This window comes from Terrabacter tumescens (assembly GCF_014646815.1).
GTDB classification, from domain to species: domain Bacteria; phylum Actinomycetota; class Actinomycetes; order Actinomycetales; family Dermatophilaceae; genus Terrabacter; species Terrabacter tumescens.
On the sequence record NZ_BMNZ01000001.1, the window covers coordinates 1 to 114062 of the forward strand.

Annotated in this window: 108 protein-coding genes and 2 tRNA genes; 81 read left to right on the plus strand and 29 right to left on the minus strand. The window is 72.1% G+C overall.

Features of this window, described 5'->3' with window-relative positions; translation table 11 throughout:
* Positions 1-268: 268 nt before the first annotated feature.
* A complete protein-coding gene (locus IEY30_RS00005; RefSeq protein ID WP_081920312.1) occupies positions 269-1198 on the minus strand; it encodes a 3-methyladenine DNA glycosylase in 930 nt (309 codons plus the stop codon).
* Between the two features lie 68 nt (positions 1199-1266).
* On the opposite strand from IEY30_RS00005, the gene IEY30_RS00010 reads away from it, so the two are divergent.
* The 9 genes from IEY30_RS00010 to IEY30_RS00050 all read left to right on the plus strand — a co-directional run bounded on the left by IEY30_RS00010 (position 1267) and on the right by IEY30_RS00050 (position 9107).
* Positions 1267-2736: a nitroreductase family protein gene (locus tag IEY30_RS00010; protein ID WP_030146717.1), complete on the plus strand. Its 1470-nt coding sequence runs from the start codon at positions 1267-1269 to the stop codon at positions 2734-2736.
* Positions 2737-2778: 42 nt separating this feature from the next.
* The gene (locus IEY30_RS00015) at positions 2779-3558 is read left to right on the plus strand and encodes a fumarylacetoacetate hydrolase family protein (protein ID WP_030146716.1); all 780 of its coding nucleotides are present in this window, start codon (positions 2779-2781) and stop codon (positions 3556-3558) included.
* Positions 3559-3581: 23 nt separating this feature from the next.
* Positions 3582-3761: a hypothetical protein gene (locus IEY30_RS00020; protein ID WP_156035071.1), complete on the plus strand. Its 180-nt coding sequence runs from the start codon at positions 3582-3584 to the stop codon at positions 3759-3761.
* Positions 3762-4095: 334 nt separating this feature from the next.
* Positions 4096-5547, plus strand: coding sequence for a glutamate--tRNA ligase (gene gltX / locus IEY30_RS00025; protein ID WP_043415946.1), 1452 nt, complete (start codon positions 4096-4098; stop codon positions 5545-5547).
* Positions 5548-5558: 11 nt separating this feature from the next.
* The gene (locus IEY30_RS00030; protein WP_052358230.1) at positions 5559-6203 is read left to right on the plus strand and encodes a GNAT family N-acetyltransferase; all 645 of its coding nucleotides are present in this window, start codon (positions 5559-5561) and stop codon (positions 6201-6203) included.
* A complete protein-coding gene (locus IEY30_RS00035) occupies positions 6200-6952 on the plus strand; it encodes an HAD family hydrolase (RefSeq protein WP_030146713.1) in 753 nt (250 codons plus the stop codon). Before IEY30_RS00030 ends, IEY30_RS00035 begins: the two co-directional genes overlap by 4 nt.
* Before the next feature lie 57 nt (positions 6953-7009).
* Positions 7010-7081, plus strand: a tRNA-Gln gene (locus IEY30_RS00040).
* A 91-nt stretch (positions 7082-7172) separates the two neighbouring features.
* Positions 7173-7245: transfer RNA gene (locus tag IEY30_RS00045), tRNA-Glu, on the plus strand.
* Between the two features lie 134 nt (positions 7246-7379).
* Complete coding sequence (locus IEY30_RS00050; RefSeq protein ID WP_052358228.1) at positions 7380-9107, plus strand: alpha/beta hydrolase; 1728 nt, start codon at positions 7380-7382, stop codon at positions 9105-9107.
* Here IEY30_RS00050 and IEY30_RS21705 read toward each other — a convergent pair.
* Positions 9092-10468, minus strand: coding sequence for a bifunctional lysylphosphatidylglycerol flippase/synthetase MprF (locus IEY30_RS21705; RefSeq protein ID WP_052358226.1), 1377 nt, complete (start codon positions 10466-10468; stop codon positions 9092-9094). The two genes, IEY30_RS00050 and IEY30_RS21705, sit on opposite strands and share 16 nt — an antisense overlap.
* 115 nt (positions 10469-10583) lie before the next feature.
* On the opposite strand from IEY30_RS21705, the gene IEY30_RS21710 reads away from it, so the two are divergent.
* Positions 10584-11120 (plus strand): hypothetical protein, encoded by a 537-nt coding sequence (locus IEY30_RS21710; RefSeq protein WP_052358224.1) that lies wholly within the window; start codon positions 10584-10586, stop codon positions 11118-11120.
* 288 nt (positions 11121-11408) lie between these two features.
* Here IEY30_RS21710 and fgd read toward each other — a convergent pair whose 3' ends face one another.
* The 3 genes from fgd to IEY30_RS00070 form a co-directional block, all read right to left on the minus strand.
* Positions 11409-12416 (minus strand): glucose-6-phosphate dehydrogenase (coenzyme-F420), encoded by a 1008-nt coding sequence (gene fgd, locus IEY30_RS00060; RefSeq protein WP_030146711.1) that lies wholly within the window; start codon positions 12414-12416, stop codon positions 11409-11411.
* Between the two features lie 106 nt (positions 12417-12522).
* The gene (locus IEY30_RS00065) at positions 12523-13506 is read right to left on the minus strand and encodes a L,D-transpeptidase family protein (protein WP_229674765.1); all 984 of its coding nucleotides are present in this window, start codon (positions 13504-13506) and stop codon (positions 12523-12525) included.
* Between the two features lie 209 nt (positions 13507-13715).
* Positions 13716-14468, minus strand: a complete 753-nt coding sequence (locus IEY30_RS00070; RefSeq protein ID WP_020142814.1) for an IclR family transcriptional regulator — start codon at positions 14466-14468, stop codon at positions 13716-13718.
* Positions 14469-14621: 153 nt separating this feature from the next.
* Here IEY30_RS00070 and leuC point away from each other — a divergent pair, with 153 nt between their 5' ends.
* The 3 genes from leuC to IEY30_RS00085 all read left to right on the plus strand — a co-directional run bounded on the left by leuC (position 14622) and on the right by IEY30_RS00085 (position 17730).
* Positions 14622-16067: a 3-isopropylmalate dehydratase large subunit gene (gene leuC, locus IEY30_RS00075; protein WP_030146709.1), complete on the plus strand. Its 1446-nt coding sequence runs from the start codon at positions 14622-14624 to the stop codon at positions 16065-16067.
* 3 nt (positions 16068-16070) lie between these two features.
* The gene (gene leuD / locus IEY30_RS00080) at positions 16071-16664 is read left to right on the plus strand and encodes a 3-isopropylmalate dehydratase small subunit (RefSeq protein ID WP_030146708.1); all 594 of its coding nucleotides are present in this window, start codon (positions 16071-16073) and stop codon (positions 16662-16664) included.
* Positions 16665-16950: 286 nt separating this feature from the next.
* Positions 16951-17730, plus strand: coding sequence for an HU family DNA-binding protein (locus IEY30_RS00085; RefSeq protein WP_030146707.1), 780 nt, complete (start codon positions 16951-16953; stop codon positions 17728-17730).
* An 89-nt stretch (positions 17731-17819) separates the two neighbouring features.
* On the opposite strand, the gene cofC is transcribed toward IEY30_RS00085, so the two are convergent.
* The gene (gene cofC / locus IEY30_RS00090) at positions 17820-18689 is read right to left on the minus strand and encodes a 2-phospho-L-lactate guanylyltransferase (RefSeq protein WP_052358222.1); all 870 of its coding nucleotides are present in this window, start codon (positions 18687-18689) and stop codon (positions 17820-17822) included.
* A gap of 114 nt (positions 18690-18803) precedes the next feature.
* Between cofC and IEY30_RS00095 the strand changes: the two genes are divergently transcribed.
* The gene (locus tag IEY30_RS00095) at positions 18804-19604 is read left to right on the plus strand and encodes a lysophospholipid acyltransferase family protein (protein ID WP_030146705.1); all 801 of its coding nucleotides are present in this window, start codon (positions 18804-18806) and stop codon (positions 19602-19604) included.
* Complete coding sequence (locus tag IEY30_RS00100; RefSeq protein WP_030146704.1) at positions 19601-20599, plus strand: NAD(P)H-dependent glycerol-3-phosphate dehydrogenase; 999 nt, start codon at positions 19601-19603, stop codon at positions 20597-20599. The genes IEY30_RS00095 and IEY30_RS00100 overlap by 4 nt, the downstream gene beginning before the upstream one ends.
* 54 nt (positions 20600-20653) lie before the next feature.
* On the opposite strand, the gene IEY30_RS00105 is transcribed toward IEY30_RS00100, so the two are convergent.
* From IEY30_RS00105 to IEY30_RS00115, 3 genes are all read right to left on the minus strand, one after another.
* Positions 20654-21361, minus strand: a complete 708-nt coding sequence (locus tag IEY30_RS00105) for a VOC family protein (RefSeq protein WP_030146703.1) — start codon at positions 21359-21361, stop codon at positions 20654-20656.
* Positions 21362-21408: 47 nt separating this feature from the next.
* Positions 21409-22014: a phosphatase PAP2 family protein gene (locus tag IEY30_RS00110; protein WP_052358220.1), complete on the minus strand. Its 606-nt coding sequence runs from the start codon at positions 22012-22014 to the stop codon at positions 21409-21411.
* A gap of 96 nt (positions 22015-22110) precedes the next feature.
* Positions 22111-23196 (minus strand): trans-sulfuration enzyme family protein, encoded by a 1086-nt coding sequence (locus IEY30_RS00115; protein ID WP_052358219.1) that lies wholly within the window; start codon positions 23194-23196, stop codon positions 22111-22113.
* 49 nt (positions 23197-23245) lie between these two features.
* On the opposite strand from IEY30_RS00115, the gene IEY30_RS00120 reads away from it, so the two are divergent.
* Entirely contained in the window at positions 23246-24385 is a 1140-nt protein-coding gene (locus tag IEY30_RS00120) for a D-alanine--D-alanine ligase family protein (protein ID WP_030146700.1), read from the plus strand.
* A gap of 106 nt (positions 24386-24491) precedes the next feature.
* Here the strand turns inward: IEY30_RS00120 and IEY30_RS00125 are convergent, their stop codons facing one another.
* A complete protein-coding gene (locus IEY30_RS00125) occupies positions 24492-24830 on the minus strand; it encodes a DUF3515 family protein (RefSeq protein WP_229674766.1) in 339 nt (112 codons plus the stop codon).
* 121 nt (positions 24831-24951) lie between these two features.
* Positions 24952-25185: an Lrp/AsnC family transcriptional regulator gene (locus IEY30_RS00130; RefSeq protein ID WP_030146698.1), complete on the minus strand. Its 234-nt coding sequence runs from the start codon at positions 25183-25185 to the stop codon at positions 24952-24954.
* 218 nt (positions 25186-25403) lie between these two features.
* Here IEY30_RS00130 and thiL point away from each other — a divergent pair, with 218 nt between their 5' ends.
* On the plus strand, positions 25404-26372 hold the full coding sequence (thiL, locus tag IEY30_RS00135; protein ID WP_030146697.1) for a thiamine-phosphate kinase: 969 nt from the start codon (positions 25404-25406) through the stop codon (positions 26370-26372).
* A 238-nt stretch (positions 26373-26610) separates the two neighbouring features.
* On the opposite strand, the gene rpmB is transcribed toward thiL, so the two are convergent.
* Both rpmB and IEY30_RS00145 read right to left on the minus strand, forming a co-directional pair.
* Positions 26611-26799 (minus strand): 50S ribosomal protein L28, encoded by a 189-nt coding sequence (gene rpmB / locus IEY30_RS00140; RefSeq protein ID WP_020142801.1) that lies wholly within the window; start codon positions 26797-26799, stop codon positions 26611-26613.
* Positions 26800-26991: 192 nt separating this feature from the next.
* Positions 26992-27768 (minus strand): fructosamine kinase family protein, encoded by a 777-nt coding sequence (locus IEY30_RS00145; protein WP_030146696.1) that lies wholly within the window; start codon positions 27766-27768, stop codon positions 26992-26994.
* Positions 27769-27981: 213 nt separating this feature from the next.
* Here IEY30_RS00145 and fakA point away from each other — a divergent pair, with 213 nt between their 5' ends.
* The 8 genes from fakA (at position 27982) to mutM (ending at position 35703) form a co-directional block, all read left to right on the plus strand.
* Entirely contained in the window at positions 27982-29733 is a 1752-nt protein-coding gene (fakA, locus tag IEY30_RS00150) for a DAK2 domain-containing protein (protein ID WP_030146695.1), read from the plus strand.
* 1 nt (position 29734) lies between these two features.
* Positions 29735-32014, plus strand: a complete 2280-nt coding sequence (locus IEY30_RS00155; RefSeq protein WP_030146694.1) for an ATP-dependent DNA helicase RecG — start codon at positions 29735-29737, stop codon at positions 32012-32014.
* Position 32015: 1 nt separating this feature from the next.
* Complete coding sequence (gene rsmD, locus IEY30_RS00160; protein WP_030146693.1) at positions 32016-32597, plus strand: 16S rRNA (guanine(966)-N(2))-methyltransferase RsmD; 582 nt, start codon at positions 32016-32018, stop codon at positions 32595-32597.
* A 47-nt stretch (positions 32598-32644) separates the two neighbouring features.
* The gene (gene coaD, locus IEY30_RS00165) at positions 32645-33133 is read left to right on the plus strand and encodes a pantetheine-phosphate adenylyltransferase (RefSeq protein WP_030146692.1); all 489 of its coding nucleotides are present in this window, start codon (positions 32645-32647) and stop codon (positions 33131-33133) included.
* Positions 33134-33222: 89 nt separating this feature from the next.
* Positions 33223-33798, plus strand: coding sequence for a YceD family protein (locus IEY30_RS00170; protein ID WP_030146691.1), 576 nt, complete (start codon positions 33223-33225; stop codon positions 33796-33798).
* Position 33799: 1 nt separating this feature from the next.
* Positions 33800-33994 (plus strand): 50S ribosomal protein L32, encoded by a 195-nt coding sequence (gene rpmF / locus IEY30_RS00175; RefSeq protein ID WP_030146690.1) that lies wholly within the window; start codon positions 33800-33802, stop codon positions 33992-33994.
* A 52-nt stretch (positions 33995-34046) separates the two neighbouring features.
* Positions 34047-34826: a ribonuclease III gene (rnc, locus tag IEY30_RS00180; protein WP_030146689.1), complete on the plus strand. Its 780-nt coding sequence runs from the start codon at positions 34047-34049 to the stop codon at positions 34824-34826.
* A gap of 16 nt (positions 34827-34842) precedes the next feature.
* Positions 34843-35703, plus strand: coding sequence for a bifunctional DNA-formamidopyrimidine glycosylase/DNA-(apurinic or apyrimidinic site) lyase (mutM, locus tag IEY30_RS00185; RefSeq protein WP_030146688.1), 861 nt, complete (start codon positions 34843-34845; stop codon positions 35701-35703).
* Between the two features lie 63 nt (positions 35704-35766).
* Here the strand turns inward: mutM and IEY30_RS00190 are convergent, their stop codons facing one another.
* Genes IEY30_RS00190 through IEY30_RS00200 form a run of 3 tightly spaced genes read right to left on the minus strand, consistent with a single transcriptional unit; the run spans position 35767 to position 39208 of the window.
* The gene (locus IEY30_RS00190; RefSeq protein WP_030146687.1) at positions 35767-36099 is read right to left on the minus strand and encodes a hypothetical protein; all 333 of its coding nucleotides are present in this window, start codon (positions 36097-36099) and stop codon (positions 35767-35769) included.
* A gap of 13 nt (positions 36100-36112) precedes the next feature.
* On the minus strand, positions 36113-37873 hold the full coding sequence (locus IEY30_RS00195; RefSeq protein ID WP_030146686.1) for a sodium:solute symporter family protein: 1761 nt from the start codon (positions 37871-37873) through the stop codon (positions 36113-36115).
* Between the two features lie 60 nt (positions 37874-37933).
* Positions 37934-39208, minus strand: coding sequence for an NAD(P)/FAD-dependent oxidoreductase (locus tag IEY30_RS00200; protein WP_030146685.1), 1275 nt, complete (start codon positions 39206-39208; stop codon positions 37934-37936).
* A 24-nt stretch (positions 39209-39232) separates the two neighbouring features.
* Here IEY30_RS00200 and IEY30_RS00205 point away from each other — a divergent pair, with 24 nt between their 5' ends.
* The 5 genes from IEY30_RS00205 (at position 39233) to IEY30_RS00225 (ending at position 45696) form a co-directional block, all read left to right on the plus strand.
* Positions 39233-40528, plus strand: coding sequence for a hydroxyacid-oxoacid transhydrogenase (locus IEY30_RS00205; RefSeq protein ID WP_030146684.1), 1296 nt, complete (start codon positions 39233-39235; stop codon positions 40526-40528).
* Between the two features lie 92 nt (positions 40529-40620).
* Positions 40621-42546, plus strand: a complete 1926-nt coding sequence (locus tag IEY30_RS00210) for a M3 family metallopeptidase (protein WP_030146683.1) — start codon at positions 40621-40623, stop codon at positions 42544-42546.
* Positions 42531-43400 carry an MOSC domain-containing protein gene (locus tag IEY30_RS00215; protein ID WP_229674767.1) on the plus strand — a complete coding sequence of 290 codons (870 nt, stop codon included), beginning with the start codon at positions 42531-42533 and terminating at the stop codon, positions 43398-43400. Before IEY30_RS00210 ends, IEY30_RS00215 begins: the two co-directional genes overlap by 16 nt.
* A gap of 66 nt (positions 43401-43466) precedes the next feature.
* On the plus strand, positions 43467-43934 hold the full coding sequence (locus IEY30_RS00220) for a hypothetical protein (protein ID WP_030146681.1): 468 nt from the start codon (positions 43467-43469) through the stop codon (positions 43932-43934).
* 1 nt (position 43935) lies between these two features.
* Complete coding sequence (locus IEY30_RS00225) at positions 43936-45696, plus strand: DUF5671 domain-containing protein (RefSeq protein ID WP_043415678.1); 1761 nt, start codon at positions 43936-43938, stop codon at positions 45694-45696.
* Positions 45697-45779: 83 nt separating this feature from the next.
* Here IEY30_RS00225 and IEY30_RS00230 read toward each other — a convergent pair whose 3' ends face one another.
* Positions 45780-47813 (minus strand): acyltransferase family protein, encoded by a 2034-nt coding sequence (locus IEY30_RS00230; RefSeq protein WP_030146680.1) that lies wholly within the window; start codon positions 47811-47813, stop codon positions 45780-45782.
* A gap of 107 nt (positions 47814-47920) precedes the next feature.
* On the opposite strand from IEY30_RS00230, the gene IEY30_RS00235 reads away from it, so the two are divergent.
* Both IEY30_RS00235 and IEY30_RS00240 read left to right on the plus strand, forming a co-directional pair.
* Positions 47921-48235, plus strand: coding sequence for an acylphosphatase (locus IEY30_RS00235; protein ID WP_268240949.1), 315 nt, complete (start codon positions 47921-47923; stop codon positions 48233-48235).
* Between the two features lie 18 nt (positions 48236-48253).
* Positions 48254-48574: a chorismate mutase gene (locus tag IEY30_RS00240; RefSeq protein ID WP_030146678.1), complete on the plus strand. Its 321-nt coding sequence runs from the start codon at positions 48254-48256 to the stop codon at positions 48572-48574.
* A gap of 13 nt (positions 48575-48587) precedes the next feature.
* On the opposite strand, the gene IEY30_RS00245 is transcribed toward IEY30_RS00240, so the two are convergent.
* Positions 48588-49247 (minus strand): MSMEG_1061 family FMN-dependent PPOX-type flavoprotein, encoded by a 660-nt coding sequence (locus IEY30_RS00245; protein ID WP_030146677.1) that lies wholly within the window; start codon positions 49245-49247, stop codon positions 48588-48590.
* Positions 49248-49411: 164 nt separating this feature from the next.
* Here IEY30_RS00245 and smc point away from each other — a divergent pair, with 164 nt between their 5' ends.
* The 6 genes from smc (at position 49412) to IEY30_RS00275 (ending at position 59152) form a co-directional block, all read left to right on the plus strand.
* A complete protein-coding gene (gene smc, locus IEY30_RS00250) occupies positions 49412-52990 on the plus strand; it encodes a chromosome segregation protein SMC (protein ID WP_030146676.1) in 3579 nt (1192 codons plus the stop codon).
* A 175-nt stretch (positions 52991-53165) separates the two neighbouring features.
* Positions 53166-53348, plus strand: coding sequence for a hypothetical protein (locus tag IEY30_RS00255; protein ID WP_043415675.1), 183 nt, complete (start codon positions 53166-53168; stop codon positions 53346-53348).
* A 132-nt stretch (positions 53349-53480) separates the two neighbouring features.
* Complete coding sequence (ftsY, locus tag IEY30_RS00260) at positions 53481-54695, plus strand: signal recognition particle-docking protein FtsY (protein WP_030146675.1); 1215 nt, start codon at positions 53481-53483, stop codon at positions 54693-54695.
* A gap of 255 nt (positions 54696-54950) precedes the next feature.
* Positions 54951-56366 carry an ammonium transporter gene (locus tag IEY30_RS00265; protein ID WP_030146674.1) on the plus strand — a complete coding sequence of 472 codons (1416 nt, stop codon included), beginning with the start codon at positions 54951-54953 and terminating at the stop codon, positions 56364-56366.
* Positions 56363-56701, plus strand: coding sequence for a P-II family nitrogen regulator (locus tag IEY30_RS00270; protein ID WP_030146673.1), 339 nt, complete (start codon positions 56363-56365; stop codon positions 56699-56701). Before IEY30_RS00265 ends, IEY30_RS00270 begins: the two co-directional genes overlap by 4 nt.
* 78 nt (positions 56702-56779) lie before the next feature.
* Entirely contained in the window at positions 56780-59152 is a 2373-nt protein-coding gene (locus tag IEY30_RS00275; protein WP_030146672.1) for a [protein-PII] uridylyltransferase, read from the plus strand.
* Between the two features lie 82 nt (positions 59153-59234).
* Here IEY30_RS00275 and IEY30_RS00280 read toward each other — a convergent pair whose 3' ends face one another.
* Entirely contained in the window at positions 59235-59666 is a 432-nt protein-coding gene (locus IEY30_RS00280) for an NUDIX hydrolase (protein WP_052358213.1), read from the minus strand.
* Between the two features lie 89 nt (positions 59667-59755).
* On the opposite strand from IEY30_RS00280, the gene ffh reads away from it, so the two are divergent.
* From ffh to trmD, 10 genes are all read left to right on the plus strand, one after another.
* A complete protein-coding gene (gene ffh / locus IEY30_RS00285; RefSeq protein ID WP_030146670.1) occupies positions 59756-61387 on the plus strand; it encodes a signal recognition particle protein in 1632 nt (543 codons plus the stop codon).
* A gap of 155 nt (positions 61388-61542) precedes the next feature.
* The gene (locus tag IEY30_RS00290; RefSeq protein ID WP_030146669.1) at positions 61543-61899 is read left to right on the plus strand and encodes a hypothetical protein; all 357 of its coding nucleotides are present in this window, start codon (positions 61543-61545) and stop codon (positions 61897-61899) included.
* A gap of 2 nt (positions 61900-61901) precedes the next feature.
* The gene (locus IEY30_RS00295) at positions 61902-63113 is read left to right on the plus strand and encodes a glutathionylspermidine synthase family protein (protein ID WP_052358211.1); all 1212 of its coding nucleotides are present in this window, start codon (positions 61902-61904) and stop codon (positions 63111-63113) included.
* Positions 63114-63185: 72 nt separating this feature from the next.
* Positions 63186-63608: a DUF350 domain-containing protein gene (locus IEY30_RS00300; protein ID WP_030146667.1), complete on the plus strand. Its 423-nt coding sequence runs from the start codon at positions 63186-63188 to the stop codon at positions 63606-63608.
* A 57-nt stretch (positions 63609-63665) separates the two neighbouring features.
* Complete coding sequence (locus tag IEY30_RS00305; RefSeq protein ID WP_030146666.1) at positions 63666-64754, plus strand: amidohydrolase family protein; 1089 nt, start codon at positions 63666-63668, stop codon at positions 64752-64754.
* Entirely contained in the window at positions 64744-65712 is a 969-nt protein-coding gene (locus tag IEY30_RS00310) for a GNAT family N-acetyltransferase (RefSeq protein WP_229674768.1), read from the plus strand. Before IEY30_RS00305 ends, IEY30_RS00310 begins: the two co-directional genes overlap by 11 nt.
* Positions 65713-65898: 186 nt before the next feature.
* The gene (gene rpsP, locus IEY30_RS00315; protein WP_030146664.1) at positions 65899-66378 is read left to right on the plus strand and encodes a 30S ribosomal protein S16; all 480 of its coding nucleotides are present in this window, start codon (positions 65899-65901) and stop codon (positions 66376-66378) included.
* Positions 66379-66380: 2 nt separating this feature from the next.
* Entirely contained in the window at positions 66381-66623 is a 243-nt protein-coding gene (locus IEY30_RS00320; protein WP_030146663.1) for an RNA-binding protein, read from the plus strand.
* A gap of 128 nt (positions 66624-66751) precedes the next feature.
* The gene (rimM, locus tag IEY30_RS00325; RefSeq protein WP_030146662.1) at positions 66752-67279 is read left to right on the plus strand and encodes a ribosome maturation factor RimM; all 528 of its coding nucleotides are present in this window, start codon (positions 66752-66754) and stop codon (positions 67277-67279) included.
* 32 nt (positions 67280-67311) lie between these two features.
* Entirely contained in the window at positions 67312-68502 is a 1191-nt protein-coding gene (gene trmD, locus IEY30_RS00330; RefSeq protein WP_030146661.1) for a tRNA (guanosine(37)-N1)-methyltransferase TrmD, read from the plus strand.
* A gap of 12 nt (positions 68503-68514) precedes the next feature.
* Here trmD and IEY30_RS00335 read toward each other — a convergent pair whose 3' ends face one another.
* Positions 68515-69273 carry an ABC transporter permease gene (locus IEY30_RS00335; protein ID WP_030146660.1) on the minus strand — a complete coding sequence of 253 codons (759 nt, stop codon included), beginning with the start codon at positions 69271-69273 and terminating at the stop codon, positions 68515-68517.
* Positions 69274-69501: 228 nt separating this feature from the next.
* Between IEY30_RS00335 and rplS the strand changes: the two genes are divergently transcribed.
* The 9 genes from rplS (at position 69502) to IEY30_RS00380 (ending at position 77121) form a co-directional block, all read left to right on the plus strand.
* Positions 69502-69876, plus strand: coding sequence for a 50S ribosomal protein L19 (rplS, locus tag IEY30_RS00340; RefSeq protein ID WP_030146659.1), 375 nt, complete (start codon positions 69502-69504; stop codon positions 69874-69876).
* A 27-nt stretch (positions 69877-69903) separates the two neighbouring features.
* Complete coding sequence (lepB, locus tag IEY30_RS00345) at positions 69904-70701, plus strand: signal peptidase I (RefSeq protein WP_229674769.1); 798 nt, start codon at positions 69904-69906, stop codon at positions 70699-70701.
* Complete coding sequence (lepB, locus tag IEY30_RS00350) at positions 70701-71594, plus strand: signal peptidase I (protein WP_030146657.1); 894 nt, start codon at positions 70701-70703, stop codon at positions 71592-71594. Before lepB (IEY30_RS00345) ends, lepB (IEY30_RS00350) begins: the two co-directional genes overlap by 1 nt.
* A 26-nt stretch (positions 71595-71620) precedes the next feature.
* Positions 71621-72400 carry a ribonuclease HII gene (rnhB, locus tag IEY30_RS00355; RefSeq protein ID WP_030146656.1) on the plus strand — a complete coding sequence of 260 codons (780 nt, stop codon included), beginning with the start codon at positions 71621-71623 and terminating at the stop codon, positions 72398-72400.
* A complete protein-coding gene (locus IEY30_RS00360; RefSeq protein WP_030146655.1) occupies positions 72397-72717 on the plus strand; it encodes a DUF2469 domain-containing protein in 321 nt (106 codons plus the stop codon). Before rnhB ends, IEY30_RS00360 begins: the two co-directional genes overlap by 4 nt.
* 111 nt (positions 72718-72828) lie before the next feature.
* The gene (locus IEY30_RS00365; protein WP_030146654.1) at positions 72829-73194 is read left to right on the plus strand and encodes a YraN family protein; all 366 of its coding nucleotides are present in this window, start codon (positions 72829-72831) and stop codon (positions 73192-73194) included.
* Positions 73194-74750 (plus strand): YifB family Mg chelatase-like AAA ATPase, encoded by a 1557-nt coding sequence (locus tag IEY30_RS00370; protein WP_030146653.1) that lies wholly within the window; start codon positions 73194-73196, stop codon positions 74748-74750. The genes IEY30_RS00365 and IEY30_RS00370 overlap by 1 nt, the downstream gene beginning before the upstream one ends.
* 63 nt (positions 74751-74813) lie before the next feature.
* Positions 74814-75920 (plus strand): DNA-processing protein DprA, encoded by a 1107-nt coding sequence (gene dprA, locus IEY30_RS00375; RefSeq protein ID WP_052358209.1) that lies wholly within the window; start codon positions 74814-74816, stop codon positions 75918-75920.
* A gap of 271 nt (positions 75921-76191) precedes the next feature.
* Complete coding sequence (locus tag IEY30_RS00380; RefSeq protein ID WP_030146651.1) at positions 76192-77121, plus strand: tyrosine recombinase XerC; 930 nt, start codon at positions 76192-76194, stop codon at positions 77119-77121.
* Positions 77122-77154: 33 nt separating this feature from the next.
* Here IEY30_RS00380 and IEY30_RS00385 read toward each other — a convergent pair whose 3' ends face one another.
* The 3 genes from IEY30_RS00385 to IEY30_RS00395 all read right to left on the minus strand — a co-directional run bounded on the left by IEY30_RS00385 (position 77155) and on the right by IEY30_RS00395 (position 81264).
* Positions 77155-77691 (minus strand): murein hydrolase activator EnvC family protein, encoded by a 537-nt coding sequence (locus IEY30_RS00385; protein ID WP_030146650.1) that lies wholly within the window; start codon positions 77689-77691, stop codon positions 77155-77157.
* Positions 77692-77922: 231 nt separating this feature from the next.
* Positions 77923-79098 (minus strand): pyridoxal phosphate-dependent aminotransferase, encoded by a 1176-nt coding sequence (locus IEY30_RS00390; protein WP_030146649.1) that lies wholly within the window; start codon positions 79096-79098, stop codon positions 77923-77925.
* 255 nt (positions 79099-79353) lie between these two features.
* Complete coding sequence (locus IEY30_RS00395; protein WP_043415668.1) at positions 79354-81264, minus strand: DUF6541 family protein; 1911 nt, start codon at positions 81262-81264, stop codon at positions 79354-79356.
* A gap of 287 nt (positions 81265-81551) precedes the next feature.
* Between IEY30_RS00395 and rpsB the strand changes: the two genes are divergently transcribed.
* From rpsB to IEY30_RS00470, 15 genes are all read left to right on the plus strand, one after another.
* Positions 81552-82469, plus strand: a complete 918-nt coding sequence (rpsB, locus tag IEY30_RS00400) for a 30S ribosomal protein S2 (RefSeq protein ID WP_030146647.1) — start codon at positions 81552-81554, stop codon at positions 82467-82469.
* Positions 82470-82541: 72 nt separating this feature from the next.
* Complete coding sequence (gene tsf, locus IEY30_RS00405) at positions 82542-83372, plus strand: translation elongation factor Ts (RefSeq protein ID WP_030146646.1); 831 nt, start codon at positions 82542-82544, stop codon at positions 83370-83372.
* A gap of 165 nt (positions 83373-83537) precedes the next feature.
* Positions 83538-84152: an antibiotic biosynthesis monooxygenase gene (locus IEY30_RS00410; protein WP_030146645.1), complete on the plus strand. Its 615-nt coding sequence runs from the start codon at positions 83538-83540 to the stop codon at positions 84150-84152.
* 118 nt (positions 84153-84270) lie between these two features.
* A complete protein-coding gene (gene sqr / locus IEY30_RS00415) occupies positions 84271-85527 on the plus strand; it encodes a type III sulfide quinone reductase, selenoprotein subtype (RefSeq protein ID WP_229674770.1) in 1257 nt (418 codons plus the stop codon).
* A 13-nt stretch (positions 85528-85540) separates the two neighbouring features.
* Positions 85541-85855 carry a TusE/DsrC/DsvC family sulfur relay protein gene (locus tag IEY30_RS00420; RefSeq protein ID WP_030146643.1) on the plus strand — a complete coding sequence of 105 codons (315 nt, stop codon included), beginning with the start codon at positions 85541-85543 and terminating at the stop codon, positions 85853-85855.
* On the plus strand, positions 85855-86373 hold the full coding sequence (locus IEY30_RS00425; protein WP_030146642.1) for a DsrE/DsrF/DrsH-like family protein: 519 nt from the start codon (positions 85855-85857) through the stop codon (positions 86371-86373). The genes IEY30_RS00420 and IEY30_RS00425 overlap by 1 nt, the downstream gene beginning before the upstream one ends.
* Positions 86374-86488: 115 nt before the next feature.
* Positions 86489-87295: a response regulator gene (locus IEY30_RS00430; protein ID WP_229674824.1), complete on the plus strand. Its 807-nt coding sequence runs from the start codon at positions 86489-86491 to the stop codon at positions 87293-87295.
* Entirely contained in the window at positions 87292-89973 is a 2682-nt protein-coding gene (locus IEY30_RS00435; protein WP_030146640.1) for a DUF4153 domain-containing protein, read from the plus strand. The genes IEY30_RS00430 and IEY30_RS00435 overlap by 4 nt, the downstream gene beginning before the upstream one ends.
* Positions 89974-89992: 19 nt before the next feature.
* Entirely contained in the window at positions 89993-91120 is a 1128-nt protein-coding gene (locus IEY30_RS00440; protein ID WP_030146639.1) for an aminotransferase class V-fold PLP-dependent enzyme, read from the plus strand.
* A gap of 80 nt (positions 91121-91200) precedes the next feature.
* On the plus strand, positions 91201-91929 hold the full coding sequence (gene pyrH / locus IEY30_RS00445) for a UMP kinase (RefSeq protein WP_030146638.1): 729 nt from the start codon (positions 91201-91203) through the stop codon (positions 91927-91929).
* An 87-nt stretch (positions 91930-92016) separates the two neighbouring features.
* A complete protein-coding gene (gene frr, locus IEY30_RS00450) occupies positions 92017-92574 on the plus strand; it encodes a ribosome recycling factor (protein WP_030146637.1) in 558 nt (185 codons plus the stop codon).
* A 17-nt stretch (positions 92575-92591) separates the two neighbouring features.
* Complete coding sequence (locus IEY30_RS00455) at positions 92592-93554, plus strand: phosphatidate cytidylyltransferase (RefSeq protein WP_030146636.1); 963 nt, start codon at positions 92592-92594, stop codon at positions 93552-93554.
* Positions 93555-93585: 31 nt separating this feature from the next.
* Entirely contained in the window at positions 93586-94452 is an 867-nt protein-coding gene (locus tag IEY30_RS00460) for an SDR family NAD(P)-dependent oxidoreductase (protein WP_081920296.1), read from the plus strand.
* 15 nt (positions 94453-94467) lie between these two features.
* Positions 94468-95679: a dual-specificity RNA methyltransferase RlmN gene (gene rlmN, locus IEY30_RS00465; protein WP_052358207.1), complete on the plus strand. Its 1212-nt coding sequence runs from the start codon at positions 94468-94470 to the stop codon at positions 95677-95679.
* Positions 95680-95768: 89 nt separating this feature from the next.
* Complete coding sequence (locus tag IEY30_RS00470) at positions 95769-96917, plus strand: N(5)-(carboxyethyl)ornithine synthase (RefSeq protein ID WP_030146633.1); 1149 nt, start codon at positions 95769-95771, stop codon at positions 96915-96917.
* Between the two features lie 15 nt (positions 96918-96932).
* On the opposite strand, the gene IEY30_RS00475 is transcribed toward IEY30_RS00470, so the two are convergent.
* Positions 96933-97937, minus strand: a complete 1005-nt coding sequence (locus IEY30_RS00475) for a GlxA family transcriptional regulator (protein ID WP_030146632.1) — start codon at positions 97935-97937, stop codon at positions 96933-96935.
* Between the two features lie 71 nt (positions 97938-98008).
* Between IEY30_RS00475 and IEY30_RS00480 the strand changes: the two genes are divergently transcribed.
* The gene (locus IEY30_RS00480; protein WP_030146631.1) at positions 98009-99385 is read left to right on the plus strand and encodes an MFS transporter; all 1377 of its coding nucleotides are present in this window, start codon (positions 98009-98011) and stop codon (positions 99383-99385) included.
* A 4-nt stretch (positions 99386-99389) separates the two neighbouring features.
* Positions 99390-101315 carry a propionyl-CoA synthetase gene (locus IEY30_RS00485; RefSeq protein WP_030146630.1) on the plus strand — a complete coding sequence of 642 codons (1926 nt, stop codon included), beginning with the start codon at positions 99390-99392 and terminating at the stop codon, positions 101313-101315.
* Between the two features lie 122 nt (positions 101316-101437).
* Here the strand turns inward: IEY30_RS00485 and IEY30_RS00490 are convergent, their stop codons facing one another.
* Complete coding sequence (locus tag IEY30_RS00490; protein ID WP_030146629.1) at positions 101438-102553, minus strand: LOG family protein; 1116 nt, start codon at positions 102551-102553, stop codon at positions 101438-101440.
* An 81-nt stretch (positions 102554-102634) separates the two neighbouring features.
* On the opposite strand from IEY30_RS00490, the gene IEY30_RS00495 reads away from it, so the two are divergent.
* Complete coding sequence (locus IEY30_RS00495) at positions 102635-103573, plus strand: AEC family transporter (RefSeq protein ID WP_030146628.1); 939 nt, start codon at positions 102635-102637, stop codon at positions 103571-103573.
* Positions 103574-103585: 12 nt separating this feature from the next.
* On the opposite strand, the gene IEY30_RS00500 is transcribed toward IEY30_RS00495, so the two are convergent.
* From IEY30_RS00500 to IEY30_RS00515, 4 genes are all read right to left on the minus strand, one after another.
* Positions 103586-103957: a VOC family protein gene (locus IEY30_RS00500; protein ID WP_030146627.1), complete on the minus strand. Its 372-nt coding sequence runs from the start codon at positions 103955-103957 to the stop codon at positions 103586-103588.
* A 220-nt stretch (positions 103958-104177) separates the two neighbouring features.
* Positions 104178-104897: a hypothetical protein gene (locus tag IEY30_RS00505; RefSeq protein WP_030146626.1), complete on the minus strand. Its 720-nt coding sequence runs from the start codon at positions 104895-104897 to the stop codon at positions 104178-104180.
* A gap of 194 nt (positions 104898-105091) precedes the next feature.
* Positions 105092-106531 carry an aspartate aminotransferase family protein gene (locus IEY30_RS00510; protein WP_030146625.1) on the minus strand — a complete coding sequence of 480 codons (1440 nt, stop codon included), beginning with the start codon at positions 106529-106531 and terminating at the stop codon, positions 105092-105094.
* The gene (locus IEY30_RS00515; protein ID WP_030146624.1) at positions 106528-107040 is read right to left on the minus strand and encodes an Lrp/AsnC family transcriptional regulator; all 513 of its coding nucleotides are present in this window, start codon (positions 107038-107040) and stop codon (positions 106528-106530) included. The genes IEY30_RS00510 and IEY30_RS00515 overlap by 4 nt, the downstream gene beginning before the upstream one ends.
* Positions 107041-107153: 113 nt before the next feature.
* Between IEY30_RS00515 and IEY30_RS00520 the strand changes: the two genes are divergently transcribed.
* From IEY30_RS00520 to IEY30_RS00545, 6 genes are all read left to right on the plus strand, one after another.
* On the plus strand, positions 107154-108602 hold the full coding sequence (locus IEY30_RS00520; protein ID WP_030146623.1) for a gamma-aminobutyraldehyde dehydrogenase: 1449 nt from the start codon (positions 107154-107156) through the stop codon (positions 108600-108602).
* 126 nt (positions 108603-108728) lie between these two features.
* On the plus strand, positions 108729-109976 hold the full coding sequence (locus IEY30_RS00525; RefSeq protein WP_052358280.1) for a polyamine ABC transporter substrate-binding protein: 1248 nt from the start codon (positions 108729-108731) through the stop codon (positions 109974-109976).
* Positions 109973-111094 (plus strand): ABC transporter ATP-binding protein, encoded by a 1122-nt coding sequence (locus tag IEY30_RS00530; RefSeq protein ID WP_030146621.1) that lies wholly within the window; start codon positions 109973-109975, stop codon positions 111092-111094. The genes IEY30_RS00525 and IEY30_RS00530 overlap by 4 nt, the downstream gene beginning before the upstream one ends.
* Positions 111087-112001, plus strand: a complete 915-nt coding sequence (locus IEY30_RS00535; RefSeq protein WP_030146620.1) for an ABC transporter permease — start codon at positions 111087-111089, stop codon at positions 111999-112001. Before IEY30_RS00530 ends, IEY30_RS00535 begins: the two co-directional genes overlap by 8 nt.
* Positions 112001-112795: an ABC transporter permease gene (locus IEY30_RS00540; protein WP_030146619.1), complete on the plus strand. Its 795-nt coding sequence runs from the start codon at positions 112001-112003 to the stop codon at positions 112793-112795. Before IEY30_RS00535 ends, IEY30_RS00540 begins: the two co-directional genes overlap by 1 nt.
* A 6-nt stretch (positions 112796-112801) precedes the next feature.
* Positions 112802-114049, plus strand: coding sequence for a saccharopine dehydrogenase family protein (locus tag IEY30_RS00545; protein WP_030146618.1), 1248 nt, complete (start codon positions 112802-112804; stop codon positions 114047-114049).
* Positions 114050-114062 lie beyond the last annotated feature (13 nt).

The following is a 114062-nucleotide window of genomic DNA, read 5'->3' on the forward strand; positions in this document are numbered from 1 at the left end:
GGCGCGCCCCACACCGTCCGAACCACCACCCCCACCGGACACACCTACACCTCACACGCCCCACCCCTGCTGCCGGGACGTCTCCCCGGACGACAACCCGACCCCGCCGAAGTCAGACGCACCGTCGACGCACCGATCAGCCTCCTCGAACGCAGCCTCGCCCTAGCGCTCGCCGCCTGACTCTGCTCCGAACCCCCAGCTCAGAGCTGCTGGGCCAGTCCGATGACGTGACCCTGCAGTTCAGCGACCAGGATCTGGGCGAGGGAACTCAGCCTCGGCGTGACGGTTCGCCGTCCACGCGCGTCTCGGCCTCCGCGCCCGACGCAGCTGCCTCGAGCCCCGGGATGGCGTCGATCGCCTCGACGAGACGGGCACGCAGCGCCTGGCCCCGGACCGAGAAGCCGCGCTGCGCGGCGGCATACTCCGCCTTGCCCTCGGGTGTCTCGATGCGCACGGGCTCGTAGCCGAGCTCGCGCAGGTCGTAGGGGGCGGCGCGCATGTCGAGGGACCGGATGTCGCGGGCGAGCTCGAAGCAGTCCATGACGAGGTCGCTCGACACCGCGGGCACGAGCTTGTGCGCCCACTTGTAGAGGTCCATCCCGGCGTGGAGGCACCCGGGCTGCTCGAGCGCGGGCTGGCTCTCGCGGGTCGGCCTCAGCGCGTTGAGCGGCTCGGCGTCAGGGGTGAAGAAGCGGTAGGCGTCGAAGTGCGAGCACGCGACCTGGTGGCTCTCGACGACCGCGTCGGTGCCCGCGGCGCCGAGGCGCAGCGGCCAGCCCGCGTGCCTCACGTCGGACGGGTCGAGGCGGTAGACCATGGCCCACTCGTGCAGCCCGAAGCAGCCGAACCGCCCGGGGCGCCCGGCGGTGCGCACGAGCAGGTCCCGCACGAACCGCACCGTGTCGCCGCGGGCGGCGAGGAAGGCGTCGGCGTCCACGTGCACGCGGTCGTCCTCGACGGCGTAGAACCGCCAGTCGCGGTGGGGTGACCTGTCGGCCCCCGCGAGGGCGACGCCTGCACCGGGGTGCCAGCGGCGCAGCTGCGCCGGCTTGAACGAGTAGTACGTGAAGAGGAAGTCCTCGACCGGGTGCTTGCGGTGGTCGCGTCGGCGGGCGAGGTGCGCGGCGGTGGCGGCGTCGACCCGTGCCTCGTGCGCGGTGGTCCGCTCCCGCCACTCCGACTCGTCCAGCACCTGCACCCCACGAGGGTAGGCGATGTTCGCGCCGGATCCGCCCACGCCGAGGGCCGACGGAGCACGATGGGCCCATGGCTCCCGACGTCGAACGGCCCACCCATCTGCTGCACCGGCTCACGTCCTACTCCCACGAGCGCGAGTGGACGGAGGTGCCTGCCGACGACCGCCTCGTCCAGGACCTCGTCCCGAACGACCTCACCCGTCGTCCGCGCTGGTACAAGGACTACGACGACGACCTGAGCCGAACGCTCCTGCCCCAGGAGCTGCCCGGGACGACCGAGCCGGCCACGAGCGTCCTCGCGGGCACCGCCGACGTCGCACCCGCCAGCCTCGACCTCCCGGGCCTTGCCCGCCTGCTCTTCCTGTCGGCGGGCGTCACCCGGCGCACGACCCGTGCCGACGGCGGCACCAACCTCTTCCGCGCCGCCGGCTCGGCCGGAGCGCGCTTCCCGCTCGAGCTCTACGTCGCGGTGCCGCGGGGAGCTGCGGCCGACCTCCCGGGCCTCGCGCCCGGCGTGCACTGGTACGACCCCGAGGCGCACGCGCTCGTCACCGTCGGCCCACCGCCGACCGGTGACTCGACGACCCTCGTCGTCACCGGCATCCCGTGGCGCACCGGCTGGCGCTACCGCGAGCGCGGCTTCCGCCACATCTACTGGGACGCCGGCACGATGCTCGCGCAGACGCTCGCCCTCGCCGACGCCGCCGGAATCCCGGCGCACCTCCTCACGACGTTCCCTGACGCCGAGGTGGCCGTCCTCGTCGGTGCGGACCGCGTGCACGAGTTCCCCGTGGCGCTCGTCGTGCTCGGCGACGGACGGCCCGCGGTCCATCCCACCGGCGACGCGCTGCCCGGACGCCACGACGCGGACGGGCTCGAGTTCCCGCTCGTGACGGCCGCCCAGCGAGCGGGGGAGCGCGACGTCCTCGGCGCGCCGCACGCCCGTGGCCCGGCGGTCCCCGTCCTGTCGACCGACCCCGGGCCGAGCACCGACGCGGTCGTCGCGAGCAAGGGCTCGATCCGCCGTCTGCACCGCGACCGCTCGGTGCCACGCGTCCTGCTCGTCGACGCCATGGCTGCCGCGACCCGGGGCGTCGACGTCCCGCACTGGGTCGGGGTCAGCGCCGTCGACGGCGTGCCCACCGGCATCCATCGCTGGCCCGACGTCGCCGACGCCGTGCGTCCGCTCGACGAGGCGACCCTGCGCGACGAGCTCTTCGCCGCGTCGCTCGAGCAGGGGCTGGCCGGCGACGCGGCGTTCGTCGCGATGAGCGGCATCGACCTGGCGACGCTCGACGACCACGACTACCGCGACGCGCAGCTGCTCTCGGGTCTCGTCGAGGGACGCCTGCACCTCATGGCGTACGCATTGGGCGCCGCGGCCTCGGGCATGACCTTCCGCGACTCCGACCTCGCCGACCTCCTCGGCGCCGACGTCGCCGGTCTGCTGTGGACGTGCGTCGGCGTGCCGGAGTACCGCACCCGCCCCAGCGGCCAGCCGGGGTCGCCGGCCGACGTCACCATCGTCTGGCCGCGCTGACCGTCCTCCGCAGGGGAGCGTGACCCGTCGTAGGGTGGGCGCGTGCGCATCGCGAGGTACACGACCGGGGACGACCCGGCATACGGAATCGTCCAGGGCGACCCCGGGAGCGAGGTCATCACGCCGTTGGCGGGTGACCCGCTCTACATCGGCCTCCAGCCGAGCGGGCAGCAGCCCGTCATGCTCGAGGACGCCCGCCTGCTGGCGCCGGTCATCCCGCGCTCCAAGGTCGTCGCCATCGGCAAGAACTACGCCGACCACGCCAAGGAGATGGGCGGCGAGGCACCGGCCGAGCCGATGATGTTCTTCAAGCCCAACACCGCCGTCGTCGGGCCGTTCGACCCCGTGGTCCTGCCGGCCGGCAGCGACGAGATCTCCTACGAGGGCGAGCTCGCCGTCGTCATCAAGACGATCACCAAGGGCGTCAAGGCCGAGAACGCCGCCGAGTGCATCTACGGCTACACCATCGCCAACGACGTGACGGCCCGTGACTGGCAGCGCAGCGACGGACAGTGGGCGCGCGCCAAGGGCTTCGACACGAGCTGCCCGCTCGGCCCGTGGGTCGAGACCGAGCTCGACCCGGCCGACCTCTCGATCCGCACGACGCTCGACGGCGAGCTCAAGCAGGACAGCACGACGGCCGACATGATCCACGGCATCGCCTCGATCATCGAGTACGCGTCCGCCGCCTTCACACTGCTGCCGGGCGACGTCATCCTCACCGGCACGCCCGCCGGCGTCGGGCTCGTCGAGGCCGGCCAGCAGGTCACCGTCGAGATCGCCGGCATCGGCTCTCTGACCAACACATTCGTGCGTCGCTGACTCCATCTCGTAGGGTTTATGTCATGGAAAAGGACGAAATGAACCCTCAGACGTCGGCAGGATCCGGCGAGACGGCCGCCGACCGCGGCTACATCGGTCGACACGCGCGCCCGGGCAAGCCGGACCAGGGCCCCGACGCGGACGCGACGTACGACGCGCGGCACGACGACATCGACGGTCCTCCCGGAGCCGTGAAGGCCTGAGCGCCTGCACCCACAGCGTTTCCGCGACGCCGCCCGACCCCACGGTCGGGCGGCGTCTCCGCGTCCGGAGCGCCGCGACGCGCCCACTAGGCTGGGTCGCACCATGAGCGACAACAGCAACAGCACCGGTATGCCGTCTTCCCCCGTCCGCGACGCCGCTTCCGCAGCGCTCGACCAGAGCTCCGCCCAGCAGGCCGAGCAGGTCGAGCAGGCCCAGCAGGTCGAGGTCCGCACCGGCGCGACCCAGCGCGTCTCGACCTCCGACGGCTCCGGCCCGGTGCGCACCCGCGTCGCGCCCTCGCCAACGGGCGACCCGCACGTCGGCACCGCCTACATGTCGCTGTTCAACCTCGCCTTCACCCGGCAGCAGGGCGGCCAGTTCGTCCTGCGCGTCGAGGACACCGACCGGGCGCGCTTCCGCGAGGACTCCGAGGCGCAGCTCTACGACACCCTCGCCTGGCTCGGGCTGCACTGGGACGAGGGCCCCGACCTCGGTGGGCCCTTCGCGCCGTACCGCCAGTCCGAGCGCCTCGACACCTACCGCCCCTACGTCGACAAGCTCCTCGGGGACGGCCACGCCTACTACTGCTGGTGCTCGACCGAGCGCCTCGCGCAGATGCGTGAGGTCCAGCAGAAGACGAAGCAGCCCACCGGCTACGACCGCCTCTGCGTCGGCAAGACGCGCGAGGAGCGCGCCGCGCTGCCCGGCTTCAGCGAGACCCCCGTCGTGCGCATGCTCGTGCCCGACGACGTGCCGCTCGTCTTCGACGACGTCATCCGCGGCAAGGTCTCGGCGCCCCGTCCCGACGACCAGGTCATCCTCAAGGCCGACGGCTTCCCGACCTACCACCTGGCCGTCGTCGTCGACGACCACCTCATGGGCATCACCCACGTCGTGCGCGGCGAGGAGTGGATCAGCTCCACGCCGAAGCACATCCTGCTCTACCGCTGGCTCGGTCTCGAGGCGCCGAAGTTCGCGCACATGCCGCTGCTGCGCAACACCGACAAGTCCAAGATCTCCAAGCGCAAGAACCCCGCCGCACGGCTGACGTGGTTCCGCGAGCAGGGCTACCTGCCCGAGGCGCTCGTGAACTTCCTTGCGCTGCTTGCCTATCCGCCGCAGCAGGACGCCGAGGGCGCCGACGTCGAGGTCTTTACCTTCGAGGACTTCAGCCGCACCTTCGACTGGGCCAAGGTCAACCCGATCGGCCCGATCTTCGACCTCAAGAAGCTCGACTGGCTCAACGGCGTCTACATCCGCTCGCTCGACGTGGGCGAGTTCGCGAGCCGGCTGCTGCCCTACCTCATCGCCGAGGATGTCCTCGGCGAGACGCAGTCCCTCGGTGAGCTGGCCCGGCTCAAGGCGGTCGCCGAGCTCATCCAGACGCGCATGGCGCACCTCACCGAGGCGCCGGCGCTCGTGCGCCCGTTCTTCCTCGGCGACGACCAGCTCGTCATCGACGAGGACGCCCGCGCCCAGCTCAAGGACGACGCCCCGGCGGTCCTCGACGCGGCCCTGAAGGTGCTCGGCGACATCGACGACCACGGCGCCGGCGTCCTCGGCACCGGGAGCCCCTGGAACGCCGCTGGCATCGAGGAGGCACTGCGTGCCGCGATCGTCGACGGACTCGGCATCAAGCCGCGCTTCGCCTTCGGCCCGCTGCGCACCGCCGTCTCGGGCGCGCGCATCTCGCCGCCGCTCTTCGAGTCGATGGAGATCCTCGGCAAGACCTCGACCCTGAGCCGTCTCCGGTCGCTCCGAGACTCGCTCCAAGACTCGCTCTGAGGCAGGTGGGCGTGGAGGACTGGTCCTGGCCGCTGCACGGCATCCGCCTGCGCACGGCCGACCTCGACCTTCGGGTCATGACCGAGGCCGACCTCCCGGTCCTCTGCGCCCTCCTGCCGGACGACCTCTCGATGAACCCGCACGCGACGAGGTATGCCGGTCTCGACGACCGCGCGAACCGTCGGGCGGTCCTCGTGCAGGGCTACTGGCGCGCCCTGGGCCTGTGGTCGCCTGACGACTGGGCGCTGCCCTTCGTCGTGCGATCCGGTGGGGACGTCGTCGGGGCCCAGTGGCTCGAGGGTCCGGACTGGCGCTCCGACCACGCGGTCGACTCGTCGTCGTGGCTCGTTCCCACGGCGCGGGGGAGGGGCCTCGGCAAGCAGATGCGGGCGGCCGTGCTCGCCCTCGCCTTCGGCCCGCTGCGGGCCGAGACCGCGATCAGCTCCGCCGTCGTCGACAACGCCTCGTCCCTGGGCGTCTCACGTGCCCTCGGCTATCGCGACACGCACCGCTCGGTGCTGGAGCACTCGGGGGAGACGCTGCAGCACGTGCGGCTGACGCAGGCGAGCTGGCTGGCGTCGGACCACGCCCGGGGCATCCGTGTGGAGGGTGTCACGCCCGCGCTGCCCCTCTTCGGGATCGTGGACCCGACGTGAGCTCCCCGTCCGTCACGAGCGCCCTCGACGGCGCCCAGGCGTTGCTCCTCGACGTCGACGACACGATCGTCGACACGCGGGAGGCGATGGTCGACGCGGGCACGCAGGCCGCGGCTGCGATCTGGCCGCACCGGCCCGACGAGCACCGGGCCATGGCGCAGCGCTACTACGACGACCCCGAACGCTGGTTCCCGCGGTACGCGTCGGGGGACGTGGCGTTCGAGGTGATGCGGGCCGGGCGGCTGGCCGAGGTCGCCGCCGCGTTCGGGCTCGCGGTCCCCGACGGGGCCCACCGCTCCTACGAGGAGGCCTACGCGCCCGCTTTCCGGCGCGCCCAGCGGCTCTTCCCCGACGTGCCCGACCTGCTCGTGGCGGCCGAGGGTGCGAGCCTTCCCGTCGCCCTGCTGACGAACTCGGCCCAGGCGCCGACCGAGGTCAAGCTCGAGGCCCTGGATCTCGCCGGACGGTTCGACGTCGTCGTGACCACCGACACCCTCGGCTTCGGCAAGCCCGACCCCCGCGTCTACCTCGAGGCGTGCCGGCTCGTGGGCGTCGAGCCCGGGCGGGTCGTGTGCATCGGCGACAACCTCGAGTGGGACGTCCTCGGCGCCGAGGCAGCCGGTCTGCGTGCCGTCTGGCTCGACCGCGAGGGCCGCGGGACCTCCGAACCGGTCGCCTCCGTGCGGGACCTGGACGAGCTGACAGCGGTGCTCGACCGCCGATTTGGGCCACCGGCAGGAGACCGGTAGTATTCCCATTCGGTTCACCCCGTACGGGTCGCAAGGCCAGCTCGGAGTGAAACCCCTTGGGGTATGGTGTAATTGGCAACACTACGGTTTCTGGTTCCGTCATTCTAGGTTCGAGTCCTGGTACCCCAGCTCTGGTTCACGGCAACGTGGACCGATTCGGAGAAATCCAGCCTTCACGGTAAGGTTTCTTCTCGTGCCGAGTCCGCTCGGCACCGCTCACGGCCCCGTTGTGTAGCGGCCTAGCACGCCGCCCTCTCAAGGCGGTAGCGCGGGTTCGAATCCCGTCGGGGCTACGTGATGCTCGGAGGAGCAGCAGAAGACCCCGGTCCACACGGACCGGGGTCTTCTTGCATGTCAGGGGTGCCCGTGCGCCACTCGCCATATGCTGGCGCTCGTCATTGGCCACGCCGAGCAAGGAGCAGCCGCCATGACCGCACCGACCACCGTCGCCCCTCCGGCGGTCCGGGCCCGGCGCCGCCCCTGGCGGCCGACCCTCGGCGCTCCACGGCGCGTCCTCGACACGACCTTCTCCGGCGTGGGCCTCACCGTCGCTGCCTGGTTCTTCGCGCTGTCGCTGCTGCCCTCGCTGCTCCCACGTGCCGCCATGGTGCAGGGGATCGTCTCCGGCGCCACGGTGATGATCGGCTACGGCATCGGAGCCGGCACCCAGGCGCTCTGGCGCTACCTCGGGATCCCGAGCGTGCCCGGCCGCACGCGCCGGGTCCTCGTCGCGGTCTTCGTCGGACTGGGTCTCTGGGCTGCCGTCTTCACCGGCTGGCGCCAGGTCGGCTGGCAGAACGAGATCCGCACGCTCTACGGCATGGAGCCGGTCTCGCCGACGGTGTGGCCCGTCATCATCGGCCTCACCGTGCTGCTGGCGGTGCTCATCCTCGTCGTCGCACGCAGCCTGCGCCTGCTCTTCCGCACCGTCTTCGGGTGGCTCGGGCGACGCCTGCCGCGCCGGGTCGCGGTCGTCGTCGGGTCGGCCGTGCTGCTGGCGCTCATCTGGTCGCTGCTCACGGGCGTCCTCGTCAACGGCTTCTTCGCCGTCGCCAACAACATCTTCGCGCCGCGCGACACCCTCATCGCCGAGGACATGCGACGCCCCACGGAGCCCGAGCGCTCGGGCAGCCCGCAGTCCCTGTCGAGCTGGGAGCTGCTCGGCCGCCAGGGCCGCTACTTCGTCGGTGGTGGCCCGACCGTGAGCGACCTCGACGCCGCCAACGGTGGCGGGGCCAAGGAGCCGATCCGGGTCTATGCCGGTCTCCGCTCGGCCGACAGCGTGCAGAGCCGTGCCGACCTCGTGCTCGCCGAGCTGCGCCGCACCGGGGCCTTCGACCGCAAGGTCCTCGTCATCGCCACGACGACCGGCACCGGCTTCCTCGACCAGAACGGCACCGACCCGCTCGAGTACCTGTGGAACGGCGACACGGCCATCGCCGGCGTGCAGTACTCCTACCTGCCCTCGTGGATCTCGCTCCTCGCCGACCAGGACGCCGTGCGCGAGACGTCGCGCGTCGTCTTCGACACCGTGCACCAGTACTGGTCGACGCTTCCCGCGTCGAGCCGGCCGAAGCTCTACCTCTACGGGCTCTCGCTCGGCTCCCTCGGCGTCGAGAGCATCCTCAGCTCCATCAACGTCATCAACGAGCCCATCGACGGCGCCCTCATGTCGGGGCCGCCGTTCGTCAACGAGATGCACTCGCGCCTGACGGCGCAGCGCCAACCCGACAGCCCGGCATACCTCCCCGTCTACGAGGAGGGGCGCACGGTCCGCTTCACGGCCGAGCAGAACGGGCTCGGCCGGGGCGCCCCGGACTGGGGGCCCACGCGCCTCGTCTACCTCCAGCACGCGAGCGACCCCATCGTCTTCTTCTCGCCGAGCATGGCCTTCACCTCGCCCGAGTGGCTCAAGGACGGCGAGCGGGGCCCGGACGTCTCGGCCCGGATGGGCTGGTTCCCGCTCGTGACGATGTGGCAGGTCCTGCTCGACCTGCCCGGCGCGGGCAGCATCCCGATGGGCTACGGCCACCTCTACTCCGCCACGTCCAACCTCGAGTCCTGGGTCGCCGTGACCAACCCGGCCGGCTGGACGCCCGAGAAGACGGCCACCCTCGCCTCGCTGCTCGAGAAGCGCCCCTACAAGGACACGTGATCCTCGTCCCGGCGGGACTGGAGCCCGGCTCGGGCCAGGTCGCGCAGGGAGGCACCTGGCAGGTAGGCCGACGTCAGCGCCAGCCCGATGCGGGGGAGCGCGGCCTCGTCGGGGAAGACGAGGTGCACGGGCTCGTGCCGCGGCCGGAACTTCTGCTTGAAGCTCTCGAGGGACCGGAAGCCGTAGAGCGGCTCCATGGCCTCGCCGAGCTGGTCGAGCAGCCGCTCCAGCGCGGCTCGCTCGGCCGTGCCGTCCCCGGAGTGGGCGAGGGGCGCACCCGAGAGGGAGACGAACGAGGCGCCCTGCTCGCGAAACGACAGGCAGGCGCTCGCGATGAGGAACTCCGTCACCGGGCGGAAGCCGTCCGGCAGGCGGCGCATGACGTCGAGGGTCCAGCCGCGGACCTCGCCGCCGGGTGAGTGGACGGGCAGCCACGACGTCACGCCGTGCACCGTCATGTCGGCGTCGACCGCCAGCCCGACGACCGTGTCGGGGTCGAGCGCCTCGTCGACCCCACCGAGCGTGAAGCCCATCTCGGGCAAGCCCTTGTCGGAGACCCAGAGCTCGGAGATGGCCCGGACCTGCGAGAGCAGACCCCGCGGCATCTCGGCGAGCCGGCCCTCCCGATAGGTGATCCCGTCCTTGGCGGCGCGGTTGAGCGCGGTGCGCACGCTCTGCCACGACTTGCCCTTGAACTCGAGGTCGGGCAGGTCGATGATCGCCTCCTCCGCGACGAGCACGTCACGCCGGCCGTGCGCCCGCCCCCAGTCGGCGACCTCCTGCGTCACGGAGAAGAAGCACACCTTGAGGCCGTGGGTCTCCTGGTCGTCGACGAACGCCTGGAGCACGGTGGCGCGCGTCTGCGGGTGGGCCGCGACCGGGTCGCCGAGCGCGATCGCTGTCCCACGGTGCACCTGGAAGGCGATGTAGCCGAGCGGGGTGCCGTCGGGGTCGCGGTGGATGAACCAGTGGTTGTCGGGCCACGTGCCCATCCACGACATGGTGGACCCGCCGTGGGTCTTGAGCAGGCCGATGGCGGTGTCCCGGTCGCTCGAGCCGGTGGCGAGCTCCGCGCGCCGACGACGACCCGAGCGGGCCTGGAAGGCGGCCCGGCCGGCGACGAGCACGACGAACTGCAGGACCCACAGGACGCTGTCCACGACGAGCTGCGGCAGCGAAGACACGACGTCGCCCTGCGCGTCGAGCTGGTCCGGGGCAAGCAGCTCCAGCACGAGGGCCGTGAGCCCGACGAGCACCGAGAGCGATGCCAGGGCGACGGCCAGCTGCCACGTGCGCCGCGACCCACGCCCGAGCCCCCACGCCAGGGCCAGCGAGATCGCGGCCCCCACGAGGACGGTCAATGGCGTCGGCGTCGGCCGTCGAGGCGCCGAGGGGTCCGTCGGACGGGGTGAAGTAGAGCAGGATGCGCACGACCGCCGACACGACGAAGAGCGTCGAGGCGATGATCCGCCACTCGTGGCGGCTGAAGGTCGGCAGCTCGAGCCGCGGCCTGCGACCGAGGAGCACCGGGCCCAGGGCGAGGCCGACGAGGATCGCCAGGAGGTGCTCGACGTCCCAGAGCAGCCCGACGTAGAGGAGCGCCAGCGTGGCGTAGAGGCTCAGCACGAGCCGCAGCCGCCCACGCCACGGCGGGACGAGGGTCGCGCTGGCAGCCGCGACGGCGGCCAGCGCGCCCGCGCTGAACCCCACGTCGACCACGGCTGCCGTGCGGTCGGCCCACGCCCAGGTGGTCTGCGACAGGACGAGCAGCACGAGCGCGGCGCCGAGGACGCCGACGAGGTGCCCGGCCACAGAGGCCAGGGCCGCGCGGCGGGTGCCCAGCCGCAGCTCGGACCAGCCGAGCATCAGCAGGGCGCCGCCGGCGACCGGGAGGTACTGGGCGGGCACGAGGGCGAAGAACGCCCCGCTGACGGGCGTCCACCATCGGGCCAACTGCAGCGCTGGCAAACCGTAGGCCACGGTGTCGAGCAGCTCGCGGTCGCGCAGCGGTGACCACAGCGACCGGGTCAGGATGCCCAGGACGAGCATGGTCGCGACGACCGCCAGCGTGAACGGAACGCGCCGGGCCAGCCGCGTCAGGCGGGCCCATGTCGCCGCGCCTGTCGCCCCGCCTGTCGTCACGCCCTTCGGCGCCCCGGTCGGTTGTGCCGCCATCCATGCCACCCCCAGAGGGCGCGGGGTCCACCGCACCCTCTGCAGGATGCTAGTGGCCGCGCGCCCGCAGTGGACGTGGTTGCGCCGGACGAGGTGGCGCCCCTCGGTGTCAGGCCGGGAGGGGTGTCAGCCCAGCTCCCGCAGCCCCGGCAGCACGTCGGCGGAGAACTGCTCGAGGAACCGGCCCTGGTCGTGGCCCGGCGCGTGGAAGACGAGGTGGTTGAAGCCCCAGTCGACGTACTGCCGCACCGCCTCGACCGCCTCGGCCGGGTCGCTCGTCACGATCCACCGCTTGGCGATCTCCTCGTCGGGGAGCTCGTCGGCGAGGCGCTCCATCTCCATGGGGTCGTGCACGCCGTGCTTCTGCTCGGCGGTGAGCGACAATGGCGCCCAGAAGCGCACGTTGTGCAGGGCCTGCGCGGGGTCGCGGTCGTAGGAGAGCTTGATCTCGATCATCCGGTCGAGGTCGTCCCTGGTGCGCCCCGACTTGGCCAGCCCCTCGGCGACGGCGGGGAGCAGCTTGTCCTCGTAGAGCTCACGGCCCTTGCCGGACGTGCAGATGAACCCGTCACCCGACCGGCCGGCATACCTCGCGACGAGGGGCCCACCCGCGGCGACGTAGACGGGCACGGGCTCGTCGGGACGGTCGTAGACCGACGCGCCGTGGGTGCGGTAGTACTCGCCCTCGAACTCGACGCGGTCCTCGGTCCAGAGGCGACGCATCAGGGTGACCGCCTCGCGCATCCGGGCGAAGCGCTCCTTAAACTCCGGCCACGGCGAGCCGGCCGCGCCGACGGCGACCTCGTTGAGGGCCTCGCCCGTGCCGATGCCGAGCACGACGCGTCCGGGGTGCAGCGCGCCCAGCGTGGCGAACGCCTGGGCCACGACCGCGGGGTTGTAGCGGAAGGTCGGCGTCATGACCGACGTGCCGAGCACGACCCGCTCGGTGCGCTCGCCGGCGGCGGCCAGCCAGCTCATCGCGAAGGGGGCGTGCCCGCCCTCGTGGCGCCAGGGCTGGAAGTGGTCGGAGATGAAGACCGAGTCGAGCCCGACCTCCTCGGCCTGCACGGCATACGTGACGAGGTCGCGGGGACCGAACTGCTCCGCGGACGCCTTCCAACCAACCTTGAGCACAGTGCCTCCTGGGGTGACCTGGGTGTCAGGTCAGCCTACGGCCGCGCCGTGACGCGCCTGCCGGCGCCCGATCCGGTATGCCGTCCGGCCGCGTGGCCGTGGTCGCTCACCAGTGCACGACGACCTTGTCGCCGATGCGGACCTCGTCGTAGAGCTGGATCAGCAGCGGCTTGTTGCGCACGTTGACGCAGCCGTGCGAGGCGCCGGCGTAGCCGAGCCTTGCGAAGTTCGACGAGTAGTGCACGGCCTGGCCGCCCGAGAAGAACATCGAGTAGGGCATGGGCGTGTGGTAGAGGTTCGAGATGACGTCGACCTTCTTCTTGTAGACGGAGAAGACGCCCTCTCGGGTGGGCAGCTCGTCGCTGCCGAAGCGCACGTCGAAGCCGTACTGCGGCACGCCGTCGACGACCCAGGTCAGGCGCCGCGTCGACTTGCTGATGCACATGACGCGGCCGGTGAGGCAGCGCGGGTCGACGTCCCACGAGACCGCACCCGGCTTGGGCTCGGCCGGCTTGGGGTTGACGTTGGCGAGCTCGTCGGCCGTCGGCTGGTGGGTCATCGCGACGAGCTTGTCCCACGTGCGTTCGTCGAGCACACCGGTGGCCGCGAAGCCGCGCTTGGCCTGGAAACCGCTGACCGCGCTCGTCGTCCTGGAGCCGTAGCGGTCGCTGACGTCGCCCTCGAACCAGTTGAGCTGGCGCAGCCGGGCCTGCAGCGAGCGCACCTTGGGGCCGGTGTCGCCGGGACGCAGCACGATCACGGGTGCCGGCACCGGCTTCGGCGCGGGCTTGGCGGTGGCCGGGGGAGCGGTCGGGGTCTTCGTCGGGGTCTTCGTCGGGGTGGCGGGAGTGGTCGCGCTCGGGGTCGCCGGCGGCGTGGCGGTCGGGGTGGCGCCGGTCCCGCTCGTCGTGGCCGACGACGTGCCGGTGGTGGATGCGGCGCTGCTCGTGCCGACACCCGTGCCGGCCGTGCCGGCGCCCTGGTCGGGAGTGCACGCCGTCGTCGCGACGAGCGTCGCGATGCCGCCTGCCAAAACGAGGATGTGGCGCATCCCGCGTGCGCTGCGGACCGGTGAGCTGGCTGCCTGCATCGTGACCCCTTGTGTGGAACGCGTCGGAGACGCGCAACGTGCAGTGCGTCGTTGCACTGCACTGAGAGTGACGCGGTCACCCCGGGATTGGTTGTCCGAGCAGCGGTGGTGATACGGATCGTGACCGATCCGTTGTGCAGCGGTCGTTCGGGAAGGGGTTCCAGCCGGGACGGCGAGGGGGGCTTCGAGAGGGCTTCGAGAGGGGCGGCTCAGGCGTTGTGCTGCTGCTGTTGCTGCTGCTGCATCGCGTGGTGGCGGCGCAGGACCTCCGTCAGCTTGTTGGCGCCGGCGACGACCGTGGCGGCGTGCAGGCGGCCGGGCTGGCGCGACAGACGCTCGATCGGCCCCGAGATTGACACGGCGGCGACGACTCGACCGGACGGCCCGCGCACCGGGGCGGACACCGACGCGACGCCGGCCTCGCGCTCGGCGACGCTCTGCGCCCAGCCGCGACGACGGACACCGGACAGGGCCGTCGCCGTGAACGCCGCACCCTGCAGGCCGCGGTGGAGCCGGTCGGGCTCCTCCCAGGCCAGCAGGACCTGGGCGGCGGAGCCGGCGAGCATCGACAGCGTCGCGCCGACGGGGATCGAGTCGCGCAAACCGACGGGGCGCTCGGCCGCGGCCACGCAGATGCGCTGGTCGCCCTGGCGGCGGAAGAGCTGCGCGCTCTCGTTCGTGTGGTCGCGCAGCGCCCCGAGCACCGGGCCGGCAGCTGCGAGCAGGCGGTCCTCGCCGGCGGCGGAGGCGAGCTCGCCGAGGCGGGGGCCGAGCACGAAGCGGCCCTGCATGTCGCGCGAGACGAGGCGGTGGTGCTCGAGCGCGACCGCCAGACGGTGGGCGGTCGGTCGCGCGAGTCCGGTGGCGCCGACGAGCTGGGCTAGGGTGGCCGGTCCGGCCTCGAGGGCGCCCAGCACGGTCGCGGCCTTGTCGAGAACGCCGACCCCTGAAGAGTTGTCCATGCACTGATACTGACGTCTCAGGCACTGAGACGTCAATCCACCGCACCCATAAAAGGTTCAGTCTTTCCGAAGAGCGATGTCGCGACCCGGTCCTCGATGGCGCGCGCCGCTCGGGCATCGGAACGTCGTCGCGGAGGGAAGTCAGAGGGAGTCATGGCAGGGACACTGGCCGAGAAGGTCTGGGACGCACACGTCGTTCGTCGCGCCGAGGGGGAGCCCGATCTCCTCTACATCGACCTCCACCTCCTCCACGAGGTGACGAGCCCGCAGGCCTTCGACGGCCTCCGCCTGGCCGGCCGGCCCGTGCGCCGCCCCGACCTCACGCTCGCGACCGAGGACCACAACGTCCCCACGACGCCCGGCCCGATCACCGACCCCGTGTCGAAGGTCCAGGTCGAGACGCTCCGCCGCAACTGCGCGGAGTTCGGCGTGCGCCTCTATCCCATGGGCGACGCCGACCAGGGGATCGTGCACGTCGTCGGGCCGCAGCTCGGCCTGACCCAGCCGGGCATGACCGTCGTCTGCGGCGACAGCCACACCTCGACCCACGGCGCCTTCGGTGCCCTCGCCTTCGGCATCGGCACGTCCGAGGTCGAGCACGTGCTCGCCACCCAGACCCTGCCGCTCCGCCCCTTCCGCACCCTCGCCGTCAACGTGCGCGGCGCGCTGCCCGAGGGCGTCACGGCCAAGGACGTCGTCCTGGCGGTCATCGCCAAGATCGGCACGGGCGGTGGCCAGGGCTACGTCATCGAGTACCGCGGCGAGGCCATCGAGGCCCTGTCGATGGAAGCCCGGATGACCGTCTGCAACATGTCGATCGAGGCCGGCGCCCGCGCCGGGATGATCGCCCCCGACCAGACGACCTTCGACTACCTCCAGGGCCGCCCGCACGCGCCGACCGGCGCCGACTGGGATGCCGCCGTCGCCGAGTGGACCGCGCTGCGCTCCGACGACGACGCCGTCTTCGACGCCGAGGTCGACCTCGACGCGGCCGACCTCAGCCCGTTCGTCACGTGGGGCACCAACCCCGGCCAGGGTCTGCCGCTCTCGGCCTCCGTGCCCGACCCGGAGGAGTTCGCCGACGAGAGCGACCGCCTCGCCGCCGCGAACGCCCTTGCCTACATGGGCCTCGAGCCCGGCACCCCGCTGCGCGACATCAAGGTCGACACGGTCTTCGTCGGCTCCTGCACCAACGGCCGCATCGAGGACCTCCGCGCGGCCGCCGCTGTCGTCCAGGGACATCGCGTCGCCGACGGCGTGCGCATGCTCGTCGTGCCCGGCTCGGCCAAGGTGCGCCTGCAGGCCGAGTCCGAGGGCCTCGACAAGGTGTTCACCGCGGCCGGTGCCGAGTGGCGCCTGCCCGGATGCTCGATGTGCCTCGGCATGAACCCCGACACCCTCGCCCCGGGCGAGCGCAGCGCGTCGACCTCCAACCGCAACTTCGAGGGCCGTCAGGGCAAGGGTGGCCGCACCCACCTCGTCAGCCCGCTCGTCGCGGCGGCGACCGCGGTACGCGGCACCCTGTCGAGCCCCAACGACCTCGACGACCAGGCCCGCACGCCGGGCGAGCTGGCGTCCGCGACGACCGGAGAGGCCTGAGCCATGGAGAAGTTCGAGACCCACACCGGCGTCGGCGTCCCGCTGCGCCGCAGCAACGTCGACACCGACCAGATCATCCCCGCCGAGTACCTCAAGCGCGTCACGCGCACCGGCTTCGAGGACGGCCTGTTCGCCGCCTGGCGCAAGGACGAGTCGTTCGTCCTCAACAACCCGGTGTATGCCGAGGGCTCGGTCCTCGTCGCCGGCCCGGACTTCGGCACGGGGTCGAGTCGCGAGCACGCCGTGTGGGCGCTGATGAACTGGGGCTTCCGGGTCGTCATCAGCTCGCGCTTCGCGGACATCTTCCGCGGCAACAGCGGCAAGCAGGGGCTGCTCACGGCGATCGTGGCCCAGGACGACGTCGAGCTGATCTGGAAGTACCTCGAGAACAACCCCGGTGCCCAGATCACGGTCGACCTCGTCGCCCGCACGGTCCACGCCGGAGAGATCGTGGCCCCCTTCGAGATCGACGACTACACCCGCTGGCGGCTGCTCGAGGGCCTCGACGACATCGGACTCACCCTGCGACACGAGGATCTCGTCGCAGATTTCGAGTCGCACCGCCCCAGCCACAAGCCGGTGACCAGCCCGGCCTGACCCGGGGTCGGAGAGGCCCTCTCCGATATTAGCCTTCAGAACGGATCCCCTTGCCACGCAAGGGGATCCGTTCTGCTGTCCCGGCGATGCGCCCGCCGGGACCGGGAGTCCCGGTTCCCGCCAGATGGGTCCGGAAGCCGTCAAACTCCTTGCGACACAACGAAAAACCCACCAATCGGTGATGGACGTGTCCTCCAAGGCGGCCTAACGTCAGGAGGTAGCCGGACCGGTTCCGGACTCACATCGTCGGGTCACCTGACCTCGACAGTCCTCTGGAGGGGAAGACGTGAACAAGGCAGAACTGATCGACGCGCTCGAGGCCAAGCTCGGCAGCAAGAAGGTCGCATCCGACGCGCTCGAGGCGTTCCTCGACGTCGTCATCCGCGAGGTCGCCAAGGGTGGCAAGGTCGGCATCACCGGCTTCGGCACCTTCGAGCGGGCCGACCGGGCCGCGCGCACCGGCCGCAACCCCAAGACCGGGGCCACGGTGAAGATCAAGAAGACCCGCGTCCCGAAGTTCCGCTCGGGCACGAACTTCAAGGAGGTCGTGTCGGGCGCCAAGAAGCTCTCCAAGACCGAGTCGGCCGCCTCGCGCGCCTCCGCCGGGTCCTCGGTCGTCGCCGCGCCGGCCAAGAAGACGACGGCGAAGCGCACTGCCACCAACGCCGCCCCGGCCAAGGCCGCTGCCAGGAAGACGACGACCAAGGCCGCTGCGACCAAGGCCGCTGCGACCAAGGCTGCTCCGGCCAAGCGCGCGACCGCGACCAAGGCTGCCACCAAGACCGCCACCAAGGCCGCCCCGGCCAAGCGCGCCACGGCGACCAAGGCCGCCCCCGCCAAGGCCGCGGCCAAGCGGACGACCGCGACCACGAAGGCCGCTGCGACCAAGGCTGCTCCGGCCAAGCGCGCGACCGCGACCAAGGCCGCCGCCAAGACCGCCACCAAGGCTGCTCCGGCCAAGGCTGCCGCCAAGAAGACGACGGCCAAGGCCGCCACTGCCAGGACGACCGCGGCGAAGAAGACCACGACCCGCAAGGCCGCCACGAAGAAGACCGCCTCCAGGTGACCACGACGGCGGCCCGACACCGGGCCGTCGTCAGTGCCAGGTCCGTGCGACGTGGGTCCGGCCGGTCCTCGGCCGGGCCCACGCGTGCGTCAGCGGATCGGCTGTCCCGGACCGACCCCGACGATGTGCATCGCGACGACGAGGTCGTCGACGACCTCGACCGTGAGTCGTTGGCCGATGCGCAGCAGCCGCAGGCCGCTCGACTCGAACGCCGGCGCCTCGAAGGCCAGCTCGACCCCGTCGTCGCGGAGCACGCTCCCGGTGTGGGTCTCGGGGTCGAAGCGGTGCACGGTGGCCTGCATGCTCCTGATCCAACCAGATGCACGGTGCTGCAGGACCGCTCGCGTCGCAGGCCCCAGCCCCAGGTGACGGGCCTGAGAGAGGCTCCGGGCGTCGTCGACGTCGGTGCGCAGGCGGGGGAGCGGCAGCTCGAGGCGCACCGCGCCGTCGGCTGCGTGGCGACCCGCGCTGGCAGCCCCGAAGCGGGGTGTGAAGCCGACACCGCAGCGCAGCACCGTGCCGGTGCCGTCGGCGTCGGGCACGAATGACTCGCCGTGCTGGCGCGCGGCCTCGAGGGCCGATCGCAGCGACGCGCCGTCGAGGGCCGGGAGGTCGCCGAGCAGCGCCGCCACGGACGCACCCGGCCCAGCTGCACGCATACCAGCTCTGACGGCGTCGTTGAGTCCGGTGCCCGGGTCGGGCACGACGCGTACGCCGCGGGCCGCCCACGAGCCGGACAGCCCGTCGTCGCTCGTGACGACGAGGAGGCGTTCGGGGCCGACGGCCTGCAGTGCGGCGGAGAGCGTGTCGGTGGCGATCGCGGCACTGAGGTCGGCGCGGTCCGAGCCGACGGCGCGCGCGAGGCGCGACTTGCCGTGCCTCGTCTCCTTGACGGGGACCACGACGTGCCAGTCGGTGGACCCGGCGGTGACGGGGTGCGCGTGGGAGGAGGTCGTCATGCTGGCGATATCGTCCCACTCGCCGCCACGCTGCTCGACACCGCGCCGCGAGGTGGACAAGATGAAGCCCTGCCACGTCGACCGGCGTGCGCACGACGAGGAGGACGTGACACCGTGACTGCCGGCGCTCGCAAGAGGCAGCTGCCCTTTGCCTACCGGGCAGTGGCGTTCGTGCTCCGGCCCCTGTTGATGCGTGTGACCAAGCGCGACTGGCGCGGCCTCGAGAACATCCCGGCCGAGGGCGGCTTCGTCGTGTCGACCAACCACATCTCCTACGCCGACCCGCTCGTGTTCGCGCACTTCATGTTCGACAGCGGTCGTGAGGCCTACTTCCTCGGCAAGGACAGCCTCTTCGCCATCCCCGTCGTCGGCTGGCTGCTCAAGAAGTGCGGGCAGATCCCCGTCTACCGCAACTCAGCGGCGGCGACCGACTCGTACCGGGCCGCGGTCGAGGGGGTGCGCGCCGGCAAGGCGCTCGGCATCTTCCCCGAGGGCACCATCACGCGCGACCCCGACCTCTGGCCGATGCGCGGCAAGACGGGAGCGGCGCGCGTCGCGCTCGAGACCCGCTGCCCGCTGATCCCGGTGGCGCAGTGGGGTGCCCAGGAGATCCTGTCGCCCTACGGCCACCGGCCCTCGCTCTTCCCGCGCAAGACGATGATGATGTATGCCGGTCCGCCCGTCGACCTGTCCGACCTCTACGGGCGTCCCATCGACACCAAGATCCTCCGCGAGGCGACCGACCGGCTCATGGACCGCATCACCGACCTGCTGGAGGTGCTGCGCGAGGAGAAGCGCCCGACCGAGCGATTCGACCCGCGCACGCACGGTGTTCCCGAGATCGGCAACCCGTTGAAGCACCACGAGATCGGGCGCCCGAAGCCGGCCGCGGACACGGACGGGAGCACGTCATGACGCGGGTCGCCGTGCTGGGCAGCGGCAACTGGGGCACCGCGTTCGCGATGATCCTCGCCGACGCCGGCTGCGACGTGATGATGTGGGCCCGTCGTGCAGAGGTCGCCGACGCCATCAACGCCGGACGCAACGAGGCCTACCTCCCCGAGCTCGAGCTGCCGGCCCGCGTCCGCGCGACCGTCGACCCCGGTGAGGCGCTCGAGCGGGCCGGCGTCGTCGTCCTCGCCGTCCCTTCGCAGACGTTGCGCGACAACCTCGGCCAGTGGGGCGACGCCATCCCCGGCGGGGTGCCGGTCGTCTCGCTGATGAAGGGCGTCGAGCTCGGCACGACGATGCGCATGAGCGAGGTCATCGCCGAGGCGGCGGACATCGAGCAGGACCGCGTCGTCGTCGTCTCGGGCCCCAACCTCGCCCCGGAGATCGCCCTGCGCCAGCCGGCCGCCGGCGTCGTCGCCTGCCGCGACATGGCCACGGCCGAGCGCGTGGCGGCCGCCTGCGCGACGCCGTGGTTCCGGCCCTACACCGACACCGACGTCACCGGGGCCGAGGTGTGCGGCGCGACGAAGAACGTCGTGGCCCTCGCCTCCGGCATGGCCGAGGGGATGGGGTTCGGCGACAACACCAAGGCCACGATCATCACGAGGGGCCTCGCCGAGACGACGCGCCTGGGTCTCGCGCTCGGCGCGCACCCGCAGACGTTCATGGGTCTGGCCGGCGTCGGCGACCTCATCGCGACCTGCATGTCGCCGCTGTCGCGCAACCACAGCTTCGGGGTGCGGCTCGGCCGCGGCAGGACCGTCGCCGAGGCGACCGCCGAGCTGCGGACGACCACCGAGGGCGTCAAGTCGTGCGAGTCGATCCTCACGCTCGCCCAGCAGCACGACGTCGACATGCCGATCTGCGAGCAGGTGGTCGCCGTCATCCGCGACGGTCACCCGGCGAGCGAGGTCGGGCCGCGCCTGATGTCCCGGGACCTCAAGGCCGAGAAGCACTGAGGGAGAGGCGGTTCGGCGCGCTGCCGAGCGGTCGAGGCGGGTCCGCCCCCGCCGTCAGCCCTCCGAGGCCGCCCGCAGCGACGTGCAGACGCACGCCTTGTTGCCGTCCTGGTCGGCGATCACGGTGAACGACGGGGCCTGGCTGTCGTCGACGACGACCCCGCCCGCGGCGACCGCCGCCGCAATGCGCTGCTCGGCCACCTCTGGAGCGACCCACACGTCGAGGTGGAAGCGCTGCCGCGGGGTGTCGTGCTCGTCGGTGTCCTGGAACCACAGGATCGGGACGCGGCGGGTCGCGTCGCGCACGTCGTCCCCTATGGTGCCCCTGCCGCGGGCGTCCGTCGACCCGGTGAGCAGGGCGGACCACACGGGCGAGACCGCGTCCGCGTGGGCCGTGTCGAGCGCCAGCTCGACCGTCGTGACCGCCGCAGGGTCGGGCCGTGCGCCGTGGTCGGGCGCCAGCTCGGAGATGCGGCGTGCGAGGTCGACGTCCTGCTGGGTCACCCACTCGACGACGTGCTCGACGCCGTCGGCGTCCCGGTGGACCGCGTCGTCGCTGACGAGGACCAGGTCGACGTACGCGTCGCCCATCGTCACGCGCGGATGGTGGCCTGCTGCATCGCCGGCCAGCGCGACCGCCGAGACGAACCGCGCACCGCTCGCGAAGTCGTCGACGACGTAGCGGGCGTGCAGGCCCTGTCCGAGCTTGCGCCAGTCGGTGAGTGCGGCCTCGGTGATCTGGGTCCCCGTCAGCATGTCCATGCGCCCACGCTAGGGGCGGACGCGGACGATCCGCGTCCGCGAGCCGGTCACGCCTCCCGGGCCGCGGGTGCGAGCACCCGGTCGATGACCGGCAGCGCCCGGAGGGCGTGTACGGCCCACGTCAGGAGCTTGCTCAGCAGCACCCAGCCGAGACCGGCCACGGCACCGCCGAGGAGCAGGCCGGCGACGACGTCGTGGGGGTAGTGCGCCCCGACGTAGACGCGGGTGGCCGCCATGAGCAGAGCGGCCACGGCGGCGAGTGTCCCGAGGCGCTTCGACACCAGCAGGAGGCCGACGGCCGCGGCGCCGGCCATCACCGAGTGGTCCGAGGGGAACGACCAGTCCGTCGTGCGGTCGACGAGCACGAGGACGGAGGGGTGCGCGGCATACGGCCTGGCCTCGGCCACGAGCGCGGCGACCGGCTGGTTGACGGCGACGGCGAGCAGGGTGCCGAGCCCCGCCCAGACGGCCGCCGCGAGCACCCGGTCGGAGGCGCTGCGGCGGCGCCAGGCGGCCACGAGCATCAGCGCCGCGAAGACGACGAGGCCGTACTTCGCGTAGGCCGTCGCGGGCGCGTGCAGCCAGGTCGACGTGCGCGCGAAGTCGTTGACGCGCAGGAACAGGGCAGTGCTGAGGTCCAGCAGGTTGCTCACGTGGGGTCCTTCGCGGGGGTCGGCGTCCGCCGCGGGTGACCCGCGACGAAGGACCAAGCCTCCCGGGTGAATCTGAGCGAAATCTCAGAGTCGGGCTCAGACCGCGGCCAAGGCCCGGTCGAGGTCGGCCCAGAGGTCGTCGACGTGCTCGATGCCGACCGACAGGCGCAGCAGGTTGGCCGGGACCTCCCGGGACTCCGAGGGGTGGCGGCGGCGGCGCTCGAGCTGCGACTCCACGCCGCCGAGGCTCGTCGAGTGCAGCCACAGACGGGTCGCGGCGCAGACCCGCTCGGCCGCATCCGCGTCACCCGCGACGTCGATCGACAGGATCGCGCCCGAGCCGGGGTAGCGCACGCGCGCGACCGACGGGTGGCCCTCGAGGCGCCGCGCCAGCTCGGCGGCGCTGGCGCTCGCCCGCTCGAAGCGCACCGCCAGGGTCCGCAGGCCGCGCAGGGCGAGGAAGACCTCCATCGGACCGGCGATGGCGCCGTGCAGGGTGCGGTGGCGACGGAGGCGCTCGCCGATCTCGCGCCCGCGCTCGGTGTCGCCGACGACCGTCGCGCCGAGCACGACGTCGCTGTGGCCGGAGAGGTACTTCGTCACCGAGTGCACGACGACGTCGGCGCCGAGGGACAGGGGACGGCACAGCAGCGGGGTGGAGAGCGTGTTGTCGACGACGCTCGTCACGCCGAGCTCACGCGACCGGGCCAGGACGACGTCGAGCTCGGTGACGTCCATGAGCGGGTTGGTCGGCGACTCGAGCCACAGCAGGTCGGCCGACTCGAGGGCGGCGAGGAAGCCTGCCGTGTCGGTCGCGTGGACGCGGACGACCGTCCCGCCGGCCTGCTCGTGCGCGTCCAGCAGGTCGCCCGTGCCGTTGTACGTCGTGTCCGGGGCGAGCACCGTGCCTCGCGCCGGGACGAGGGACAGCGCCGCCGAGATGGCGCCCATGCCGGACGCGTGGACGAGCGCGCGCCCGCCCTCCAGGCCGCCGAGCGCCTCCTCGAACGCGTTCCACGTCGGGTTGCCCGAGCGGGCGTAGTTGACCGCGCCGTCCGCGGCATACGTCGACGTCAGCTCGACGGGCACGTTGACCGACGCGCCGGGGGAGCGGCCCGGGCGTCCCGACGCCACGAGGTAGGTGTCGACGTGCAGCTGCTGCGGATTCGCCTCGGTGCCCACGCCGTCAGCGTACGAGGGGCCCCCACGAGGCGGGATAGAGTCTCGTCTGATGACCACGGACCAGCCCCAGCCCGACCAGCCGAGCCGCCGCCCCCGCGTCGCCATCGTCTTCGGAGGCCGCTCCTCCGAGCACGCCGTCTCCTGCTCGACGGCCGCGAGCGTCCTGCGCTCCATCGACCGCGACAAGTACGACGTCGTGCCCGTCGGCATCGCCCGCGACGGCCACTGGGTGCTCGTCGCCGACGATCCCGAGCCGCTGCGCCTGCTGCCGGGCCAGACCCCCGAGGTCGACGGTGCCGGAGCATCCGTCGTGGTGCCGCTCAGCACCGGCGACCGCTCGCTGACCGTCCTCGAGCCGGGCGAGCCGCCGCGCGCGCTCGGCGACGTCGACGTCGTCTTCCCGCTGCTGCACGGCCCGTTCGGCGAGGACGGCACCCTCCAGGGCCTGCTCGACCTCGCCGACGTGCGTTACGTCGGCTCCGGCGTGACGGCCTCGGCGGTCATGATGGACAAGGCGATGATGAAGGTCGTCTTCGAGGCGGCCGGGCTCAAGGTCGGCCCGTACGTCGTCATCACCGACCGCGACTGGCGACGTGACCCCGAGGCGGCCCTGTCGCGCGTCGACACCCTCGGCTGGCCGGTCTTCGTCAAGCCCGCCCGAGCCGGCTCGAGCATGGGCATCTCGAAGGTCGACGACGTGTCGGGCCTGCGCGCCGCCGTCGAGGCCGCGCGCGAGCACGACCCCAAGGTCGTCGTCGAGGCAGCCGTCGCGGGTCGCGAGATCGAGTGCGGGGTCCTCGACGGCCACGGCACCGACGGTCCGCGCACCTCCGAGCTCGGTGAGGCCGTCGTCGTGTCGGGCCACGCGTTCTACGACTTCGAGGCGAAGTACCTCGCCGAGGGCGACGTGCGGCTCGACTGCCCGGCCGACGTGCCGGCCGAGGTGGCCGACCGGATCCGGGAGATGTCGGTGCTCGCCTTCGAGGCCGCCGGCTGCGAGGGCCTGGCCCGCGTCGACTTCTTCTACACGCCGTCGGGCGACGTCGTCATCAACGAGATCAACACCATGCCCGGCTTCACCCCGCACTCGATGTATCCCCGGATGTGGGCGGCCTCGGGCCTTGCGTACCCCGACCTCATCGACGAGCTGATCTCGCTCGCCCTCGAGCGCCGCACGGGCCTGCGCTGACCCACGACGCACGGTGGGCGCCTGAGCGCCCGCCCGGCTCGAAGGTCACGCGGCGTGACAGGGAAGGGCACGGCATACGCCCGCGGTCGTATGCCGTGTGCCCGGGTCAGCCGACGCAGTGCCGGCCGTTCTCGGGCAGGGTCCGCGCGACCGCGGTGAAGGCCGGCAGCAGCAGCGGAACCGCGCCGTAGGACCCGGGCGCGAGCACCTCGATCGCCGGGTCGCGACCGTACGTCGTGGCCGCCGAGCCGTCGGAGAGCGGCCGCACGACCCAGTCGACGCCGTCGACGGTGACGCAGTCCTGCGTCGTGGGGCCGAGCGGGTCGAGGCCGCAGCGGGCGATGATCGCGGGGTCGCCCCACGCCGCGACCGAGCTGTCGTCGGGCTGCGTGGCGACGCGCGCGTGACCGCTGACCTCACTGGGCCAGGGGGCCGACGTGCACACCGGCGCGGACGCCTGGGGGGCCAGGGCCACCTCGGGTGCGCGGCTGCACGCGGACAGCACGACGGCGGCGCCGATGAGCGCCGCCGTCGTGAGGTACGGGCGTCCGGTCAGGGGGCTGGCCTCAGACGTGGACGACCGTGCAGGTCAGGGTCCGGGTGATGCCGGGGACGTCCTGGAGCTTGGCGATGACGAGACGACCGAGGTCGTCGACGTTCGAGGCCTCCACGCGGGCGATGACGTCGTAGGGACCCGTCACGTCCTCGGCGAGGGTCACGCCCGAGATGCCGGCGATCTGCTCCGCCACGCTCGCGGCCTTGCCGACTTCGGTCTGAATCAGGATGTAGGCCTGGACCACGTGTCACCTCACTGTGTGTCGATCGTTGGTCGGTCGCGCGTGGGCATGGTGCCGGGGCACGACCGGTCGGAACGGCAGGCCTCAGTGTGACTGCGACCGTGCCCTGACGCTACCTTGCCATGGGGCTCCACGTCCCCTGGAAACCGGGCCCGCTGACGGCCGTCCACCGAAAGGGTGTGTGATCCGTGCCGAACGTCCAGCGGCTCGAGCGAGGGCCGATGATGACGGGCGGCACGCCGCTGCGCTCGCTCGACGAGGAGGAGCTGCTCGCCCGCATCCTGCCCGTCTTCCCGCTGGGCGAGGACCTCGTCGTCGCTCCCGGTGACGACGCCGCCGTGCTGCGCACTCCCGGGCACGTCGTCGCCACGACGGACACGGTCGTCCTCGGGCGCGACTGGCTCGACGCGTGGTCGTCAGGCGCCGACATCGGGCACAAGGTCGTGGCCCAGAACCTCGCCGACGTGGCCGCGATGGGCGGTCGCCCCACGGGTGTCCTCGTCACCCTCGTCGCCGACCCGGAGCTCTCCCTCGAGTGGGTGCTCGACCACGCGCACGGCCTCGCGGAGGCCTGCGCCGCCGCCGGTGTGGCGGTGCTCGGCGGCGACCTGTCGTCGGCGCCGGCCGGGGTCGTCATGGTCTCGGTCACGGCGCTCGGCCGCCTGGACGGCGAGCCGGTGCTCCGCTCGGGCGCGCGACCCGGCGACGTCCTCGCCGTGCGCGGGTCGCTCGGTCTCGCCGACGCGGGCCTGCGCCTGCTCCAGGCGGACGCGGTCGACCGGCTGCCGGAGGCGGTGGAGCACCAGCGCCGTCCGCAGCCTCCGCTCGAGGCAGGCCCGGAGGCTGCCGCCGCCGGCGCCACCGCGATGCTCGACATCAGCGACGGCCTGCTGCGCGACGGTGGCCGCATCGCGCGGGCCAGCGGCGTCGTGATCGATCTCGACCCGCGAGAGCTCGCGGGCGACGTCGACGCCCTCGCCGGAGCCGTCGGGGCCGAGGCGGCGCTGGACTGCGTGCTCGCCGGCGGCGAGGAGCACTCGCTGCTGGCGACGTTCCCCGCCGGGACGCTCCCGGGGAGCTGGCGACGCATCGGCTCGGTGCGTGCGCCGGCTGAGGGCGAGGCGCCGGGGATCGTCGTCGCCGGACGCGCGGTCACGCACACCGGGTGGGACCACTTCCGCACCACGTGAGCCCGGGTCCCCGGCCCCGGGATCGGAGGCGGGGCATCGGGCGTCAGGTCGGGCGCGAGATCGCGCAGCTGGCGCGTCGGGGCGACCTCACCTGCGCGATCACCTGCACGACCTCGCGGGACCATCACGTATGCCGGGTGTCTGGCTGGTCGTCCGCGGCTCGGCGGGAGCTGGGACAGGGACACGACGAAGGCCGGCCCCCGTACGGGGACCGGCCTTCAACGTTGGTGAGGGACGTTCAGCGAACGACCTTGCCCGCCTTGAGGCAGGAGGTGCAGACGTTGAGTCGCTTCGGCGTCACACCGTCCACCAGCGTCCGAACGCGCTGGATGTTGGGGTTCCAGCGGCGCTTGGTGCGGCGGTGCGAGTGCGAGATGTTGTGACCGAAGCTCGGTCCCTTGCCGCAGACGTCGCAGTTGGCAGCCACGGGTATCTCCTGAAAGTTCGATGTCGACGAAATGCTGTGCTCCACCACCGGATCGGGTCGACGCACACCAGGGCGCGCGTCACCCCGCAGTGCACGGGGGGAACCGGTAAATCGTAGCCGACGAGTTGCTCGGACGACAAAACGGCGACGGAGGCACCGGCCGCACGCCCGGGCGCTGCCCGTCGGGCCACCTCACGAGAAGGCCAGGGCGGCCTCGACGAGGGGAGCGGCATACGCCGGGCCGTGCGACGACGCGTGGGTGGCGAGCGGGTGCAGCTGGTGCAGGGGGATGAGGTCACGCCACCCGTCGGCCAGCCCGGCCGCCTCCGCGTAGGCGCCCTCGAGGCGCCCGAGGCCCGGGCAGCCGAAGAGCGCCAGCATCGCGAGGTCCGTCAGGCCGTGACCGCCGTGCGCGGCAGGGTCGATGAGGACGGCGCCGTCGGGGGTGAAGAGGACGTTGCCCGACCACAGGTCGCCGTGGATGCGGGCCGGCGGTCGGTCGTCGTCGAAGTCGCCGGCCGCCAGCCGGTCGCACACCCGGTCGACGACGCGGGCGCCCGCAGCGTCGAGGTGGCCGCGGTCGAGGGCGCGACGCACGAACGGGCGCACCCGCTGCTCCGCGTAGAAGAGGCCCCAGGACCCGGTGGGGTCGTTGGTCTGCGGCTGCCGGCCGATCCACGCGTCTCCGGTCCACCCGGCCGCCGGCGAGCCGAAGGCCGGCGCGCCTGCACCGTGGGTGACCGCCAGTCCACGGCCCAGGGCCTCTGCGGCCTGGGTGGTCGGCCTGGAGGACTGCAGCCGCGTCAGGTCGATGTGGTCGGCCCCCACGTCGAGCACCTCGACGACGCGGGCGCCGCCGTGGTGCTGCGGCTCCGCGAGCCAGCGCAGGCCTGCCGCCTCGGCCTCGAAGAAGCCGGCGGGCGCGATGGACCACGTCTTGCGGTGGTGGGCGGTGGGCTCGCTCGACACGGCGTCCACGGTAGCCGCCACGGATCGCGGCCGGGGCGTCGTCCGAGACCGAGCAGCGTGTGGCACGGCGGACGCGACGGGAGCGGTGCATGCGACCGTCCGGACGAGGCGCTAGCCTGCCGGGAAAGCGAGCCCGGAGCCCGTCCGGAGGTCGGGTCCCGCACAGGTCCAGCCGGGTCCGACCCAGGCTCCGCACGACGAGCAGGAGGTCCGATGCCCGGCGCCGCGCCGTCGCCCGACGGGCCCCTCACCCTGCTCGACCTCGTCGCCGTCCGCCGGTGGGCCGTGCTGACCCGCTCGCTCTTCGCCGCGCGGCGCGCCGAGATCGACGCCCTCAACGTCTTCCCGGTGCCCGACGGCGACACGGGGACCAACCTCTACCTCACCTTCGACGGCGCCGTCGAGCGCACGCTGGCCACTGCTGACGTGACGACTCCCGACGCGCTGCTGTCGGTCTTCGCCAAGCACCTCCTCTGGACCGCGCGGGGCAACTCCGGGGTCATCCTCAGCCAGCTGGCCCGGGGCCTCGCCGAGGGCTGTGCGGGTGCCGAGCGCATCGACGGGCGCGTCCTCGCCGGCGGTTTGCGGCGTGCGGAGCTGCGCGCGCGCCAGGCCGTCACGGACCCCAAGGAGGGGACCATCCTCACCGTCGCGAGCGCGATGGCCGACGCGGCCGAGCGCGCAGCCGATGCAGGCGACGCTGCGGACGGCGCGGCGAATGGCGCCGCCCGGGGCGAAGAGCCCGTCGCGGTGCATGGCGTCGCACTGGCTGCCGTCGAAGCGTCGCGCGAGGCCCTGGCCCGCACGCCCGAGCAGCTCGAGGTCCTCGCCCGCGCGGGTGTCGTCGACGCCGGGGGAGCGGGGCTCGTCGTGCTCCTCGAGTGCCTCGAGCGGGTGTGCGCCGGGCAGCGGGCCCGGTCCGGCGAGGACGCCTCCGGCCGGCGCTCACGGCGACGACCCGACCCGGCCGGCGCAGCGCTCGAGGCCGGCCGCGCCGGGCCCGTCGACACCGAGGGCATCCCGGAGTTCGAGGTCATGTACCTCCTGGCGGACTCCGACGACACCGCGGTCGAGGCGCTGCGCGCGCGTCTCGTCGAGCTCGGCGACTCGGTGCTCGTCGTCGGGGGCGACGGCGAGTGGAACATCCACGCCCACGTCGACGACGCCGGCGCCGCGGTCGAGGCCGGCATCGAGGCCGGACGGCCGCACCGCGTCCGCATCACCCGGCTCACCGACGCGCACGCCTTCGCCGACCGCTTCGAGCAGTCCGCGGGTGCGAGGCCGGCACCACGCTCGGGCGCTGCCATCGTCGCGTGCGCCGCGGGAGTCGGGCTCGAGGGCCTCTTCGAGGACGCGGGCGCCGTGGTGGTTCGCTCCGGCCCCGGCCGCAGGGCCTCGACGGGGGGCCTCATCGGTGCGATCCGCGAGCAGCACGCCCGCGGGGCGTCGGGCGTCGTCGTGCTGCCCAACGACGGCGACACGCTGCTCGCCGCTGCGGCCGCCGTCCGCGCGGTCGCCGACGACGGCATCGAGGCCCACCTCGTCCACGTGCGCACGGCCGTCCAGGGCATCGCGGCCCTTGCCGTCTTCGAGCCCTCGGCCCCGGCCTCGGCCAACGTCCTGGCCATGCAGGCGGCCGCGTCGGCCACCCGCCACGGCGCCGTGACCGTCGCCAACCGGGCCGCCCTGACGAGCGGCGGGCCGTGCGAGGCGGGCGACGTCCTCGGGGTCGTCGACGGCGACGTCGTCATCGTCGGCTCCGACCAGCTCGCCGTGACGCGCGAGGTCGTGCGCCGCCTCCTCGCGAGCGGAGGCGAGCTCGTCACGGTCGTCGCCGGCGTCGACGCGCCCGACGGCCTGCTCGAGGCCGTCGCGCACGAGGCGCGCCGCGAGCAGCACGGCATCGAGGTGTCGCTCATCGACGGTGGGCAGGCCGTCTACCCCGTGCTGCTGGGGGTGGAGTGACGTGCCGGTGCTGACCGAGGACTCGCCCCTGACCAAGCTCGTCAAGAAGAACGAGGCCGAGCAGCTGGCCCGCACCAAGGGCCTGCTCAGCGTGGCCGACCTCTTCGAGTTCGTGCCGCGCCGCTACGTCCGGCCCGGGCAGCTGACCGACCTGTCGTCGCTGCACGTCGGCGAGGACGTCCTCGTCGTGGCCGAGGTCAAGAAGGCCACGACCCGCCCCATGCGCAACCGCCGCGGCAAGATGCTGACCGTCGTCATCGGCGACGACCTCGGCAACGAGCTCGACGTCACCTTCTTCAGCGCCTACGGCCACGAGGGCAAGCTCAAGCCCGGGGCGCGCGGCTTCTTCGTGGGGCAGATCGGCGCCTACGGCCGGCGCCTGCAGCTGACCCACCCCGAGTACGAGCTCTTCGACGACGAGGAGGCCGGTGAGGCGGCCGTGGAGTGGTACCGCACCCATCGCGTGCCCGTCTACTCCACGACGGGCAAGCTCAACTCGCTTCGGCTGCGCAAGCTCGTCCACACGGCCCTCGACACCGTCGACCGCATCCGCGAGCCCGTCCCCGAGGACGTACGCGTGGCGCGCGGTCTCGTCGATCGTGCGGTCGCGCTCGAGCTCGTCCACCGCCCCGCCGTCGACGACCAGCCGTCCCGGGGCCTCGACCGGCTCAAGTTCGACGAGGCGTTCGTCCTGCAGACGATCCTGGCCCAGCGCCGCAAGGCGGCCGAGTCCGAGCTCGCCACCCCGCGGCACCCACGACCGGGCGGACTGCTCGCCGCCTTCGACGCCCGCCTGCCCTTCGAGCTGACCGAGGGCCAGCGCGAGATCGGCGAGGTGCTGGCCGCGGAGCTGGCGTCCGAGCGCCCGATGCACCGGCTGCTCCAGGGCGAGGTCGGCTCGGGCAAGACCGTCGTGGCGCTGCGGGCCATGCTGGCCGCCATCGACGCGGGCGGGCAGGCCGCGTTGCTCGCCCCCACCGAGGTCCTCGCGGCCCAGCACCACCGCTCGATCACGACGATGCTCGGCGACCTGGCACAGGGCGGGATGCTCGGAGGGTCCGAGTTCGGCACCAACGTGGCATTGCTCACCGGCAGCCAGAACACCGCGGCGCGGCGCCGATCGCTGCTCGACGCCGCATCGGGGTCAGCGGGCATCGTCGTCGGCACGCACGCCCTCATCCAGAAGCACGTCCAGTTCGCCGACCTCGCGCTCGTCGTCGTCGACGAGCAGCACCGCTTCGGCGTCGAGCAGCGAGATGCTCTGCGCGAGAAGGGGATCCGGCCGCCGCACGTGCTCGTCATGACGGCCACGCCCATCCCGCGCACGGTGGCCATGACCGTGTTCGGCGACATGGAGACCTCGACGCTGCGCGAGCTGCCCCGCGGGCGCTCACCCATCACGACCCACGTCGTCGACGCCGACCGCACCGGCTGGGTCGACCGCACCTGGCAGCGGGTGGCCGAGGAGGTCGCCAAGGGACACCAGGCATACGTCGTCTGTCCCCGCATCGGCGACGTCGACAACGAGTCCGGGGGCGCGGTCGGAGGGGCGAGCGGCACGCGCGACTCCTCCGACGAGGACGCCGGCTGGGACGCGCACTGGGACGACGAGGAGGACGGCGCAGACGGTGCAGGCGGCGATGGGGACGGGGGTCCCGCGAAGGAGCTGACGGGCGTCTACGCGATGCTCAGCACGCTGCGCGCCACCCCGGCGCTCGAAGGCGTGCGCATCGACGTGCTGCACGGGCGTCTCGACGCCGACGCCAAGGACGCCACGATGCGCGCCTTCTCCGCGGGCGAGATCGACGTTCTCGTGGCGACCACCGTCATCGAGGTCGGCGTCGACGTGCCCAACGCCTCGGTCATGGTCGTCGTCGACGCCGACCGCTTCGGCATCTCCCAGCTGCACCAGCTGCGCGGCCGTGTCGGGCGTGGTGCGGTGCCCGGCCTCTGCCTGCTCATGACGCAGGGGGCGGGGGAGCGGGCCGCCGAGCGCCTCGACCAGGTCGCCTCGACGACCGACGGGTTCGAGCTCGCCCGCGCCGACCTGCTGCTGCGCCGCGAGGGTGACGTGCTCGGCGCGCGACAGAGCGGCCGCGGCAACTCCGTGCGCCACCTGCGGCTCGGCCGGGTCGAGGACGAGCAGATCATCGCCGACGCCCGCGAGGACGCGTTCGCGCTCGTCGACCGTGACCCCGGGCTGCGGGAGCACCCGGCGCTCGCGGCGGCCGTCGCGATGCGACTCGACGAGGAGCAGGCCGCATGGCTCGAGCGAGGATGACATGACCCGCATCATCAGCGGCTCCGCCGGAGGCCGGCGGCTGCAGACCCCGCCCGGGTCGTCGACGCGACCCACGTCCGACCGCGTGCGCGAGGCGCTCTTCAGCCGCCTCGAGCACCGCGGCCTGCTCGAGGGCACCAACGTCCTCGACCTCTACGCCGGCTCCGGCGCGCTGGGCCTCGAGGCGGCGAGCCGCGGAGCCGCGCTCGTGCTGCTCGTCGAGTCCCACAAGGCTGCCGTCAAGGTCATCCGCGCCAACGTCGCCGTCGTCGGGCACCCGGGCGTCCGCGTCCTCTCCGACACCGTCGAGCGCGCCCTGGCCGCCGGGCCGCCCGCCGGCACCCGCATGGACCTCGTCCTGCTCGACCCGCCCTACGACGTGTCCGAGGACGCCCTCGCCGCCGTCCTCGCGGCCCTCGTCGAGCAGCAGTGGCTCGCTCCGGAGGCGTTCGTCGTCGTCGAGCGGTCGAGCCGGTCGCCCCAGCCCACGTGGCCCGAGGGCCTCGAGCTGTCGGGGGAGAAGCGCTACGGCGAGACGGCGATGTGGTTCGCGGAGCCACCGCCGCACGAGGTCGTGGCGTGACGTCGCGGCGTCCGCCTGCGGCGGGCACCGGACGGTAGGTTGGGCGCGTGACGAGCGAAGCGCGCCGCTGTGTGTGTCCCGGCTCCTACGACCCGATCACCAACGGTCACGTCGACGTGGTGACCCGGGCGAGCAGGCTGTTCGACGAGGTCGTCGTCGCGATCCTGCACAACCCGGGCAAGCAGGGCACCTTCGCCGTCGACGAGCGCACCGCCCTCATCGAGCAGGCGCTCGGCCACCTGCCGAACGTGCGCATCGGGGCTTGGGCCGGCACGCTCGTCGTCGACGTCTGCCGGGAGGTCGGGGCGGCGACGATGGTCAAGGGGCTGCGCGGCGGCACCGACTTCGCCTACGAGCTGCCCATGGCCCACATGAACCACCACCTCACGGGCGTCGAGACCCTGTTCCTCGCCGCCGACCCCGCGCTGTCGCACGTGTCGAGCTCGCTCATCAAGGAGGTCGTGCGCTACGGCGGCGACGTCCGCGGCCTCGTTCCCGACCCCGTCCTCGCGGCCCTCACCGACCGTCTGACCTGATTTGGGCGCACGGCGCCGCTCTAGTAGCCTTGGAGGTCGGTCCACGTCCGTCTTGGCGCGGACCGAATCCTCTACTGTGCGCAGGAGCCATGGACCGTCCTGATCCCCGTTCTTCGCTGGTGCTCGACACCAGGGAGCTCGTTCGGCGACCGGGAACGATGCTGGAGCTCTCGCGCACGGTGACGTTGCCCGACGACCTCGGAACCGACGTCATCTCGATCACGGCCGGCGACCCGGTCGAGGTCGAGGTGCGGCTCGAGTCCGTGGTCGAAGGTGTCCTCGTGACGGGTTCGGTCAGTGGCACGGCGACCGGCGCCTGCGTGCGGTGCCTGGATCCTCTCGAGCTCGATGTCGAGGGGACCTTCCAGGAGCTGTACGCGTACGCCGATCGGGCGGCGCACCACCACGCGGTGGGAGCCGACTCGGACGAGGACGAGGTGCACGAGCTGGTCGGTGATCTCATCGACCTCGAGCCCGTGCTCCGGGACGCTGTCGTGCCGACGCTGCCGTTCCAACCGGTGTGCCGGCCTGACTGCCCGGGGTTGTGTTCCGAGTGTGGGATGCACCTCGCGGAGGACCCCGACCATCATCATGAAGTGATCGACCCGAGGTGGTCGTCCCTCAGTGGACTGCTGAGCGACGACCCGCAAGAGAAGAGGAACTGACGTGGCTGTCCCGAAGCGGAAGATGTCGCGCTCCAACACCCGTTCGCGTCGCGCGAACTGGAAGGCAACGCCGACGACGCTGACCACGTGCCCCCAGTGCGGTGCGGCGACCCAGCCGCACATCGCGTGCCCCTCGTGTGGCACGTACAAGGGCCGTCACTACGCCGTGGCCGAGCGCACCGAGCACCAGGCCTGATCACCCAGTGAGCAGCCCCGTGAGCGACCTTGGCGCTGGGGGTGTTCCGGCGGTGCCGCAGCGGCCCGTCGATGCTCTGATCGCCCACCTCCGTGAGGTGGTCGGCCAGGACATCGACGAGCCGCTGCTCCTGCGTTCCCTGACGCATCGCTCGTACGCCTACGAGAACGGTGGGCTCCCCAACAACGAGCGCCTCGAGTTCCTCGGGGACTCCGTGCTGGGTCTCGTCGTCACCGACTCGCTCTACCGCGAGCACCCCGACCTCGCCGAGGGGCAGCTGGCCAAGCTGCGCGCGGCCGTCGTCAACATGCGCGCGCTGGCCGACGTCGCCCGCACCTTCGACCTCGGGCAGTACGTCATGCTCGGCAAGGGCGAGGAGGCGACCGGCGGTCGCGACAAGGCCTCGATCCTGGCCGACACCCTCGAGGCCCTCATCGGCACCGTGTTCCTGTCGACCGACATCGACCTCGCGGCCCGCTTCGTGCACCACCACTTCGACCCCCTCATCGAGGAGGCCGCGACGCTGGGTGCCGGGCTCGACTGGAAGACGAGCCTGCAGGAGATGGCGGCCGGTTCGGCGCTCGGCTCGCCCGAGTACCGCGTCGGTGAGCAGGGACCCGACCACGAGAAGGAGTTCCACGCCCGCGTCGTCGTCGGCGAGGAGGTCCTCGGCGAGGGTCACGGCCGCTCCAAGAAAGAGGCTGAGCAGAAGGCCGCCAAGGAGGCCTGGCACACCCTCGACGCCCGCCGCACGCCGGTGCGGACCGTGAAGCCCGTCGAGCCGGTGGACCCGATCGACCCGGTCGGTCCGACGGGCTCGTCCCCGGCGTGAGTCGGGCCTGAGGCGCGTGCCGGAGCTGCCCGAGGTCGAGGTCGTGCGTCGTGGCCTCGAGGACCACGTCGTGGGTCGTCACGTCACCCGCGCCCGGATCACCGGGGTCCGGGTGGCCCGACGCCACGACGCCGGCCCCGAGGACCTCGCCGCGCGCCTGCACGACGTCACGGTCACCGCGGCGTCGCGCCGCGGCAAGTACCTCTGGCTCGCGCTCGACGGCGAGGACGCCCTCATCGTGCACCTCGGGATGAGCGGACAGATGCTGGTCGAGCCGGCCGACGCGCCGCTCGAGAAGCACTGCCATGCCCGCTTCGACTTCAGCGACGACGGACCCCAGCTGCGCTTCGTCGACCAGCGGACCTTCGGGGGACTCGCGCTCTCACCCCTGCGGCCCGACGGCATCCCCGAGTCGGTCGCCCACATCGCGCCGGACCCCTTCGAGCCGGCCTACGACCAGGCCGCGGTGGTGCGCCGGATGAAGCAGCGCGACAGCGCCGTCAAGCGCGCCCTGCTCGACCAGACGCTGGTCTCGGGCATCGGCAACATCTACGCCGACGAGGCCCTGTGGCGCGCGCAGGTGCACGGCGAGCGGCTGTGCTCCTCGCTGACCAAGCCGACCTTGGCCCGCATCCTTGACCACGCCCACGACGTCATGGCCGAGGCGCTCGGCCAGGGCGGCACGAGCTTCGACGCGCTCTACGTCAACGTCAACGGTGCGAGCGGCTACTTCGACCGCTCGCTCCACGCCTACGGCCGCGCGGGCACCCAGTGCGACCGGTGCGGCACGATCATGCGCCGCGAGCAGTTCATGAACCGCTCGTCGTTCTCGTGCCCCGTCTGCCAGCCGCGCCCGAGACGACGCAGCCCGTCCTGACCGTCTGACGACGGGGGACGGGCTGCGACTCGGTGGTGCGTGGGCGTGGTGCGTGCGCCGCGGTCAGTGACCCGTCGAACGCCGCTTCGGTGCGGGTCGGGTGGGGTCGTCGCCGGCGGGCTCGACGTGCTCGGGGACGACGATCGGCTTGATCCGTGCCCACCCGATGAAGAACGCGCTGACGACGACGAGGGCTATGCCGGCATACAGGTTGGCGTTGACGCCGCCGGTCTTGTCGAGCGACTGGTCCCCGAAGATCCCCATGGCGAGCAGGATCAGCCCGTAGAGGCCGAGCAGGGCACCGATGAAGTTGCGGATGTCGAAGGCGCCCGCGGTGTGGCGGCCCTCCTGCTCCCCGTCGGTGCCGGGAGCGTCGAGATCGTGCTTTTCACTCATGTCGAGGCTCCTGTCAGAACAAGAAGTTGAGGACGATGACCATGCCGAGCGAGACGCCGGCGAGGGGGAGCGTGCGCCGGAACCACGGGAGCTTGTGCTCCTCGGGGTCGACGAGGTCCTCGCGCGGTGTCTCGGAGTAGACGAGGCCGCGCAGCTCGGAGACCGGCTTGGGCTCGGTCACGAGCGAGACGACGACGCTCAGCACGATGTCGACGACGAAGGCCGCGGAGGCCGCGACGAACGCGGCGCCCTGGCCGCCGAGCGGGATGACGCCGAGGCTGAGGCTCCCGAACGCGTCCTTGCTGAGGAAGGCGACGAGCACGGCCGACAGGGTGCCGGCCGAGAGACCGACCCAACCGGCGGTCGCGGTCATCCGCTTCCAGAACATGCCGAGGATGAAGGTCGCGAAGAGCGGCGCGTTGAAGAAGCCGAACAGCGTCTGGAGGTAGTCCATGACGTTGCTGAACGAGCTCGCGACGATCGCGGTGAAGATCGCGATGACGGTCGCCGCCACCGTCGCCAGACGGCCGATGCGCAGGTAGTAGTCGTCGCTGTGGTCCTTGCGGATGTAGCGCTGCCACAGGTCGTAGCTGAAGACGGTGTTGAACGCCGAGATGTTGGCGGCCATGCCGGCCATGAAGGCTGCGAGCAGACCGGCGATGGCGACGCCGAGCAGGCCGTTGGGCAGGACGTCACGCATGAGCAGCAGCAGCGAGTCGTTGAACTTCACGCCTTCGCCGGAGGCTCCGCCGGGCGGTGAGCCGCCGGACTTGAGCTGGGTGATCTCCGGGACGAGCACCGCCGCCACCATGCCGGGCAGGATGACGATGAAGGGCACGAACATCTTGGGGAACGACCCGATGATCGGCGTCTTGCGTGCTGCCGAGATCGAGTTGGACGCCATGGCGCGCTGGACCTCGACGAAGTTCGTCGTCCAGTAGCCGAAGGACAGCACGAAGCCGAGGCCGAAGACGATGCCGACGATCGACCAGAACGGCGAGTCGAAGCCGGAGAGCGCCTGGCCGGGCCAGGAGTTCAGCTGCTGCTCGGCGGAGGGCACCTTGGCGGCCGCGGCGGCGGGGGAGGCGGCGAACTCGGTGATCTTGTCCTTGAGGCCCTGGTAGCCGCCGACGCGGTGCAGGCCGATGAGCGTCAGCGGCAGCAGCGCCGCGACGATGACGAAGAACTGCAGCACCTCGTTGTAGATGGCGGCCGAGAGGCCGCCGAGCGTGATGTAGGACAGCACGATCGCGGCCGCGACGAGCAGCGCCACCCACAGGGGCCAGCCGAGCAGCGCGTGCACGATCGAGCCGAGCAGGTAGAGGTTGACGCCGGCGATGAGCAGCTGCGCGAGGGCGAAGCTGAGCGCGTTGACGAGATGGGCTCCGGTACCGAAGCGGCGGAACATGAACTCGGGGACCGAGCGCACCTTCGAGCCGTAGTAGAAGGGCATCATCACGACGCCGAGGAACAGCATGGCGGGGATGGCGCCGACCCAGAAGTAGTGCACGGTCGAGATGCCGAGCTCGGCGCCGTTGGCCGACATGCCCATGATCTCGACGGCACCGAGGTTCGCCGAGATGAAGGCGAGGCCGGTGACCCAGGCCGGCAGCGACCGGCCCGAGAGGAAGAAGTCGATCGAGTCGGACACCGCGCGCCTCGCCATGACCCCGATGCCGAGGACGAAGACGAAGTAGAGGGCGATGATGACGTAGTCGACGGGTTCGGCGCTGATGAGGGTGTCCGCGGTGGGCAGACCCGCCAGTGCGTGCATGCGTTCAGTCCCTTCGTTGGGCGACGACTCACGCTAACGTAGCGTCCGACGCGGGGCGCGTCAGGACGGGTCGGTGCCTCGTGCCCGTGTGATGAGCCGTTTGAGCGGGACGGAGGTGTCCGCCGCGCTGTCGGCAGGGATGGTCATACCCTTCTCCAGCGCTCGTTTCACAGCGACGTAGTCGGCGGGAACGCCCACCGACTCGACGGCGATGAGCAGCCCGTCGCGGTAGCTGAGCAGCGAGAACCGCTCTGCCGCAACGTCGCCGCGCACCACGGTCCGGTCGGCGCCGTGGGGGAGGCCGGCCATCTGCAGCCGGAGGTCGCCCTGGTCGCTCCAGAACCACGGCACGGTGTCGTATGCCGTGTCGTGGCCGGCCAGGGTCGCCGCGGCGGTGCGTGCCTGGTCGGTCGCGTGCGGCACGCTCTCGAGCCTCGTGGGGCCGGGCTCGCCGCGCGTGAACGGGTTGGGGCCGACCGCGCAGTCACCGGCCGCGACGGTCAGGCCGTCGGAGGTGCGGGCGTGCTCGTCCACGACGATGCCGTGGGGCTCGACGAGGAGGCCGAGCTGCTCGGCGAGCTCGGTGCGGGGGAGTGCCCCGATGCCGACGACGACGAGGTCGGCGGGCACCGTCGTGCCGTCCGCGAGCTCGGCGCCGGTCACCGCACCATCGGCCCCGACGACGCGGACGGCGTTGGCGCCCAGCAGGATTCGGGTGCCGCGGCGCCGGTGCGCGTCCCGCACGGCGTCGGAGAGTGCGGCGGTGACAGCCCGCCCGAGCAGGCGGTCGGTCGCCTCGACGACGGTCACCGCGGCGCCGAGCGCCCGTGCCCCCGCTGCGATCTCGAGTCCGATGAACCCCCCTCCCACGACGACGACGTCGCGTGCAGCACGCAGGCGGGGAGCGAGCAGGTCCGCGTCGGCGAGGGTGCGCACGGAGTGCACGCCGGTGAGGTCCGCGCCCTCGACGGGCAGCGTGCGGTTGACCGCGCCGGTGGTCAGGGCGAGCCGGTCGAAGGCCACCGTGCGGCCCGAGGCGAGCGTGGCGCTGCCGGTGGAACCCTCCCGCGCGATCGACACGACGGCGTCGCCGGTGACGAGCTCGACACCGAGCCCGGCGAACCACGAGGCGTCGTGGAAGACGAGCGAGTTGCGGTCGTGCTCGCCGCGCAGGTAGGTCTTGGACAGCGGCGGCCGCTCGTAGGGCGGCTCGGGCTCGTCGCCCACGAGGACGACGGGCGCGGTGTCGCCGAGCTCGTGCAGCGCGGTGACGAGCGAGATGCCGGCCTGTCCCGCGCCGACGACGAGGGTCCTGGCGCTCTCGTCACTCGGCATGGACCCCAGCCTAGGGTGGGGCGCATGACGTGGTCTCCCGCCAACCCCGAGTCCGTCTTCACCTACGGCGCCCCGCAGCTGAAGTTCGGCGCAGGGGCTGCCGACGAGCTCGGCCACGACCTGCTGGCACTCGGTGCGCACCGGGTCCTCGTGGTGACCGATCCCGGTGTCCTCGCGACCGGGTGGCCGGACCGGGTCGCCGAAGGCGTGCGGGGATTCGGGATCGAGGTGGTCGTCCACGACTCCGCCCACGTCGAGCCGACCGACGCGAGCCTCCTGACCGCGGTGGAGCGGGCCCGCGCCGAGGGCCCCTTCGACGGCTACGTCGCCGTCGGTGGCGGCTCTGCCATCGACACGGCCAAGGCGGTCGACCTCGTGCTCAGCGACGGCGGCGACCTCATGGACTACGTCAACGTGCCCATCGGTGCCGGCCGCGCCCCGGGCCGTCCGCTCGCGCCGCTCGTCGCGGTGCCGACGACGACGGGGACCGGCGCCGAGAGCACGACGATCTGTGTGCTCGACGTGCTCTCCCTCAAGGTCAAGACCGGCATCAGCCACGTGCGGCTGCGCCCGAGCCTCGCCGTCGTCGACGCGCGCCTGACCGCGACTCAGCCTGCTGGCGTCACGGCGAGCGCGGGGATGGACATCCTCTGCCACGCCCTCGAGAGCTGGACGGCGCGTCCCTACACGAGCTACGAGCGCAAGCAGCCGGGCGAGCGCGTGCCCTACTGCGGCAGCAACCCCATCTCCGACATCTGGTCCGAGCGGTCGATGTCTTTGCTGGCCAAGGCTTTCCGCACAGCAGTCCGCGACGGGTCCGACGAGGCCGCCCGCGGCGACATGGCGCTCGCGGCGACGTTCGCCGGCCTCGGCTTCGGAAACGCCGGCGTCCACGTGCCGCACGCCAACGCGTACCCGATCGCCGGCCGCGTGCGCGACTTCCACCCGGACGGCTACCCGAGCGACGAGCCGATGGTTCCGCACGGCATGGCCGTCGCGCTGACCGCGCCCGAGGCGTTCCGCTGGACCTTCGACGCCGACCCCGAGCGCCACCTCGCGGCCGCCCGGCTCCTCGACCCCGGCCACGGCGCGCGCTGGCAGGCCCAGCCTCGCGACGTGCTGCCCGGTGTCCTCGTCGACCTCATGCGCGACATCGGGCTGCCCAGCGGCCTGGCCGAGGTCGGCTACACCGAGGCCGACGTCCCCGACCTCGTCGAGGGGGCCCTCAAGCAGCAGCGGCTCCTCGCGACGAGCCCGCGCGAGGTCGACGCGGACGACCTCGCCGGCATCGTCACCCGGTCCCTGCACCTCTGGGACTGACGAAGGCAACCGCGCAGGTTTTTGCGGGGGAACACCGGGGCGCAGGCCGCTTGCGGCCGTGAGCTCCCGTGCGTCCGCATACAGTGCCGTCTGTGACGACCGAGCCTACCCACCTGCCCCTTCCCCTCGAGAGCGACTGGCTCGACTGGGTCGGCGCCCGCGGCGAGCAGCAGCTCGCGCTGGCCCGCTCCCTCGTCGAGGGCCTGCGCAGCGACCCGCCGAAGGAGCCGGTGGAGGTCCTGCGGGTCTGGAACGACGCGCAGACGGCGCTGTCCAACGCCGCCTCGGTGGGCTCCCTCTTCTCCGAGGTGCACCCCGACGAGGCCGTGCGCGAGCGCGCCGAGGCCGTGGCGCAGCAGGTGCAGAAGCTCGACACCGACCTCGGTCTCGACACCGGGCTGTATGCCGTCCTGGCGGGTCTCGACGCGAGCGGCCTCGACGCCGACGCGTCACGGGTCCTCGAGCGCACCCTGCGCGACTTCCGCCGCTCGGGCGTCGACCAGGACGAGCCGACGCGGGACCGGCTGCGCGAGCTGGGCGAGCGCGCGATCCTGCTGAGCCAGGAGTTCAGCAAGAACATCCGCGAGGACGTGCGCAGCATCAAGGTCACGCCGGACCGCCTGGCCGGCCTGCCGCAGGACTGGGTCGACGCCCACCCCGTCGGTGACGACGGGCTCGTCACCGTGACGACCGACTACCCGGACGTCGTGCCGTTCCGCACGTTCGCGCACGACGCCGCTGCCCGGCGCGACCTCGTCACGCAGTTCCTCACCATCGCCTGGCCGGCCAACGACCGCGTCCTGCAGGAGATCTTCGCGGTGCGTCGCGAGCACGCAGCCCTGCTCGGCTACGCGTCCTGGGCCGACTACGACGCCGAGGTGAAGATGATCGGCAGCGGCAAGGCGATCGGTGAGTTCGTCGACCGGATCACCGAGCTGTCGACCGCGAGCGCCGAGCGCGACAAGGCCGTCCTGCTCGAGCGGCTGCGCCAGGACCGTCCCGACGCCACCGACATCGACGGCGCCGACACGAGCTACTACGCCGAGCTCGTCCGCAAGGAGCAGCTGGCCGTCGACGCCCAGCAGGTGCGCACGTACTTCCCGTTCGAGTCGGTGCGCCAGGGGCTGCTCGACGTGACCGGTCGTCTCTTCGGCCTCGAGTGGACCCCGGTCGCCCGCGAGGACGCCCGGACGTGGCACGAGGAGGTCGCGACCTACGACGTGTCCTTCGAGGGAGAGCGCATCGGGCGCATCCACCTCGACCTGCACCCGCGCGAGGGCAAGTACAAGCACGCCGCCCAGTTCGACCTCGCTCGTGGCGTCGCGGGCACGCAGCTCGCCGAGGGCGTGCTCGTCTGCAACTTCAACCGAGGACTGATGGAGCACGACGAGGTGGTGACCCTCTTCCACGAGTTCGGCCACCTCGTGCACCACGTCCTCGCCGGCCGCACCGAGTGGGTGCGCTTCTCCGGGGTCGCGACCGAGTGGGACTTCGTCGAGGCCCCGAGCCAGATGCTCGAGGAGTGGGCCTGGGACGCCGACGTCCTCGCCACCTTCGCCCGCAACGCGGACGGCGAGACCATCCCGGCCGACCTCGTGCGGGCGATGCGCCGCGCCGACGACTTCGGCAAGGGCTACGACGCGCGCACGCAGATGTTCTACGCCGCGCTGTCCTACGACTTCCACGTGCACGAGACCGACGACCTCACGGCCCGCCTGCGCGAGCTGATGGAGCGCTACTCCGTCTTCCCGTACCTCTCGGGCACGCACATGCAGTGCCACTTCGGGCACCTCGACGGCTACAGCTCGGCGTACTACACCTACATGTGGTCGCTCGTCATCGCCAAGGACATGTTCTCCGCCTTCGACCACGGTGACCTCTTCGACCCCGAGGTCGCCGGCGCCTACCGCGACAAGGTGCTCGCCCAGGGCGGACGCCGCGACGCTGCCGACCTCGTCGAGGACTTCCTCGGCCGGCCCTACACCTTCGACGCGTATGCCGCGTGGCTCGCGGAGTGACCCCGCGCGGGAGTGAGGGGGTGCACGTCACGGCGCTGACGGCATACCCCGTCAAGTCCCTGGGTGGCGTGTCCGTCGACGAGGCGGTCGTCGAGGTGCAGGGGCTGCGGCACGACCGTCGGTGGGCGGTCGTCGACCCGGACGGCGCCAAGGTCACCGCGCGCGAGGAGCACGCCCTGCTCGGCCTGCGTGCCGAGCCGCTCGACGCCGGCGGGGTGCGGCTGCTCGCCCCGGGTGCCGAGTCGCTCGAGGTGGCACCGCCCCGCGACGCCGCCCCGGTGCCCGTCGGCTTCTCCGGACAGGACCGCGCGCGCCCGGCCGGCGCGGACGCCCACGAGTGGCTGTCGGAGCGCGTCGGCCGCCCGCTGCGACTGGTCTGGCAGGACGAGCAGACGCACCGCCCGATCCGCGCCGACCTGGGTGGCGTCGACGGCGACCGCAACTCGCTGTCGGACGCGGCACCGCTCCACGTGACGTCGGAGTCGTCCCTCGCCCAGCTCAACGACTGGGTGACCGAGACGGCGTTCGAACGAGGCGAGCAGGCCCGGGATCCCTTGGGGCACGACCGTTTCCGGCCCAACGTCGTCGTCGCAGGGTCCGCGCCGTTCGCGGAGGACGGCTGGTCGTCCGTGCGCATCGGCGACGTGCCCTTCCGGGCGACGATGGTGTGCGACCGGTGCGTCATGACGACGATCGACCGGGACTCCCTGCGCACCGGCAAGGAGCCGATCCGCACGCTGGCCCGGCACCGCAGGTGGGAGGGCGCCACGTGGTTCGGGATCAGGCTCACCCCGGTGCTGCCGCTCGCGCCCGGCGCGACCCTCCGGGTCGGGGACGAGGTCGTCCCGGGCTGACCGGGTGAGTCGCACCTCACTGCCCAACCGTCCACGTTGCGGCAGCGGGGGCACGAGACTCGAGGAATGAGGACGAAGCGGGTCCTCGGGGGCGCGGTCGCCTTGATCGTCGTGCTGGCCACCTTCTCGGCGGTCATCGCGTCGAGGCGCGACGCGTCCGTCCTCGACCCCACCGGCCCCGTCGCCGCGGTCCGGTCCTTCGTCTCTGCCGTCGTCGACGGACGGACCGACGAGGCCGCTCGCTGGCTCGACCCCAAGGGCGAGTGCGGGCCCGAGGACCTCGTCCACGGCCTCATCGTGCCGGGGGAGGCGCCTCCCGTCCGGGTCGAGCTCGTGGGGAGCAGCACCGAGGGCACGACCGGGGCGTCGACCGCGACCGTGGAGGTCGTGATCCGCCTCGGTGGTGGCGAGATGGGCCCGTTCGGGACCTCCGAGTACTCGGAGCGAGCGACCTACTCGCTCCGCTCCGTCGAGGGCGCCTGGCGTCTCACCGGGACGCCGTGGCCCATCGAGTCCTGCTCACCGGGAGGCTGACATGGTCGGCTCGCTCGTCATCGCACTCGTCGTCATCGCCGTGGCCGTCTGGGGCGGCCGACGGGCCCTGGCCCGGGGCGGCAGCCCCCACGTGACGGACGGGGCGTCGGTCCGTCGTTTCTTCACGTATGCCGTCCTGCTCGGCCTGCTCTTCGTGGCGGGCAACGGTGTCGTCGGCCTGCTCGCCAGGGTGCTCGACCCCGGGAACCCGACCGAGTACCTCGAAGGGCTCGACGAGATGCTGGCCCAGCAGACGGCGTTCGCCGTCGTCGGGGTGCCCCTCTACGTCGTCGTCGCGGCGTGGACCCGGAGCCGGGTCCGCGACGACCCGAGCGAGGCGGCCTCGCGGGGCTTCACCTTCTACCTGACCGCCGCACAGGTGGTCTCGCTCGTGCTGACCCTCCTGGCCGTGCAGGCCACCGTCGGGTGGGCGCTCGGCGCACCGCAGATGGGCGCCCAGTTCGCTGAGCTCCTCGTGTGGGGTGGCTCCTGGCTGGCACACCGCTTCGTGGAGCGCCGCGTCGTGGGACGGGACGTGCTGACGGTGGCGGGGCTGCTCGGGGCGGCCCTCGGTCTGGGCTTCACGGCCGCCGGCGTCGTCATGCTCGTCGCGCACGTGGTGGGGCAGGTGCTGCAGATCCCCTCGAGCCAGACCGCCATGGACCCGTCGCTGCTGCAGCTCGGCGTCATGACGCTCGTCGCCGGCCTGCCCGTCTGGGCCGTGTGCTGGGTGGTCCCGGCGCGGCGGCTGCAGCGCGGGACCCTCTGGCACGTGCTCGTCCTGCTCGTCGGCGTCGCGGGCGGCCTGCTCACGGCGGTCGTCGGCGCGAGCGTGGCGCTCGACCGGGTCGTCGTCTGGCTCGTGCGGGGGACGGGAGCCGACGCCACGGCACAGCTGCAGGCGCTGCCCCCGGCGCTCGGTGCCCTGCTGGTCGGGAGCCTGGTCTGGCTCTACCACCGGTCCGTCCTGCGGGCCGGTGGCACGGGACCTGACACGGAACCTGGCACGGGACCTGAGACGGCGCCTGACACGGGGCGCACCGAGGTGCGGCGCGCCTACGACTACCTGCTCGCCGGTGTCGGGCTCGTCGCGGCCGCCGTGGGTCTCGTCGTCATGATCGTCGCGGGGGTCGAGGGGCTGTCCGGCACCGACGTCGTGCTCGTCGGTGGGAGCGACCCCGTCGACACCGTCATCGCCGCCGGGACGCTGCTCGTGCTCGGCGGTCCGGTGTGGTGGCTGTTCTGGCGCCGACTCGAGCGCGCCGAGCAGGCCGACCCGGTGGCGGAGCGCCGCTCCGGCAGCCGCCGCGTCTACGTGCTCCTGCTCTTCGGGGTGGCCGGGGTCGCGGCGGTGGCCGCGCTGCTGTTCGGCGTGGTCGGGGTGCTCCAGGACGTCTTCGCCGGCTCGGTCGGGCCGCAGACCCTCCAGAACGTCCGCTACCCGTTGGGGATCATCGTGACCTCCGGGCTGGTCGCGGCCTACCACTGGACCGTGCTGCGCGCCGACCGCGGCGTGCTCGGGGAGCAGCAGCACGGCCCGCGCTACGTCCTGCTCGTCGGCCCGGCCGACCCGGACGTCGCCCGTGAGGCCCACGCGCGCACCGGCGGCGTCGTCAACCTCGTGGCGCGCACCGACGTCGAGGCGGCGCCGTGGCCGGTGGACGAGCTGGCGGCCACCCTGGCCGGTCTCCCGGACGCAGGGATCGTCGTCGTCGCGGACGACAAGGGCGGCCTGCGCACGATCCCCGTCACGCCTCCCTGAGACCTGCAGCGGCCAAGCCGCTGGCCGAGGTGTCCGGCCTGCGGAGACGACCGTCAGGGCCGGTGAGGGCCGGTCAGGGCCGGTCAGGGGATGGGGAGCTCCTTGAGCACGACCGCCGTGCCGGTCCTCCGCTCGGAGAGGTCGGCCAGGGCCTGCCGGACCGTCTTGGAGAAGAGGTGGGCGCCCTTGATGGTGGGGTGGATCCGGTCGGACTGCACCTGGTCCGGGTGGGCACGGATCGCGTCGGCCCAGTCGGCCACGACGACGTTGGGCCGGCCCCGAGCGACGAGCTCGAGCGTGGCGTTGTCGGTGTCGACGCGCGCGAACGGACCCATGATGTTGACGAGGACGACCATGCGGTCGGGCCCGAGGGTGTCGAGGACCTGCTTGACGCGGTCCTCGTCGACGCCGGCGTTGGTGCCGAAGGCGAGGATGACGGCGCGCCGGTTGCCGTCGCCGCGGGCCGTGACCTCGGCGAGCCCGTCGGACCATCGACGGTTGGACTTCGCGTCGATGCGGATGCCCGGGAAGTAGTAGCGCAGGGCCTGCAGGCTGCCCACCATGATCGAGTCGCCGTAGGCGTCGATCTCGTTGCCCGCGGGCATCGTGAACGAGGCCTTGGTGCCGGTCGCCGTCGCGGGCCTCGACGCCGAGGGGCCCGGCGTCGGGCTCAGGCCCACGGGGACCGAGGTGGCCGAGGTGGCCGAGGGGACCGGCGACGAGGCACCGGCCGAGGGCGTCGCGAGCGCCGCTGCGTCCGCCGCGGCCTCGTTCTCGGCGAGCATGCGCGCGGTCTCGCTCTGGTCGGGCGCCGTGAGGACGATGACGGCCGTCACGACCGCCACGGCGGTGACGGCGCCGGCCAGCCCGCGCTTGCCGCGCACCGTGAGGCCGGACAGGCCGCCGCGCAGCCTCGATGCCACTCCGCGAAAGCCCAGGGTGCGGAAGGGCGCCTCGACGAAGCGGAAGGTCAGGTCGGCGAGGGCGAGCGTCACGAGCACGCACCACAGCCGGGTCAGCAGGTGCGACATGGTGCCGGGCGCCGACGGGTTGTCGAGGGCCACGAGCAGGATGACGGGCCAGTGCCAGAGGTAGATCGAGTAGGACCGGGCGCCGACCCAGCCGGCGACGGGGTGCTGCAGGGCGCGCTGCAGCCCGGTCGGTCCTCCGGGTCGCCGCTCGACCACCCCCATGACGAGGACGGCGGTCGCGAGCGAGGCCAGCACGATGCCGCCTCGGAAGGTCAGCGTCGACTGCTCGTCGAGGAGGGCCATCTCACCTAGCAGGACCACGAGGGCGAGCGGGACGGCATACGCCCCGAGCCGCCCCCAGCGGGACGGCGCCACCCACGGCGCGAGCTGCGGGCTCGCCCACGCGAACGCGAGCGCGGCGCCGGCCATGAGCCCGATCAGGTGCGTGTCGGTGCCGTAGTAGACACGGGTCGCGTCGGTGCCCGGGGTGAAGAGCACCGCCATGGCCGCCGCTGAGCCGGCGCCGGCGGTGACCGCGACCCCCACCCGCACCCGGCTCGGGACCGCGAGCAGCGCCAGGGTCGCGAGAGGCCAGAAGAGGTAGAACTGCTCCTCGACGGCCAGCGACCAGAAGTTCATGAACAGCTGCGGCGCGGTCTGGTCGAAGTAGCTGGTGCCCGCCGTGATCTCGATCCAGTTCGTCGAGAAGGTCAGGGCGCCGAGCATCTGCCGGCCCACGTCGACGAGCAGGTCCGAGCTGACGGCGCGGGCGATGAGCACGCTCGTGACGACGCAGAGGACGAGCGCGGGCAGCAGGCGCCGCGCCCGCCGCACCCAGAACTGCGAGAGGGCGATGCGGCCGGTGCGCTCCCGCTCGCGCAGCAGCAGCGTGGTGATGAGGAAGCCCGAGACGACGAAGAAGACGTCGACGCCGAGGAAGCCGCCCGGGAGCCACGACGCGTTGAGGTGGTAGACGAGGACACCGACGATGGCGAGGGCCCTCAGGCCGTCGAGCCCCTCGATGCGCGCCCCGCGGCCCGAGGACGGGCGACCGGGCAGGGCACGACCGGATCGCGACCTGGCCTCCGTGGCCGTCCCGGCGGTCTGGCTCGTGCCATCCGCCCGTGAAATCGCCGACGTCGTCACGTCGCTCCTTCCGTGGCCTGCGGTGAGTGGAGTCACCGGTGTGCCTGCCGCGAGCATAGTGACGGGTGGTGCCCACGTTGCGGCGCCACGCGGCATACCGTGTCGGGGTGGACGGAGCAGCGAGCGGGCCGACGGACGAGACGGTGCGGGTCACGATGTTCGTGCGGGGAAGAGTGCAGGGAGTCGGCTTCCGGTGGTGGACCCGGGCACGGGCGCTCGAGCTCGGTCTCGTCGGGCACGCCCGCAACACGGTGGACGGACGCGTCGAGGTCGCGGCGCAGGGCAGCGCGGACGCCGTCGACGCCCTCGAGGCGCTGCTGCGCGAGAGCCCCTCGACGACGCGCCGCCCCGGCCACGTCGAGGGAGTCGTCGTGCAGCCCGGCGTTCCGAGGGACGGGATCACCGGATTCGTCGAACGGTGAGCCGCCTAGGCTGACCGGGTGAGCGACGTGCCCGACGTGCCTGAGGTCCCCGAGGTCCCTGCCGAGCTCGCGCGGCTGCGCAGCAGCATCGACAACATCGATGCCGCGCTCGTGCACCTGCTGGCCGAGCGCTTCAAGTGCACCCAGCAGGTCGGCCGGCTCAAGGCCGAGCAGCACCTGCCCGCCGCGGACCCGCAGCGCGAGGAGCGACAGATCGCGCGGCTGCGGTCGCTCGCCGACAGTGCCGGTCTCGACCCGGTCTTCGCCGAGGCGTTCCTGAACTTCATCATCGCCGAGGTCATCCACCACCACGAGCGCATCGCGAACGGCGACACGTAGGGGCGCGCTCGGGTCAGTAGAGCGTCGCCTGCTGTCGCTCCTCGAGGGCCGCGTCGTAGGCAGCCGCCTCGGCGTCCGAGGCGAAGCCACCCGCCTCGCGGGTCATGGTGCCGGCCGTCGGCAGCGTCCTCGGGTCGACCCGGGACCCGCTGTCCCACAGACGGCTCCGCCGGACCGCCCTCGCGCACTGGAAGTAGACGCGCTCGACCGTGACGACGAGCACCGAGGCGGGCGCGATGCCTTTGACCTCGTGCCGGGCCAGCTCGCCCGGATCGGTCGAGATGACCGCCGTGCCGCGCACCCGCAGCTCCTCGCCGAGCCCCGGCACGAGGAAGAGCAGGCCCACCCGCGGGTCGGCGACGACGTTGCGCAGCGTGTCGAGACGGTGGTTGCCCCGACGGTCCGGGATGACGAGGGTGCGCTCGTCGCGGACGACGACGAACCCCGGGGCGTCGCCGCGCGGCGACTGGTCCAGGCCCCCGTCGCCGACCGTCGCGACGACGACGAACGGGGCGGCGGCGATGATCCGGGTGTGGCTGGGCGTCAGCGTCCGGGACTCCTTGGCGAGGCTGTTCGGCGCCGGGGTGCCGGGGTAGACCTCGAGCAGCCGCTCGACCGAGGTGACGTCGTGCTCGTCCTGCGCAGGGCCTCCGCGGCGCTCGTCCGTGTCCACCCACCCACGGTATGCCGTCCGGCGGGCTGCGGCGGGCTGCGGCGGGCTCCGGCGGGCTCCGGCGGGCTCCGGCAGCGCGGGGCGCTCGCCTCCCCGGTGCAGGGCCCCGCGGCTAGTACGCTGACCGGGATCGCTGGCTGGCTGGACAAAGGATTTCTCGGGTCGTGTACGTCAAGAGCCTCACCCTGAAGGGCTTCAAGTCCTTCGCCTCGGCGACCCACATGCGTCTCGAGCCCGGCATCACCTGCATCGTCGGCCCCAACGGCTCCGGCAAGAGCAACGTCGTCGACGCGCTCGCCTGGGTGATGGGCGAGCAGGGCGCCAAGTCGCTGCGCGGCGGCAAGATGGAGGACGTCATCTTCGCCGGCACGTCCGGTCGGGCCCCGCTCGGTCGGGCCGAGGTCGCGCTCACCATCGACAACACCGACGGCGCGCTGCCGATCGACTACACCGAGGTGACGATCGCCCGCACGATGTTCCGCAACGGCGGTTCGGAGTACGCCATCAACGGCACCCCCTGCCGGCTGCTCGACGTGCAGGAGCTCCTCTCCGACAGCGGCATCGGCCGCGAGATGCACGTCATCGTCGGGCAGGGGCAGCTCGACACCGTCCTGCGCGCGACCCCCGAGGAGCGCCGCGGCTTCATCGAGGAGGCCGCGGGCGTCCTCAAGCACCGCAAGCGCAAGGAACGCGCGCTGCGCAAGCTCGACACGATGGAGGCCAACCTCACCCGGGTGCACGACCTCACGGGCGAGATCCGCCGGCAGCTGGGACCGCTCGGTCGCCAGGCCGAGACGGCCCGCAAGGCCGCCGTCATCCAGACCGACGCCCGCGACGCCCGCCTGCGCCTGCTGGCCGACGACCTCGTCCAGCTGACCTCGACGCTCGAGCAGGAGGTCGCCGACGAGTCGGCCCTCATCGAGCGGCGCTCCGAGGTGGAGGAGTCCATCGGCGACCTCGCCCACCGGCTGTCCACGCTGGAGGAGGCGGCCGGGGCCGCCCGCCCCGCGCTGACCCGGGCCCAGGACGAGTACGTCTCGCTCGGTCGCCTCGTCGAGCGGATGGCCTCGACCCGGTCGCTGGCCGCCGAGCGCGTGCGCCTGCTGAGCGAGGACGACGAGCCCGACGCCCCCGGGCAGAGCCGCGACCCGGTTCAGCTGCGCGAGCAGGCCGCCGAGGTGCGCGAGCAGGAGGCGTACCTCCTCGAGGAGATCGCCGAGGCCAAGGCCGCCCTCGAGGAGGCGGTCCTGAACCGCACCGACGCCGAGCGCGGGCACGCCGAGGAGACCACCCGCCTGCAGCGCGAGGCCCGGGCCGCCGCCGACCGGCGTGAGGGCCTGGCCAAGCTTGGGGGACAGGTCGGCGCCAAGGCCTCGCGCATCGAGGCCCGTGAGGCCGAGGTCGGACGGCTGCGCAGCACCATCGAGGCCGCCCAGGCCCGCGCGGCCGAGGCCGAGCACGAGTTCTCCCGGCTCGAGTCGAGCGTCGCCCAGGACGAGGAGGGCGAGGAGGGCCTCGACACCGCCTACGAGGAGGCCGCCGAGCGCCTCGACGCCGCCGAGGCCGAGCTCGCCCGTTGGAAGGAGGCCGAGGCGAACGCCGAGCGCGCACGCACCACGGCCGCCGCCCGCGTCGAGGCCCTCGGCCTCAGCCTCAGCCGCAAGGACGGCGCCGCCGCGTTGCTGGCCGCCGCCGACGACAGCCACGAGATCCTCGGGTCGGTCGCCTCGCTCGTCACCGTCGAGCCCGGCCTCGAGAACGCCGTCGCCGCCGCCCTCGGGTCCGCGGCCGAGGCGCTCGCCGTCGGCTCCCTCGAGGCGGCGGCCGCCGCCCTCGACGCCCTCCGCGACGGCGACAACGGTAGGGCCAGCCTGCTCGTCTCCGAGTCGGCCACGCCCGTCGACCACGCCTCCTGGCCCGCCCTGCCAGGCGAGGCCCGCTGGGCCCGCGACGTCGTGGAGTGCCCCGCGTCCGTGCGTCCGGCCGTCGACCAGGTGCTCGAGCGCGTCGCCCTCGTGCCCGACGGCTCCGCCGCCCGCACCCTCGTGCGCAGCCACCCCGGCCTGACCGCCGTCACCCGCGGCGGCGACGTCTACGCCCCCGGGGCCGTGCGCGGCGGCAGCACGAGCGCACCGAGCCTGCTCGAGCTGCAGGCCGCACTGGACGACGCCCAGGACGCCATGGCGCGCGCCACCCGTGAGGGCGAGGAGGCCCGGTTCCGCGTGGCCGGCGCCGAGTCGCACCGTGCCGAGCTCGCCGACGCGGTCGAGGCCGCGCTCGAGCGGCTCAACGAGAGCGACGCCCGGATGGCCGCGATCGCCGAGAAGCTCGGCTCGCTGGGGCAGACCCTGCGAGCCGCTCGGTCCGAGGTCGAGCGCACCGAGAAGGCCATCGCCGACGCCATGACGGCCCTCGAGGCCGACCAGACCGAGCACGCCGCCCTCCTCGAGCGCCTCGAGGCCGCGAGCGGCGAGGGCGACTTCGCCGACGAGCCCTCGACGGAGGAGCGCGACCGGCTCGAGGCCGTCGCCCGCGAGGCACGCGCGGCCGAGACCGAGCTGCGTCTCGCGCTGCGCACCCGCGAGGAGCGGTCACGCGCCCTCAAGGACCGCGCCGACGCGCTCGAGCGCAGTGCCCGCCACGAGGAGGAGACCCGTCGCCGGCTCGCCGAGAAGCGCGCCCGCCGTCGCACCGAGGCCGCCGTCGCCGATGCCGTGCGCGCTGCTGCCACGTGGGCCCACGAGCTGCTCGTCGAGTCGGCCGAGCAGGCCGGCCGGGCGCGTGCCGCCGGCGAGGCGGAGCGCACCGAGCGCGACGCCGAGCTCGCGGTCGTGCGCCGCGACATCTCGGTCCTGCAGGCCGAGCTGCGCGAGCTGACCGACACCGTGCACCGCGACGAGGTCGCCCGCACCCAGCAGCGCCTGCGCATCGAGCAGCTCGAGACCAAGGCCGTCGAGGAGCTCGGCATCGCGCCGTCCGACCTCGTCGAGGAGTACGGCCCGCACCAGCTCGTGCCGGCCGTGCCCGACCCCGACGCAGACCCGGACGCGCCCCAGGCGGACCCCGTGCCCTTCGTGCGCGAGGCCCAGGAGAAGCGGCTTCGGCAGGCCGAGCGCAAGCTGAACGCCCTCGGGCGCATCAACCCGCTCGCTCTCGAGGAGTTCACGGCCCTCGAGGAGCGCCACAAGTTCCTCACCGAGCAGCTCGAGGACCTCAAGAACTCCAAGCGGGACCTGCTCGACATCGTCAAGGAGGTCGACGAGCGCGTCGAGCGCGTCTTCGCCGAGGCCTTCGAGGACACCGCGGTCCAGTTCGAGCGCGTCTTCCAGCGCCTCTTCCCGGGCGGCGAGGGGCGACTCGTCCTCACCGACCCGTCCAACATGCTGACGACCGGCCTCGAGGTAGAGGCCCGGCCCCCGGGCAAGAAGATCAAGCGGCTGTCGCTGCTCTCCGGCGGCGAGCGCTCGCTCGTCGCGGTGGCGCTGCTCGTCGCGATCTTCAAGGCGCGGCCCTCGCCCTTCTACATCATGGATGAGGTCGAGGCCGCCCTCGACGACGCCAACCTCGGCCGCCTCATCACCCTCTTCGAGGAGCTGCGCGACAGCTCCCAGCTCATCGTCATCACCCACCAGAAGAAGACGATGGAGATCGCTGACGCCCTCTACGGCGTCAGCATGCGCGGCGACGGTGTCACGACGGTCGTGAGCCAGCGGCTGCGCGACGTCGCCGACCGCTCCGCCTGAGGCACGCGGCATACGCCCCCGGTCGACACGCCCGGGGGAGGGCAAGGGTGCGCCCGGACGACCCGTCGGTTGCGCGCTCTCGCCTGCGTCCGGGCGTGCGCGTCGACGTTGGAGTTGCAGAATCGTCACTTCATGCTATTTGCGTCCCAGCAGTCACGTGCGTCACTCTTGTCACATGGTCTTCCTGGTCATCTCGATGCTCGTCGTCACCGTGCTCGGTGTGGCGGTCGTCGGCGTCGTCGCGGTGCCTGCGCACCGTGGCGGCCGCGACCTGCTCACCACCAAGGGGGAAGGGGTCGCACGCTCGGCACGCCGTCGCGCGGGCGCCCTCGGCCGACCGCGCGCCCGCACCCACTAGGCCGCGTCCGACCGCCTGCCCACACGCTCGGCCACCGGTCACCGCCGGTGGCCGAGCGCTGTCCGGACCGCCTTGTCGGCGCCCCTCGGGGGCGCTCACGGGCGGACGGCGACCCCGCCCGACCGTGGTTGGATGGCTGACGTGGACACAGTCTTGATCTTCGTCATCATCGGGGTCGTCATCCTCCTCGGGGCCGTCGGCTACGGCGTCAACCTGCTCCGGGGACGAGGGCGCACCCTCGAGCGCGAGGCGCCTCCGACCCGTCCGGGCCTGCCCGCCGAGGACCTCGACCGCCGGCCACCGACCGGCGGGGCCGACACCATCGCGCCTCCCGAGGCGCCCGGTGCTCCCGCCGAGGTCGAGACCACCACCCCCACGGCGCCCAGTGCACCCACGGCGCCCGAGCCGACGCTCGAGCGTCCCGAGTCGGCCCGCGGCCGCCTCCAGCGCCTCCGCGCCCGCCTCGCCCGGTCCAACTCCTCCATCGGGCAGGGCCTGCTCGCCCTCCTCTCGCGCGGCAAGCTCGACGAGGAGGCCTGGGAGGAGGTCGAGGACACCCTCATAGGCTCCGACCTCGGGGTCGAGGCCACGACCGAGCTCGTCGACTCGCTGCGCAGGCGCGTCAAGATCGACGGCACCACCGACGAGGCCACCGTCCGCGAGTGGCTCCGCGAGGACCTGCTGAGCCTCGTCCAGCCCGACATGGACCGCCGCATCGCGAGCAGCCGCGTCGGCGACCGCCCCGCCGTCATCCTCGTCGTCGGCGTCAACGGCACCGGCAAGACGACGACCGTCGGCAAGCTCGCCCGCGTCCTCGTCGCCGAGGACCGCGAGGTGATCCTCGGCGCGGCCGACACCTTCCGTGCGGCCGCCGCCGACCAGCTCGAGACATGGGGTGCGCGCGTGGGCGTGCCGACCGTCCGGTCCGACAAGGACGGCGCCGACCCGGCCGCCGTCGCCTTCGACGCCGTCAAGGCCGGCATCGAGGAGGAGGCCGACGTCGTCATCATCGACACCGCCGGTCGCCTCCACAACAAGGTCGGGCTCATGGACGAGCTGAGCAAGGTCAAGCGCGTCATCGAGAAGCAGAGCGAGATCGACGAGGTGCTGCTGGTCCTCGACGCCACGACCGGGCAGAACGGCCTCCAGCAGGCCAAGGTCTTCTCCCAGGCGGTCGACGTCACCGGCATCGTGCTGACCAAGCTCGACGGCACGGCCAAGGGCGGCATCGTCGTCGCGGTGCAGCGCCAGCTCGGCGTCCCCGTCAAGCTCGTCGGGCTCGGCGAGGGGCCGGACGACCTCGCCCCCTTCGACCCCGAGGCCTTCGTCGACGCCATCGTCATGTGACCGTCCGCTGAGGCACTGGAGCCGGGGAAGGGCGGCAGCGTGAGCCGGCGAACGCTCCCGCCCTTCACTCACGTATGCCGCCCGGCTCAGCCGGGCGGCATACGTGCTCCCGGTCGGTCCGCCCCTTGGTCACCCCTTCCACGATGCGGACGCCCGTGTGGCGGGAAACCATCCGCTAACACCGCCGCGGTCTTGTTGACACGGCTGTAACAAACGGAGCGCGCCGGCGAAACGGCCCGTCCCCAGACTCCTCGCATGACAACAGCACTGATGCCCTTCGCGGCAGAACCACCAGTGATCAACGAGGCCGCGACCGCATTCATGCTCATCGCGTCCTCGATGGTCCTCCTGATGACGCCTGGGCTCGCCCTCTTCTACGGCGGCATGACCCGGAGCAAGTCCGTCCTCAACATGATGATGATGAGCTTCGGCGCCATGGCCGTCGTCGGCATCGTCTACGTGCTGTGGGGCTACTCGATGTCGTTCGGCAACCTCCAGGACGGCGGCGGCGACATCGCGGGCATCTTCTCGAACCCGTTCCACCTCTTCGGGCTCAGCCAGCTCACCGGCGCCGACGGGGCGGCACGGCTCATCGACCCGTTCGGTGTCGGCGTCTGGATCCCGGAGTACATCTACGCGGGCTTCCAGCTGACGTTCGCCGTCATCACCGTCGCGCTCATCAGCGGCGCCATCGCCGACCGCGTCAAGTTCGGCACCTGGATCACCTTCGCGGTCATCTGGGTCACCGTCGTCTACTTCCCGATCGCCCACATGGTCTGGGGCGGCGGCCTGCTCTCGGGTGCCGAGGGCGGCCTGTCGGCCAAGCTCTTCGGGGCCACCGATGGTGTCGCGAGCGTCCTGCCCATCGACTTCGCCGGCGGCACGGTCGTGCACATCAACGCCGGTGCGGCGGGCCTCGCCCTCGCGCTCGTCGTCGGCAAGCGCCTCGGCTTCGGCAAGGTCGCGATGCGTCCGCACAACCTGCCGCTCGTCATGATCGGCGCCGGCCTGCTGTGGTTCGGCTGGTTCGGCTTCAACGCCGGCTCGGAGCTGGCCGCCGACGGCGTCGCCTCCTCGGTGTGGCTCAACACGACCGTCGCCACCTGCGCCGCGGCCATCGGCTGGCTCGTCGTGGAGAAGATCCGTGACGGTCACGCGACCTCGCTCGGCGCCGCGTCCGGTGTCGTCGCCGGTCTCGTCGCCATCACCCCGGCCTGTGGCGCCCTGTCGCCCGTGGGCTCGATCATCCTCGGTGTCGTCGCCGGTGGCCTCTCGGCCCTCGCCGTCGGCCTCAAGTACAAGTTCGGCTACGACGACTCGCTCGACGTCGTCGGCGTCCACCTCGTCGCCGGCCTCTGGGGCACCGTCGGTGCCGGCCTGCTCGCCACCAAGACCGGGCTCTTCTACGGCGGCGGCTGGCAGCAGACCGTGCTGCAGGTCCTCATCGCCGTCATCTCGCTCGTGCTGTCGTTCGTCCTGACCTACGCCATCGCCCTGGCCCTCAAGGCCACGCTCGGCTGGAGGATCTCCGAGGACGCCGAGTCCGAGGGCATCGACCAGGCCGTCCACGCCGAGTCCGGGTACGAGATCGGCGGGTTCCCCGCCTCGGGTGGCCGCACCACGTCCCGTCCCGTCGTCCAGGCCGCCAAGGCCGAAGGAGCCAACGCATGAAGCTCATCACCGCCATCATCAAGCCCCACCAGCTCGACGAGGTGAAGGAGGCCCTGGAGGCCTTCGGGGTGGCCGGCATGACCATCAGCGAGGCCAGCGGCTACGGCCGTCAGCGCGGTCACAGCGAGGTCTACCGCGGCGCCGAGTACACCGTCGACTTCGTGCCGAAGGTGCGCCTCGAGGTCCTCGTCGACGACGTCGACTCCTCGGACGTCCTCGAGGTCATCCTCAAGGCCGCGCAGACCGGTCGCATCGGTGACGGCAAGATATGGGCCGTCCCGGTCGACGAGGTGGTGCGGGTCCGCACCGGCGAGCGGGGCGTCGACGCCCTCTGAGCGTCGACGGCCACGCGAGCACCCGATCAGCACCCAAGCAACCAGCACACGCACCACTAGGGGACGGCGAGACCTGACATGACGGATGTGACCTCACGACGTCTCGACCTCGCCGGCACCCGCACCTTCGCGACGCCCGGCGCCGGCCAGACCCGGCGCCGGGCGCTCGCGGAGTTCGGGTTCGGATGGCTCCAGGAGCTGTGGCGCGAGGCCTGCGCCGGGCGGCGGCACGAGGGCGTCGCGCTCGCCGCGGTCGGCTCGCTCGCCCGCGGTGACAGCGGACCGCTCAGCGACTACGACCTCGTGCTCGTGCACCACCCGCGCGGCCTGTCGGGCAAGGAGGTCGGCGCCTTCGCCGACAAGCTCTGGTACCCGATCTGGGACGCGGGGGTCCGGCTCGACCACAGCGTGCGCACCGTGGCCGACTGCCGGGCCGTCGCCTCCGACGACCTGTCCGCCGCGGTGGGACTGCTCGACCTGACGCACGTGGCCGGTGACGCCGACGTCGTCAACGCGGCTCGGTCCACGGTGGCCCACGACTGGCGGGCCAACGCCCGCACCCGGCTCGGCGAGATGCACGAGTCGGTCGTGCAGCGCCACGCTCGCCAGGGCGACCTCGCGCACCTCATCGAGCCCGACCTCAAGGAGGCCCACGGCGGGCTGCGCGACATGTCGGTGCTGCGGGCCCTCACGGCCGCGTGGCTCACCGACCGCCCGCACGGCGAGGTCGACGAGGCCTACGAGCGCATCCTCGACGTCCGCGACGCCATCCACGTCGTCACCGGACGCGGGCGCGACCGGCTGACCCGCGACGACCAGGACGCGTGCGCCGCCCTGCTCGGCTACGGCGACTCCGACGACCTCCTGACGGACCTCTCGACCTCGGCCCGCACGATCGCGTATGCCGTCGACGGCACCCTGCGTCGAGCCATGCAGTCCCAGCGCGCCAGGACGCTGCGCGTCGGCCCCCGCCGTCCGCAGCTGGCGCCGCTCGGCTACGGCCTCTACCGGCATGACGGCGAGGCGGTCCTCGGGCCGTCGGCCGACCTGTCGTCCGACGCGATCATCCCGCTGCGCGCCGCCGTCGTCGCCGCGCGCGGTGGCATCCCGCTGTCACCGACGACGCTGAAGAACCTCGCCGCCACCGCGCCCTCGCTGCCCGAGCCGTGGCCCGAGGTCGCCCGCAACCTCTTCGCCGACCTGCTCGCGTCCGGTCCCGGCCTCGTCACCGTGTGGGAGGGCCTCGACCTCGCGGGTGTGGTCGAGCGCTGGATCCCGGAGTGGAAGGCGGTGCGCAGCCGGCCGCAGCGCAACGCCGTCCATCGGCACACCGTCGACCGCCACCTCATCGAGACGGTCGTGGCGGCGAGCGGGATGGTCCGCGACGTCGCCCGACCCGACCTGCTCATGCTGGCCGCGGTGCTCCACGACATCGGGAAGGTGCCCGGCTCGCAGGACCACGCGGTCACCGGGGCCGAGCTCGCCGACACGGTGCTCCGGCGAATGGGTGTCACCGACGCCGACCGTCGCACCGTCGTGCGCCTCGTGCGCGAGCACCTCACCCTCGTCGACCTCGCCACGCGGCGCGACCCCGAGGACCCTGCGACCATCGCCGCACTGTCCGAGGCCGTCGACGGCTCGGCTGCGACCCTCGACCTGCTGCGCGCCCTGACCGAGGCCGACGCGTCGGCGGCCGGCCCCAAGGCGTGGAGCGACTGGCGCGCCGGTCTCGTCCAGCGCCTCTACCTGGCCTGCCGCACGGCGCTCACCGCCCAGACCCCACCGACCGAAGGAGAGGGGACTCTCGTGGTCGAACCCATCGAGACCCTGTCGCTCTCCGACGATGCGCGAGGTCGCATCGCGTCCGGGGAGCCCTACATCACCGTGTCGTCCCTCGGGGGCGCGCACCGCATCGACATCATCGACCGTGATCGCGTCGGCCTCTTCGCCGACACCGCGGGCCTGCTCGCCGCCCACGGCTTCGTCGTGCGATCGGCCATCGTGCGCACCATCGACGGTCTCGCCGTCAACGAGTGGTGGGTCGACTCGCCCGGAGGGGAGACCCCGCTGCCTCCCGTCATTGCCCGCGACCTCGTGCGGGTCGCCAAGGGGGACCGCGCACCCCTGGGCAAGCTGCAGCGGCGCAAGTCCTCGGGCGTGCGCAGCCCCAGTTCGGGGTCCGTCGACTCGGCCCGGGCCATGGTGATCAGCAGCGCCTCCGACACCGCGACCGTCATCGAGGTCCGCGCGACCGACCGGCCCGGCCTGCTCCAGGACATCGGCATCACGCTCGCCCGGGCGTCCCTGTCGGTGCGCTCGGCCCACATCGCCACCTATGCCGGCCAGACCCTCGACACGTTCTACGTGACCGAGTTCGGTGGCGGGCAGCTCGCGCCGGCGAGGGCGGCCCAGGCCGTCGCGATGATCATCGACACCTGCGACGCCGACTGACCGGGGTCAACCAACAGGACGCCCGGCGCTTCCGGGTCCGCTCCCAGCCCGCCCGGCGGCATACGTCCTGTTGATTGACCCGTCAGTCGAGCAGGCCGGTATCCCGGAGGTGGTCGAGCACGAGGCGGTTGGCGGCCGAGACGCGGTCCGCGTCGGCCGAGCCCACCCACGCCAGCTCCTCGATCTCGCGCGACGGCGCGACCTCGCCCTCGGCGTCCGCGGTGTAGCAGGTGAGCCGCACGGGGCGGCTGTCCGGGCGGCCGTCGGCCGGGGCCTCGACGGTCACCCGGTGCACGGCGCTCGCGGGGTCGAGCCGGACGCCGAGCTCCTCGTGGATCTCGCGGACGAGGGTCTCGACGTCGCTCTCGCCCGGCTCGCGCTTGCCGCCCGGCACGTAGAACAGCTCGCGGCCGAAGCTGCGCGCGACGAGCAGGCGGCGATCGACGAGGTGCACCCAGGCGATCTTGTCGACGAAGGGTGGCGTCGTGGCCGAGCCGGCGTTGGGGTCACTCATCCTCGCGACCCTACGCCGCGGCATACGCCGCGGTGGTGGGGGAGCATGCCCGGGTCGGAAGTGGCCGACGGAGCGGATAGCCTTGCCCGGTGTTTGCATCCCTGTCTGACCGCCTGACCGCGACGTTCAAGAACCTCCGCGGCAAGGGCCGGCTCACGGAGTCCGACGTCAACGCGACGATCCGCGACATCCGCCTCGCCCTGCTCGACGCCGACGTGGCACTGCCCGTCGTCAAGCGCTTCACCGGGTCGGTGCGCGAGCGCGCCCTCGGTGTCGAGGTCAGCCAGGCGCTCAACCCGGCCCAGCAGGTCGTCAAGATCGTGCAGGAGGAGCTCGTCGGCATCCTCGGCGGGCAGACGCGCACCATCCGCTTCGCCAAGCAGCCGCCGACGGTCATCATGCTCGCCGGCCTCCAGGGCTCGGGCAAGACGACGTTCGCCGGCAAGCTCGGCCGCTGGCTCAAGGACCAGGGGCACACCCCGCTCCTCGTCGCGGCCGACCTCCAGCGCCCCAACGCCGTCACCCAGCTCGAGGTCGTCGGCGAGCGTGCCGGCATCCCCGTCTTCGCGCCCGAGCGCGGCAACATGGGCGGCCACGACGCCGTCCTCGACTCCGGAGAGGGCACCCGCTCCTTCGGCGACCCGGTCTCGGTGTCGCGCATGGGCATCGAGCACGCCCGCGCCAAGCAGTACGACGTCGTCATCGTCGACACCGCGGGCCGCCTCGCCGTCGACGCCAACCTCATGCAGCAGGCCGGCGACATCCGCGCCGCGATCTCGCCCGACGAGGTGCTCTTCGTCCTCGACGCGATGATCGGCCAGGCCGCGGTCGAGACCGCCCAGGCCTTCCACGAGGGCGTCGCCTTCACCGGCGTCGTGCTGTCGAAGCTCGACGGTGACGCGCGAGGTGGAGCGGCCCTGTCGGTCGCCGAGATCACCGGCGAGCCGATCATGTTCGCGTCGGTCGGCGAGAAGGTCACCGACTTCGAGGTGTTCCACCCCGACCGCATGGCCAGCCGCATCCTCGACATGGGTGACGTGCTCACCCTCATCGAGCAGGCCGAGAAGGCGTTCGACAAGCGCCAGGCCGACGAGATGGCGCGCAAGTTCCTCGCGGAGGAGGACTTCACCTTCGAGGACTTCCTCCAGCAGATGAACGCCATCAAGAAGATGGGCTCGCTCAAGTCGATGCTCAAGATGATGCCGGGCATGCAGGGGATGCGTGACCAGCTCGACGCCTTCGACGACCGCGAGTTCGACCGCGTCGAGGCGATGGTGCGTTCGATGACTCCCTTCGAGCGCACCCACCCCAAGCAGATCAACGGCTCGCGCCGCGCCCGCATCGCCAAGGGCTCGGGCGTCACGGTCACCGAGGTCAACCAGCTGCTCGAGCGCTTCGGCCAGGCCCAGAAGATGATGAAGTCGATGGCCCGCGGCGGCGGTGGCGGCATCCCCGGCATGCCGGGCATCCCCGGTGCCGGCAAGCGCGGCAAGCAGCAGCCGCAGCGCAAGAAGAGCAAGAGCGGCAACCCGGCCAAGCGTGCCGCCGAGGAGCGAGCCGCCGCGGAGAAGGCCGCCTCCGGGCGTGCGGCCTCCGCCGCGAGCGCCTTCGGTGCTCCTCCGGCTGGTGGCGACGCAGCAGGCGACGCCGACCCGCTGGCCGGCTTCGACGCCGCGAACCTGCCCAAGGGCTTCGAGAAGTTCCTCGGCGGGGGCCGCTGACCGGTCGGCCTGCCGGGACGGTGTCCCGGGCCACGGGACCGTCCTGAAGAATCCGTCCCGCCCGACGGATCCGACGGCGCTCCCGGCACGTCGGAGGCGCGTCCCGGCGACGGTCGGGACCCGACGATCCGGAGGAGAGCCGTCCCAGCATGCCCATGACCCGCAAGTCCGCCGCCGTCACGGTGGGGGCCGTGGCGCTCGCCTCCCTCGGCATCTACGGCGCCGTCCAGGACGACGACCACGACTTCGCCGGGGTCTGCGTCGACGAGGCGACCCAGACGCGGATCGCCGACGACCGGTGCGACGACCACCACTCCGCCGGCTTCCACGGCGGGCACGGCTGGTACTTCGTCCCCCGTGGTGTCGCGGCGCCGGGCATCGGTGCCCGCGTCGCGGGCGGCTCGTACACCGCTCCGCCCTCCAGCAAGTCGTGGGGGAGCGGGTTCAAGGCCGACGGTGGGGTCGTGACACGAGGCGGCTTCTCGGGGCACGGCTTCTCGGTCGGTGGCTGAGCGTGGACCGCGTCCCGAGCACGCCGCGTCCGGACTGGCTGCGCACCGTCGAGCAGCAGGGCCTGTCGTATGCCGTCGACCGCGCCGACGACGGCAGTGCCGTCCCGTACTGGGACGAGTCCGCCTGCTACGAGCTCACCGAGGGCGACGTCGAGGTGCTCGAGCGGGCCACCGGGGAGCTGCACCGGATGACCGTCGCCGCCGTGCACCGGATGGCCCACGACCCGGAGGTCATCGCCCGCCACGGTCTGCCCGACGGGGCCGGCGCGTGGCTCGCGGCGTCGCTGTCGGACCCTGACGCGACGTCGGTCTACGGCCGGTTCGACCTCGCCTGGGACGGCGACGGGCCGCCCAAGCTGCTCGAGTACAACGCCGACACCCCGGCCGGTCTCGTCGAGGCCGCGGTGTGCCAGTGGTTCTGGCTCGAGGACCTCCACCCGGGGCTCGACCAGTGGAACCTGTTGCACGAGAGGCTCGTCGAGGGCTGGCGCCGCATGCGGGCCCGCACCGGCGTGCGGGCCGTGCACTTCGCGGTCGGCCAGGACGAGCCGACCGAGGACTGGGCCACCGTCGCCTACCTGCGCGACACCGCGCAGGAGGCCGGGCTCGTGGCGCTCGGCATCACGATGGAGGACGTCGGCTGGCACCACGGGCAGCGCCGCTTCGTCGACGTGCACGGCGAGCCGATCACGCACTGCTTCAAGATGTACCCGACCGAGTGGATGCTCGACTCCCCGTTCGGCAGCTACCTGCTCGGCGGCGCCTCCACCACCCAGTGGATCGAGCCGCCGTGGAAGCTGCTCGCCGGCTCGAAGGCGCTGCTGCCGGTCCTGTGGGAGATGTTCCCCGGCCACCCCAACCTGCTCCCGGCGTACTTCGACCACCCGCACGGCCTCACGGCATGCGCCTCCAAGCCGCTCTTCGGCTGGGAGGGTGACGGCGTCGACGTCGTCGGTCCGGACGGCGAGGAGCGCTCGCCGCGACTGCGCACCGAGGGACAGCAGCGGATCTACCAGCAGTACGCACCCCTGCCCGACTACGACGGCAACCACCCCGTGCTCGGCACGTGGGTCGTCGACGGCAAGCCCGCGGGCCTCGGCATCCGCGAGTCGACGAACCTCGTGACCAACACCGGAGCCCGGTTCGTGCCGCACCGCATGCTGGCGCCCCGCTCGAGCCCCGAGCAGGTCGCCTCGTGGGTCGCCGAGCCCTGAGCACGCCACCATCGCACGACGTCACCACCCCTGCCTGGACCCCGAAACCCATCCCTGAAGCTGGAGCCCTGAATGGACCTGCTCGTCCACACCGGATACGCCCTCGTCTACGCCGTCGTCGGCATCGCCGTCCTCGGCCTGGGTTACGCCGCGCTGGACCTCGTGACACCCGGCCACCTCGGCTCGCACATCTGGACCGAGCGGTGCGTCAACGCGGCGATCGTGCTCGCCGCCGGGCTGCTCGGGCTGGGGTTCGTCGTCTTCGCGGCGATCTGGACCAACGCCACCGGCTCGCTCGGTGTGGCGCTCGGGTGGACCGTCGTCTTCGGCGTCCTCGGCGTGCTGCTCCAGGCGCTCGCCTTCCGGCTGCTCGACCTCCTGACACCCGGAGACATGGCCGAGCTCGTGACGCAGCGCGAGTTCCACCCGGCGTCGGTCGTCGCGGCCGCCGTGCAGCTCGCGGTCTCGCTCATCGTCGTGGCCTCGATCGCCTGAGCCTCGGGCGGATGTCCCTCCGCGGAGCGGAGGGGCTCGGAGGTTAGGGTCGGGACCATGAGTGCACCGGTGCTCCACGTCCGCGGTCGCGTGCTCGTCGGGCCCGACGAGGTCGTCGACGAGCTGTGGGTGGTCGGCGGGCGCGTGTCCTTCACGCCGCCCTCGGACCGCAGCGAGGTGCAGACCCTCGAGGGCTGGGTGCTGCCCGGGCTCGTGGACGCCCACTGCCACGTCGGCCTCGGCCCCCACGGCGCCGTGCCACGCGACGAGGCCGAGCAGCAGGCGATCACCGACCGCGACCGCGGCACGCTCCTCATCCGCGACGCGGGGCAGCCCGGCGACACGCACTGGGTCGACGACCGCGAGGACCTGCCGAAAATCATCCGCGCCGGACGCCACATCGCGCGCACCCGCCGCTACATCCGCAACTACGCGCACGAGGTGGAGGAGGACGAGCTCGCCCGCCACGTCCGGCTCGAGGCGCACCGCGGCGACGGCTGGGTCAAGCTCGTCGGCGACTGGATCGACCGCGACGTCGGCGACCTCGCCCCGAGCTGGTCGCGCCAGGCCGTCGCCGACGCCATCGCGGCGGCCCACGAGGAGGGCGTCCGCGTCACCGCCCACTGCTTCGGCGAGGAGTCGCTGCGCGACCTGGCCGCCGCCGGCATCGACTGCATCGAGCACGCGACGGGCCTGCAGGAGGACTCCATCGACACCTTCGCCGCGCAGGGCATCGCCATCGTGCCGACCCTCGTCAACATCGCCCAGTTCCCCGACCTCGCGGAGCCGGCCAAGGAGAAGTTCCCCGACTACCACCGGCACATGCTCGACCTGCACGAGCGTCGCTACGCCACCGTCGGGGCGGCGCACGAGGCCGGCGTGCCGATCTACGTCGGCACCGACGCCGGGGGCAGCCTCCCGCACGGGCTCGTCGCGCAGGAGATGGTCGAGCTGACCAAGGCGGGCCTCAGCAACGCCGAGGTCGTCGCCGCGGCCACGTGGGGCGCCCGGGAGTGGCTCGGCCGGCCCGGCATCGTCGAGGGCGAGGACGCCGACCTCGTCGTCTACGCCGCCGACCCGCTGGCCGATGTCACCGTCGTCGGCGACCCGCTCGGCGTCGTGCTGCGAGGCCGCGTTGTCGTCTGACCGCGCCGCCGAGCACCCCGCCGACCACGCCGGGGAGCCCGCTGCCGCCGAGCCGCCGCTCACCGCGACGGGGGAGCGGGTCGAGGTGCGGCCGCCGTCGGTGGCTGACATCGAGGCGTATGCCGCTGCCGTCACCCTCTCGGAGCGGCGCCTCGCCGACTTCGCGATCCCCAACCCGCACAACCTGCCGGTCGTCCTCGACAGCCAGTCGCAGACCTACCGCACGTTCATGGTGCACGCCCTCGATGCCGAGGGCTCGCACGGGCTCGTGGGCCGGATCAACGTCGCCAACGTCGTCGGCGGCTCGTTCCGCAGCGCGACGATCGGCTACGACTCCTACGACCCGTATGCCGGCCGGGGCCTGTTCGCCGAGGGGCTGCGGCTCACGCTCGACCTCGTCTTCGCCGACCCGCCCCAGGGGATGGGCCTGCACCGCATCGAGGCGAACATCCAGCCGGCCAACCACCGCTCAGCCGGCCTCGTGCGCTCCCTCGGCTTCGTCCACGAGGGCTTCTCCCGCGACTTCCTGCACCTGCCCGGCCTCGACGGGCGGCGCGACTGGCGCGACCACGACCGCTTCACCCTGCTGTCGAGCGACTGGCCGGCCGTGCCCTACCGTCCGCACGGGCACCGGCGCACCGCGTGCGTCGTCACCGGCCCCAGCGGCCCGGGCTACGGCTACGCGGGCGTCAGCCTGGCCGCGGCCGTGGCCGCCGAGCTCGGCATCCCGCTCTTCTCGGCGAGCGTCGTGGGCAGCACGGCCGCGCTCTTCGAGCTGCTCCGCGCCTCGCCCGTCGGTGGGGTGGTGGAGTGCCGGCTCTCCGGCCCCGAACTGCGGATGGGTCTGGCCCGCGCCGGCTACGAGCCCTCGGGCGTGCCCGTCCTCGACAACGCCGTCGACGTGCCCCGGCGCGAGGTCGTGAGGCAGGCCCTCGCGGTCCGCGCGGCGCGCGCCTGACGAGGCGGACGGCATACGCCCTCACGGGGCCGTGTCCGGAGCACCCCTCCGGGTCTGGCAGAATTGAGTGCTGTACCCGTCCGGCCCCCTCTCGGCTGGACCGGACGCCTACACACCGAGCGTCGGCACCCCGGCTGAACCCAGTCGGTCTCGCCGCGCTCACTACTGGTTGAGGAGACCGCCACCATGGCAGTCAAGATCCGTCTGAAGCGCATGGGCAAGATCCGTGCACCGTACTACCGCGTCGTCGTCATGGACTCGCGCACGAAGCGCGACGGCCGTGCCATCGAGGAGATCGGCAAGTACCACCCCACCGAGCAGCCGTCGCTCATCGACATCGACATCGAGCGCGCGCACTACTGGCTCGGCCAGGGCGCGCAGCCGACTGAGGCCGTCGCGGCGCTCATCAAGATCGTCGACGAGGGCAAGCTCCAGACCAAGGAGCCGAAGACCCCGAAGAAGGACCTCTACGAGGCCGCTGTCGCCGCTGCCGGTGGCAAGAACGACGCCGGCACCGACGGCCCGACGCCGCGCAAGAAGGCCGCCAAGAAGGCCGAGCCGAAGGCCGACGCCAAGGCTGACGAGAAGACCGACGAGAAGACCGACGAGAAGACCGAGGCCCCGGCCGAGGCTGCTGCCGACGAGGCCGCGAAGGCCGAGGCCTGAGCATGCTCGAGGAGGCGCTCGAGCACCTCGTCAAGGGCATCGTCGACCACGACGAGGACGTCGTCGTGCGCCGCAAGGAGCTGCGTCGCGGTGAGCTGCTCGAGGTCCGGGTCCACCCCGACGACCTCGGCCGCGTCATCGGCCGCTCCGGCCGCACGGCGAGCGCGCTGCGCACCGTCGTCGGCGCCCTCGCGGGCAACAACAACGTGCGCGTCGACATCGTCGACACCGACCGCGCGCGCTGAGCGCCGACTCCACCCGAGTCACCGAGAGGGGCGTCCCGGATCTACCGGGGCGCCCCTCTGCTCGTCCCCGCCGCCCTTCTCCGGCCCACTGGTCTCGTGGGGCCCACAGAACTGAGAGGATTCGGCCCATGAACGTCGTCCTCGCCCGCATCGGCAAACCCCATGGCCTGCAGGGAGAGGTGACCGTCCAGCTGCACACGGACGACCCCGAGACGCGCTTCGCCGTCGGCACCGTCATCGCGACCGAGGCCGACCCGGGGTCCGGGGTGCCCAAGACCCTCACGATCGCGTCGACGCGGGTGCACCGCGGCATCTGGCTGCTCACCTTCGAGGAGATCCCCGACCGCACCGGCGCCGAGAGCCTGCGCGGCACCCGGCTCGTGCTGCCCGAGTCAGACCCGCAGGACGAGGACGAGGCCTTCTACGAGGAGGATCTCGTCGGCCTCGAGGTGCGTGACACGAGCGGCGCGCAGGTCGGCACGGTCAGCGGTCTCGAGATCGGTCCGGCCCAGGACCGCCTCGTCGTGACGCTCACCGACGGCGTCACGGCCTACGTCCCCTTCGTCAAGCGCATCGTGCCCGTCGTCGCCGACGACCACGTGGTCGTCGACCCGCCGCCCGGCCTCTTCGACCTCTACCGCGAGGGCACCGAGTGAGCGTGCACCACGAGGGGGCGCCGGCGCCCGCCATGCGCGTCGACGTCGTCACGATCTTCCCCGACTACCTCGCCCCGCTCGACCTGTCGCTCATCGGCAAGGCGCGCGAGGACGGCCTGCTCGACGTCCGGGTGCACGACCTGCGGGACTTCACCCACGACCGGCACCGCACCGTCGACGACACCCCCTACGGCGGGGGAGCGGGCATGGTCATGAAGCCCCAGCCCTGGTCCGAGGCGCTCGACCACGTTCTGGCACAGGACAACCCGACCGGCGCCAAGCCGCGGCTCATCGTCCCCGGGCCGGGTGGGCAGCCGTTCACCCAGGCGCTCGCGCGCGAGCTCGCCGAGGAGCCGTGGCTCGCCTTCGCCTGCGGGCGCTACGAGGGCATCGACGAGCGCGTCTACGACCACGCCCGTGAGGACCTCGGTCTGGAGGTCTCGGTCGTCAGCCTCGGCGACTACGTCCTCAACGGCGGCGAGGTCGCCGTGCTCGCCATGGTCGAGGCCGTCGGCCGGCTCGTCCCCGGCGTCATCGGCAACGCCGCGTCGCTCGTCGAGGAGTCGCACGAGGACGGGCTGCTCGAGTACCCCATCTACACCAAGCCGAGCTCGTGGAACGGCCGCGAGGTGCCCCCGGTCCTGCTCTCGGGCAACCACGGCGCCATCGCCGAGTGGCGTCACGAGCAGCGGCTCGCCCGCACCGCAGCACGCCGGCCCGACCTGCTGCACGCCTCGCACGGCACCGACGCCGGTGACATCGAGATCAGCGCTGCGACGCCGGGCGACGTGCCCGAGCTCGCCGTGCTGATGCGGGCCTGCTGGGTGCAGGAGGCCGTCGCCAACGAGACCCTCGAGATCCCCGCCCTGCACGAGAGCCTCGACGACGTCCGCGCGAGCCTCGAGCACACGCAGACCTGGGTGGCCCGCAGCGGCGGCCGCCTCGTCGGCGCGGTGCGCACGTCGCGCACCGGACCCGACGCCGACGACTGGTTCATCGGTCGCCTCTGCGTCGTCCCGGACCTGCAGGGCCGTGGACTCGGCCGCCGCCTGCTCGAGCACGCCGAGTCGACCGCGCCGGACGGCATACGCACGTTCACCCTCCACACGGGGGCGCGCAGCACGGACAACCTGCGGATGTACAAGAAGGCCGGCTACCGCCTCGTCGAGCAGCCCGCGTCGATCCCCGGGGCGGTCACGCTCGTCAAGCGCCGTCGCCGCTGACCCGCGCGCCCGTCACGACACGAGCGCGAGGCCGAGGTCGTCCGGCAGCAGCAGGCGTCGGCGGATCAGGGCGGCCTGCACCCCCGCGGTGATCGACTGCGTCGCCATGATCGCGAAGAGCACCAGCACCTGGGCCGTCGCGGCCTGGACCGCGCTGCCGCCGCCGAGCATGACGCCGATGAAGGCGCCCGGCAGCGTGACGATGCCCGAGGTGCGCACCTGGTCGAGGCTCGGCACGATGCCCTCCGGGACGCGACGGGCGATGATCTCGTCGATGGCCTGGCCCGAGGTGAGCCCGAGCGAGAGCGACGCCTCGTACTGCCCGTGCTCCTCGCGCAGCGCCGCGAAGGTGCGCCGACCGACGAGCGTGTGCACCGTCATCGTGTTGCCGATGACGATCCCGGCCACGGGGATGACGGCGATCCCCGTCAGCGGCACCGAGCCCGTGGCCAGCACGATCCCCACGACCGGGACGACGCCGCACGCCATCGCGGCGGCCGCCCAGGGCCAGGTGCCCGGCGCGCCGACGCGCTTGGACGTCGTGGCGACCGCCGTCGCGAACATCGCGCCCACCGCGACGAACGACCACCACAGGGAGCCGACGACCGCGGTGATGACGAGCGCCACGAGTCCGAGCTGCACGACGGCCCGGGCGCCGGCGACCGCCGACTGGCGACCGAGGCCGATGCCGCTGACGCGGTTGGCGACGACGGTCACGAGCATGAGGACGACGAGACAGACGTAGACGGGCCAGCCGGGGGAGACGCTCACGGGCCCACGCTAGGGCACGGCCGGCCTACGCTCGCCTCACCGATTTCAGGTATGCCGCGTGCTCTGGCAGACTTGCTCCTTGCGTCCGGCACATGACGGCCCCTGCCACAGGGGGAGTTCGGTCACCACCTCGCACGACCAGCAGCACCGGTGACCTGACGCGGCCCGACGGACGCATCCACACCTTTGTGACGAGGTGGCCTGTGGCACCCAGGAAAGCGAAGCATCATGCACACGTTTGACGAGATCAACGCCGCATCGCTGCGCTCGGACGTTCCCGAGTTCCGCGCCGGCGACACCCTCAAGGTCCACGTCAAGGTCATCGAGGGCACGCGCTCGCGTGTCCAGGTGTTCCAGGGCATCGTCATCCGTCGCCACGGCGGCGGCGTCGGCGAGACCTTCACCGTCCGCAAGATCTCCTTCGGTGTCGGCGTCGAGCGCACCTTCCCGCTGCACACCCCGGTCATCGACAAGATCGAGGTCGTGACCCGCGGTGACGTCCGTCGCGCCAAGCTCTACTACCTGCGTGGTCTGCGCGGCAAGGCTGCCAAGATCCGCGAGAAGCGCGACACCATCCCGGCCAAGGCCGGCGCCAAGAGCTGACGACCTGCTGACGCAGCCGTCCGCCCAGTGACGCAAGGCGCGGTGGACCCCGAGCGGGCCGTCCCGGAGACATCCGGGACGCCCCCAGAGGCGGGGTCCGCCGCGCCTTCGTCGCGTCCGGGCGAGGGCGGCGCGCCGGGTGCTGGTCGTGCGGGTCTGGCCGGTCGGTCCGGGGCGTATGCCGCCGCGCGACGTCACCGGTGGCTGCTCGGTCCCGCGCTGCTGCTGCTCGCGATCGTGGTGATCCGGGCCTTCCTCGTGACGCCCTTCGGCATCCCGAGCGAGTCCATGCAGGACACCCTGCTCATCGGTGACCGCATCCTCGTCAGCCGCACGACGGCGCCGGCGGACCTGCGCCGCGGCGACATCGTCGTCTTCGACGCCTCCCAGGCCTTCAACCTCCGCGTGCCCGAGCGCGGCCTCCTCCAGACCTTGGTCGAGGCCGTCGAGAGCCTGGCCGGCAAGGGCCAGCCGACCGACTACGTCAAGCGCATCATCGGGCTGCCCGGCGACCACGTGAGGTGCTGCGCCGCCGACGGCCGTCTCGAGATCAACGGCGTCGCCGTCACCGAGCCCTACGTGGCACCGGGGCAGAAACCGAGCCTGCTCACCTTCGACGTGACGGTGCCGCCCGACCGGTTCTGGGTCATGGGCGACAACCGGGGATCGTCCGCGGACTCCCGTGCGCACCTCGGCGACCCGGGTGGCGGCATGGTGCCGGGGGACGACATGATCGGCAAGGTTTGGGTGCGATACTGGCCGCTCGATCGGCTCGGACCGGTCGAGCAAGGACAAATTGCCTCCGTCCCACGAAATGGTGAGTGATGTCGCAGTACACCGGACGCCCCGAAGACCCGACGCGCGGGCGCACTGCTGCTGACACCGACGACCTGGACGACGACCTCGACGACGACGACTACGACGACGAGCCGCGCAGCTTCGGCGCGACCATCCTGGCCGGCATCAAGGAGCTCGTCATCGTCGTCGTCCTCGCAATGGCGCTCTCCTTCGTGGTCAAGACCTGGCTCTTCCAGGCCTTCTACATCCCGTCCGGCTCGATGGAGAACACCCTCGTCAAGGACGACCGCGTCATCGTCAGCAAGCTGACGCCGGGGCCGTTCGACCTCAAGCGCGGCGACGTCGTCGTCTTCGAGGACCCGGGTGCGCCGACCCCGTGGCTCGGTGACCTCGGCGGCCAGCGCAGCAACGTCGGTGGGCCCTTCCACGACGCACTCGTCTTCGTCGGCCTGCTCCCCGAGGACTCCGAGAACCACCTCATCAAGCGCGTCATCGGCCTGCCCGGCGACCACGTCCAGGCCGACGGCGACACGGGCAAGATCAAGGTCAACGGCGTCGAGATCACCGAGCCCTACGTCAAGCCGGGCGACTACCCGAGCGAGGGCAAGAAGTTCGACATCACGGTGCCGGCGGGTCGCATCTGGGTCATGGGCGACCACCGCAGCGACTCCTCCGACAGCCGCTGGCACGACGACGGCACCGGCGCCACCGGCTCGGTCCCGATGGACAAGATCGTCGGCCGGGCGCTGTTCGTCGTCTGGCCCATCGACCACGTGACCTGGCTCGGCGTGCCCGAGCGCACCTTCTCGCAGGTCCCGACGGCCACGACGCCGTCGACGAAGCCGACGGGCAAGGGCACGGTCAACCCGAGCCCCACCGGCAAGCCGCGCCCGTCGGCCACGACGACGAAGGCCGGCTGATCGCCAGCCCCGGCAGCCCCCGCACCATGGCACGACCTGCACCGTCGAAGAAACCGTCCCTGCGGGTCGAGCGCGCCCTGCAGCGCTCCGGCCACCGCCTCCTCGCCGGCATGGACGAGGTGGGCCGGGGCGCCCTCGCGGGCCCGGTCAGCGTCGGCGTCGTCGTCATCGACGAGACCGTGCGGTCCGCGCCCACTGGGGTCAAGGACTCCAAGCTGCTGACCGAGCGGGCCCGCACGGTGCTCGTGCCGCGCATCCAGCGGTGGTCGGTCGCCCACGCGGTCGGGCACGCGAGCGCCGACGAGATCGACGAGATCGGCATCATGGCCGCCCTGCGGCTGGCCGGCCTCCGCGCCCTCGGGGCCATCCGTGACGCCGGGATCGTGCCCGACCTCGTCATCCTCGACGGCAACCACGACTGGCTCACCGCGCCGACGGAGGTCGGCCTCTTCGCCTTCGCGGACGCGCACGGCCCGGCGACGCCGCCGGTGACGACCATGGTCAAGGCAGACCTGAAGTGCTCCTCCGTCGCGGCCGCGAGCGTGCTGGCGAAGGTCGAGCGCGACGAGATGATGGTGACCTTCTCGGCCCAGCACCCGGCATACGGCTGGGCGCTCAACAAGGGCTACTCGGCGCCCGAGCACATGGACGCGCTCACGCGGCTCGGCCCGTGCGAGCTGCACCGTCGCTCGTGGCGCCTGCCCGGCGTGTACGCCGAGGGGCCGGTCGAGGTGTTGAATGAGGGCACGGAGAACCTCGCTCCGGTGCCCACCACGGCAGAGCAGACAGGGACGGCGATCAGGTGAGTTCGGAAGATCTCGAGAAGTACGAGACCGAGATGGAGCTCCAGCTCTACAAGGAGTACCGCGACGTCGTCGGCCTCTTCACCCACGTCGTCGAGACCGAGCGCCGCTTCTACCTCGCCAACTCCGTCGACGTGAAGGTGCGCAGCGACGGCGGCGAGGTGTTCTTCGACGTGACGATGGCCGACGCCTGGGTGTGGGACATCTACCGGCCGGCGCGGTTCGTCAAGAACGTGCGCGTCGTGACGTTCAAGGACGTCAACGTCGAGGAGCTGCCCAAGCCCGACATCAAGCTCCCGGAGAGCGGCGACTTCAGCTGACGTCCGGCCGCTTGGCCGCGTCGTCCACACCCCCTCACCGATGGCGTATGCCGTCCACAGCCACGCGCCGACGGGTGTCCTCCGCGGGTCGCCGCCGGGAGAGTGGCCGGCATGGACCTCTCGACTCGTGCCCTCGGCGACTACGGCGAGCGCCTCGCCTGCCGCTACCTGCTCGCGCAGGGACTGACGATCCTCGACCGCAACTGGCGGTGCGTGCGCGGCGAGATCGACGTCGTCGCCCGTGACGGTCGCGAGCTCGTGGTCTGTGAGGTCAAGACGCGCACGACCGAGGCCTACGGCGCCCCGTTCGAGGCCGTCACGTGGCGCAAGCAGCGGCGGCTGAGACACCTGGCCGGTCTGTGGCGCGACGACCACGCCGACCTCGCCCGTGGTCTCGCCCTGCGGATCGACGTCATCTCGATCCTCCGGCCTCCATCGGGCCAGGCGCGGCTCCAGCATCTCCAGGGGGTGTGCTGATGGGTCTCGGGCGCACCCGGTCGGTGGGCCTTCGAGGGGTGCACGGCTTCGTCGTCGACGTCGAGGCGCACGTGACGCAGGGCCTCCCGGGCTTCGCGATCAGCGGCCTCGGCGACTCGGCCGTCAAGCAGTCCTCCGACCGGATCAAGGCCGCTGCCGCCCTCATCGACAAGATGCCGGTGAGTCAGCGTCGGGTCACCGTCAACCTGTCGCCGGCGGGCGAGCGCAAGGTCGGGACCGGCTTCGACCTCGGCATCTTCGTCGCCGTCGCCGCGGCCATGGACCTCGTCCAGGTCCGGGTCGTGCGCGACGTCGTCCACATCGGCGAGGTCGGTCTCGACGGGACGGTGCGCCCGGTGCCCGGCGTGCTGCCGCTCGTGCGCGCTGCCTCCCTCGCGGGCGTCCGCCACGTCGTCGTGCCGGTCGCCAACGCGGGCGAGGCCAGACTCGTGTCGGGGGTGCACGTGCACCCCGTGGCCGACGTCGTGGAGCTCGTCCGGCGCTACGACGCCCTCGGCAAGGGACGGGTCGTCGACGAGGTGCCCGTCCCTCTCGTGATGGCGCCGCCTCCCGAGCCGGTGCGCGACCTCAGCGAGGTCGTCGGCCAGGCCGACGCCAAGCTGGCGCTCGAGATCGCGGCGGCCGGGGGCCACCACCTGCTGCTCGCCGGCCCTCCGGGCGCCGGCAAGACGATGCTGGCCGAGCGGCTGCCGGGGCTGCTGCCGCCGCTCGGCGAGACCGAGTCGATGGAGGTCACGGCGATCCACTCGGTGCTCGGGACCCTCGGCTCCGGGCACGACGCGTGCCTCATCTCCCGGCCGCCGTTCGTGGCCCCGCACCACGGCGCCTCCCAGGCCGCCGTCATCGGCGGCGGAAGCGGGCACATCCGCCCCGGCGCGATCACCCAGGCCCACCACGGCGTCCTCTTCCTCGACGAGACGCCCGAGTTCGACAAGAGCGTGCTCCAGTCGCTGCGCACGCCGCTCGAGCGGGGGTCGGTCTCGATCGCCCGCGCCCACGAGACGGTCACCTTCCCGGCCCGCTTCCAGCTCGTCCTCGCCGCCAACCCGTGCCCGTGCGGCAACGGCTGGGGCAAGGGCCTGGACTGCACGTGCACCCCGCTCATGCGGCGCTCCTACTTCGGCAGGCTGAGCGGCCCGCTGCTCGACCGCGTCGACCTCCAGGTGCACGTGCAGCCGCCGGGCCTGTCGATGGCGGGAGCCCCGCCGGGGGAGCCGACGGCGTCCGTGGCCGCTCGGGTCGCTGCCGCGCGCTCGGCGCAGGGCGAGCGCTGGCGCGCGGTCCTCGAGCGGGGCGGTGGGGTCAACGCGGACGTGCCGGGCTCGGTGCTCAGGGGTCGACCGTGGCGGCTGCCGACCTCGGCGACGACCACCCTCGACCGGGCGCTGGAGCGGGGTTCGCTCAGCCTGCGCGGCTACGACCGCACGCTGCGGTGCGCCTGGACCATCGCCGACGTCATGGGCCTCCAGCGTCCCGGCCTGGAGCAGGTCGACCTCGCCCTGAGCCTGCGTCACCGTGCGGGGGTGGCCGCATGACGGCATTGGGCGGGCGCCGCCCCGTGGCGGCCCGAATCACGAACGACCTCCTGGAGGTGGACGGTGGACGCTGACCGGTTCGCTCGTGCGGCACTGTCGCGGCTCGCGGAGCCGTGCGACAAGGACGTGCCCGGGCTCGTGGCGCAGCTGGGCGCCGTCGAGACGGTCGAGCGCATCCGTGCTGGGCGGGGCACGCTCGCCCGCTTCGCCGCGCGGCTCGCGACCCTCGACACCGCACGTGACCTCGACATCGCGGCGAAGGTCGGGGCGCGGGTCGTCGTGCCGGACGACGACGAGTGGCCCGAGCGGCTCCGGCAGATCGACATCCCGCCCTACTGCCTGTGGGTGCGGGGGCCGCTCGACCTCGCGGAGACCGTCGAGCGCTCCGTGGCGGTCGTCGGCTCGCGGACCGCCACCGCCTACGGCGAGCAGATGGCCGCCGACATCGCCGCCGGGCTGTGCCAGCGGGGATGGACCGTGGTGTCCGGGGCGGCGTTCGGCATCGACGGCAGCGCGCACCGCGGGGCCCTGGCGGTCGAGGGAGCGACGGTCGCCGTGCTCGCCGGAGGGGTCGAGCGGCCCTACCCGTCGGGGCACGCCGCCCTGCTGTCCCGGATCGCCCGCGACGGACTCGTGGTCTCGGAGGTGGCTCCGGGGTCGGCCCCGATGAAGTCGCGCTTCCTCGCCCGCAACCGCCTCATCGCGGGGATGACTCGCGGCACCGTCGTCGTCGAGGCCGACCTGCGGTCCGGCTCGCGCAACACCGTCAAGCACGCGATCGAGGCAGGCCGTCATGTCGGGGCCGTCCCCGGGCCTGTCACCTCGATGGCCTCCGCCGGCTGTCACCAGGAGATCCGCGACCTCAGGGCCGTGCTCGTCACCAGCGCGGAGGAGGTCATCGACCTCGTCGGGGACCTCGGCGACGATGCGCACGAGCCGGGGAGAGGCCCGGTCCGTCCCGGTGACGACCTCCCGCAGCTCGATGCCTCGGTCCTCGAAGCCGTGCCGTTCCGCTCGGGGCTCACCCTCGACGCGATCGTGCGGCAGGTGGCCCACGCGCCGCTGACGGTCCGGGCGGCTCTGGGCCGCCTCGAACGGCTCGACCTCGTCAGCGAGTCCGCCGGCACGTGGCGCAAGCGTCCTCAACGGCGCCAGCTCCCGCTCGGCTGAGCCGCCGCTGCGCCGTCCTCTGCTGACACTCGAAGGACCCGTCCAGGCAGCTCGAGTGAGCGTTCCGTCGCAGATCGAAGCGAGCGTCCCGCCCCAGTCGAGTGGCCCCGCGGCACCACCCGTTGCCCGGCCGGTCGAGTGAGCACTTCGTCGCAGATCGAGTGAGCGCTCGGTCACGTCTTCGGAGGTCGGGCCCCTTCACCCAAGCAGCCACCACGGCGCGGCGCTTGCCAGTTGGCATGGGGTTTGCGATGGTGCGGGAGTGACGGATGTGGTGAACGCCGAGACCGACGTGCTCGAGCGGCACGCCGAGCTGTTCCACGCGTACTCACGTCACCTCGGTGCCGAGCGGGGGCGCTCGGTGCACACCCGCCGCGCGTACCTCGGTGACGTCCGGCACCTGCTCGGCTTCGCCGCCGAGCGCGGCATCGACGAGATCGGGGACCTGCGGATCGGGGACCTGCGTGCGTGGCTCGGCAGCCAGGCCGACGCGGGCGCCGCTCGCGCGACCATCGCGCGCCGGGCTGCCTCGGCACGCACCTTCCTGAGGTGGGCCGAGCACACCGGCCGCATCCCGACCGACCCCTCCCTGCGGCTGGTGGCGCCGAAGCGACACGCGACCCTGCCGGGTGTCCTGCGCCAGGGCGAGGCCACCGAGCTGCTCGACCTCGCCGCCGTCCGGGCCGACGACGAGGACCCGATCCACGTGCGCGACCGGGCCGTGCTCGAGCTGCTCTACGCGAGCGGCATCCGCGTGGGTGAGCTCGCAGCCCTCGACATCGACGACGTCGACCTGGCACAGGGAGTGGTGCGCGTCATGGGCAAGGGCGCGAAGGAGCGGATCGTGCCCTTCGGTGCCCCGGCCGGCCGAGCCATCGAGGGCTGGCTCGCCGTCCGTCCCCGCCTCGTCGGCGAGCACTCGGGGCCGGCACTCTTCCTCGGGCGGCGCGGGCGCCGCGTCGATGCGCGACAGGTGCGCTCGGCCGTGCACGAGCTGCTCTCGCACCTGCCCGAGGCGCCCGACCTCGGCCCCCACGGCCTGCGGCACAGCGCCGCCACGCACCTGCTCGAGGGCGGTGCGGACCTGCGCATGGTCCAGGAGATCCTCGGTCACGCGAGCCTCGCGACCACCCAGATCTACACCCACGTCTCGGTGGACCGGCTCCGGCGCAGCTACGAGCAGGCCCACCCGCGCGCCTGACCGTCGCTGCCTGACGGGCTGTCATGCGGTGGCTCAGGGGAGGGGGAGCAGGATGACCGGGGACCGGCCGACGAAGGACAGCGGGTCGAGGTAGGTCTCGCCCCGGAGCACGCCCCAGTGCACGCAGGTGCGGGGCGCGCAGTGGCCGGGCGTGGACGTCACGGTGCCGACAGGCCCGCCCCGCGCGACCGCGGTCCCCACTGCCGACGTCGCCGTCACGGGCTCGAAGGTGCTGCGCAGGCCGCCCGGATGGGCCACGACCACGACGCCGCGACCGGCGATGACGCCGGTCCACGAGATGCGCCCGCCGGTCGGCGCCAGGACGGCCTGGTCGACGGTCGCGGCCAGGTCGACGCCACGATGCCCCGGCAGCCACGGCTGGTCGGGCCGGTCGAACCGCCGCACCACCTCAGGCTCGGGCGACAGCGGCCAGGTCCATCTGCCGGCGGTCGCTCCCGGGGCTGAAGCCTGAGCAGCGGTGGCCGGGACGGCGGGAGGCGAGACGGCGCTCGCGCTCGTCACCGACGCCGCCGCGAGCACCGCACCCAGCAGGGCTGACCCGATCGACATGTCGCCATGCTCGCCCGGACCATGGTGGCTCGCCGGCCGCCTCACGTTCCTGTGGACGGCCGACGGTCCGAACCTGGGGGTGTGGACAGGCTGGGGCGGGGAGGCCACTCGAGTGGGTGTGACTGGTGGGGTGGGGTGCTCACTCGATGTTTTGGGGTGGGTGGGGCGCTCACTCGAGGGGATGGGGCTGTTGGGGTGGGGCGCTCGCTCGACTCGTGGTGGGGTGGGGGCTCACTCGACTCGGGGGCGGGTGCCGGCGGCGGCGAGGCGACGGCTCGCCTCGAGCAGGACCTCGTCCTTCTTGCAGAACGCGAACCGGACCAGGGTGCGCGCCGCGTCCTGGTCGTCGTGGAAGACCGACACGGGCACCCCGACCACGCCGGCGATCTCGGGCAGCCGTCGCGCGAAGTCCAGCCCGTCCACGGCGCCGAGGGGCGCGGCGTCGGCGATGACGAAGTACGTCCCCGACGGGCGGGCGACCTGCAGCCCGGACGTCTCGAGCGCCGAGCACAGCAGGTCGCGCTTGGCCTGCAGCGAGTCGCGCAGGCCGGCATACACCTGGTCGCCGAGACCCAGGGCCACGGCCACCGCCGGCTGGAAGGGGCCGGACCCGACGTAGGTGAGGAACTGCTTGACGGTGCGTGCCGCGGCGACCGCCTCGGCCGGCCCCGAGAGCCATCCGACCTTCCACCCCGTCGCGGAGAACGTCTTGCCGGCGGAGCTGATCGTGATGGTCCGCTCGGCCATCCCCGGCAGGGTCGCCACCGGCACGTGCTGCGCGTCGTCGAAGACCAGGTGCTCGTAGACCTCGTCGGTGACGACCCACGCGTCGTGCTCGCGGGCGAGAGATGCGACCAGCTCGAGCTCGTCGCGCGTGAAGACCTTGCCCGTGGGGTTGTGCGGGGTGTTGAGCAGCACGAGGCGGGTGCGCGGCGAGAACGCCGCCCGCAGCGACGCCTCGTCGACGGCGAAGTCGGGGAAGCGCAGCACCGACGTGCGGCGGGTCGCTCCGGCGAGGGCGATCGTGGCGGCATACGAGTCGTAGTACGGCTCGAAGGTGACGACCTCGTCGCCGGGCTCGCACAGCGCGAGCACGACCGACGCGATGGCCTCGGTCGCGCCGACGGTGACGAGCACCTGCGACGACGGGTCGAGCCGGATGCCGTAGAAGCGCTCCTGGTGGGCGGCGACCGCCTCGAGCAGCTCGGGGACGCCGGGGCCGGGCGGGTACTGGTTGCGCCCGGCGTCGATGGCCGCCTTGGCCGCGTCGAGCATCACGCGCGGGCCGTCGGTGTCGGGGAAGCCCTGGCCGAGGTTGATGGCACCGGTCCGGGTGGCCAGCATCGACATCTCGGCGAAGATCGTGGTGCCGAAGGGCTGCATGCGCGAGATCAGCGGCGAGCTCATGGCCCGAGCGTAGCCACGGGTGCCGTCGACCGATCGGCCCGCCACGTGGGAGAGCCCCCGCCGGGGCACGTGGCGGGGGCTCACACGACTCGCGGCGGCTGTGGAGGGGTCCTTGCCGCGGGACGTGGGTGGAGATCCCACCCGGTCAGGGGGTCCGTGTGGGATCTCCACCCTCACCATCGCGGACGGGACGAAAGCGTTACGCCCATCGCCGGAGAAATGCGCGAAGAAGTGGACGTATGCCGTGTGGCCGGCTCAGCCGGCCGCGCCGAGGCCGCAGCCGGTGACGCGGTAGAGCGTGTAGTCGCCGTCGGTGCGTACCGGCTCGACCCCGTCGACGTGGGCGAGGTCCTTGAGGCCGGAGGACCGCTCGGGCCGGTCGAGCCAGTAGACGTGCGTCGAGTCGACGGCCCAGCGGATGTCGTGGCGCGCCATGGCCTCGCACACGTCGGGGCGGTGCTCCATGTCGTTGAACCCGGTGCCGATGACGATCTCGTCGCCCGTCGTGGGGATGGGGATCGAGCGGTAGAGCGTGTTGGTGCCGAACAGCGGCCACATGAGGGGTGAGCCGTTCTCGGGGCGGCCCACGACGCCCTGGCCGGCGGGGATGAGCGCGGCGAGGCGGCGCAGCGAGTCCTGGCCTTCGAACGAGAGGATGACCCGCTCGGGCGACGTGGGGCGGAAGAATCCGCTCAGCATGCGGTGGCGGGTGGCCCCGTTGAGCCCCAGCGTGAGGACGGGGATCACGAGCACGGCGACGAGGCCCACGGCGACGGGGCGCGACCCGAGCGCGGGCACCTTGCGCAGCAGCTCGCGCAGGGCCGGGGCGGCGGCCGCGACGAGGACGACACCGGGGACCGCGGCCAGCGAGGCGAGCCGGACCTTGTCGTTGTACCAGTAGCCGGTCACGAGCGAGGTCCACGACAGCGTCGACGACGCCGCCATGACGTAGAGCACGACGCAGGCGAACCACATCGCCACGACCGGCAGGGCCGCCCTGACGCGCAGTGCGATCCAGCCGATCCCGAGGGCTAGCAGGACCACGAGCCCCCAGAGCACGTCGGGGATCTGCAGCCGGCCGCCGACCACCTCGACGAGCGCCGTCCAGACCGGCACGCGGTCCTTCCACTGGTAGGACTGGGTCGAGGCGAGCTGGGCCGAGACGACGGGTGCGGCCACGAGCCCCGCCACGCCGACGGCGGCCACCACGGCGAGGTCGCGCGCGACCACCCACCACGACAGGTGGCGGAGCAGGCCGGCCCGCAGGCGAGCCGTCACGAACCAGACGAGGGCGAAGACGACGAGGGCGACGAGGGCGTTGGGCTGGATGAGGGCGAGGCCGGGCATCGCCGCGACGAAGCCGAGCCACTGGCCGATCCGCCTCGAGCGCGCGGCCTGCAGCAACAGGGCGAGGGCGCCCGGCGTGAGGGCGGTCGCCATGAGGTTGGGCCAGAGCACGCCCCACCCGAGGAGGATCGTCGGGAAGGCGATGAAGGCCGCGGAGGCGAACCCCGCGGCATACGTGACGAGGCGGGACGTGCCGAGCGCGTGGCGCACGAGGGCCACGCAGCCGATCGGCCACACGAGCGCGGCGAGCACGATCGTCGCGACGTTGGTGCCGGGCAGCACGTCGGCGACGCCCGGCAGCAGCCCGGTGGCGATCCACGAGTGGAAGCCGTTGGGGTAGAACGTCGGGTTGGCGATGGAGAAGTTGCCCGACTCGAGGAACGTCTTGATCCGGCCGAGGTGGTAGACCGCGTCGGGGGAGTCGACGAGCTCGTCGGGGCGCCCCATGGCCGGCAGGATCGTCGCGAGCGCGAGGACGGCGCCGATGACGATGGCCACGACGGCGTCGGGGCGGGGGCGGCCGAGCAGGCGGCGGGCCGCCCCGAGCTCGGGGTCGTGCCGGCCGAAGACGCGCATCCCGCCCCAGGCGAGCGCCACGCAGACCGCCGTCACGACGGCGAGCGGCAGCAGCCCCCAGCGCACGCCGACCCGTTGGGCGACGGTCGCGAACGCGGCGATCAGGCCGGTCGAGACGGCGGGGGAGACCGCCAGCGCCTCGAGGCCGCGGGCCCCGAGCGCACGCACGAGCAGCCAGCCGGGAAGGAAGAGGACGACCGAGAGGACGACGAAGGTCGGGATCGTCTCAACCCAGTGCGCCATGCGGGCCATTGTGTCGGGTCGCCACGATTTCTCCACCACCCGGGTCAGGACGTACGATGGCTGGCGGTCACGTGTGCTCGTCGCACGGGACCGAAATTCGCGCGTCTTCTGCCGGTCCGCCGGACCGGGTCGCACCACGGCAGTCCCCATCCGCTCGCGGAGGGGCGGGGTGCGTCAGGCGCCAGGAGTGAGGTCGTATGCCGCCCGCCGGGCCACGTGCTCCACGTGACCGCCGAGCGCCAGCGCCCACGCACAACTGACAACAACGAAACAAGGGAGAACACGGCATGGCCGTCGTCACCATGCGCCAGCTCCTCGAGAGCGGCGTCCACTTCGGGCACCAGACCCGTCGCTGGAACCCCAAGATGAAGCGCTTCATCATGACCGAGCGCAACGGCATCTACATCATCGACCTGCAGCAGTCGCTGACGTACATCAACAACGCCTACGAGTTCGTCAAGGAGACCGTCGCCCACGGCGGCAGCATCCTCTTCGTCGGCACGAAGAAGCAGGCCCAGGAGCCCATCGCCGAGCAGGCGACGCGCGTCGGCATGCCTTACGTCAACCACCGCTGGCTCGGTGGCATGCTCACCAACTTCCAGACGATCTCCAAGCGCCTCACGCGCCTCAAGGAGCTCGAGGAGCTGAACTTCGACGACGTGGCCGGCTCGGGCTACACGAAGAAGGAGCTGCTCATCCTCAAGCGCGAGATGATCAAGCTCGAGAAGACCCTCGGTGGCATCCGCACGATGGCCAAGGTCCCCTCGGCCGTGTGGATCGTCGACACCAAGAAGGAGCACCTCGCCGTCGACGAGGCCCGCAAGCTCGGCCTGCCGGTCATCGCGATCCTCGACACGAACTGCGACCCCGACGAGGTCGACTACAAGATCCCCGGCAACGACGACGCGATCCGCTCCGTCACGCTGCTGACGCGGGTCATCGCCGACGCCGTCGCCGACGGTCTCGTCCAGCGCTCGTCCGGCAAGTCCGGCGCCGACGCGCAGGCCGAGGAGCCCCTGGCGGAGTGGGAGCGCGAGCTCTACGCCGACGCCGCTGCTGCGGAGGCGCCGGTCGAGACCCCCGTCGAGACGCCGGCCCCCGAGGTCGCCGCCGAGATCGCGGTCGACGCCCCCGCCGAGGCCCCTGCCGAGGCTCCTGCCGAGGCCCCGGCTGCCGACGCGACGGCCGGTGCCGAGAAGGCCTGACGGCCTTTTCGCACCAGCCCGACCAGCTGACACACGAGTCAATCTCCACTGACGAAAAGAGCGATACAGAGCATGGCGAACTACACCGCCGCTGACATCAAGGCGCTGCGCGAGCAGACCGGCGCCGGCATGATGGACGTCAAGAAGGCGCTCGACGAGGCCGACGGCGACCGCGCCAAGGCCGTCGAGATCCTGCGCGTCAAGGGCCTCAAGGGCGTCACGAAGCGTGAGGGCCGCTCGGCCTCCAACGGTCTCGTGGCGGCTTCGGCCACCGATGGCGTCGGCACCCTCGTCGAGGTCAACTGCGAGACCGACTTCGTCGCCAAGGGCGAGAAGTTCATCGCCCTGGCCGACCAGGTCCTGACGCAGGCCGTCGCGGCCGGCGCCACCGACGCCGACTCGCTCCTCGCGAGCACGCTCGAGGACGGCAAGACCGTCAAGGAGCTGCTCGACGAGGCCAACGCCACCATCGGCGAGAAGATCGAGGTCCGCCGCGTGGCGCGCCTCGAGGGCGACAAGGTCGTGTCCTACCTGCACAAGACGAGCCCCGACCTGCCCGCGCAGATCGGCGTCCTCGTCGCGCTGCAGGGTGGCGACGAGGCCGTGGGCCGCGACGTCGCGATGCACATCGCGGCGTTCAGCCCGACCGTCCTGACGCGTGACGAGGTCCCGGCCGAGACGGTCGAGAACGAGCGTCGCGTCGCCGAGGCCACGGCCAAGGAGGAGGGCAAGCCCGAGGCTGCCCTTCCCCGCATCATCGAGGGTCGCGTCAACGGCTTCTTCAAGGAGAACGTCCTGCTCGAGCAGGCGTTCGCCAAGGACGCCAAGAAGACCGTCGGCAAGGTGCTCGAGGAGGGCGGCGCCCAGGCGACGTCCTTCGCACGCTTCCGCGTCGGCCAGTGAGGTCCTGACCTCCCTGGTGCCAGTGCACCACTCGTAGCGCAGAACCCGCGCATCACGACGACGTATGCCGGTCGCCCCCTTGAGGGGCGGCCGGCATCGTCGCGTCCGGGGCCGGGTTGACCGACCCGCCTGCCGCCGGACCATCCCCAGAGGAGACCCTCGAGCATGAGCACCAGCACCAGCACCGGCACCGGCATCGCGACCGGGCCCACGCCGGCGAGCGCGGTCGACGGTCCGCTGACCGTGTCGATCACCCGCCGGGTCGCGCCCGAGGACGAACTGCTCATGCAGGCGTGGGTGCACGCCGGCACGTCGATGGCCGAGCGGTTCGAGGGCTTCCTCGGGGCCGGGTGGGTGCGCTCGGGCGCCGAGGACTGGCACATGCTCTACCGGTTCGACTCGCGAGCGCATCTCGACGCGTGGGAGCGCTCGCCCGAGCGCATGCGGTGGCTGCGCTCCGCGGCCGACCTCGTCGAGCACCGGCGTACGGAGTACCGCACGGGCATCGAGGGCTGGTTCGACGAGCCGGCGACGTCGTCGGTGCACGAGGCGGGCCCGGGCGCCTCCGCAGCACCGCCGCGGTGGAAGCAGGCGAGCGTCATCTGGATCGCCTTCTTCCCGACGAGCCTGGCGTTGACCTACCTGCTCTCGCCCTTCAGCGGGGACTGGCCGGCTGCCGTGCGCGTCCTCGTCACGACCCTCGTGGCGACCCCATGGATGACCTACGTCCTGCTGCCGTTCGTGACCCGGCTCTTCGGCCGGTGGCTCAAGGGCACCTGAGCCCCTCGGCCCGGAGGGGCGGATCTGCTTGTGAGGCAAGCCTTCTGTCTCCGAGGTCACAGCCCCGTTGTCTGCTGGCTCACAGCCGACGGCATACCCTCCGGGGTACCGTCGAACCATGACCACCACCATGAGGTCCCTCGTGGTTCTGGGAGCGGGCACGGCCGGCACCATGGTCGTGAACAAGCTGAGGCACCGTCTCCCCACCAGCGAGTGGCGTATCACCGTCGTCGACAAGGACGACGTCCACGACTACCAGCCCGGCTACCTCTTCCTGCCCTTCGGGCTCATCGAGCCCGACCAGGTCAGGCGCAGCCGGCACGCGCTCATCACGGACGGCGTCGAGCTCGTCCTCGGTGACGTCGACCGCATCGACCCGCAGGCCCGCGAGGTCTCCCTCGTCGACGGACGCACGCTCGGCTACGACGAGCTCGTCATCTCCAGCGGCACCTCGGCCCGACCCGACCAGACGCCGGGGATGCTCGGACCGGAGTGGCACCGGAGCGTCGGCGAGTTCTACACCTTCGAGGGCGCCACGGCGCTCCGGGAGTCGCTCGCCTCGTTCGTGGGCGGACGCCTGGTCGTGCACGTCACGGAGATGCCGATCAAGTGCCCCGTGGCCCCGCTCGAGTTCACCTTCCTCGCGGACGACTTCCTGCGCCGCCGCGGTCTGCGCGAGCGCACCGAGATCGTCTTCGTCACGCCCCTCGACGGCGCCTTCACCAAGCCGGTCGCGAGCCGCGAGCTCGGTCACCTGCTCGCCGACAAGGGCATCACGGTCGAGACAGACTTCATGGTCGAGCACGTCGACCAGGAGCGCCGCGTCCTCGTCTCCTACGACGAGCGCGAGGTCGCCTACGACCAGCTCGTGACGATCCCGCTCAACATGGGCGCCGACTTCGTCGCGCGGTCGGGCCTCGGGGACGAGCTGAACTACGTCCCGGTCGACAAGCACACGAGCCAGTCCACCGAGCACCCGTCGATCTTCGTCCTCGGGGACGCGAGCAACATCCCGACGTCCAAGGCCGGCTCCGTCGCGCACTTCTCGGTCGAGGTCTTCGTCGACAACTTCCTCGAGCACGTCGCCGGTCGCCCCATGAGCCACGCCTTCGACGGGCACGCCAACTGCTTCGTCGAGTCCGGCGGGGGCAAGGCGATGCTCCTCGACTTCAACTACGACACCGAGCCCCTGACCGGCACCTTCCCGCTGCCGCGCCTCGGCCCGATGACGCTGCTCAAGGAGTCGCGCGCCAACCACATCGGCAAGCTCGCGTTCCGCCACATCTACTGGAACCTCCTGCTCCCCGGACGACCTCTCGGCCTGCCCGCGCAGATGTCGATGGCGGGGAAGGTCCCCGCCCCCGTGAGCGCTTGAAAGGAGCGTCCCCATGCCCACCACGACGATCGCCGGCCATGCCGTCGAGGTCAACGACGAGGGCTTCCTCACCCGCCCCGACCAGTGGTCGGACGACCTCGGTGCGGAGCTCGCCCGCCTCATCGGCATCGAGCTGACCGACGAGCACTGGAAGCTCGTGCACTTCCTGCGTGACGACTTCGCGCTCCAGGGCGAGACGGCGACCCTGCGCCGGGTCAGCACGCAGACCGGAACCCCAGTCAAGTCCCTCTTCGAGCTCTTCCCCGGCAAGCCGGCCAAGAAGATGGCCTACGTCGCGGGCCTGCCCAAGCCGAAGGGATGTGTGTGATGACCACCCAGACCACCGAGACCGCACCGTTCGTGCCGTCGTTCGACGCGCCGGAGTCGCAGGGTCGCAAGCTCGCGATCATCTGCAGCAAGGGCAACCTCGACATGGCCTACCCGGGCCTCATCCTCGCCAACGCCGCTCTGGGTGAAGGGATCGAGACGCACCTGTTCTTCACCTTCTGGGGCTTCGACATGATCAACAGGAAGACGTCCGGCGAGCTGAAGTTCACGATGCTCGGCAACACCGCGACGCACATGCCCCAGGGGCTCGGCGGCATCCCCGGGATGACGCACCTCGCCACCTCGCAGATGAAGAAGGCCATTGCCGACCTCGACGTGCCCGAGGTCCCGGAGTTCCTCGACCAGATCGTCGCCTCCGGCGGTCACCTGTGGGCGTGCCGGATGTCGGCCGACATGCAGCACCTGGGCGAGAAGGACCTGCGGGACGACGTCGAGGGCATCATCTCGGCCTCCGACTTCATCGAGCTGACGGAGGGCGCGCAGCTGCTCTTCATCTGAGCCACCGTGGTGGGTGGGAGTGCCCGGCCGGGCCGGTGTGGGCCCGGCCGGGCTTCACAGGATCTCCACACGTCGCACCCTCACCACCCGCGTGCCCGCTCCTAGGCTCGGTGACATGAACCAGGGGTATGCCGCACCGTCGCCCGACATTGCATCGCCGACGCTGCTCGTCGTCGAGGATGACCCGACGATCAACCAGGCGGTCACGGATCGGCTTGTGGCAGAGGGCTTCCGGGTGGTCCAGGCGTTCGACGGTCCTTCCGCTGTCGCCGCTCACGCGGAGCACGCACCCGACCTCGTCGTCCTCGACCTCATGCTGCCGGGATTCGACGGGCTCGAGGTGTGCCGTCGCATCCAGGGGGAGCGGCCGGTGCCCGTCCTGATGCTGACGGCACGGGCCGACGAGACCGACCTGCTCGTCGGGCTCGGCGTCGGGGCCGACGACTACGTGACCAAGCCCTTCCGGATGCGGGAGGTCGTGGCGCGCATCCGGGCCCTGCTGCGCCGGGTCGACCGGGCCCGTGAGCTCGCCGCGGAGCAGCCGCCGGTGCTCGCCGTAGGCGACCTGACCGTCGACCGGGGCTCGCGCCGCGTCACGGCCCGGGGGAGCGAGGTGCACCTGACGCCGCTCGAGTTCGACCTGCTCCTGGCGCTCGCCGCCGACCCGGGCGCGGTGCGCGAGCGCGACGAGCTGATGCGCGAGGTCTGGGGCTGGGCCGACTCCGGTGGCACGCGCACCCTCGACAGCCACGTGAAGTCCTTGCGCGCCAAGGTCGGTGCCGGCCGCGTGCGCACCGTCCACGGCGTCGGCTACGCCCTCGAGACCGGCCCGGTGCCCGAGACCCCGAGCGCCGCGGGCATGCTCGACCTGACCGACCCCATCGACCGAGCTGGTTCAGCAGACTCCCCGGACGCGCCGTGAACGCCGACCGGCCGCTCGACGGCATCCGCTCGATCAAGGCCAAGCTCGGCCTGCTCGTCGCGGCCAGCATCATGGCCGCCTCGCTCGTCTCGGTCATCGGCGACCGCGCCGGCGTGCCCGGCTGGTTCACGCTCCCCGTGACGATCGCCGCGGCGCTCGGCGTCACCCAGTGGCTGGCCCGCGGCATGACGTCCCCGCTGCGAGAGATGACCGCGGCGGCGTCACGGATGGCGACGGGGGACTACTCCCGTCGTGTCACGGCGACGTCCGCCGACGAGGTGGGCGTGCTCGCCGACGCCTTCAACACGATGGCAGCCGACCTCGCCGGCGCCGACCAGCAGCGCCGGCAGCTCGTGGCGACGGTCTCGCACGAGCTGCGGACACCGCTTGCGGCCCAGCAGGCACTGCTCGAGAACCTCGTCGACGGCGTCGTGCACCCCGACGACGCCGTGCTGCGCACCGCGCTGGCCCAGGCCGAGCGGCTCGGCGCCCTCGTCGGCGACCTGCTCGACCTCAGCCGGGTCGACGGCGGTCGCACGCCGCTCGCGCTCGCGGCGGTCGACGTCCGGCAGCTCGTCGACCGTGCCGTGGCCGAGGCCGGGGTGTCCCGACGCGGCACCGTCCACGTCGTCGACGTCCCGGCCGACCTGCACGTCACCGCCGACGCCGCGCGACTCGAGCAGGTGCTCGCCAACCTGCTCGACAACGCCGACCGGCACAGCCCGCCCGGTGGTCGGGTCACCGTGAGCGCCGGCCCCGAGGGCCCGGACCGCTGGTGGCTCATGGTCGCCGACGAGGGCAGCGGCATCCCGCCCGAGCAGAGCCACCGCATCTTCGACCGCTTCGGCTCCGGCGACGACGCCGGCGGCGGCACCGGCATCGGGCTGGCCATCGCCAGCTGGGTCTGCGAGCTGCACGGCGGGTCCATCGCCGCCGTCAGCCCGCCGGCGGGGGAGCACGGCGCGCGCATCCGCGCCGTCCTGCCGCGGTCCCCAGCGGCAGCGCCCCCAGCTGCCGCCGAGCGGCCCACCGACACCAAGACCCCCGACACCACACCACCCGACGACCGCCGGGCCGACGTCCCGACCGAGGAGAGCACCGTGCCCGCACCCGTCCCCGCTGCAGCAGGACCCAGCCCAGCCCCGTCGACAGGGAGCGCCGGCCCGTCGACCGGCCACACGGCATACGCCACCGTCCCGGTCGGGGCGCCCAAGCCGGTCATCGACTCGCTCTTCGGCGACCTCTGGCCCGAGGCGGGTCTCGTCCCCCAGGTGCGGCTGCTGCTCACCTGCCTCGGCGTCGGTGTCCTCTCGGCGATCGTGCTGCCCTACCGGGGGATCGGCGTCGCGCTCTTCGGCGTGCTGCTCGTCGGTGGCGTCGTGCTGTGGCGCACGACAGAGCGTCGCCGGGCCCGGTGGACGGTGCTCAGCAGCGTGCTGTGCGTGGCCCTCGCGTCGCTGTCGGTGCTGCGGGCGGCCGAGTGGCTGACCGTCATCGCCGTCATGCTCGGTGTCGTCGTGCTGACGACGGCGCTCACCGACGCCAAGGGCCTGCTGTCCCTGGCTGCCGGGCTCGCGTCGTGGCCGCTCGCGGCCGTCCGCGGACTGCCCCTGCTGGGACGCACCGTGGCCGTCACGAGCCGGATCAACGTCCTGTGGCCCGTCGTGCGCACGGTGGCGATCTCGCTCGTCGCGCTCGTCGTCTTCGGGGGCCTGTTCGCCTCCGGCGACGCGGTCTTCGGCTCGTGGGCCCAGGCGCTCGTGCCGCAGTTCCCCTGGGACGGCCTGACGTTCCGCTTCTTCGTCGGCTTCGTCATGGGCGGCGCGCTGCTCGCGGCCGGCTACGTCGCGCTCAACCCGCCACGCGTGGATCGGGTGGTGCTGCCGGAGGGACGCCCCGTCGCTCGCCTGTGGGAGTGGGTGGTCCCGGTCGGCCTCGTCGTCGCGCTGTTCGCCGCGTTCGTCGTGGCGCAGGCGGCCGCCCTCTTCGGTGGCCACGACTACGTGCAGCGCACGACCGGGCTCACGTATGCCGAGTACGTCCACCAGGGCTTCGGCCAGCTCACCGCGGCCACGGTGCTCACCCTCGCCACCGTCGCGCTCGCCGTGCGCAAGGCGCCCCGGTCGACGGCGCGCGAGCGGCTCGTCCTCCGGGTCTCGCTGGGGGCCCTCTGCGCCCTGACGCTCGTCGTCGTCGCGTCGGCGCTGCACCGGATGGACCTCTACCAGCAGGCCTACGGCTTCACCCTGCTGCGTGTCCTCGTCGACGCCTTCGAGCTCTGGCTCGGCCTGCTCGTCGTGCTCGTCCTCGTGGCCGGGGTGCGGCTCTCGGGGTGGTGGCTCCCGCGGGCCGCCCTCGTCTCGGCGGCCGTCTTCGTGCTCGTCGGTGGCCTCGCCAACCCCGAGGCGTGGGTCGCCCAGCGCAACATCGACCGCTACCAGGCCACCGGCAGGCTCGACCCGTACTACCTGGCGGGGCTCGGCGCCGACGCCGACCCGACCATCGCAGCCGGCCTGCCTGCACCGGTCTCCTCCTGCATCCTCTCCACGCGACCCGCACCCACGCCCGACGACCTCCTCGGCTGGAACCTCGGCCGCAGTCGCGCCGCGGCCCAGCGGCCGGCCACCGGGGCCTCCGACCCGGCGTCGGCCACCTGCCTGTCGCAGCTAGCCCGGTGAGGTGGGGCAGGATGACCGGGTGCGTCGTGACATCGCCGAGCTGTTCGAGCTCGACCCGGACCTGACCCACCTCAACCACGGCGCCTTCGGCGCGGTTCCCAGGTCGGTCCGGGAGGCCCAGGACCGCGCCCGGACCCGCATCGAGCAGGCCCCGATGCGGGCCTTCCGTGACGAGCTGCCGTCGGCGCTCGCGACGGCGCGCGAGTCGGCGGCGGACTTCATCGGCGTGCCGGCCGACGGGGTGGCCCTCGTGCGCAACGTCACCGAGGCCGTCGGGGTCGTGCTGCAGGGCCTCGGTGTCGGACCGGGCGACGACGTGGTCGTCAGCAACCACGGCTACCTCACGGCCGGATGGTCCGCCGAGGCGCGGGGCGCGACGCTGCGGACGGCGACCTTCGCCGTCGACGCCGACCCGGCCGACGTCGTCGCAGCCCTCGCCGAGGCCATGACCGACCGCACCCGCCTCGTCGTCATCGACCAGCTCACCTCGCCGACGGCGCTCGAGCTGCCCGTCGCGGCCGTCGCGGCCGCCGTGGCACCCGTCCCGGTCCTCGTCGACGCCGCCCACGTGCCGGGAGCGCTGCCCGGGCTCGACGTCGAGGGCCTCGGCGTCGCCTTCTGGGCGGGCAACCTGCACAAGTGGGCCTACACGCCGCGGGCCGCCGCGACGCTGTGGGTGGCGCCCGAGCACCGCGAGGCGATGCGCCCGCTCGTCACGTCGTGGAGCCACGGCCTGCCCTATCCCGAGCGCTTCGACCTGCAGGGCACCGTCGACCACTCGTCGTGGGTCGCCGTGCCCGACGGCCTCGCCGCGTGGCGCGACCTCGGCGGGTGGGAGCAGGTGGCGCGCAACGCCGACCTGCTCGTCCGTGGGGCCGAGCACGTGCGGTCCGCGCTCGGCACGCCCGACCCGCGTGCCGGCATACGCTCGGCCCCCTGCCTGCGGCTCGTCGCGCTGCCGGACGGCGTGGCCACGACGACCGAGTCCGCGGAGGCGCTCTGGCAGCAGCTGTATGCCGCGGGCCTCGTCGTCCCGCCCGTGTCCTTCGAGGGGCGCGGATACCTGCGGCTCGCCGCCGCGCCGTACAACGACGAGGACGACTACGCACGGCTCGCCGCTGCCCTGCCCGGGATCCTCGGGGCCTGACGCCCGATGCGGCCGATGGCCGCCCGGTGTGGAAAGATCGACCGACCGCCGGAACGCTGCCCACGAGGAGGCCCTGCGCCATGACCGACGCCCAGACGACCCCCTTCCACCGGGTCCTTCTCAAGCTCTCCGGAGAGGTGTTCGGGGGTGGCCGCATCGGCCTGGACCCGGCCGTCGTCGCCGGGATCGCCAAGCAGATCGCCGACGCCGTGCGCGGTGGCGTCGAGGTCGCCGTCGTCATCGGCGGTGGCAACTTCTTCCGCGGCGCCGAGCTCCAGCAGCGCGGCATGGACCGCACCCGTGCCGACTACATGGGGATGCTGGGCACCGTCATGAACTGCCTCGCCCTGCAGGACTTCCTCGAGAAGGAGGGTGTCGAGACGCGGGTCCAGTCCGCGATCGCCATGCAGCAGGTCGCCGAGCCCTACATCCCGCGCCGCGCCATCCGCCACCTCGAGAAGCACCGCGTCGTCATCTTCGGCGCCGGTGCCGGCATGCCGTTCTTCTCCACCGACACCGTGAGCGCGCAGCGCGCGCTCGAGATCAAGTGCGACGCGGTGCTCATCGCCAAGAACGGCGTCGACGGCGTCTACGACGCCGACCCGCGCACCAACCCCGAGGCCAAGAAGCTCGAGACGGTGACCTTCCAGGACGCCATCGTCGAGGGCCTCAAGGTCGTGGACGCCGCAGCCTTCAGCCTCTGCATGGAGAACAAGCTGCCCATGGTCGTCTTCGGCATGGAGGGCGCGGGAAACATCACGCGCGCCCTGCTCGGTGAGAAGATCGGCACGCTGGTCACCAACGCCTGACCCCGGCCGCCGCGCCGGGTCCGCGTGACCAGGCGAGCAGCGCCGCACCGCACACGACACGAACGAGGGACGAGGAACCGAAGACCCATGATCGAAGAGACGATGTTCGAGGCCGAGGAGAAGATGGACAAGGCCGTCGAGGTCCTCAAGGAGGACTTCGCGGGCATCCGCACCGGCCGTGCCAACCCGGGACTGTTCAACAAGCTGACGGTCGAGTACTACGGTGCGCCGACGCCGCTGCAGCAGCTCGCCTCGTTCCAGAACCCCGAGCCGCGCACCATCCTCGTCATCCCGTTCGACAAGTCGGCGATGCACGAGATCGAGCGGGCCATCCGTGACTCCGACCTCGGCGTCAACCCGAGCAGCGACGGCAACCAGATCCGCTGCGTCATGCCGGAGCTGACCGAGGAGCGTCGTCGGGAGTACATCAAGCTCGCGCACGGCAAGGCCGAGGACGCTCGCGTCTCGGTGCGCAACATCCGTCGCAAGGCCAAGACCGACATCGACAAGCTCGTCAAGGACGGCGAGGTCGGCGAGGACGACGGCACGCGCGCCGAGAAGGAGCTCGACGGGCTCACCAAGAAGCACACCGACCTCGTCGACGTGCTCGTCAAGGCCAAGGAGTCCGAGCTGCTCGAGGTGTGACCTCGATGCTCGACCCGATGATGACGACTGACTCCCCGTCGGACCCCGTGGAGCCTGCACCCCCGGCGCAGGACGGCGGGTCCGGGCCCCTCGAGCCCGTCCCGTACGACCCGAGTCTCGACGACCTCGCCGGCATCCCCGCCGAGGAGGTGCTGCAGAAGAAGCAGAGTCGTGCCGGTCGCAACCTCCCGGCCGCGATCGCGGTCGGGGTGGGACTCGGCATCGTCATCGTCGCCACGCTCCTGATCAAGAAGGAGTCGTTCCTTCCCGTCGTCGCGGTCGCCGTCGGCATCGGCATCTGGGAGCTGCGCGGCGCCCTGCGGCACGCAGCGGTCGAGGCGCCGCTCGTCCCGCCGGTCGTCGGCATGGTGGCGATGCTGTGGGCGGCCTACGTCCACGGGCCCGCCGGTCTCGTGGTCGCCTGGTGCCTCACCTGCCTGGCCGTCGTGCTGTGGCGCGGCACCGGGCGGCTCGACGGAGCCGGGCGCGACGTGCTCGGCGGCGTCTTCATCTCCACCTACCCGACCTTCCTCGTCGGCTTCGCGGTGCTGCTGCTCGCCCCCGAGGACGGCGTCGGGCGGATCTTCGTCTTCCTCATCACGACCGTCTGCAGCGACGTCGGGGGGTATGCCGCGGGCGTCCTCCTCGGCAAGCACCCCATGGCGCCCACCATCAGTCCCAAGAAGTCGTGGGAGGGCTTCGCGGGGTCGGTCCTCTTCTGCGTCGTGGGCGGCTCGCTGTCCGTCCACTTCCTGCTCGACCACTCGTGGGTCATCGGCATCGCGCTCGGGGTCGGCGTGGCCATCGCGGCCACCGTGGGCGACCTCATGGAGTCGCTCATCAAGCGCGACCTCGGCATCAAGGACATGTCCAACGTGCTCCCCGGGCACGGCGGCATCATGGACCGCCTCGACTCGCTCGTCGTCGTCGCGCCCATCGTCTGGGCCGTCCTGACGCTGCTGGCCGCCAAGCCCGTCTGAGCGTGACGGCGAACCTGCGGCCGGACGTCCCGTGACCCTGCCCTTCGACCAGTCCGGCCGGGTCGTCCTCGTCACCGGGGCGGGGAGCCCGAGCGGGATCGGCATGGCCACCGCGCGGCTGCTCGGGCGCCTCGGTGCGGCGGTCGTCCTCGGAGCCACGACCGACCGCGTCCACGAGCGCGTCGCCGAGCTGCGCGCGGAGGGCCTGCTGGCGACGGGCCGGGTCGGCGACCTCACCGACGAGTCCCAGGCAGACGCGCTCGTCGGGAGCTGCGTCGCGGAGCACGGCCGCCTCGACGTCGTCGTCAACAACGCCGGCATGACCAGTGCCGCCGAGCCGGACACGCTCGGGGGCGACCTGCTGGCCACCGACCCGGACCGGTGGCGCCGCTCGCTCGCCCGCAACCTCGACACCGCCTACCTCGTCAGCCGGGCCGCCCTGCCGCACCTGCGGGCCTCGGGCGCCGGCCGGCTCGTCCTCGTCAGCAGCGTGACGGGCGGCGTCATGGCCATGCGGGACGAGGTCGCCTACGCCACGGCGAAGGCGGGCCTGCTGGGGCTCGCGCGTGCCCTGGCCGTCGACGAGGGACGGCACGGCGTGACCGTCAACGCCGTCGCCCCGGGCTGGGTGGCGACCGGCTCACAGACCGACGACGAGGCACGCGAAGGTCGGGCCACCCCGCTCGGGCGCTCCGGCACGGCCGACGAGGTCGCCGCCGCAGTGGCGTTCCTCGCGAGCCGCGAGTCCTCCTACGTCACCGGCCAGGTGCTCGTCGTCGACGGCGGCAACGCGGTTGCCGAGCAGCGGTCCGCGGCGCGCGACTGCGCGCGGTCGTCCGGCGAGGGGGACGGCATACCTCCTCGGCTCGCGCCCACGGCGCGTTTTGACTCCACCTGAGACAATGGACAGGAGATGACTGAGACCCCAGCCCCCGCCTCCGAAGTCCCCTCCGAGGCCGCTCCCGTCGCGCTGCCCGAGCCGACGACCGCCCGCCCCGTGCCGGGGCAGCTGACCTTCCAGGCGCCCCGCCGTGGCAAGCCGCCGCGGCACCTCGCCGACTTCAGCCCGGCCGAGCGCAAGGCGGCCGTCGAGGCACTGGGCCACAAGGGTTTCCGGGCCAAGCAGCTCTCGACGCACTACTTCGAGCGGCTCGAGGACGACCCCGAGCAGATGACCGACCTGCCCAAGGCCGTGCGGTCCGAGCTCGTCGCCGACCTGCTCCCGACGCTGCTGACCCCCATCGTGCAGCGCGTGGCCGACGACGGGCAGACGATGAAGTACGCCTGGCGACTGCACGACGGCGCCATCGTCGAGTCGGTGCTCATGCGCTACCCCAAGCGCGTCACCATCTGCATCTCGAGCCAGGCCGGCTGCGGCATGAACTGCCCGTTCTGCGCCACCGGTCAGGCGGGTCTGACCCGCAACATGTCGGCGGGCGAGATCGTCGAGCAGGTCGTCTGGGCCGCCCGGGCGCTGCGGCGGGGCGAGCTCGCCGGTGGGGGAGACGAGGACCGCGAGGAGCCCCTGCGCGTCAGCAACGTCGTGTTCATGGGCATGGGTGAGGCGCTCGCCAACTACAAGGCCTCGATCGGTGCCATCCGGCGCCTCACCGATCCGACGCCCGAGGGCCTCGGCATGTCGGCGCGCGGCATCACGATGTCGACGGTCGGTCTCGTGCCCGGCATCGACAAGCTGACCGCCGAGGGCATCCCGGTGACGCTCGCGCTGTCGCTGCACGCGCCGGACGACGAGCTGCGCAACGAGCTCGTGCCGATCAACACCCGCTGGTCGGTCGACGAGGCGCTCGACGCCGCCTACCGCTACTTCGAGGCGACGGGTCGTCGCGTGTCGATCGAGTACGCCCTCATCCGCGACATGAACGACCAGGGCTGGCGCGCCGACCTGCTCGGCGAGAAGCTCAACCGCCGCGGCCGGGGCTGGGTCCACGTCAACCCGATCCCGCTCAACCCCACGCCCGGCTCGAAGTGGACGGCGTCCCGACCGGGCGTCGAGCAGAACTTCGTCGAGCGGCTGCGGGCCCACGGCATCCCGACGACGATCCGCGACACGCGCGGGCAGGACATCGACGGAGCCTGCGGCCAGCTCGCCGCCTCGACGGCCTGACGCGCGTACGCTGGCGAGGTCGGTCCCGACCCGAGCCCCGGCGGCCGGTCGCCGGGGAGGGCGCGGGCCGGCCCACAGGAGGTTCGCGCATGGCGCAGCTCAGCGTCGGGGTCATGGGACGGTCGCTCAAGGAGAACGAGCACCGCCTGCCGCTGCACCCCAGGCACTTCGACCGCATCCCCGAGGCGCTGAGGTCCGGGATCTTCCTCGAGCACGGCTACGGCCTGCGCCACGGCGTCGCCGACGACCAGCTCGAGCGGTTCGTCGGTGGCTTCCGCAGCCGAGACGAGCTCGTGGCGCAGTGTGACGTCATCCTCGCGCCCAAGCCGCTCCTCAGCGACATCACCGCCCTCCGGGTCGGGCAGGTGCTCTGGGGCTGGCCGCACTGCGTGCAGGACTCCCAGCTGACGCAGGTCGCCATCGACCGGCAGCTGACGCTCATCGCCTTCGAGGCGATGAACCACTGGAACAAGGACGGCTCGTTCAACCTGCACGTCTTCCACAAGAACAACGAGCTCGCCGGCTACTGCTCGGTGCTGCACGCCTTCTCGCTCGCGGGCATCTCGGGCGACTACGGTCCGCACCGCCGCGCGGTCGTCATCGGCTTCGGCGCCACGGCGCGAGGCGCCGTCACCGCGCTCAACGCGCTGGGCATCGGTGACGTCGACGTGCTCACCCACCGGCAGCGGGCGGCGGTCGCCGCGCCCATCCACTCCGCCACCATCGTGCACTTCGACACCGACGACACGACGACGCGGGCGAGCCACGCGGTCACCGAGGCCGGGCCGGTGGCCCTCGAGGAGTTCCTCGCCGAGCACGACATCGTCGTCAACTGCGTGCTCCAGGACACCGACGCCCCGCTGACCTTCATGACCGAGGACGACCTCAAGCGCATGAGCCCGGGCAGCCTCGTCGTCGACGTGTCCTGCGACGAGGGCATGGGGTTCAGCTGGGCGCGCCCGACGACCTTCACCGAGCCGACGTTCGTCGTCGGCGACCACGTGCTCTACTACGCCGTCGACCACAGCCCGTCCTACCTCTGGGACGCCGCGACGTGGGAGATCAGCGAGGCCCTGCTGCCGTTCCTGCCGACCGTCATGGCCGGCCCCGACGCGTGGGAGGCCAGCCCGACCATCCGCCGCGCCATCGAGATCCGCGGCGGCGTGGTGCAGAACCCCGCCATCCTGTCGTTCCAAGGGCGCTCGCCGGTGCACCCCCACCTCCCGATCGCCACCTGAGCGGCCGTGCCCGCCTCAGGCGGAGTCGGCGCGGTAGGTGCGGCGGTAGGCGAGCGGTGACACGCCGACGGCGGCCGCGAGGTGCTGGCGCAGCGACGCGCTCGTGCCGAAGCCGGCCGCCTCCGCGACGCGGTCGACGGGCAGGTCGGTCGTCTCGAGCAGGTGCCGGGCGCGGTCGACGCGCGCGCGGGCGAGCCACGCGCCCGCCGTCTCACCGGTCTCCTCGCGGAAGCGTCGGGTGAAGGTGCGCACGCTCATCCCGGCGTGACGGGCCAGGTCCGACAGGCCGATCGGCTCGTCGAGGTGCTCGAGGACCCACACGCGGGTCGCGCCCGTGCCGGTGTCGGACTCGTCGGGCACGGGGCGGTCGATGAACTGCGCCTGCCCGCCGGCACGCCACGGCGCCACGACGGCTCCGCGGGCGACGCGGTTGGCGGCCTCGGTGCCGAGGTCGGAGCGCAGCACGTGCAGCAGCAGGTCGATGCCGGCGGCGTTGCCGGCGGAGGTGAGCACGTCGCCGTGGTCGACGTAGAGCACGTCGGGGTCGAGCTGCACCTGGGGGAAGTGCCGACGGAACGCGTCGACGTGGCACCAGTGCGTCGTGGCCCGGCGACCGTCGAGCTTGCCGAGCGCGGCGAGGACGAACGCGCCGGTGCAGATGGACAGCCAGCGCGCATCGGGTCGGGCGGTCGCGGCAAGGCGGTGCAGCTCGTCGGGCAACCGCCCGGTCTCGACGATGTCGCTGTTGATGCCCGGCACGACGACGGTGTCCGCGCGCGCGAGCTCGGAGTTCGGGTGGGTCGGCAGCACGGCATACCCCGCGGAGGTGGTCACGGGGCCGTCGTCGAGGGTCACGAGGCGCACGTCGTAGGGCGGTGCCGCTCCGGTCGGCGGGCCGGGCCACCCGGGGTCGAGCGCGCTGGCCCGCAGGAACCGGTGGGGCAGGCCGACCTCGAAGGCGATGGCTGTGTCGAGGGCGAGGACGACGACGAGGTGGGGCCGTCCTGCTGCGTGTCGCATGGCCAGATCCTTTCACATGATGTCCCTCCGGCCACTCGTTCGACCGATGGCGTATGCCGCAGGCTGGGCCCGTGAGCCTCACCGACCGACACTCCGCCGCCGACGACGCCCTCGGGGCCGGCTCCGGCGCATCGCTGCCCTCCGCCGCACGCCACCGTCTGCACCCCGCGTGGTGGGTCGCGGTCGTCACCTTCCTGACGATCATCGGAGCGGCCGGATTCCGTTCGACGCCGGGCGTGCTCATGACGCCGCTGCACGACGAGTTCGGCTGGCCCATGGGCGTCATCGGCGGTGCGGTCTCGGTCAACCTCGTGCTCTTCGGCCTCGCTGCTCCCTTCTCCGCGGCGCTGATGGAGCGGCTCGGCATCCAGCGGGTCGTCGCCGTGGCGCTCGTCCTCGTCAGTGTCGGGTCGCTGCTGCCGGTCTGGATGTCGCAGTCGTGGCAGCTCGTGCTCTGCTGGGGGATCGTCGTCGGGATGGGCACCGGCGCCATGTCGATGGGGCTCGTCGCGACCGTGGCAGGTCGCTGGTTCGTCGAGCGGCGGGGCCTCGTGACGGGTGTGCTCACCGCGGCGGGCGCGACCGGCCAGCTCGTCTTCCTGCCCTTCCTCGCCTGGCTCGCGGGCCAGCACGGCTGGCGCAGCGCCGCCGTCGCGACCTCGGTGGCGGCCCTGGCGGTCGTGCCCCTCGTGGTGTGGAAGCTGCACGACCACCCGAGCGACCTCGGCATCACCTCCTACGGGGCGCCCGCCGGCACGTCGGTGACCCGGCCGCCCCGACCCACCGGACACCCGGCGCGGCTCGCCGTCGACACCCTGCGCCACGCCGCGCGCACCCGCGTCTTCTGGCTCCTCGCCGGCAGCTTCGCCGTCTGCGGCGCGTCGACCAACGGGCTCGTCGGCACCCACTTCATCCCGGCCGCCCACGACCACGGCATGCCGACGACCACCGCAGCCGGGCTGCTCGCGCTCGTCGGGGTCTTCGACGTCGTCGGCACCATCTTCTCCGGCTGGCTGACCGACCGGGTCGACCCGCGGGTCCTGCTCGCGGCGTACTACACGCTCCGCGGCGCCTCGCTCTTCCTGCTCCCGTCGCTCTTCAGCGACTCGATGCACGTCAACATGCTGGCCTTCGTGCTCTTCTACGGCCTCGACTGGGTCGCCACGGTGCCTCCGACGATCGCCCTGTGCCGCAGCGCCTACGGCGAGCGGGCGCCCATCGTCTTCGGCTGGGTCTTCGCCTCGCACCAGCTCGGGGCGGCGGCCGCGGCCCTCGGCGCCGGGCTCGTGCGCGACCACCTCGGTGCCTACACGCTGGCCTGGTACGTCGCGGGGACCCTGTGCCTGGCCGCCGCCGGCATGTGCGTCGCGATCACGACCGCTCGTCTGTCAGATGCGTCACCTCGGCGCACGGACTCTGGCGCGGAGGCCGCACCGGCGGCACAGTGAGGCCATGAGCGAGCCCACGAGCGAAGGCGCTGCGACGGCATACCAGAACATCTACGACGCGAGTCTGCGCGACCCGGAAGGGTTCTGGCGCACGGCTGCCGAAGGCATCGACTGGGTGACGCCGCCGTCGCGGATCCTCGACGACTCGAGGCCGCCGTTCTACCGGTGGTACCCGGACGCCGAGCTCAACGTGTGCTTCAACGCCGTCGACCGCCACGTCGCCGCGGGGCGTGGCGAGCAGGCGGCCATCCACTACGACTCGCCCGTCACGGGCACCAAGAGCACGATGACGTATGCCGTCCTGCTGGAGCGGGTGCGCGCCGTGGCCGGGGGCCTGCGCGGGCTCGGCGTCGGCAAGGGCGACCGGGTCGTCATCTACATGCCGATGGTGCCCGAGGCCGTCGTCGCGATGCTCGCCTGCGCCCGCATCGGCGCAATCCACTCAGTGGTCTTCGGCGGCTTCGCGCCGCAGGAGCTGGCGGCCCGCATCGACGACGCCGCCCCCAAGGTCGTGCTGTCGGCGTCGTGCGGTGTCGAGCCGAGCCGGGTCGTGCCCTACAAGCCGTTCCTCGACGAGGCCATCCGGCGCTCGGAGCACCAGCCTGAGCACTGCGTCGTCCTCCAGCGCGAGCAGCAGCCCGCCGAGCTGGGCGAGCGCGACATCGACTGGGCCGACTTCGAGTCCGGCGACGCGGCCCGGGCGGGCAGCGAGTGCGTGACGGTCGCCGCCACCGACCCGCTCTACATCCTCTACACCTCCGGCACGACGGGGAAGCCCAAGGGCATCTACCGCGACAGCGGGGGCTACGCCGTCGCGCTGCGCTGGTCGATGGCCAACATCTACGACGTCGCCCCCGGCGAGACGATGTTCACCGCCAGCGACGTCGGCTGGGTCGTCGGCCACTCCTACATCGTCTACGCCCCGCTGCTCACGGGCGCGACGACAGTGCTCTACGAAGGCAAGCCGGTCGGCACCCCGGACGCCGGCGCGTTCTGGCGCGTCATCGCCGAGTACGGCGCGGTCTGCCTCTTCACCGCGCCGACGGCCTTCCGCGCCATCAAGAAGGACGACTCGACGGCGTCCAAGCTCGCCGAGCACGACCTGTCGCGCTTCCGCGCGCTCTTCCTCGCGGGGGAGCGGCTCGACCCAGACACCTACGAGTGGGCGTCCTCCGCCCTCAGCAAGCCGGTCATCGACAACTGGTGGCAGACCGAGACCGGGTGGCCGATCGCCTCCAACCCCAAGGGGATCGGGCTCCTGCCGATCAAGGCGGGATCACCGACTGTGGCCGTCCCCGGCTACGACGTGCAGGTCCTCGACGGCACCGGCGAGCCGGTCAAGCCCGGCGTCGAGGGTGCCATCTGCATCAAGCTGCCGATGCCGCCCGGCACCCTGCCCACGCTCTGGGGCGACGACGACCGCTACGTCAGCTCCTACCTCTCGGCCTACCCCGGCTACTACCTGACCGGTGACGGCGGCTACCTCGACGAGGAGGGCTACCTCTACGTCATGGGCCGCACCGACGACGTGCTCAACGTCGCCGGGCACCGGCTGTCGACCGGGTCGCTCGAGGCCGCCCTCGCCGGGCACGAGGCGGTGGCGGAGTGTGCGGTCATCGGTGTGCACGACGACCTCAAGGGCCAGGTCCCGCGGGCCCTCGTCGTGCTCAAGTCCGGCGTCGACGCCGAGGCCGACGGCGAGCGGATCAGGCGCGAGCTCGTCGCGCGGGTCCGTGCCGAGGTCGGCGCGGTGGCGGCCCTGCACCAGGTCGACATCGTGGCCGGGCTGCCCAAGACGCGGTCGGGCAAGATCCTGCGCAAGACGATGCGCGAGCTCGCCGACGGCAAGAGCCCGTCCGTCCCGGCGACGATCGAGGACGCCTCGGTCCTCGAGACCCTGACCCCGGTCCTGCGCGGTCCCGCCTCCTGACGCCCCACCTCCCGCACCGAACGCAGCGTTCGGTCTCGAACTCACTGTTCTAACAGCGCGTTCGGCACCGAACGCGGCGTTCGGTCAGGAAGTCGGGGAGTCGGGAGTCGGCAGTCAGGGAGTCAGGGAGTCGGGGGTCCGAGGAGGGGGAGGACCTCGTCGATGGAGTCGACGAGGTGGATGGCGTCCGCCATCGGGCGGCCGGCAGCGAGGGCCTGGACGGTCGCCCAGACCGGGACGCGCTCGGTCCAGTGCTCACGCCCGACGAGCACGAGCGGCGGCAGGGGAGCGTCGTCGGAGGCGTAGAAGAGCGGGGTGACGGCCTGGAAGACCTCCTGCACCGTCCCGGCGGCCCCGTCGAGCACGACGATCCCGCCGTTCGACCGCGCCAGCAGCCCCTCCTCGCGGATCGCGTTGGAGAAGTACTTGGCGATGACGTCGCAGAAGACGTTGGGCGGCTCGTGGCCGTAGAACCACGTCGGGATGCCCAGTGACCGGGCGGACGGTCCCATCGTCTCCGTCGGGGCCTGGGGCTGGTCGCCCACGACGACGTCCCGGGCCGCGAGGGCGGTCGCGGCCCACGAGGTGACGTCGGGCCGGAAGCCCGGGACTCCGGCGATGTGGCCGATGGCGTCCTCGAGCGCTGCAGCGCTCCTGCACAGCGCGCCGAGGTTGGCCGCCTCCATCGCGCCGGGACCGCCGCCGGTCGCGACGAGGTGCCCCTCCTCGGCAAGCGCGTGCCCCAGCTGCGCCGCGCCTGCGTATGCCGCTGAGTTCCGTTGCAGCGCATGGCCACCCATGATGCCCACCACCGATCTGCCCTGCACGAACTCGTCCAGCTCGTCGGTCACGGAGTCGTCGTGGATCGCCCGCACGAGGGTGCAGTAGGCGTCCGTGCGCAGCTGCGCGTCGACGAACCAGGCGTACGCACGGGCATCCGGTGTCGAGGAGTAGCCGTCCTCGAGACCGGCGTAGAGGTCCGACGGGAGGTAGAGCCCGCGCCACGGGTCGACCGGTGCGTCGGCCACGCCGGGGAAGATGATCGCGCCGCGGGTGAGGAGCAGCTCGGCCACCGGGACCGGGACGGTGCCACCCAGCACGACGAGGCCGGTGAGGTCCCCGTGGGCCGCGAGGCGCGCGCCGTAGGTCGTGAGGTCGAGGCCCTGCAGGCGCAGGCCGCGCAGCGGTCCGTCGGAGTCGAGGTGGTCGTCCAGCTCGTCGAGCGTCTCGATCTCCATCCGCCCATCCTGCCCCGCCGGGACGGCCGAGGAGCGGACCCGCTCGACGCCACGCCCGCCGTCGCTGCAAGGATCACCGGCATGGTCGGTGTGCTCGAGGGTTTCGCCACCATCGCGATCATCGTCGCGGTGGGGTGGCTCCTCGCCGACCGCCGCGTCCTAGACGACTCGGCGCAGGTCAACCTCTCGCGCCTCGCCTTCCACGTCGCCTCGCCTGCGCTGCTCCTGACCGTCATGCAGCGCACGTCGCTCGACGCTGTCCTGTCGGCGAACCTCGTGACGTCGCTCATCAGCTTCGCGCTCGTCGTGGGTCTCTACCTGCTCATCGCCCGGTTCCGTTGGGCGGGAGGGCCGCTCGGTTCACGGCTCATCGGCAGCCTCTCGGCGGCCTACGTCAACGCGGGCAACCTCGGCATCCCCATCGCGCTCTACGTCCTCGGCGACGTCGCGTGGGTGGCGCCGACGCTGCTCATGCAGCTGCTCATCATCACGCCCGTCTACATGGCGCTCTTCGACAGCGACGCGCGCGGTGAACGCCCGACCCTCGGCCGAAGTCTGCGGCGGATGTTCAGCAACCCGATCACGCTCGGTGCCGTCGCGGGCCTGCTCATCGCCGTGTTCGACATCGACCTGCCGCGCGTCGTCGCGGCGCCCATCGACCTGCTCGGTGCGATGGCCGTCCCCTCGATGCTCGTCGCCTTCGGCATCTCGCTGCGGCGCGGCCCGCGACCTGCGACCGGTCGCTCCGCGGGTCACGTGTGGACGATCGTCGGCCTCAAGACCCTGCTCATGCCCGCGATCGCGTTCGGCGTGGGTCTGGCGCTGGGCCTGCGCGGCGAGGCGCTGTTCGCCGTCGTCGTGACGGCTGCCCTCCCGACGGCGCAGAACATCTTCACGTATGCCGTCCGCTACCGGCGGGAGGTCAACCTCGCCCGCGACGTCATCTTCGTCAGCACGTTCGCCTCGGTGCCGGTGATCCTCGGGATCGCCGGGCTCTTCCACTGGCTCGCCGGCGTCTGACCCGCGGGCCGCTCAGCCCCAGTTGGCGGCCTGGGTGAGGCAGAACGGGTGGCCGCTCGGGTCGAGCAGCACCCGCCACGTCTCTCCGGGCTGCTCGTCCGGGAGCGTCGCACCGGCCGCGACGCAGTCCGCCGCTGCGGCGTCGAGGTCCTCGACGGCGAGATCCAGGTGGAACTGCTTGCTGCCGTGGGCGTTCGGCCAGCCCGGTGCCTCGTGGTCGTCGACCAGACCGAGTCCCAGGGCGACTCCGGCAGGACCGGTCAGCATGGCGTACTCGTCCTGCAGGTGCGCGACCTCCCAGCCGAGCACCGTCGACCAGAAGGCGGCGTCCCGGCGGGCGTCCGAGCTGTCGAGGGTGAGCATCTTCAGGGCGGCGATGGCCATGGGGTCTGCCTTTCGTCGGTGACGGTGGGAGTCCAGCCTCGCCGGACCGGCCGTCCCCGTCTTGGACAAACCCGACAGGCTTCCGGACGGGGCTCCCCAGACAGGAGTCGCGGGACAGGGCTCCCGGGCAGACGCGCGCGGCGCCCGGTTCCGTGGCCCCGATCAGGTCGGGGACCGCGGGAACCGAGCGCCGCGCGGGCGTGTGGCCTACGGAGTCCGGTCAGAACCCCCCGAAGTCACCACCACCGAAGTCGCCGCCGAAGTCGCCCCCACCGCCGAAGTCGCCCCCACCGCCGAAGTCGCCGAAGTCGGAGCCGCCGGCGTCACCGCCGACATCTCCGCCCGCGTCGCCACCGGCGTCACCGCCGGCATCTCCGGAGTCGCCCGCGTCACCACCGGCGTCGGCGTTCGCGTCACCGGCCTCCTGGGCCTCGGGCGAGGAGTCGTAGCCTCCGAGCATCATGTCGGCCAGGGCCGAGCCGACGACGACGCCGGCGATGGTGCCGAGCATCGAGCCGGCGATCATGCCGCCCATCCCCATGCCGCCCATGCCGCCACGGCCACCACCGAAGGCGCCCTGGAGGTAGCCGGGTCGGCTCATCTCGGCGCGGGTCGCGCTGCGCGCGAGGTCGGCGGGCTGGTCGCTGCGCGGGCGCTCACCCTCGGGCAGGTCCTCGTTGAGGCGCTGGAGCACCATCTGGCGCTGCTCGGGCGAGAGCTTGGCGAAGGCTTCGGTGTGCACCTTCTCGATGTCCTCCGGCGGCGCGGTGCGCAGCAGGTACCTGTAGCGGGCGATGGCGCGCTCGTCCTCCGACGAGGCGCCGCCACGCGGCGCGGACACGGCGTAGGGCTGGCCGGTCGGCGGCTGGGCCTGCTGAGCCTGCTGGGGGCGCTGCTGCTGCAGCGGCTCACGGCCCAGCAGCTTGTCGAGGAATCCCATGTCTTCTCCTTGGTCGGCGGTGCGTCGGCGTCGCACTCGTCGGATACCTACCCCAACGAACGGCGCCCACCAGCGTTCCGGCACGGCGCCGCCCGCGCCGCCACCGGGAAACGCACGAAGCCACCCGCGAACGGGTGGCTTCGTGGCCGGCGACACCCCCACGGCATACGCACGGAGTCAGGGAGGGCCAGGGGTCAGAGGTGGTTCTCGGCCTCTGTCAGCACCGAGCGCAGCCGCGACTCGATGTCGTCGAACTGCTCCGGGCCCATGATGAGCGGCGGCGCGAGCTGGATGACGGGGTCCCCGCGGTCGTCGGCGCGGCAGTAGAGCCCTGCGTCGAAGAGCGCCTTGGACAGGAAGCCGCGCAGCAGCCGCTCGGACTCGGCGTCGTTGAACGTCTCGCGGGTGGCCTTGTCCTTGACGAGCTCGATGCCGTAGAAGTAGCCGGCGCCGCGGACGTCGCCGACGAGCGGCAGGTCGAGCAGCTTGTCGAGCGTCGCCTTGAAGACCGGTGCGTTGGTCTTGACCCGGTCGTTGAGCCCCTCGCGCTCGAAGATGTCGAGGTTGGCCATCGCGACAGCGGCCGACACGGGGTGCCCGCCGAAGGTGTAGCCGTGCGGGAAGTAGGTCGTGCCCGACTTGAACGGCTCGAACAGCCGGTCGCTCGCGATCATCGCGCCGATGGGGGAGTAGCCGCTCGTCATGCCCTTGGCGCACGTGATGATGTCGGGCACGTAGCCGAAGTCGTCGCACGCGAACATCGAGCCGATGCGGCCGAAGGAGCAGATGACCTCGTCGGACACGAGCAGCACGTCGTACTCGTCGCAGATCTCGCGGACCCGCTCGAAGTAGCCGGCGGGCGGCGGGAAGCAACCACCGGAGTTCTGCACCGGCTCGAGGAAGACGGCGGCGACGGTGTCGGGACCCTCGAACTCGATGGCCTCGGCGATGCGGTCGGCGGCCCAGCGGCCGAAGGCCTTCTCGTCGTCGCGCAGGTGCTCGGGCGCGCGGTACATGTTGGTGTTGGGCACCTTGTGCGCGCCGGGCACGAGCGGCTCGAACATCTCCTTGGCCGCCGGGATGCCGGTGATCGACAGGGCGCCCTGGGGCGTGCCGTGGTAGGCGACCGCGCGGGAGATGACCTTGTGCTTGGTCGGCTTGCCGGTCAGCTTGAAGTACTGCTTCGCGAGCTTCCAGGCGGTCTCGACGGCCTCGCCGCCACCCGTCGTGAAGAACACGCGGTTGAGGTCGCCGGGGGCGTGGCTCGCGAGCCGCTCGGCGAGCTCGATCGCCTTGGGGTGCGCGTAGCTCCACAGCGGGAAGAACGCGAGCTCCTTGGCCTGCTTGGCCGCTGCCTCGGCGAGCTCCTCACGGCCGTGACCGGCCTGGACGACGAAGAGTCCGGCGAGACCGTCGATGTACTCGTTGCCGCGGTCGTCCCAGATCTTCCAGCCGTCGCCCTTGGTGATGATGGGGACGGTGTGGCCGAGCCCACCCTCGCTGCGGTCCTCGAAGACCGAGTGGCGGGTGAAGTGCATCCACAGGTGGTCGCGCGCGGCCTCCGAGTGCAGGGAGCCGGCGGGCGTGCGGTGGTCCGAGGTGGGTTCCCAGACCTCGTTCGGGTTGATGCTCATCGTGTACCCCAGTTGTAGAGCTGTTTGTTGAGTTTCAGGTAGACGAACGTCTCGGTCGCCGTGACGCCCGGGAGCGGGCGGATGCGGCTCGTGAGCAGCTCGAGCAGGTGGGCGTCGTTCTCGCAGACGACCTCGGCGAGCACGTCGAAGCTCCCGGCCGTCGTGACGACGTAGGACACCTCCTCCATCTCGGTCAGCGCGTCGGCGACCGACGTCATGTCCCCTGAGACCCGAAGGCCCACCATCGCCTGGCGCTGGAACCCGACCTGCAACGGGTCCGTCACCGCGACGATCTGCATGACGTCGGCATCGAGGAGGCGCTGCACGCGCTGGCGCACGGCGGCCTCCGAGAGGCCGACCTCCTGCGCGATGGACGCGTAGGACTTGCGCCCGTCGTGCTGGAGCAGCTCGATGATCGTCTTGCTCACGTCGTCGAGGTTGACCGAGGGCCGTTTGGCGCCGTTGCCCCCGGAGCCGGCCGCATTGGCCACGCCGCGGATGGTCGTCATGCGCCGATACTGACCTGTGGAACGCGCTGTTGGCAAGTCCCGCCGCAACTGATTCCGAAGTTTCTTCTCGACAAGTCTTCACGATTGCGAAGGTCTGCGTTTAGCATTCCCGCATGACTTCCCAGCCGCGCCAGCTCCGCAACTTCATCGGTGGCCAGTACGTCGACCACGAGGGCGACGCGACGGCCGACATCGTCGACCCGTCGACCGCCCAGGTCGTGGCCAAGGCCCCCGTCAGCACCCAGTCCGACGTCGACCGGGCGTATGCCGCGGCGTCGACCGCGTTCGAGACGTGGGGCGACACGACCCCGGGCGAGCGCCAGGCCGCCCTGCTGAAGTTCGCCGACGCCATCGAGGCCCGCGCCGAGGACCTCATCCGCCTCGAGGGCGAGAACACCGGCAAGCCGCACGCCCTGACGCGGAGCGAGGAGATCCCGCCGATGGTCGACCAGCTGCGCTTCTTCGCCGGCGCGGCGCGCGTCCTCGAGGGCAAGTCGGCCGGCGAGTACATGAAGGGCCACACCTCCTTCGTGCGCCGCGAGCCCATCGGGGTCGTCGGCCAGGTGACCCCGTGGAACTACCCGATGATGATGGCGATGTGGAAGATCGCCCCGGCGCTCGCCGCGGGCAACACCATCGTCCTCAAGCCGTCCGACACGACGCCCGAGACGACGCTGCTCATGGCCGAGCTCGCCTCGGAGTTCCTGCCCGAGGGCACCTTCAACGTCATCACCGGTGACCGCGAGACCGGGCGCATGCTCGTCGAGCACCCGACGCCGGCACTCGTGGCGATCACCGGTTCGGTGCGGGCCGGCATGCAGGTCGCCGAGAGCGCGTCGCGCGACCTCAAGCGGGTGCACCTCGAGCTCGGCGGCAAGGCGCCGGTCATCGTCTTCGACGACGCCGACATCGAGGCTGCAGTCGAGGGCATCGCGGGCGCCGGCTACTTCAACGCCGGGCAGGACTGCACCGCGGCCACCCGCGTGCTCGCCGGACCGCGGGTCCACGACGACTTCGTCGCCGCCCTGGCCGAGTACGCCCGCAGCTCGGTCAAGGTCGGCATGCCGTCCGACGACGACGCGAGCCTCGGCCCGGTCAACAACGTCAACCAGATGGCGCACGTCTCGGGGTTCATGGACCGGCTGCCCGACCACGCCCGCGTGGCCGCCGGCGGGTCGCGCATCAACACCCTCGGCGACGGCTTCTTCTTCGAGCCGACCGTTCTCGCGGGCCTGCGCCAGGACGACGAGCACATCCAGAGCGAGATCTTCGGGCCCGTCATCACGGTGCAGCAGTTCAGCGACGAGGCCGAGGCTCTCGCCTGGGCCAACGGCGTGCAGTACGGCCTCGCCTCGAGCGTGTGGACCCGCGACTTCGGCAAGGCCATGCGCATGAGCAAGAAGCTCGACTTCGGCTGCGTCTGGATCAACACCCACATCCCGATCGTCGCCGAGATGCCGCACGGGGGTTTCAAGCACAGCGGCTACGGCAAGGACCTCTCGATGTACGGCCTGGAGGACTACACCCGCATCAAGCACGTCATGGCCAACATCGACTCCTGAGCCTCGCGCCGTCCAGCCCGGGCGGCGCGAACTCACTTGTCGGACACGGCATCCCACAGCAGCACCACCTCGGGTCAGCGTCGATCCCTCCACACCGGCCCACCAAACCCCCTGGAGATGAACCCCATGAACGACAACTCCTTCGACATGGACAACCCGGTCCTGCGAGCCGCCCTCGCGCGTGGGCTCGTCAGTCGTCGCTCGGCGATGATGGGCGCCGCCGGCGTGAGCGCCGCCGCCTTCCTCGCGGCCTGTGGTTCGGCCGGGAAGAACCCCACCACCGGTGGGGCCTCCGGCACGGCTGCGCCCGCCAAGACCGCGGCCGCCGCGCAGGACATGTCCGACACCGAGAAGCTCGTGAACTGGTCGAACTGGACCGAGTACATCGACACCAGCGACGACGGCAAGTCGCGCCCGTCCCTCGACGCCTTCCAGAAGAAGACCGGCATCAAGGTGAACTACACCGAGGACTACCTCGACAACGACGAGTTCTACGCCAAGGTGCGCCCGCTGCTCGAGGGCGGCAAGGACACCGGTCGTGACGTGTGGTGCAGCACCGACTGGATGGTCGCGCGGCTGATCCGACAGGGCTACGTGCAGAAGCTCGACCTGGCCAACATCCCCAACGCGGCCAACCTCGACGACTCGCTCAAGAACGTCGAGTTCGACCCGGGCCGGCTCTACTCGCTCCCGTGGCAGAGTGGATTCGCCGGTATCGGCTACAACCTCAAAGCCACCGGCGGCAAGAAGATCGAGTCGATCACGCAGCTGCTCACCGACCCTGCGCTCAAGGGCAAGGTCACGCTGCTCACCGAGATGCGCGACACCGTCGGCCTCGTGATGATGGAGCAGGGCAAGAAGATCGACTCGTTCACCGACGCCGACTTCCAGGCCGCCATCGACATGATCCAGCAGGCCAAGGACTCCGGGCAGATCCTGCGCTTCACCGGCAACGAGTACACCGAGGGCCTCGCCAAGGGCGACATCGCGGCCTGCGTGGCGTGGACCGGCGACGTCGTCCAGCTCCAGTTCGACGACCCGAAGATCCAGTACGCCCTCCCGCAGAAGGGCTTCACGCTCTGGTCCGACAACTTCGTCATCCCGGCGCTGGCCAAGCACAAGAAGAACGCCGAGAAGCTCATCGACTACTACTACGACCCGGCCGTCATGGCGCAGGTCGCCGCCTTCGTCAACTACATCGCCCCCGTCAAGGGCACGGCGGCCGAGCTGGTGAAGCTCGACCCGAAGCTCGGCAAGAACCCCCTCATCGTGCCGACGCCCGACGTGCTCGCGCGCGCCCAGGTCTTCCGCGGGCTCAGCACCGCGGAGGAGACCAAGTACAACAAGCTCTTCTCGGCCCTGACGACGGCATGAGCAAGCAGCAGGGGAAGGGCGACCTCGGCCTCGTCGCCCTCACGAAGTCCTTCGCCACCTTCACCGCCGTCCACCCGCTGGACCTGGTCGTCCCGCAGGGCTCCTTCTTCGCCCTTCTGGGGCCCTCGGGCTGCGGCAAGACGACGACGCTCCGGATGATCGCGGGCCTCGAGGAGCCCACGAGCGGGCGCATCCGGATCGGTGACAGCGACATCACCGACACCAAGGCCTACCAGCGCAACGTCAACACGGTCTTCCAGAGCTACGCGCTCTTCCCGCACATGAGCGTGCTCGACAACGTGATGTTCGGGCTGCGGCGGCGCGGCGACAAGGACGCCAAGGCCAAGGCGAAGGAGGTGCTCGAGCTCGTGCAGCTCGAGCAGGTGGCGAGCAAGAAGCCCACCCAGCTCTCCGGCGGCATGCAGCAGCGCGTCGCGCTGGCGCGGGCACTCGTCAACCGGCCCGACGTGCTGCTCCTCGACGAGCCCCTGGGCGCCCTCGACCTCAAGCTGCGCCGGCAGATGCAGATCGAGCTCAAGCGCATCCAGCAGGAGGTCGGCCTGACCTTCATCCACGTCACCCACGACCAGGAGGAGGCCATGACCATGGCCGACTCGATCGCCGTGATGAACGCCGGCCGGCTCGAGCAGCTCGGTGACCCGGCGACGCTCTACGAACAGCCCCGGTCGACGTTCGTCGCCAACTTCCTCGGCCAGTCCAACCTGCTGCGGGCCACGGTCAACCCCGGCGGCACGGACCACGTGGTCACGGTCCGCGCCCACGACACGGACCTCGAGGTCTCGCGTGAGCACCTCCCCGAGGGCGTGCGTGACGTGTGGCTCGGCGTGCGGCCCGAGAAGCTGCGCCTGGGCGAGGGTGGCGGTCCCAACCAGCTGCGCGGCATCGTGCGCGACGTGTCGTTCAGCGGCGTCGCGACGCAGTACTCCGTGCAGATGCCGTGGGGGCAGGAGCTGATCGTCGTCCAGCAGAACGACGGCACGGCGCGTGCGGTCCTGGGTGAGACCGTCACCGTCTCGTGGGCCGCCCAGCACGGTTTCGCCCTCGACGCGTCGCAGGACGCCGAGGCCGGGGCCGAGCTGGTGGACGACCATGGCTGAGGCGGCGGTCCTCTCGACGGGGTCGTCGGCTCCGCCGACGAGGCGTCGGCGCAACTGGGTGCCCTACGCGCTCCTGCTCCCGGGTCTGCTGTGGCTCGTCGTCTTCTTCGTGCTCCCGATGGTGACCCTCGCGTCACAGTCGCTGCAGGAGGGCAACGTCGACGACGGCTACACCTTCACGGGCAATGTCGGCATCTACGTCGACGCCCTGAAGCAGTACTGGCCGCAGTTCGTGCGCTCGTTCCTCTACGCCGGCACGGCTACCGTGCTCGCGCTGCTGCTCGGCTACCCACTGGCGTACTTCATCGCCCAGAAGGCCGGTCGCTACAAGAACCTCGTGCTCGTGCTGGTCATCGCGCCGTTCTTCACCAGCTTCCTGATCCGCACGCTGGCGTGGCGCACGATCCTCTCCGACGACTGGTTCGTCACCACCTGGGCGCAGAAGCTGCACATCACGGACCTGCTGCAGGCCGTGGGCCTCACCGCCAACGACTCGCTGCTGTCCTCGAAGTTCGCCGTCATCATGGGTCTGACCTACAACTTCCTGCCCTTCATGATCCTGCCGCTCTACACCTCGCTCGAGCGCCTGGACCCTCGTCTCATCGAGGCGGCCGGTGACCTCTACGCCTCGCCGTGGCAGACCTTCCGCAAGGTCACCTGGCCGCTGTCGCTGCCGGGCGTCGTCGCAGGCACGCTGCTGACCTTCATCCCGGCCGCCGGCGACTTCATCAACGCCCGTCTGCTCGGCAACACCCAGACGACGATGATCGGCTCGGTCATCGACAGCCAGTTCCTGCGGGTGCTCGACTACCCGCTGGCGGCGGCGCTGTCGTTCATCCTGCTCATCGTCATCGTCACGATGGTCTCGGTCTACGTGCGCCGGGCCGGAACGGAGGAGCTGCTCTGATGGCCTGGATCAAGCGACACCTCATCTCCTTCGCCGCCATCGCGGTGCTCGTCTACATGCTCGTGCCCAACGTGGTCGTGGCGGCCTTCTCGTTCAACGACCCGAAGGGCAAGTACAACTACAACTTCAACGAGTTCTCCGCCGCGGCGTGGACGAATCCCTGTGGGGCGCAAGGCATCTGCGAGTCGCTCGGCCTGAGCCTGCAGATCGGCGTCATCGCCTCTCTCACGGCCACCGTGCTGGGGACGATGATCGCCTTCGCCCTCGGCCGCTACCGGTTCCGAGGGCGGTCGGCGACCAACCTGCTGATCTTCATGCCGATGGCCACGCCCGAGGTCGTCATGGGCTCGAGCCTGCTCACGCTCTTCCTCATGCTCGGGGTGCCGTCGGGTCGCACGGCGATCCTCATCGCGCACATCATGTTCTGCGTGTCGTTCGTCGTCGTCGCCGTCAAGGCGAGGGTCGCGACGCTCGACCCGAAGCTCGAGGAGGCGGCGGCGGACCTCGGTGCCAACCCGACCCAGACCTTCCTGCGCGTCACGCTTCCGCTGGCCGCACCGGGCATCGCGGCCGGCGCGCTCCTCGCGTTCTCGCTGAGCTTCGACGACTACATCATCACCAACTTCAATGCGAGCCCGAGCTCGATCACCTTCCCGATGTACGTCTGGGGCGCGTCGGCGCGCGGGGTACCCGTGCAGGTCTACGTCATCGGCACGGTGATGTTCGTGCTGACGCTCGTCGTCGTCATGACCGGACAGCTCATCTCCAGCCGACGCAACCGACAGGTGGCCTGATCCGTCATGCGTGTCCTCATGATCGGCTCCGGTGGAGTCGGTGACGCCGCCGCGCGCATCGCGTCCGAGCGAGACTTCTTCGACCGCTGGGTCGTCGCCGACTACGACGTCGCGCGTGCCGAGCGCACCGTCGCGGCCGTCACCGGCCGCCGGCCGGGTGAGTCGCGCTTCGTCGCGGCCAGGGTCGACGCCTCGTCGGCCGAGGCGGTGACGGCGCTGGCCCTCGAGCACGGCGCGTCGCACGTCTTCAACGCCGTCGACCCGAAGTTCAACATGTCGGTCTTCGACGGGGCCAAGGCCGCCGGGGCCGACTACCTCGACATGGCGATGAGCCTGTCGCAGCGTCATCCCGAGCAGCCGTATGCCGTCACCGGGGTCAAGCTCGGCGACGAGCAGTTCGCGGTTGCGGGGGAGTGGGAGGCCGACGGCCGGCTCGCGCTCGTCGGCATCGGCGTCGAGCCCGGCCTGTCCGACGTCTTCGCCCGCTACGCCGCCGACCACCTCTTCTCCGAGATCGACGAGCTCGGCACCCGCGACGGGGCCAACCTCGTCGTGCACGACGAGCTCGGCAACGAGGTCTTCGCGCCGAGCTTCTCGATGTGGACGACGATCGAGGAGTGCCTCAACCCGCCGGTCGTGTGGGAGAAGGACCGCGGCTGGTTCACCACCGCGCCGTTCAGCGAGCCGGAGGTCTTCGACTTCCCGGAGGGCATCGGGCCGGTCGAGTGCGTCAACGTCGAGCACGAGGAGGTCCTCCTCATGCCGCGCTGGGTCGACGCCAGGAGGGTCACCTTCAAGTACGGCCTCGGCGACGAGTTCATCACCATCCTCAAGGTCCTCAATACTCTCGGCCTGGACCGCACCGAGCCGATCACGGTCAAGGGCGTGCAGGTCTCGCCGCGCGACGTCGTGGCGGCGGCGCTGCCCGACCCGGCGACCATCGGCCCGCGGATGACCGGCAAGACGTGTGCCGGCCTCTTCGTCACGGGCACCGGCAAGGACGGCCGACCGCGGCGCACGTACCTCTACCACCTCGTCGACAACGCCGACACGATGCGCGACTACGACGCCCAGTGCGTCGTCTGGCAGACGGCGATCAACCCGGTCGTCGCGCTCGAGCTGCTCGCCCGCGGCACGTGGAAGGGTGTCGGCGTCCTCGGCGCCGAGGCGTTCGACGCCGTTCCCTTCCTCGACCTGCTCGCCGCGCCCAAGCCGGAGGGCTACGGCTCCCCGTGGGGCCTCGACGAGCGGTGAGGGCGAGGGCTGA

Bases quoted from the DNA above. Each gene is read 5' to 3' on its own strand.
- IEY30_RS00475 (WP_030146632.1), bottom strand. From the start codon at position 97,937: ATGCGACACGCAGCAGGACGGCCCCACCTCGTCGTCGTCCTCGCCCTC.
- pyrH (WP_030146638.1), top strand. From the start codon at position 91,201: ATGACCGACGCCCAGACGACCCCCTTCCACCGGGTCCTTCTCAAGCTC.
- rsmD (WP_030146693.1), top strand. From the start codon at position 32,016: ATGACCCGCATCATCAGCGGCTCCGCCGGAGGCCGGCGGCTGCAGACC.
- IEY30_RS00535 (WP_030146620.1), top strand. From the start codon at position 111,087: ATGGCTGAGGCGGCGGTCCTCTCGACGGGGTCGTCGGCTCCGCCGACG.
- fakA (WP_030146695.1), top strand. From the start codon at position 27,982: ATGCCCGGCGCCGCGCCGTCGCCCGACGGGCCCCTCACCCTGCTCGAC.
- IEY30_RS00385 (WP_030146650.1), bottom strand. From the start codon at position 77,691: ATGTCGATCGGGTCAGCCCTGCTGGGTGCGGTGCTCGCGGCGGCGTCG.
- rimM (WP_030146662.1), top strand. From the start codon at position 66,752: ATGAACGTCGTCCTCGCCCGCATCGGCAAACCCCATGGCCTGCAGGGA.
- IEY30_RS00500 (WP_030146627.1), bottom strand. From the start codon at position 103,957: ATGGCCATCGCCGCCCTGAAGATGCTCACCCTCGACAGCTCGGACGCC.
- IEY30_RS00010 (WP_030146717.1), top strand. From the start codon at position 1,267: ATGGCTCCCGACGTCGAACGGCCCACCCATCTGCTGCACCGGCTCACG.
- IEY30_RS00120 (WP_030146700.1), top strand. From the start codon at position 23,246: ATGACCACGGACCAGCCCCAGCCCGACCAGCCGAGCCGCCGCCCCCGC.
- IEY30_RS00410 (WP_030146645.1), top strand. From the start codon at position 83,538: ATGAGCACCAGCACCAGCACCGGCACCGGCATCGCGACCGGGCCCACG.
- IEY30_RS00050 (WP_052358228.1), top strand. From the start codon at position 7,380: ATGACCGCACCGACCACCGTCGCCCCTCCGGCGGTCCGGGCCCGGCGC.
- thiL (WP_030146697.1), top strand. From the start codon at position 25,404: ATGATGACGGGCGGCACGCCGCTGCGCTCGCTCGACGAGGAGGAGCTG.
- IEY30_RS00265 (WP_030146674.1), top strand. From the start codon at position 54,951: ATGACAACAGCACTGATGCCCTTCGCGGCAGAACCACCAGTGATCAAC.
- IEY30_RS00290 (WP_030146669.1), top strand. From the start codon at position 61,543: ATGACCCGCAAGTCCGCCGCCGTCACGGTGGGGGCCGTGGCGCTCGCC.
- IEY30_RS00220 (WP_030146681.1), top strand. From the start codon at position 43,467: ATGAGGACGAAGCGGGTCCTCGGGGGCGCGGTCGCCTTGATCGTCGTG.
- IEY30_RS00300 (WP_030146667.1), top strand. From the start codon at position 63,186: ATGGACCTGCTCGTCCACACCGGATACGCCCTCGTCTACGCCGTCGTC.
- IEY30_RS00100 (WP_030146704.1), top strand. From the start codon at position 19,601: ATGACGCGGGTCGCCGTGCTGGGCAGCGGCAACTGGGGCACCGCGTTC.
- IEY30_RS00195 (WP_030146686.1), bottom strand. From the start codon at position 37,873: ATGCACGCACTGGCGGGTCTGCCCACCGCGGACACCCTCATCAGCGCC.
- IEY30_RS00490 (WP_030146629.1), bottom strand. From the start codon at position 102,553: ATGGAGATCGAGACGCTCGACGAGCTGGACGACCACCTCGACTCCGAC.
- rplS (WP_030146659.1), top strand. From the start codon at position 69,502: ATGCACACGTTTGACGAGATCAACGCCGCATCGCTGCGCTCGGACGTT.
- IEY30_RS00505 (WP_030146626.1), bottom strand. From the start codon at position 104,897: ATGGGATTCCTCGACAAGCTGCTGGGCCGTGAGCCGCTGCAGCAGCAG.
- IEY30_RS00395 (WP_043415668.1), bottom strand. From the start codon at position 81,264: ATGGCGCACTGGGTTGAGACGATCCCGACCTTCGTCGTCCTCTCGGTC.
- IEY30_RS00275 (WP_030146672.1), top strand. From the start codon at position 56,780: ATGACGGATGTGACCTCACGACGTCTCGACCTCGCCGGCACCCGCACC.
- lepB (WP_030146657.1), top strand. From the start codon at position 70,701: ATGTCGCAGTACACCGGACGCCCCGAAGACCCGACGCGCGGGCGCACT.
- IEY30_RS00200 (WP_030146685.1), bottom strand. From the start codon at position 39,208: ATGCCGAGTGACGAGAGCGCCAGGACCCTCGTCGTCGGCGCGGGACAG.
- IEY30_RS00420 (WP_030146643.1), top strand. From the start codon at position 85,541: ATGCCCACCACGACGATCGCCGGCCATGCCGTCGAGGTCAACGACGAG.
- cofC (WP_052358222.1), bottom strand. From the start codon at position 18,689: ATGACGACCTCCTCCCACGCGCACCCCGTCACCGCCGGGTCCACCGAC.
- leuC (WP_030146709.1), top strand. From the start codon at position 14,622: ATGGCAGGGACACTGGCCGAGAAGGTCTGGGACGCACACGTCGTTCGT.
- IEY30_RS00205 (WP_030146684.1), top strand. From the start codon at position 39,233: ATGACGTGGTCTCCCGCCAACCCCGAGTCCGTCTTCACCTACGGCGCC.
- rpsP (WP_030146664.1), top strand. From the start codon at position 65,899: ATGGCAGTCAAGATCCGTCTGAAGCGCATGGGCAAGATCCGTGCACCG.
- IEY30_RS00525 (WP_052358280.1), top strand. From the start codon at position 108,729: ATGAACGACAACTCCTTCGACATGGACAACCCGGTCCTGCGAGCCGCC.
- IEY30_RS00070 (WP_020142814.1), bottom strand. From the start codon at position 14,468: ATGGACAACTCTTCAGGGGTCGGCGTTCTCGACAAGGCCGCGACCGTG.
- IEY30_RS00170 (WP_030146691.1), top strand. From the start codon at position 33,223: ATGGACCGTCCTGATCCCCGTTCTTCGCTGGTGCTCGACACCAGGGAG.
- sqr (WP_229674770.1), top strand. From the start codon at position 84,271: ATGACCACCACCATGAGGTCCCTCGTGGTTCTGGGAGCGGGCACGGCC.
- IEY30_RS00270 (WP_030146673.1), top strand. From the start codon at position 56,363: ATGAAGCTCATCACCGCCATCATCAAGCCCCACCAGCTCGACGAGGTG.
- IEY30_RS00470 (WP_030146633.1), top strand. From the start codon at position 95,769: ATGGCGCAGCTCAGCGTCGGGGTCATGGGACGGTCGCTCAAGGAGAAC.
- rlmN (WP_052358207.1), top strand. From the start codon at position 94,468: ATGACTGAGACCCCAGCCCCCGCCTCCGAAGTCCCCTCCGAGGCCGCT.
- IEY30_RS00530 (WP_030146621.1), top strand. From the start codon at position 109,973: ATGAGCAAGCAGCAGGGGAAGGGCGACCTCGGCCTCGTCGCCCTCACG.
- gltX (WP_043415946.1), top strand. From the start codon at position 4,096: ATGTCGCTGTTCAACCTCGCCTTCACCCGGCAGCAGGGCGGCCAGTTC.
- IEY30_RS00320 (WP_030146663.1), top strand. From the start codon at position 66,381: ATGCTCGAGGAGGCGCTCGAGCACCTCGTCAAGGGCATCGTCGACCAC.
- IEY30_RS00365 (WP_030146654.1), top strand. From the start codon at position 72,829: ATGGACCTCTCGACTCGTGCCCTCGGCGACTACGGCGAGCGCCTCGCC.
- IEY30_RS00495 (WP_030146628.1), top strand. From the start codon at position 102,635: ATGGTCGGTGTGCTCGAGGGTTTCGCCACCATCGCGATCATCGTCGCG.
- IEY30_RS00455 (WP_030146636.1), top strand. From the start codon at position 92,592: ATGATGACGACTGACTCCCCGTCGGACCCCGTGGAGCCTGCACCCCCG.
- IEY30_RS00020 (WP_156035071.1), top strand. From the start codon at position 3,582: ATGGAAAAGGACGAAATGAACCCTCAGACGTCGGCAGGATCCGGCGAG.
- IEY30_RS00510 (WP_030146625.1), bottom strand. From the start codon at position 106,531: ATGAGCATCAACCCGAACGAGGTCTGGGAACCCACCTCGGACCACCGC.
- IEY30_RS00390 (WP_030146649.1), bottom strand. From the start codon at position 79,098: ATGAGCTCGCCGCTGATCTCGCGCATGCAGCCCTTCGGCACCACGATC.
- IEY30_RS00065 (WP_229674765.1), bottom strand. From the start codon at position 13,506: ATGCAGGCAGCCAGCTCACCGGTCCGCAGCGCACGCGGGATGCGCCAC.
- IEY30_RS00280 (WP_052358213.1), bottom strand. From the start codon at position 59,666: ATGAGTGACCCCAACGCCGGCTCGGCCACGACGCCACCCTTCGTCGAC.
- IEY30_RS00305 (WP_030146666.1), top strand. From the start codon at position 63,666: ATGAGTGCACCGGTGCTCCACGTCCGCGGTCGCGTGCTCGTCGGGCCC.
- tsf (WP_030146646.1), top strand. From the start codon at position 82,542: ATGGCGAACTACACCGCCGCTGACATCAAGGCGCTGCGCGAGCAGACC.
- trmD (WP_030146661.1), top strand. From the start codon at position 67,312: ATGCGCGTCGACGTCGTCACGATCTTCCCCGACTACCTCGCCCCGCTC.
- IEY30_RS00520 (WP_030146623.1), top strand. From the start codon at position 107,154: ATGACTTCCCAGCCGCGCCAGCTCCGCAACTTCATCGGTGGCCAGTAC.
- IEY30_RS00105 (WP_030146703.1), bottom strand. From the start codon at position 21,361: ATGGACATGCTGACGGGGACCCAGATCACCGAGGCCGCACTCACCGAC.
- rpsB (WP_030146647.1), top strand. From the start codon at position 81,552: ATGGCCGTCGTCACCATGCGCCAGCTCCTCGAGAGCGGCGTCCACTTC.
- IEY30_RS00485 (WP_030146630.1), top strand. From the start codon at position 99,390: ATGAGCGAGCCCACGAGCGAAGGCGCTGCGACGGCATACCAGAACATC.
- IEY30_RS00425 (WP_030146642.1), top strand. From the start codon at position 85,855: ATGACCACCCAGACCACCGAGACCGCACCGTTCGTGCCGTCGTTCGAC.
- IEY30_RS00540 (WP_030146619.1), top strand. From the start codon at position 112,001: ATGGCCTGGATCAAGCGACACCTCATCTCCTTCGCCGCCATCGCGGTG.
- frr (WP_030146637.1), top strand. From the start codon at position 92,017: ATGATCGAAGAGACGATGTTCGAGGCCGAGGAGAAGATGGACAAGGCC.
- rnhB (WP_030146656.1), top strand. From the start codon at position 71,621: ATGGCACGACCTGCACCGTCGAAGAAACCGTCCCTGCGGGTCGAGCGC.
- IEY30_RS00370 (WP_030146653.1), top strand. From the start codon at position 73,194: ATGGGTCTCGGGCGCACCCGGTCGGTGGGCCTTCGAGGGGTGCACGGC.
- IEY30_RS00190 (WP_030146687.1), bottom strand. From the start codon at position 36,099: ATGAGTGAAAAGCACGATCTCGACGCTCCCGGCACCGACGGGGAGCAG.
- leuD (WP_030146708.1), top strand. From the start codon at position 16,071: ATGGAGAAGTTCGAGACCCACACCGGCGTCGGCGTCCCGCTGCGCCGC.
- IEY30_RS00430 (WP_229674824.1), top strand. From the start codon at position 86,489: ATGAACCAGGGGTATGCCGCACCGTCGCCCGACATTGCATCGCCGACG.
- IEY30_RS00225 (WP_043415678.1), top strand. From the start codon at position 43,936: ATGGTCGGCTCGCTCGTCATCGCACTCGTCGTCATCGCCGTGGCCGTC.
- IEY30_RS00255 (WP_043415675.1), top strand. From the start codon at position 53,166: ATGGTCTTCCTGGTCATCTCGATGCTCGTCGTCACCGTGCTCGGTGTG.
- ftsY (WP_030146675.1), top strand. From the start codon at position 53,481: ATGGCTGACGTGGACACAGTCTTGATCTTCGTCATCATCGGGGTCGTC.
- IEY30_RS00515 (WP_030146624.1), bottom strand. From the start codon at position 107,040: ATGACGACCATCCGCGGCGTGGCCAATGCGGCCGGCTCCGGGGGCAAC.
- IEY30_RS00545 (WP_030146618.1), top strand. From the start codon at position 112,802: ATGCGTGTCCTCATGATCGGCTCCGGTGGAGTCGGTGACGCCGCCGCG.